91 protein-coding genes and 1 other annotated feature are annotated in these 85596 nt (G+C 61.0%); of the genes, 7 read left to right on the top strand and 84 right to left on the bottom strand.

The window, feature by feature from the left end:
* Positions 1 to 412: 412 nt before the first annotated feature.
* Complete coding sequence (locus G454_RS20760) at positions 413 to 838, bottom strand: reverse transcriptase domain-containing protein (protein WP_483782829.1); 426 nt, start codon at positions 836 to 838, stop codon at positions 413 to 415.
* A gap of 230 nt (positions 839 to 1068) precedes the next feature.
* Between G454_RS20760 and G454_RS0102700 the strand changes: the two genes are divergently transcribed.
* Positions 1069 to 2346: an RNA-guided endonuclease InsQ/TnpB family protein gene (locus G454_RS0102700; protein WP_245574288.1), complete on the top strand. Its 1278-nt coding sequence runs from the start codon at positions 1069 to 1071 to the stop codon at positions 2344 to 2346.
* Between the two features lie 660 nt (positions 2347 to 3006).
* Here the strand turns inward: G454_RS0102700 and ileS are convergent.
* The 14 genes from ileS to G454_RS17390 all read right to left on the bottom strand — a co-directional run bounded on the left by ileS (position 3007) and on the right by G454_RS17390 (position 16536).
* Positions 3007 to 5799 carry an isoleucine--tRNA ligase gene (ileS, locus tag G454_RS0102695; protein ID WP_027717361.1) on the bottom strand — a complete coding sequence of 931 codons (2793 nt, stop codon included), beginning with the start codon at positions 5797 to 5799 and terminating at the stop codon, positions 3007 to 3009.
* Between the two features lie 43 nt (positions 5800 to 5842).
* Positions 5843 to 6074: a binding site (T-box leader), on the bottom strand.
* 31 nt (positions 6075 to 6105) lie between these two features.
* A complete protein-coding gene (locus G454_RS0102690) occupies positions 6106 to 6405 on the bottom strand; it encodes a DUF167 domain-containing protein (RefSeq protein ID WP_211229913.1) in 300 nt (99 codons plus the stop codon).
* 11 nt (positions 6406 to 6416) lie between these two features.
* A complete protein-coding gene (locus tag G454_RS0102685; protein ID WP_027717359.1) occupies positions 6417 to 7202 on the bottom strand; it encodes a YlmH family RNA-binding protein in 786 nt (261 codons plus the stop codon).
* Complete coding sequence (locus tag G454_RS0102680; RefSeq protein ID WP_027717358.1) at positions 7199 to 7462, bottom strand: YggT family protein; 264 nt, start codon at positions 7460 to 7462, stop codon at positions 7199 to 7201. Before G454_RS0102680 ends, G454_RS0102685 begins: the two co-directional genes overlap by 4 nt.
* Positions 7463 to 7472: 10 nt before the next feature.
* Positions 7473 to 8297, bottom strand: a complete 825-nt coding sequence (gene proC, locus G454_RS0102675; RefSeq protein ID WP_027717357.1) for a pyrroline-5-carboxylate reductase — start codon at positions 8295 to 8297, stop codon at positions 7473 to 7475.
* Between the two features lie 24 nt (positions 8298 to 8321).
* Positions 8322 to 8747, bottom strand: coding sequence for a cell division protein SepF (locus G454_RS0102670; protein ID WP_035106615.1), 426 nt, complete (start codon positions 8745 to 8747; stop codon positions 8322 to 8324).
* Positions 8748 to 8759: 12 nt separating this feature from the next.
* Positions 8760 to 9452 carry a YggS family pyridoxal phosphate-dependent enzyme gene (locus G454_RS0102665; RefSeq protein WP_156896623.1) on the bottom strand — a complete coding sequence of 231 codons (693 nt, stop codon included), beginning with the start codon at positions 9450 to 9452 and terminating at the stop codon, positions 8760 to 8762.
* Positions 9449 to 10354 carry an HlyD family efflux transporter periplasmic adaptor subunit gene (locus G454_RS0102660; protein WP_027717354.1) on the bottom strand — a complete coding sequence of 302 codons (906 nt, stop codon included), beginning with the start codon at positions 10352 to 10354 and terminating at the stop codon, positions 9449 to 9451. Before G454_RS0102660 ends, G454_RS0102665 begins: the two co-directional genes overlap by 4 nt.
* A 91-nt stretch (positions 10355 to 10445) precedes the next feature.
* The gene (gene phoU, locus G454_RS0102655; RefSeq protein ID WP_027717353.1) at positions 10446 to 11105 is read right to left on the bottom strand and encodes a phosphate signaling complex protein PhoU; all 660 of its coding nucleotides are present in this window, start codon (positions 11103 to 11105) and stop codon (positions 10446 to 10448) included.
* 17 nt (positions 11106 to 11122) lie between these two features.
* Positions 11123 to 11878, bottom strand: a complete 756-nt coding sequence (pstB, locus tag G454_RS0102650; RefSeq protein ID WP_027717352.1) for a phosphate ABC transporter ATP-binding protein PstB — start codon at positions 11876 to 11878, stop codon at positions 11123 to 11125.
* A gap of 39 nt (positions 11879 to 11917) precedes the next feature.
* A complete protein-coding gene (gene pnpS, locus G454_RS0102645; protein WP_035106612.1) occupies positions 11918 to 13309 on the bottom strand; it encodes a two-component system histidine kinase PnpS in 1392 nt (463 codons plus the stop codon).
* A gap of 2 nt (positions 13310 to 13311) precedes the next feature.
* Positions 13312 to 14010, bottom strand: coding sequence for a response regulator transcription factor (locus G454_RS0102640; protein ID WP_027717350.1), 699 nt, complete (start codon positions 14008 to 14010; stop codon positions 13312 to 13314).
* 23 nt (positions 14011 to 14033) lie between these two features.
* Positions 14034 to 14852: a peptidoglycan editing factor PgeF gene (gene pgeF / locus G454_RS0102635; RefSeq protein ID WP_027717349.1), complete on the bottom strand. Its 819-nt coding sequence runs from the start codon at positions 14850 to 14852 to the stop codon at positions 14034 to 14036.
* Between the two features lie 88 nt (positions 14853 to 14940).
* Positions 14941 to 16536, bottom strand: a complete 1596-nt coding sequence (locus G454_RS17390) for an MBL fold metallo-hydrolase RNA specificity domain-containing protein (protein ID WP_051275787.1) — start codon at positions 16534 to 16536, stop codon at positions 14941 to 14943.
* A gap of 124 nt (positions 16537 to 16660) precedes the next feature.
* Between G454_RS17390 and G454_RS0102625 the strand changes: the two genes are divergently transcribed.
* The gene (locus tag G454_RS0102625; protein WP_027717348.1) at positions 16661 to 16888 is read left to right on the top strand and encodes an FmdB family zinc ribbon protein; all 228 of its coding nucleotides are present in this window, start codon (positions 16661 to 16663) and stop codon (positions 16886 to 16888) included.
* Positions 16889 to 16920: 32 nt separating this feature from the next.
* Here the strand turns inward: G454_RS0102625 and nrdG are convergent, their stop codons facing one another.
* The 31 genes from nrdG to G454_RS0102470 form a co-directional block, all read right to left on the bottom strand.
* Complete coding sequence (gene nrdG / locus G454_RS0102620; protein ID WP_027717347.1) at positions 16921 to 17427, bottom strand: anaerobic ribonucleoside-triphosphate reductase activating protein; 507 nt, start codon at positions 17425 to 17427, stop codon at positions 16921 to 16923.
* A 15-nt stretch (positions 17428 to 17442) separates the two neighbouring features.
* The gene (gene nrdD / locus G454_RS0102615; RefSeq protein ID WP_027717346.1) at positions 17443 to 19461 is read right to left on the bottom strand and encodes an anaerobic ribonucleoside-triphosphate reductase; all 2019 of its coding nucleotides are present in this window, start codon (positions 19459 to 19461) and stop codon (positions 17443 to 17445) included.
* Between the two features lie 18 nt (positions 19462 to 19479).
* Positions 19480 to 19950 (bottom strand): transcriptional regulator NrdR, encoded by a 471-nt coding sequence (nrdR, locus tag G454_RS0102610; protein ID WP_027717345.1) that lies wholly within the window; start codon positions 19948 to 19950, stop codon positions 19480 to 19482.
* A gap of 143 nt (positions 19951 to 20093) precedes the next feature.
* Positions 20094 to 20354 (bottom strand): YlmC/YmxH family sporulation protein, encoded by a 261-nt coding sequence (locus tag G454_RS0102605; RefSeq protein ID WP_027717344.1) that lies wholly within the window; start codon positions 20352 to 20354, stop codon positions 20094 to 20096.
* A 48-nt stretch (positions 20355 to 20402) separates the two neighbouring features.
* A complete protein-coding gene (spoIIR, locus tag G454_RS17385; protein WP_084413200.1) occupies positions 20403 to 21104 on the bottom strand; it encodes a stage II sporulation protein R in 702 nt (233 codons plus the stop codon).
* A gap of 131 nt (positions 21105 to 21235) precedes the next feature.
* Positions 21236 to 22006, bottom strand: coding sequence for an RNA polymerase sporulation sigma factor SigG (gene sigG / locus G454_RS0102595; RefSeq protein WP_211229915.1), 771 nt, complete (start codon positions 22004 to 22006; stop codon positions 21236 to 21238).
* A 94-nt stretch (positions 22007 to 22100) separates the two neighbouring features.
* The gene (gene sigE, locus G454_RS0102590) at positions 22101 to 22832 is read right to left on the bottom strand and encodes an RNA polymerase sporulation sigma factor SigE (RefSeq protein WP_156896622.1); all 732 of its coding nucleotides are present in this window, start codon (positions 22830 to 22832) and stop codon (positions 22101 to 22103) included.
* A gap of 25 nt (positions 22833 to 22857) precedes the next feature.
* A complete protein-coding gene (locus G454_RS0102585; RefSeq protein WP_027717341.1) occupies positions 22858 to 23760 on the bottom strand; it encodes a sigma-E processing peptidase SpoIIGA in 903 nt (300 codons plus the stop codon).
* A gap of 129 nt (positions 23761 to 23889) precedes the next feature.
* Positions 23890 to 24036 carry a hypothetical protein gene (locus G454_RS21260; protein WP_156896621.1) on the bottom strand — a complete coding sequence of 49 codons (147 nt, stop codon included), beginning with the start codon at positions 24034 to 24036 and terminating at the stop codon, positions 23890 to 23892.
* Between the two features lie 44 nt (positions 24037 to 24080).
* Positions 24081 to 25136: a cell division protein FtsZ gene (gene ftsZ / locus G454_RS0102575; RefSeq protein WP_027717340.1), complete on the bottom strand. Its 1056-nt coding sequence runs from the start codon at positions 25134 to 25136 to the stop codon at positions 24081 to 24083.
* Positions 25137 to 25157: 21 nt separating this feature from the next.
* Positions 25158 to 26339: a cell division protein FtsA gene (ftsA, locus tag G454_RS0102570; RefSeq protein WP_027717339.1), complete on the bottom strand. Its 1182-nt coding sequence runs from the start codon at positions 26337 to 26339 to the stop codon at positions 25158 to 25160.
* Positions 26340 to 26398: 59 nt separating this feature from the next.
* A complete protein-coding gene (locus tag G454_RS0102565; protein ID WP_027717338.1) occupies positions 26399 to 26752 on the bottom strand; it encodes a small basic family protein in 354 nt (117 codons plus the stop codon).
* Between the two features lie 4 nt (positions 26753 to 26756).
* Positions 26757 to 27458 carry a DUF881 domain-containing protein gene (locus tag G454_RS0102560; RefSeq protein WP_027717337.1) on the bottom strand — a complete coding sequence of 234 codons (702 nt, stop codon included), beginning with the start codon at positions 27456 to 27458 and terminating at the stop codon, positions 26757 to 26759.
* Position 27459: 1 nt separating this feature from the next.
* Positions 27460 to 28167, bottom strand: a complete 708-nt coding sequence (locus G454_RS0102555; protein WP_245574287.1) for a DUF881 domain-containing protein — start codon at positions 28165 to 28167, stop codon at positions 27460 to 27462.
* A 13-nt stretch (positions 28168 to 28180) separates the two neighbouring features.
* Positions 28181 to 28879, bottom strand: coding sequence for a cell division protein FtsQ/DivIB (locus G454_RS17380; protein WP_051275785.1), 699 nt, complete (start codon positions 28877 to 28879; stop codon positions 28181 to 28183).
* A gap of 68 nt (positions 28880 to 28947) precedes the next feature.
* Positions 28948 to 30201 (bottom strand): UDP-N-acetylglucosamine 1-carboxyvinyltransferase, encoded by a 1254-nt coding sequence (gene murA / locus G454_RS0102545; RefSeq protein WP_027717335.1) that lies wholly within the window; start codon positions 30199 to 30201, stop codon positions 28948 to 28950.
* Between the two features lie 4 nt (positions 30202 to 30205).
* Positions 30206 to 31126, bottom strand: a complete 921-nt coding sequence (gene murB, locus G454_RS0102540; RefSeq protein WP_027717334.1) for a UDP-N-acetylmuramate dehydrogenase — start codon at positions 31124 to 31126, stop codon at positions 30206 to 30208.
* Entirely contained in the window at positions 31123 to 32502 is a 1380-nt protein-coding gene (murC, locus tag G454_RS0102535; protein ID WP_035106656.1) for a UDP-N-acetylmuramate--L-alanine ligase, read from the bottom strand. The genes murB and murC overlap by 4 nt, the downstream gene beginning before the upstream one ends.
* Before the next feature lie 170 nt (positions 32503 to 32672).
* Positions 32673 to 33773 carry an undecaprenyldiphospho-muramoylpentapeptide beta-N-acetylglucosaminyltransferase gene (gene murG / locus G454_RS0102530; protein WP_245574290.1) on the bottom strand — a complete coding sequence of 367 codons (1101 nt, stop codon included), beginning with the start codon at positions 33771 to 33773 and terminating at the stop codon, positions 32673 to 32675.
* A gap of 19 nt (positions 33774 to 33792) precedes the next feature.
* Positions 33793 to 34932 carry a putative lipid II flippase FtsW gene (gene ftsW / locus G454_RS0102525; RefSeq protein ID WP_245574286.1) on the bottom strand — a complete coding sequence of 380 codons (1140 nt, stop codon included), beginning with the start codon at positions 34930 to 34932 and terminating at the stop codon, positions 33793 to 33795.
* Entirely contained in the window at positions 34925 to 36289 is a 1365-nt protein-coding gene (gene murD, locus G454_RS0102520) for a UDP-N-acetylmuramoyl-L-alanine--D-glutamate ligase (protein WP_035106654.1), read from the bottom strand. The genes ftsW and murD overlap by 8 nt, the downstream gene beginning before the upstream one ends.
* A gap of 42 nt (positions 36290 to 36331) precedes the next feature.
* Complete coding sequence (gene mraY, locus G454_RS0102515) at positions 36332 to 37330, bottom strand: phospho-N-acetylmuramoyl-pentapeptide-transferase (protein ID WP_169719298.1); 999 nt, start codon at positions 37328 to 37330, stop codon at positions 36332 to 36334.
* Positions 37323 to 38717 carry a UDP-N-acetylmuramoyl-tripeptide--D-alanyl-D-alanine ligase gene (locus G454_RS0102510; protein ID WP_245574289.1) on the bottom strand — a complete coding sequence of 465 codons (1395 nt, stop codon included), beginning with the start codon at positions 38715 to 38717 and terminating at the stop codon, positions 37323 to 37325. Before G454_RS0102510 ends, mraY begins: the two co-directional genes overlap by 8 nt.
* 2 nt (positions 38718 to 38719) lie before the next feature.
* Positions 38720 to 40210 carry a UDP-N-acetylmuramoyl-L-alanyl-D-glutamate--2,6-diaminopimelate ligase gene (locus G454_RS0102505; RefSeq protein ID WP_027717327.1) on the bottom strand — a complete coding sequence of 497 codons (1491 nt, stop codon included), beginning with the start codon at positions 40208 to 40210 and terminating at the stop codon, positions 38720 to 38722.
* A gap of 116 nt (positions 40211 to 40326) precedes the next feature.
* The gene (locus G454_RS0102500) at positions 40327 to 42492 is read right to left on the bottom strand and encodes a stage V sporulation protein D (RefSeq protein WP_027717326.1); all 2166 of its coding nucleotides are present in this window, start codon (positions 42490 to 42492) and stop codon (positions 40327 to 40329) included.
* Positions 42493 to 42539: 47 nt separating this feature from the next.
* The gene (locus G454_RS20200; RefSeq protein WP_051275784.1) at positions 42540 to 43034 is read right to left on the bottom strand and encodes an FtsB/FtsL family cell division protein; all 495 of its coding nucleotides are present in this window, start codon (positions 43032 to 43034) and stop codon (positions 42540 to 42542) included.
* 3 nt (positions 43035 to 43037) lie between these two features.
* On the bottom strand, positions 43038 to 44012 hold the full coding sequence (gene rsmH, locus G454_RS0102490) for a 16S rRNA (cytosine(1402)-N(4))-methyltransferase RsmH (RefSeq protein WP_027717325.1): 975 nt from the start codon (positions 44010 to 44012) through the stop codon (positions 43038 to 43040).
* 20 nt (positions 44013 to 44032) lie between these two features.
* A complete protein-coding gene (gene mraZ, locus G454_RS0102485; protein WP_027717324.1) occupies positions 44033 to 44470 on the bottom strand; it encodes a division/cell wall cluster transcriptional repressor MraZ in 438 nt (145 codons plus the stop codon).
* A 109-nt stretch (positions 44471 to 44579) separates the two neighbouring features.
* A complete protein-coding gene (locus G454_RS0102480) occupies positions 44580 to 45386 on the bottom strand; it encodes a histidinol-phosphatase HisJ family protein (protein WP_027717323.1) in 807 nt (268 codons plus the stop codon).
* Positions 45387 to 45389: 3 nt separating this feature from the next.
* Entirely contained in the window at positions 45390 to 46460 is a 1071-nt protein-coding gene (locus G454_RS0102475; protein WP_027717322.1) for a uroporphyrinogen decarboxylase/cobalamine-independent methonine synthase family protein, read from the bottom strand.
* Positions 46461 to 46533: 73 nt separating this feature from the next.
* Entirely contained in the window at positions 46534 to 47430 is an 897-nt protein-coding gene (locus tag G454_RS0102470) for a patatin-like phospholipase family protein (protein ID WP_027717321.1), read from the bottom strand.
* A gap of 266 nt (positions 47431 to 47696) precedes the next feature.
* Between G454_RS0102470 and G454_RS17370 the strand changes: the two genes are divergently transcribed.
* On the top strand, positions 47697 to 48314 hold the full coding sequence (locus tag G454_RS17370; RefSeq protein WP_051275783.1) for a hypothetical protein: 618 nt from the start codon (positions 47697 to 47699) through the stop codon (positions 48312 to 48314).
* A gap of 159 nt (positions 48315 to 48473) precedes the next feature.
* Here the strand turns inward: G454_RS17370 and G454_RS0102460 are convergent, their stop codons facing one another.
* Both G454_RS0102460 and G454_RS0102455 read right to left on the bottom strand, forming a co-directional pair.
* The gene (locus G454_RS0102460) at positions 48474 to 48950 is read right to left on the bottom strand and encodes a Fur family transcriptional regulator (RefSeq protein WP_027717320.1); all 477 of its coding nucleotides are present in this window, start codon (positions 48948 to 48950) and stop codon (positions 48474 to 48476) included.
* 69 nt (positions 48951 to 49019) lie between these two features.
* Positions 49020 to 50210, bottom strand: coding sequence for a D-alanyl-D-alanine carboxypeptidase family protein (locus tag G454_RS0102455; RefSeq protein ID WP_169719297.1), 1191 nt, complete (start codon positions 50208 to 50210; stop codon positions 49020 to 49022).
* A 158-nt stretch (positions 50211 to 50368) separates the two neighbouring features.
* Between G454_RS0102455 and G454_RS22545 the strand changes: the two genes are divergently transcribed.
* The 4 genes from G454_RS22545 to G454_RS0102435 all read left to right on the top strand — a co-directional run bounded on the left by G454_RS22545 (position 50369) and on the right by G454_RS0102435 (position 54711).
* The gene (locus tag G454_RS22545; RefSeq protein WP_281168430.1) at positions 50369 to 50503 is read left to right on the top strand and encodes a hypothetical protein; all 135 of its coding nucleotides are present in this window, start codon (positions 50369 to 50371) and stop codon (positions 50501 to 50503) included.
* 124 nt (positions 50504 to 50627) lie between these two features.
* Entirely contained in the window at positions 50628 to 51851 is a 1224-nt protein-coding gene (locus G454_RS0102445) for an MFS transporter (protein ID WP_027717318.1), read from the top strand.
* Entirely contained in the window at positions 51832 to 53148 is a 1317-nt protein-coding gene (locus G454_RS17365; protein ID WP_051275782.1) for a polysaccharide deacetylase family protein, read from the top strand. The genes G454_RS0102445 and G454_RS17365 overlap by 20 nt, the downstream gene beginning before the upstream one ends.
* A gap of 39 nt (positions 53149 to 53187) precedes the next feature.
* Positions 53188 to 54711, top strand: a complete 1524-nt coding sequence (locus tag G454_RS0102435) for a class I adenylate-forming enzyme family protein (protein ID WP_027717317.1) — start codon at positions 53188 to 53190, stop codon at positions 54709 to 54711.
* A 56-nt stretch (positions 54712 to 54767) separates the two neighbouring features.
* Here G454_RS0102435 and G454_RS0102430 read toward each other — a convergent pair whose 3' ends face one another.
* The 36 genes from G454_RS0102430 to G454_RS17305 all read right to left on the bottom strand — a co-directional run bounded on the left by G454_RS0102430 (position 54768) and on the right by G454_RS17305 (position 85150).
* On the bottom strand, positions 54768 to 55910 hold the full coding sequence (locus tag G454_RS0102430) for a S1C family serine protease (RefSeq protein WP_027717316.1): 1143 nt from the start codon (positions 55908 to 55910) through the stop codon (positions 54768 to 54770).
* A 19-nt stretch (positions 55911 to 55929) separates the two neighbouring features.
* Positions 55930 to 56775, bottom strand: a complete 846-nt coding sequence (locus tag G454_RS0102425) for an Mrp/NBP35 family ATP-binding protein (protein WP_027717315.1) — start codon at positions 56773 to 56775, stop codon at positions 55930 to 55932.
* A gap of 89 nt (positions 56776 to 56864) precedes the next feature.
* Complete coding sequence (locus G454_RS0102420; protein ID WP_035106602.1) at positions 56865 to 57551, bottom strand: N-acetylmuramoyl-L-alanine amidase; 687 nt, start codon at positions 57549 to 57551, stop codon at positions 56865 to 56867.
* A 446-nt stretch (positions 57552 to 57997) separates the two neighbouring features.
* Entirely contained in the window at positions 57998 to 58294 is a 297-nt protein-coding gene (locus tag G454_RS17360) for a deoxycytidylate deaminase (RefSeq protein WP_084413196.1), read from the bottom strand.
* Positions 58295 to 58464: 170 nt separating this feature from the next.
* Positions 58465 to 58704 (bottom strand): hypothetical protein, encoded by a 240-nt coding sequence (locus tag G454_RS0102410; protein ID WP_027717313.1) that lies wholly within the window; start codon positions 58702 to 58704, stop codon positions 58465 to 58467.
* 152 nt (positions 58705 to 58856) lie between these two features.
* A complete protein-coding gene (locus G454_RS17355; RefSeq protein ID WP_084413195.1) occupies positions 58857 to 59504 on the bottom strand; it encodes an N-acetylmuramoyl-L-alanine amidase in 648 nt (215 codons plus the stop codon).
* A complete protein-coding gene (locus tag G454_RS0102400; protein ID WP_027717312.1) occupies positions 59473 to 59742 on the bottom strand; it encodes a hypothetical protein in 270 nt (89 codons plus the stop codon). Before G454_RS0102400 ends, G454_RS17355 begins: the two co-directional genes overlap by 32 nt.
* Entirely contained in the window at positions 59739 to 59906 is a 168-nt protein-coding gene (locus G454_RS0102395; protein WP_245574285.1) for a hypothetical protein, read from the bottom strand. The genes G454_RS0102400 and G454_RS0102395 overlap by 4 nt, the downstream gene beginning before the upstream one ends.
* Positions 59907 to 59965: 59 nt before the next feature.
* Positions 59966 to 61078 (bottom strand): reverse transcriptase/maturase family protein, encoded by a 1113-nt coding sequence (locus G454_RS17350; RefSeq protein ID WP_051275781.1) that lies wholly within the window; start codon positions 61076 to 61078, stop codon positions 59966 to 59968.
* 325 nt (positions 61079 to 61403) lie between these two features.
* A complete protein-coding gene (gene avd / locus G454_RS0102385) occupies positions 61404 to 61739 on the bottom strand; it encodes a diversity-generating retroelement protein Avd (RefSeq protein WP_027717310.1) in 336 nt (111 codons plus the stop codon).
* Positions 61740 to 61816: 77 nt separating this feature from the next.
* Entirely contained in the window at positions 61817 to 62884 is a 1068-nt protein-coding gene (locus G454_RS0102380) for an SUMF1/EgtB/PvdO family nonheme iron enzyme (RefSeq protein WP_245574284.1), read from the bottom strand.
* A 62-nt stretch (positions 62885 to 62946) separates the two neighbouring features.
* Positions 62947 to 63294, bottom strand: coding sequence for a hypothetical protein (locus tag G454_RS0102375; RefSeq protein WP_027717308.1), 348 nt, complete (start codon positions 63292 to 63294; stop codon positions 62947 to 62949).
* A gap of 12 nt (positions 63295 to 63306) precedes the next feature.
* Positions 63307 to 64983 (bottom strand): hypothetical protein, encoded by a 1677-nt coding sequence (locus G454_RS20195; protein WP_051275780.1) that lies wholly within the window; start codon positions 64981 to 64983, stop codon positions 63307 to 63309.
* 1 nt (position 64984) lies between these two features.
* Entirely contained in the window at positions 64985 to 66301 is a 1317-nt protein-coding gene (locus G454_RS20190) for a YmfQ family protein (RefSeq protein WP_156896620.1), read from the bottom strand.
* Positions 66302 to 66327: 26 nt separating this feature from the next.
* Positions 66328 to 67428, bottom strand: coding sequence for a baseplate J/gp47 family protein (locus G454_RS0102360; RefSeq protein ID WP_027717307.1), 1101 nt, complete (start codon positions 67426 to 67428; stop codon positions 66328 to 66330).
* Complete coding sequence (locus G454_RS0102355; protein ID WP_027717306.1) at positions 67421 to 67867, bottom strand: DUF2634 domain-containing protein; 447 nt, start codon at positions 67865 to 67867, stop codon at positions 67421 to 67423. Before G454_RS0102355 ends, G454_RS0102360 begins: the two co-directional genes overlap by 8 nt.
* A complete protein-coding gene (locus G454_RS0102350) occupies positions 67867 to 68265 on the bottom strand; it encodes a hypothetical protein (RefSeq protein WP_027717305.1) in 399 nt (132 codons plus the stop codon). Before G454_RS0102350 ends, G454_RS0102355 begins: the two co-directional genes overlap by 1 nt.
* A complete protein-coding gene (locus G454_RS0102345; RefSeq protein WP_027717304.1) occupies positions 68258 to 69259 on the bottom strand; it encodes an XkdQ/YqbQ family protein in 1002 nt (333 codons plus the stop codon). Before G454_RS0102345 ends, G454_RS0102350 begins: the two co-directional genes overlap by 8 nt.
* A 16-nt stretch (positions 69260 to 69275) precedes the next feature.
* Positions 69276 to 69935: a LysM peptidoglycan-binding domain-containing protein gene (locus tag G454_RS0102340; RefSeq protein ID WP_027717303.1), complete on the bottom strand. Its 660-nt coding sequence runs from the start codon at positions 69933 to 69935 to the stop codon at positions 69276 to 69278.
* A gap of 15 nt (positions 69936 to 69950) precedes the next feature.
* Positions 69951 to 70517: a hypothetical protein gene (locus G454_RS21255; RefSeq protein WP_156896619.1), complete on the bottom strand. Its 567-nt coding sequence runs from the start codon at positions 70515 to 70517 to the stop codon at positions 69951 to 69953.
* Positions 70518 to 70695: 178 nt separating this feature from the next.
* A complete protein-coding gene (locus G454_RS0102335) occupies positions 70696 to 73074 on the bottom strand; it encodes a tape measure protein (protein WP_027717302.1) in 2379 nt (792 codons plus the stop codon).
* Entirely contained in the window at positions 73064 to 73228 is a 165-nt protein-coding gene (locus G454_RS17335; RefSeq protein WP_245574283.1) for a hypothetical protein, read from the bottom strand. The genes G454_RS0102335 and G454_RS17335 overlap by 11 nt, the downstream gene beginning before the upstream one ends.
* 20 nt (positions 73229 to 73248) lie before the next feature.
* Positions 73249 to 73734 (bottom strand): phage tail assembly chaperone, encoded by a 486-nt coding sequence (locus G454_RS0102325; protein WP_027717301.1) that lies wholly within the window; start codon positions 73732 to 73734, stop codon positions 73249 to 73251.
* A 19-nt stretch (positions 73735 to 73753) separates the two neighbouring features.
* Entirely contained in the window at positions 73754 to 74203 is a 450-nt protein-coding gene (locus tag G454_RS0102320; protein WP_027717300.1) for a hypothetical protein, read from the bottom strand.
* A 14-nt stretch (positions 74204 to 74217) separates the two neighbouring features.
* Complete coding sequence (locus G454_RS0102315; protein WP_027717299.1) at positions 74218 to 75651, bottom strand: phage tail sheath subtilisin-like domain-containing protein; 1434 nt, start codon at positions 75649 to 75651, stop codon at positions 74218 to 74220.
* Between the two features lie 3 nt (positions 75652 to 75654).
* Positions 75655 to 75852, bottom strand: coding sequence for a YqzN/YkzM domain-containing protein (locus G454_RS0102310; RefSeq protein ID WP_027717298.1), 198 nt, complete (start codon positions 75850 to 75852; stop codon positions 75655 to 75657).
* 1 nt (position 75853) lies between these two features.
* On the bottom strand, positions 75854 to 76687 hold the full coding sequence (locus G454_RS0102305; protein WP_027717297.1) for a hypothetical protein: 834 nt from the start codon (positions 76685 to 76687) through the stop codon (positions 75854 to 75856).
* A gap of 1 nt (position 76688) precedes the next feature.
* A complete protein-coding gene (locus tag G454_RS0102300) occupies positions 76689 to 77099 on the bottom strand; it encodes a hypothetical protein (protein ID WP_027717296.1) in 411 nt (136 codons plus the stop codon).
* A 5-nt stretch (positions 77100 to 77104) separates the two neighbouring features.
* Positions 77105 to 77422, bottom strand: coding sequence for a phage head closure protein (locus G454_RS0102295; RefSeq protein ID WP_027717295.1), 318 nt, complete (start codon positions 77420 to 77422; stop codon positions 77105 to 77107).
* Entirely contained in the window at positions 77419 to 78192 is a 774-nt protein-coding gene (locus tag G454_RS20185) for a head-tail connector protein (RefSeq protein ID WP_051275778.1), read from the bottom strand. The genes G454_RS0102295 and G454_RS20185 overlap by 4 nt, the downstream gene beginning before the upstream one ends.
* Positions 78193 to 78218: 26 nt before the next feature.
* A complete protein-coding gene (locus G454_RS0102285; protein ID WP_156896618.1) occupies positions 78219 to 78488 on the bottom strand; it encodes a hypothetical protein in 270 nt (89 codons plus the stop codon).
* A gap of 14 nt (positions 78489 to 78502) precedes the next feature.
* Positions 78503 to 78895 carry a hypothetical protein gene (locus G454_RS0102280; RefSeq protein ID WP_156896617.1) on the bottom strand — a complete coding sequence of 131 codons (393 nt, stop codon included), beginning with the start codon at positions 78893 to 78895 and terminating at the stop codon, positions 78503 to 78505.
* Between the two features lie 89 nt (positions 78896 to 78984).
* Entirely contained in the window at positions 78985 to 80334 is a 1350-nt protein-coding gene (locus tag G454_RS0102275; RefSeq protein ID WP_035106592.1) for a phage major capsid protein, read from the bottom strand.
* 2 nt (positions 80335 to 80336) lie between these two features.
* Complete coding sequence (locus G454_RS20755; RefSeq protein WP_084413194.1) at positions 80337 to 81701, bottom strand: head maturation protease, ClpP-related; 1365 nt, start codon at positions 81699 to 81701, stop codon at positions 80337 to 80339.
* Positions 81698 to 83023: a phage portal protein gene (locus tag G454_RS17315; RefSeq protein ID WP_211229912.1), complete on the bottom strand. Its 1326-nt coding sequence runs from the start codon at positions 83021 to 83023 to the stop codon at positions 81698 to 81700. Before G454_RS17315 ends, G454_RS20755 begins: the two co-directional genes overlap by 4 nt.
* Before the next feature lie 177 nt (positions 83024 to 83200).
* The gene (locus G454_RS17305; RefSeq protein ID WP_051275777.1) at positions 83201 to 85150 is read right to left on the bottom strand and encodes a terminase TerL endonuclease subunit; all 1950 of its coding nucleotides are present in this window, start codon (positions 85148 to 85150) and stop codon (positions 83201 to 83203) included.
* Positions 85151 to 85596 lie beyond the last annotated feature (446 nt).

Here is an 85596-nt window from a genome sequence, read left to right as displayed (position 1 = left end):
AATGCCCCCTTTTTTCTGGAGCTCTTCCAAGCGCCCAAGGTTGGCGACCACTTTCTGGCGTACTTTACCGTTTTCCCGCACACCTTTGACGATTTGAATGTATGTTCTTTTTGAGCCGTCCCTGTTGGTGAAGGTTTTGGTTCTGATATACATAGCACAACCATATTAGCACACATTCGGCAATGATGCAAAACATATATTGGAATACGTGGCACAACAAAAATTAAATTTTTAGAGCTTAGCCCCTTGATTTTTCTGGGTTCCGGGCTTTTAATAGGGCTCTTAAAGGGCCTTTGGTGTCAAAGTTGGGCGTGGTGCAACTTCTGCCGGGAGACGATTTCCCGGATGCGCTCCCGCAGGCGGGCGCAGGCTTTATTACTGGGCTTCAGGGTAACCCTATTGCCGCTGCGTGTTAGCCTGATGCTGTAGCCAAGAAAATTTTTAGAGTGTCGCCTGTCCCCAGGTTAAGTATCCTGGTCTTTTCCTCGTTTAGGCTCAGGCCCAAGGAGGCAAGGATGCGTGCCACTTCACCCCTGATGGGCTGGCCGATATACCGGGCCAGAATGACAAAGTCGTCGGCGTAACGTACCAGCCGGGCATTGTATTTCTCCCGCGGGCCACCGGGACGGTGCCAGGCCTGGTCCAGCCTGTTGAGTACAATGTTGGCCAGAAGGGGTGAAATTACTCCTCCCTGGGGAGTGCCTACCCGGTTCCTCACCCCTTGCCAGGGACCACCCGGTTCCACCACCGGGGCGGTAAGCCAGCCCTTGATGAGCTTTAAGACTTTCCCGTCGGCTATGCGCTCAGCCAGATCGTCCATGACCACCTGATGAGGAATGGTATCAAAACATTTGGTCAGGTCGGCGTCGTAAACGGCGGTGAAACCTTGCTCAATGTGGCCAACTACAGTTTCAATTGCCTGGTGGGCGGGGTTTTGCGACAGTTTCCCGGTCTCCTTTTTTACCAGAAAGTCCGCCGCTGAAGGCCCCGGCTTTTAAGCCTGGGATCGACTACGGTAGGCGGGTGTGCTAAAATGGAAGCATGAGGCGAACAAACGTTGTCCGGGTTTTGCCCGGTAAGCAACAAAGGCAAGTGCTCGAAACCATCGGAGACCGCTGCGCTGCCCTCTGGAATGCCGTCCAGTACAGGTGCAGGCAGGCCTTCTTTAAAGGAGAACCCGTGCCTTCATATGCGGCTCTGTGCTCCGAGTTCAAGGAGCACCCGGCGTATCGTGCCCTGCCCGCTCACATAGGGCAGGAGGTCATCAAGAAAGCGAGGAAGGCGTGGGACTCCTTCTTTGCTTGCCTGCGGCTGTACCGGAAAGGCGAACTGGAGGGGCCGCCGCGCATACCCCGCTTCTGGAAAGACCGCCGGACGGGAAAGCGCACGTTTTGCGTCATCCCCGTCAAGGCGCCCACGTCCTACACGTTGAACTCCCGCACCCTCTCCCTCACACTACCGCGGGATCTCCGGGAAAAGCATGGAGGCCGCCTGGTCCTGCGCACAAAGGGTGTCTTGCGCTTCCACGGTACCCCCAAAACCCTGGAACTCAGGTACGACCGGGTGAAGAAGCGCTGGTACGCCCACCAGGTGGTGGAAGTGCCGGAGGCGGTGAGAAAAATCCGGCCCGAGAAATACGCCGCTTTGGACCTCGGCGCCAGGGTGCTGGCTGCTCTGGCCGTCGAAGGCCTGGACCGCCAAATCCTCTCCTCTGGCCGCGAAGTCTGGAAGGACTTCCTGTACTGGACGAAGCAGATAGCAGAAGAGCAGTCCAGGCTTGCCCGGGTCGGGCGTAAAACCTCCCGGCAGTTGAGGAAGCTCTACCAGGTTCGCGCCCGCAGGCTCAAACACGCCTTCGTCGCCCTTGCCGCAGAAATCGCACGCACGTTGTCCCAGCACCGCGTGACCACCCTGTTCATCGAAGATCTGACGGGCATCCGGGAGGACATGGACTTCGGGCCGAAGAACCTCCTGGTGCACAACTTCTGGGCCGTGAGACAGCTGAGAAACCTCATCGAGGCCGCCTGTACGCGGGCCGGGATACGGGTAGTGCCCGTGGAGCCGCGCGGCACCTCTTCCGGGTGTGCCGTCTGCGGTTCCCCCGTCAAGCGTCCCGCCAGGTATAAGGTGGTGTGCGAAAGCTGCGGCTGCTTCTGGCACGCCGACGCCAACGCGGCGCTCAACATACTGCTTTGGGGCTCCTCGAAGGGGCACGGGGCGGAGGCCACGCCCCTGAAGCCGCTCGCCCTCCGGTGGGACCGCCACCGGTGGGTGAGCCGCTTCGAATCTGCCGCCGGTACGCTGTATGCGGCGAGCGGTAGCCGGATGGCGGCGCGAGCCGCCTGAAGGAATCCCCAGGTTTTAACCCTGGGTGAGGAAGTCAATGTGTACATCATTGTATGCATCACCCTTAAAAGATCAAGCCTTTCGGAGCCAAAATTTTATTTTGGAGCCCGGCAGCCCGGCGTACCCCTTCCACGGTGCCGTCAGTATATTGCCATAAATTACCATAATGCTCTGGCGTATATCCCTGCGTTGCCGGGGTCAATAATATAAACGCAAGGGTCGGCAGTGGCCGAGCCAAGACTGCTGCAGGGTCTAAAATGGTAGGCTCTGCAGCAGTCGGCCAAAGGTCGATGCCGGGTCTGCGGGCTCGGCATCGGCCGGCGGGAAGACCGCCTGGTGTTCCGGCAGGCTTGGCAGCAGTCCGAAGGATTGCTGCCGGGTCGCAAGGGATGCCACGCCGGTCGAGCTAAGATCATTGCAGGTGCCGGAAATATTTTTGCAACAGGCAAAAATAGCGGGGTCAGGTGCGGTCGAGAGATTGCATCTGGCTCCTCAGGTACCTGTAACTGGTCAAGCAAAGGTCATTGCGGGTGCCGTAATGGTCTGCGGCAGCCGAAAGGTTGCCGCGGGCTATGCAGGTATGCGCAGTGGCCGGAGCGAAGGTCGCTGCCGGCTCTACAAAAAGAGCCCTTCTCGTATATGAGAAGGGCTCTTTCATTTTTACAGCCCCATTTGGCGCACCACGCGGCTGCAGCGGGGGCAAAGCGCGGGATGCGCCTCGTCTCTCCCCACCTCCGGGTGGTACATCCAGCAGCGCGCGCATTTTTCCCCGGGCGCCCGCTTCACTGCCACCGCCAGCTCGGGCATCTCCTCGTGGATCATGCTTCCCGGCGGCGGCTCCTGGCCCGCCCATTCATACAGCTCTACCGCCGAGACGATAAACACCGTGGGCAGGTCAAAGGCCTGCCGCAAAAAGTCGTAAAGCTCGCCCCGCGCGTGCAGCACCACCGCCGCCTCAAGGGAGTTGCCGATGAGGTCCGCTTTGCGCGCCGCCTCTAGCGCGCGGTTAACCACACCCCGCACGGCCAAAAGCCTCTTCCACCTGGCCTCCAGGTCTGGGTCCAGATAGGCCTCGTTGACCTGCGGCATTTCCGTGAGCTGCACGCTGACCGGCGCGTCCTTTTCCTTGGGGGTATAGCGCCAGATCTCCTCGGTGGTGAAGGCCAGCACGGGGGCCAGCAGGCGCACGAGGGCGTGCAGGACCTGGTAGAGTACGGTCTGGGCCGCGCGCCTCTCCGGCGATGCCGCCGGGGAGGTGTAGAGGCGGTCCTTGATCATGTCCAGGTAGAGGGCGCTCATGTCCACCGTGCAGAAGTGGTGGATGGTGTGGTAGACCACGTGGAACTCGTAGTTGCGGTAGGCGGCCAGCACCCGCTCGATGACCCGGTGCAGGCGCAGGAGCGCCCAGCGGTCGATCTCCGGCAGCTTTTCATAAGGCACCTGGTCAGAGGCGGGGTCGAAGTCGTACAAATTACCCAGGAGGAAGCGGCAGGTGTTGCGTATCTTGCGGTAGGCCTCCGCCAGCTGCTTTAAAATGTTTTCCGAGACGGCCATGTCCCCCCGGTAGTCGGTGGAGCTCACCCAGAGGCGCAGGATGTCCGCGCCCAGGCGCCGGCACACTTCCAGGGGGTCCACCACGTTGCCCAGGGACTTGCTCATCTTGCGGCCCTGCTCGTCGACCACGAAGCCGTGGGTGAGTACGGCGCGGTAGGGCGGCACGCCCCGCACGGCCACGGAGGTGAGGAGCGAGCTGTGGAACCAGCCCCGGTGTTGGTCGCTGCCCTCGAGGTAAAGGTCCGCCGGCCAGCGCAGCTCCGGCCACAGCTGCGGCTGCTCCAGGACGCCCAGGTGCGAGGACCCGCTGTCGAACCACACGTCCATGATGTCGCTTTCCTTGTCAAACTCCCCGTGGCCGCAAGCAGGGCAGGCAAAGCCCGGCGGGAGCAAATCCTTGGCCTCGCGCTCAAACCACACGTCGGAGCCGTGCCGGGCGAAAAGCTCCTGCAGGTGGGCAATGGTCTCGCCGGTGATCACGGGCTTTGCGCAGCCACGGCAGTAAAAGATGGGGATGGGCACGCCCCAGGTGCGCTGGCGGGATATGCACCAGTCCTCGCGGGTGGCCACCATGTTGTAGATGCGCTCCTCGCCCCAGGCCGGGATCCAGCGCACCTGCCTGATGGCCTCCAGGGCCTGCTGCCTAAAGCCGTCCACGGAGGCAAACCACTGCTCCGTGGCGCGGAAGATGACGGGGTTCTTGCAGCGCCAGCAGTGGGGGTACTGGTGGGTGATGGTGCCGGCCTTGGCCAGCTTGTTCCCCCGGCGCAGTTCCTCGATGATGCGGGGGTTGGCCTCGTCGTAGCGCAAACCGGCAAAGGGCCCGGCCTCGGCGGTGAAGCGGCCCTTGCCGTCCACCGGGGAAAAGGCGGGAAGGTTGTAGCGCAGGCCCACCTGGTAGTCCTCGTGGCCGTGGCCCGGCGCGGTATGCACGCAGCCCGTGCCCGCCTCCAGGGTCACGTGCTCGCCCAAAATGAGCAGCGAGTCACGGGGGAAGAAGGGGTGGGAGAGCAACACCCCCTCCAGGTCGCGCCCGGTAAACTCCCCTTTAACGGCCCACTCCGCCAGCCCCACGGCCTGGGCAAAGGAGGGCCACAGCTCCCTGGCCACCAGCAGGTCCCCCATGCCGGTGCCCGCCAGGACGTAGGTGAACTCCGGGTGCAGGCAGACGGCCAGGTTGGCAATGAGCGTCCAGGGGGTGGTGGTCCAGATGACCACGTGGGCGCCCTCGGGTAGCACCCCCCTGCCGTCCTTTACGGTGAAGAGGACGTAAATGGAGGGCGACTTCTTGTCGTGGTACTCCACCTCGGCCTCGGCCAGGGCCGTCTCGCAGGTGGGGCACCAGTAGACGGGCTTGAGGCCCTTGTAGATGTAGCCTCGGCGGGCCATCTCTCCGAAGACGCCGATCTGCACGGCCTCAAAGGCGGGCATGAGGGTTAGATAAGGGTTTTCCCAGTCTCCCCTCACCCCCAGGCGCTTGAATTCCTCCCGCTGGATGTCTACGAACTTCAGGGCGTACTCCTTGCAGCGGCGGCGGAACTCCAAGGCGTTAACGGCGTGGCGGTTTAAGCCCAGCTCCTTGATGGCCTGCTGCTCGATTGGTAGCCCGTGGGTGTCCCAGCCGGGCACAAAGGGGGCGTCAAAGCCGGCCATGGAGTGGTACTTGACGATGATGTCCTTGAGGATTTTGTTTAAGGCGGTGCCCAGGTGGATGTGCCCGTTGGCGTATGGCGGGCCGTCGTGCAAAATGAACTTGGGGCGCCCGGCGTTTTTCCGCTGCACCAGCCGGTAAATGTCTATTTCCTCCCAGAACTTTAAGATTTCCGGCTCCCGCTGGGGGAGGTTGGCCCGCATGGGGAATGCGGTGCGGGGAAGATTTAAGGTCTGGCTGTAGTCCATCTCCTCTCCACCTCGGCAAACTCGAAATAAAAAAACCCGCCCGTTAAGGGACGGGATTCCTTCCCGCGGTACCACCCTTATAGACAGGTGCGGCAACACCTGTCCCCTCTTGGCCGGTAACGGCGGCTGCCGCCCTGGCCTACTGGGTGCCCGCAAGACACCGTTCGGCAGGGGCCTCCCGGGCGATCTTGGCCGGCCTCCTGTACCCGGATCCCAGCCCCCCGGGCTCTCTGCGACAGGGGCAGCCGGCTACTCCTCCCGTTCACAGGCTCTCTCGCTTTCCACAACGCTATTCATTATACCACACTATGCGCGCCCCAGCAAAGAGAGGACCTGTTGCGCGGTAACCCCCTCCACCCGCACCAGCTTGGTGCGGGAGGTGTGGCCGCCGACGACGGCCACCTTTCCCCTGGGCACGCCCAGAAGGCGCGCCAGGAACGCGCAGCAGGCCTCGTTGGCCTGCCCCTCCACCGGCGGCGCAGCAATGCGCAGGCGCAAAGCGTCCCCGTAAGTCCCGGCTAGCTCGTTCCTCGAGGCCCGCGGCTGCACCCGCACCTTAAAGACCACCGCGCCCTCCCTTTCCTCCACAGAGAGCAAGCCGGTCACCCCTCTTTACTTTAAACGTAGCGGTGCAGGATGACGGAGGTGCGCCCGCTCCTGGTGGTACCCCCCACGGCAAACACTTTTACTCGCCCGCGGCCCCGGGCGGAGATGACGTCCCCTTCTTTGACGTGGCGCGAGGCGTCCTGACAGAGCCGCCAGTTGACAGCCACCCGCCCGGCGGTAATCTCCCTGGCCATGCGGCTGCGCGAAACCCCGAACCCCGCCGCGGCCACCGCGTCCAGCCTCAAGGAGGCCACGGCGGCCCGCACCTCTTTAATTTGCGGGGGCGGGGGACAAAGCTCCTCCCGGGAAATGGGGGTAACCTTCACCGGGAAGCGCCCCACCCGCGAAAGCTGGGAGGCGACCGCCGGCAGAAGTTCTGCGCTGAGCACGATTTGCGCCCGGCCCTCGTGCAGGTAGATGTCGCCCACCTTTTCCCGCCGCAGCCCTAGGCCCAAAAGCGCCCCCAGGAAGTCCCGGTGGGTCAAGCCCTCCCACCGGCCCTCCACGGCCAGAAAGCCCAGCTGCCAGTCCTCCGCGCGGGGCTCCACGCCGGCGGGGAAAACGAGAACCCTCACCCTCTCCGCCTCGGCGTGGCCGCCGTCGGGCCGCGCGGCTACCCCCGGCACCTTTTCCAGGGCGGCCAGGACGCGGCCCGCCAGGAAGGGGTCGTAAAAATCGCCGACGCGGGGCCTGCGTGACCGGACAACCTCCAGCAGCAGGTCGTAGGCGCGCGCCAGCGCCTCCCGCTCTTCGTCCGTCCTGGCGCGGGAAAGGAAGGCTTCCCTGTCCGGGATCATATACCCACCGCCCTGAGCAGGCTTAAGATCAGCTGGCGCAGTATTTCCAGGGCGAAAAAGGCCACCAGGGGCGAAAAGTCCAGCATCCCCACCGGGGGGATGAAGCGGCGGAAAAAGCCCAGCACCGGCTCCGTCGTCTCGTAGATGAAACGGATCAGGGGGTTATAGGGGTTGTGGCGCACAAATGAGAGGATGATGCGGATAAAGATAAGCCAGTCGTATACCTGAAAGGCGACGTTAACCACGCGTTCGATGCTCATTGCCTTCTCCTTATCCCTTTACTTTTGCCGATAACTCCTTTGAGCGCCGGGTGGCCTCCTCCACGGCCCGCATGAGGGTGACTCTGAGCCCCCCCTCTTCCAGAGCGTAGATGCCGGCAATGGCCGTCCCGCCGGGGGTGGTGACCATGTTCTTCAGCCTGCCGGGGTGCTCACCGGTTTCCAGCACCATGCGCGCCGCCCCCAGCATGGTCTGGGCGCTCAAAACGAGGGCCACGTCCCGGGGCAACCCCACGCGTACGCCGGCATCGGCCAGGGCCTCCAGGATCACGTACATGTAGGCCGGGCCGCTCCCGCTCAGGCCCGTGACGGCGTCCATGAGCTCTTCGGGCACCATTACCGCCCGCCCCACGGCGGAGAAAATGGCCATGGCCCGCTCCTGGTCCCGCGCCGTGGCGTGCTTACCGACGCAGAGGGCGCTGGCCCCCGCGCGCAAGAGGCAGGGTGTGTTGGGCATCACCCTGATCACCGGCACCGGTGCGGGGATGTGCTCCTCAATGAATTCAATGGGGATGCCGGCGGCAATGGAAATAACCGTCTGTGCAGGGTGAAAGAGCTCCCCGATTTCTTTTAGCACCTCGCCCATGACCTGGGGTTTTACGGCCAGGATGACCACGTCTGTGCTTTTGGCCAGGTCCCTGTTGGAGGGCAGGGTGTTAATGCCCAGCTCCCGGCGCAGGTAGTCCAGGCGCTCCCTGCGGGTATCGCTGGCGTAAAGGTTGCCGGGTGGTATGCCCCCGCTCACCAGCCCCCGCAGCAGGGCCTCGGCCATGGCCCCCCCACCGATGCAGCCGATCTTTAATCCTTCCAGCGGCAACGGCCAATCCCTCCCGCAAGATCGTTAATCCGTCTTTAAAAAAAGGCCGCGGTCCTTATCCTTGATGTCGCCGGCTATATCCACGTTGCTGGGGACGAAGAGGAAAATCCCGCTCCCCACCTTCTGCATGCTGCCGTTTAAGGCGTATGTAGCGCCGCTGACGAAATCCACCACCCTCCTGGCAAGCTCGCTGTCCACCTGCTCCAGGTTGACGATGACCGGGCGCCGGTTTTTGAGGTGCTCGGCAATGCTCTGCACGTCGTCAAAAACCCTGGGCTCGGCCACGATCACTTTCACCTGCCGCTGCGCGTGCAGGCTCACCACTTGCCCCCGCCGCTTGAGCTGCGGCACGACTTCCTCCTCTTCCCAGAAGCGGTCCTTTTCTTCTTCCTGGGGCTCTTCCTCAAAACCCATAAAGCCAAGCACCTTGTCCACCAGCTTCTTGGGCATGTTCACCCCTCCTTAATTTTCCCGCGGCCCGAAAATGGCACTCCCCACGCGGATGATGTTGGCGCCCTCCTCCACGGCCACGGTGTAGTCGTTGCTCATGCCCATGGAAAGGTATTCGAGGTTCACTGCCGGCAGCTCGGCGCGCAGGCGCGCGGCCAGGCGGGAAAGCTCGCGGAAAACAGGCCGCGCCTCCTCGGGGTCCTCGACCAGCGGGGCAATGGTCATGAGGCCGCGCACCGCTATGCCGGGAAGGGCGCTCACCTCCACAAGGAAATCCTTCACTTCACCTGCCGCCAGGCCGTACTTGCTCTTCTCCCCGGAAATGTTGACCTGTACCAGCACCGGCACCGTCTTTCCCTTTTCTCTTGCCCTCTTGCTTATCTCCAGGGCCAGGCGCCAGCTGTCCAGGGAGTGGATGAGGCAGGCCCTGTCGATAACCTGCTTCACCTTGTTGGTCTGCAGGTGGCCGATGAAGTGCCACTCCACCTCCGGGGGAAACAGGGGGTACTTGGCGGCCAGTTCCTGCGCCCTGTTTTCCCCAAAGGCCTTCACCCCGGCGGCCAGGGCCTCCCGCATCACCTCCACGGGTACGTTTTTGGTCACGGCCACCAGCTTAACCTCCTCGGGCCGGCGCCCGGATCTGGCGGCTGCGGCGGCCACGCGCTCAAGCACCAGCCGCAGGTTTGCTTGCACGTCCACCTTCATTCCAGCCTGTCCCCCTCCCGCACCCAGGCCGGGCTGGTGACGTACCGGGTCAGCGGGGAAAGGCCCGCGCCGGTCACCACCGCCCCCTCACGCGCCGTACCCAGGACCTGCACCGGAACCCAGGTGGCCCGGCGGTCTAAAATCACATATATCCCCGGTTGGCCGTTTCTTTCCACCACGGCCCGGGGGGGCACGAGGAAGCCCTTTAGCTCCCCGCACACCAGGTCCAGCTTAACCCGGCGCTCGGGCACAAGCTCCGCCGGCATGTGGGGCAGGTACAGGAGCACTTCTCCCTGCGCCGCCTTTTCCACCCTGGCGCGCAGCTCCTCCCCTTCCCAGAGGAGGCCCACCCACTGGCCGGCGGCCAGCCTGCCCGCCGCCCTTTCGTCCTGGGGCCTGGGAAACCAGCACCACACGCCGGCCAGGTTGTCCACCAGCTTTCCCACCGGCTGGTTTTTTTCCACCACGCTACCCGTCTCCACGGCGGCATTTTTGAACCCCAGCTTTTCCACGGCCCTTAAGTCCAGGGGGTTTTCCCGCCGCAGGACCTCCTCCAGGCCGTCCGTGGAGGCACAGAAGACCCCCGCCCGGGGGGCATAGACGACCGCTTTGCGGGTGCCCTCCCCGCCGGCGGGCAGGATTTCCGCCACCGGCGCGCCGGCCCGCACCCGCTCCCCGTGGCGGACCAGCAGCCTCACCTGCCCCCTTTCGGGCGACGGGAGAAGCTGCTCCTCTTTCAACAGCCACGCGTTAACCGGCACGGTTACAGGCACCCTGCCATCGGCCAGCCAGTCCGCCTTGACGAGGCGGGGCACCGCCCAGGCGCGCACCTTAAACCCCAGGCCCGCCAGCAGAAAAAGAAAAGCGGCAGCCAGGAGGACCCTGCGGGCGTACCTTTTCACTACCCTCCTCTGCAGGATGACCGACCCCCGCCAACACCACGGGTTAGCCTGTTTAATTCGACAGGGCGCCGCTCAAATCCTGCGCCGCCGATTAATTTAGCTCGCGGCGCTCCCCGGTGACCAGGTAGATGACGGCCTCCCCAATGTTCGTGGCGTGGTCGGCAATGCGCTCCAGGTAGCGGCTCACGTACAGCAAGTAGGCGGCCTGTACCACGGTCCTGGGGTCCTCCTCCATGTTGCCGACCAGTTCCCTAAACATCCTGGCGAAAAGGTAGTCCACTTCGTCGTCCAGGGCGCACATCTCCCGCGCCTTTTGCACGTCGCTGTTCACGTAGGCGTCCAGGCCCTCCTTGACCATCTGCCGGGCTAGGCGTCCCATCTGGGGTATATACTCCAGGCACTTCACCGTAAAGGGCTGGCCGCTCAAGCACATGGTGGCGCGGGCGATGTCCACCGCGTGGTCGGCCATGCGCTCCAGGCTGAGGCAAATTTTAATCCCGGTAATGGCCACCCTGAGGTCCCGGGCCATAGGCTGCTGCGTGGCAATCAGCTTGACGCACTTGTCCTCGATCTCCAGGTAGAGGTTGTCGATCATCTCGTCGCCCATGATCACCTGCGCCGCCCCCGTGACGTCCTGCTTCATAAGGGACTCCACGGCCTCGTAGATGGCCTGCTCCACCAGGCTGGCCATGCGCAGGATGTCCTGTTGCAGCTCCGCCAGGGACTTTTCAAAGGCGTAACGGGGACTCATCCGTTTATCCCTCCAAATTACCCAAAGCGCCCCGTGATGTAGTCCTCCGTGCGGCGGTCCTTGGGCCGGGTGAAGATTTCCTCCGTGCTCCCCCACTCCACCACTTCGCCGTTTAAAAAAAAGGCCGTGATGTCGGAAACCCGCGCCGCCTGCTGCATGTTGTGGGTGACGATTACAATGGTGTACTTCTTTTTCAGCTCCCTTATCAGCTCCTCGATCTTTAAGGTGGAGATGGGGTCCAGGGCCGAACTCGGTTCGTCCATGAGGAGCACTTCCGGCTCCACCGCCAGCAGGCGGGCAATGCACAGGCGCTGCTGCTGCCCTCCGGAGAGCCCTAGCGCCGACTTGAAAAGGCGGTCGCGCACCTCGTCCCAGAGGGCGGCATCCCGCAGGCTTTTTTCCACAATTTCGTCCAGCCGGCGCCGGTTCTTTATACCGTGGATGCGCGGCCCGTAGGCCACGTTGTCGTAAACGGACATGGGAAAGGGGTTGGGGCGCTGGAAGACCATGCCCACCCTCTTGCGCAAACCAACCACGTCGACGTCGGGGGCGTAGATGTCCTGCCCGTCCAGCAGCACCTTTCCCTCCACGCGTACCCCCTCGATGAGGTCGTTCATGCGGTTCAAGGTGCGCAGGAAGGTGGACTTGCCGCAGCCGGAAGGCCCGATGAGCGCCGTTATCTGGTTGGCCATTATTTTTAAGTTTATGTTTTTCAAGGCCTGAAAGTCGCGGTAAAAAAGGTTTAGCCCTGAGACGTCAATTTTAACGGCCACCTCTTCCGCACCACCCTCTTCTTACCAAAAGCCGGTAGGTCACTCTGACGTCCCCTCGTCTGCGGGCAGGGTGAAGTAAAACAGGCTGCCCCTGCCGGGCGTGCTCTCCACGCCTATTTTTCCGCCGTGGGCGCGCACGATGTGCTTGACAATGGCCAGGCCGATGCCCACTCCCCCCAGCTCCCGGGAGCGCGCCTTGTCCACACGGTAAAAGCGCTCGAACACCCGCGGCAGGCTCTCCGGGGGAATGCCGATCCCGGTGTCCTCCACCTCCACCCGCAGCCCGCCCTTTTCCTCCCTCGCCCGCACGGTGACCCTGCCCCCGGCGGGCGTGTACTTCACGGCGTTGTCCACCAGGTTGATGAGCACCTGGGCCAGCAGGTCGGGGTCGCCGTAGACGCCGGGGAGGTCTGCAGGTACCACGGCCTCGAGGGCGACCCCCTTTTCCGCGGCCTGCGGGTGGAAGAGGGAAACCACGCGGTGGATCACGGCGTGAATATCCACCGGCTGCCAGCGGTGCACCACGCGCCGCTCCTCAATTTTGGAGAGGTGGAGGAGGTCGTCAATGAGGCGGGTAAGGCGCTCGGTTTCCTCCTGCATGATCTTTAAAAAGCGGCGGCAGGTATCAGGGTCGTCGGCAGCCCCTTCCAGCAGCGTTTCTAAAAAACCTTTTAAGGAGGTGAGCGGCGTGCGCAGCTCGTGGGACACGTTGGCCACAAACTCCGTGCGCATCTGCTCGAGCTTCTTGCGCTCGGTGATGTCGCGCATCACCGCCACCACCCCCCCGCTTTCCCGGCCCGCTTCCTTTAAGGGCGTGGCGTGGATGCGGAAGACGCGCGCCTCCGGGCCGGCGCCGACGACCTTCACCTCCTGCACCACGGGCTCCTGCGTCTTCAAGGCCCGCTGCAGGACGCGCTCCACGTCGTAATTGCGCACCACCTCCAGGAGGCCCTTCCCCTGGCAGGCCTCCCCCCTGATGCCGAACACCTCTTCTATGACCGGGTTGACCAGCAGGACCCGCCCCTCGCTGTCCAGGGCGATGACGCCGTCGGCCATGCTGTCCAGGATGGCCCGCATGCGGTTCCTTTCCCCGGAAACGAGCTCTATGGTGCGGCGCAGCTGGCCGGCCATTTCGTTGATGCTGCGGGCCAGCTCGCCGATCTCGTCCTCGGAGTATATGTGCAGCTCCCGGCTCAGGTCCCCCCGGGCAATGCTCCCCGCCGCCGCGGTGATCTCTCTTAGCGGCTCGATGACCCTCCGGTAGAGCAGCCAGGCAAGCAGCGTGGAGAGGGGCAGGACGATGAGCAGCGCGGCGGCAAAGCTCAGCTTCTTGTAGGCGTACAGCTGCAGGAGGGCGGAGAAGATCAGGACGAGGAAAAAATAGCTGGCTACCGGCCGCCAGGATATGCCTTTAAAGAACCCAGGGCTCACCTTCAAGGCACCTCCCGGAAGCGGTAGCCCACGCCGCGCACGGTTTCAATGAACTGGGGCGATCCGGGCAACTGCTCGAATTTCTGGCGTATGTGGCGTATGTGCACGTCCACGGTGCGCGAATCACCCGTGTAATCGTACCCCCAGATCTGCTCCAGCAGGTACTCGCGGGTAAAAACCTTTCCGGGTTCGCTGGCCAAAAGGCGCAGGAGCTCGAACTCTTTGGGCGTGAGGTCCTGCCTGATGCCGTCCACGGTAACCATGAAGCGCTCCTGGTCGATAACCAGCCGCCCCCGCACCAGCTTTCCCGCAGACCGCTCCTTCTTTCCGCCGGAGGCCCGGCGCAGGCGGGCCTTGACGCGGGCCACTAGCTCGCGGGGGCTAAAGGGCTTGGTGAGGTAGTCATCGGCCCCCATTTCCAGCCCCAAGACCCTGTCCACTTCTTCACCCCGGGCGCTGACCATAATGATGGGTATCTGCCGGGTGTGCTCGTCTTGCTGCAGGGCGCGGCAAACCGCCAGTCCGTCCTGGCCCGGCAGCATGATGTCCAGCACAATGAGATCCGGCAGCTGGGAGCGGGCCAGCTCGAGCGCCCCGTGCCCGTCCCGTGCGGCAATGACCTGGTAGCCTTCTCTTTCCAGGTTAAAGCGGATCAGCTCCACAATATGCTCCTCGTCGTCCACCACCAGTATCTTGGCCACTGTCCTCCCTCCCCTGGCTGCCGTCAGCGCAGCATGATGAAAGCGGCCATCCTCCCCGTGCGTCCCCGGCTCCCGCGGTGGGAAAAGAAGAGGTCTTGCCGGCAGCAAGTGCACAGCTCTGCCACGGCAATGTTTGCGGGATCAAGGCCCGCTTCCAGCAGGAGCCTGCGGTTGGCCTCCCGGAGGTCGAGGTGCCACTTCCCGGGGCCGCCGGGAACAAGCAACTCCGGCCAGGAGGAAAGGGACTCCCGTACTCTCCCGGCCACGTCCTCGCCCACCTGGTAGCAGCAGGGGCCTATTGCCGGGCCGATGGCGGCCAGGAGGTCCGCGGGCCGGCTGCCGAAGCGGCGGCACATCGCTTTCACCGTCCTGGCGGCAACGCCCAGGCAGGTGCCCCTCCAGCCGGCGTGGGCCAGCCCCGCCACTCCCCTCAACGGGTCCAGAAGGAAGACGGGCACGCAGTCGGCAAAGTAGGCAGAGAGGGGCACCAGGGGCTCCGCGGTAACCAAGGCGTCGGTGGCCGGCAGGGCGCCCTCCGGCGAGGTGGCGCCCCGCCCGCGCTCCCCCTTGCCCACCACCGCCACGTTGGCGCCGTGCACCTGCTCTCCGGCCACCAGGTGCGCCGGGTTTATGCCCAGGGCGCGGCAGGCTATTTCGCGGTTTGCCAGCACCCGCTGTGGGTCGTCGCCCACGTGAAAGGCCAGGTTCAAGGTGGCGTATTCCCCCGCACTCACGCCCCCGTGGCGGGAGGTAAAGCCGTGGGCTACCAGGCCCGTGCGCCCAAAATGTTCAAAGACCAGGTACTTTACCTCCCCTTCCTCCTGCCACCTAAAGGCCGGCAACCGCACCATGCCCCCCGGTAATTTTCCTGCCCCGGGCCGCCGCCCTAAAAAGCCGCGCGGCAGGGCCGGGGCCCGGCTTCACCTTAAATTATAGCCGCGGCTTTGCGTCCCGGGCAACGTCGGAATTTTTGCCCTCTCCGGGGACGGCCTCGAGCAGGGTAAAAAGCCCCTTTAAGCGCGCGGAGATGTCCCCGTAAAACTCGCGCCCCCGCCCGGCGGCCAGCAACTCCTGCAGGCGCGCGCTCACCTCGGCGTGGAGGCGGCGGATCTCCTCCTCCTCGGCCGGCGGCACCGGGGTGAGGAGCACCTCTTCCCCCAGGGCGGGGACGTGCACCTCGAAGCCGTAGCGCCGGCGGATTTCGGCGGCCAGGGCGGCCAGGGACGCCGGCTCGCCGTGCACCAGGAAGAGGCGCAACGGGGGCTTCTGCAGGTTCCCCAGCCACTCCAGGATCTCCGCCTGGTCGGCGTGCGTGGAGTAGCCCTCAATGCTCCGCACCGCGGCCTTCACGGCTATTTCCTCCCCGTGAATGCGCACGAACTTTGCCCCGTCCTTAATGCGGCGCCCCTTGGTGCCCGGCGCCTGGTAGCCCACAAAGAGCACCGTGCATTCGGGCCGCCACAGGTTGTGCTTCAGGTGGTGCTTGATGCGCCCCGCCTCGCACATGCCGCTGGCGGCAATGATGATGGCCCCGCCCTTAATGGCGTTTAAGGCCATGGACTCTTCCCGGGTGCGGGCAAAGTGGAGCACTTCCATATTTAGGGGGTTCTTGTCTTGATTGATTAACTGACTTGCTTCCTCGTCGTAGTAGCAGGTGTACTTTTTAAAAGTCTCCGTTACCGCCGTAGCCATAGGGCTGTCAATGTATATTTTCATCGGCGGGAAGCGTCCGCTGTTAATTAAGAGGTGAAAGTCGTAAATTAAGTCCTGTGTCCGCTCCACGGCAAAGGCCGGGATGATCAAATTGCCGCCCTTGCGGTAGGTTTCAAAAACAACTTCCTCCAGCGCCTTTAAGCGATCTTCTTGGGGGCGCAATCGGTCCCCGTAGGTAGATTCCATAAACAGGAAGTCGGCCTCTTTTACCGGCGCGGGGTCCCGCACAAAAGGACGCCCTTTCCCTCCCAGGTCGCCGCTGAACACAAGCCTCACGGCTTGCCCGCCCTCGCGTACCTCGACCTCCACCATGGCCGAGCCCAGGATGTGGCCGGCATCTAGGAAGCGCACGGAAATTTCCGGTGTTAAGCGGACCGTCTCCCCGTACTCCACGGGCCGGAAAAACTCCATGGCCCGGTGGGCGTCCTCCACGGTGTAGATGGGCTCCACCAGGGGGCGTCCGGCCCGCTGCGCCTTGCGGTTCAGCCTCTCCACCTCCATCTCCTGGATGTGGCCACTGTCGGGGAGCATTACGGCGCAGAGGTCCACGGTGGCCGGCGTGGCCAGGATCTTGCCCCGGAAGCCCCGCTTGACCAGCTTGGGGAGCAATCCGCTGTGGTCGATGTGGGCGTGGGTGAGCAGGACGTAGTCCACGGTGCCGGGGTCCACGGCAAAGGGGCTGTAGTTGCGCTCGCGCAGCTCCCGCGGGCCCTGGAACATGCCGCAGTCCACCATCAGGCGCAGGTATCCGGCTTCCAGGAGGAAGCAGGAGCCGGTAACCGTTTGGGCAGCACCCAGAAAGCGCACGCGCACAGGCATACCTCCTAACAATATGTTGTAACGGCCGGGCAATTGCCGCCGCAGGCGCGCGGTAGTATAATTTAAATCGCCTAAAGGCACACAAGCCCACCATAAGGGCGCGAAGGGAGTGTCGCATATGCCCATTTACGAATTTCGCTGCCGCCGCTGCGGCCACCGCTTTGAAAAGCTGTGCGCCGTGGGGGAAAGCGGCGAGGCCCAGGAGTGCCCGTCCTGCCGGGCCGTAGGGGCCGAGCGCCTGCTGAGCAGCTTTGCCGCCCTGGGCGGGAGCAGGGATAACGGCGGCTCCACCGCTTCAAGCGGCTGCAGCGGCTGCGCGGGAAAGAGCTGCGCCACCTGCAGGTAACAAAAAGGCGGGCGCGCTGGCCCGCTTCTCGCCTATCCCCAGCCGGCCAGGACCACTTCCCCCCTGGCCAGGGAGGCGGCCACATCGATGATGCGCTGGTTGGCGGAGCCGCGGAACGGCAGGGCGGGATCGTGCAGTTCCCTTATAAACGGGCCGTCCACCACGTAGTGCGAGAGCTCCAGGAGGTCCCTCACTGCCGGGTCGCCCCGGGCCAGCTCCACCAGCTCCTCCCAGGTGTAGCCGGTATAGGTGACGACGTCCTTGCCCAGCTCCCGCACCTTACGGGCCAGGCAGGCCAGGGGTGCGGCCTGGGCAAAGGGCTCACCCCCGGAAAGGGTGACCCCCCTTAAAAGGGGGTTTTGTTTTACCATGGAAACGATTTCTTCCACCGCCACCTCCGAACCGCCTTCAGGGTCCCAGGTGTGGGGGTTGTGGCAGCCGGGGCAGCGCCTGGAACAGCCCTGCGTGAAAACCACCAGCCGCAGCCCCGGCCCGTCAACCACGCTCTCCTTTACGATCCCGGCCACGCGCAGGAACATACGCACACCTTCTAACTAGCTCAAGCTGTGGGGCAGGCGGTCGTTTAGCTCGGCCACCTTGCCGTCGTTAAAGCGGTCCACGGTGGAGAGGTAGCCGGTAATCCGCCGCACCCGCCTGATGGATGCCGAACCGCAGCGGGGGCACGTGCTCTCGTGGATTACCCCCGTGAAGTTGCACATCATGCAGAAGTCCACCGGATAATTTATGCCCGCGTAGCCCATGTCGCAGGCGGCCATGTGCCGGAGGATGGCCTCCACGGCCTCCGGGTTGGCCAGCGGCGGGGAAGCCAGCTCCACGTAGCTGATGTGCCCGGCATTGCAGAACTTGTGGTACGGCCCCTCCAGGCTGATCTTGTCGAAGCTGCTGATGGGGTAGTAAACCGGGATGTGGAAGGAGTTGGTGTAGTAGTCCCGGTCGGTGACGCCGGGCACGATGCCGAACTCCTGGCGGTCGAGCTTCACAAAGCGCCCGCAGAGGCCCTCCGCCGGGGTGGCCAGGAGGGTGTAGTTTAAATTGTACTCCTCGCACGCCTCGTCTACCTTCCGGCGCATGAAGGACACTATCTCCAGCCCCAGCTCCTGGGCCTCCCTGCTCTGGCCGTGGTGGTACCCAGTTAACGCCACAAGGGTTTCTGCCAGGCCGATGAAGCCCACGGCCAGGGTGCCGTTGACGATGGCCGGCTCGATGGAGTCCTCTTCCCGCAGCCCCTCCGAGCCCAGGTAAAGCCCCTGCCCCATGACAAAGGGCAGGTCCTTAACCCTGAGCCTGGCCTGCACCCGGAAGCGGTGGTAGAGCTGGCGGATGACCAGCCCGAGCATTTCATCCAGGAGCTGGTAGAACCTCTTCACGTTGCGCTCGGCTTTTAGGCCCAGGCGGGGCAGGTTTATGGTGGTGAAGGAGAGGTTGCCCCTTCCCGGCGTCACCTCGGGCCCCCTCCGGTTGGCCATGACCCTGCTGCGGCAGCCCATGTAGGACACCTGGTCGCCGTAGGGGGCGTTAAAGGAGGCGTCCATGAAGGAAAAGGTGGGGTTGAGCCTCCTGCTGGCCACCCGGATGGCCAGCTGGAAGAGGTCGTAGTTGGGGTCGCCGGGCTCGAAGTTAACGCCCTTTTTCAGCCGGAAGATGATGTTGGGGAAAATAGGGTTTTCCCCGCGCCCCAGCCCGGCCTCATAGGCCAGGAGCAGGTTCCTCGTCACCCTGCGCCCGGCCTCCGAGGTATCGGTGCCCAGGTTGATGCTGGAAAAGGGCACCTGGCTGCCGGCCCGCGAGTGCATGGAGTTGAGGTTATAGACCAGGGCCTCCATGGCCTGGAAGACCTCGTTTTCGTCGGCGCCTTCCACAAAGGGGGCCATCTGCCGGTCGAAAAAGGGGAAGGACTGGCCCCCGAACATATCGTTTTGCGAGCTCTGCAGGATGATGGCCGCCAGGGCGGCGGCGGAAGCGGGCCGCCGGGGTGGCCTTATGTACCCGTGGCCGGTGTTAAAGCCGTTGGTCAGCAGCCTGTCCAGGGGGATCTGCAGGCAGTTTATGGTCTTGGCGTACCACTCCAGGTCGTGGATGTGAATGTCCCCCCGGAGGTGCGCCGCGGAAAAATCCTCGTCTAAAAGCCGCGTGAGGTAATACTTCTTGCTGGCCGCGCTGGCAATCTGCAGCATCTTGGCGCTGGGCGAGTTGCCAACGTTGGCGTTTTCGCGGTTGGTTTCCTTTAAGATCTCCTCCACCGCATCCATGAGCTCGCTCTTGGCTTCCCTGATGCGGGTGCGTTTGTCCCGGTACAGGATGTAGGCCTTGGCCGTGCGGGCGTGCCCGGCCTCAATGAGCACCTTTTCCACCACGTCCTGCACGTCTTCCACGCTGAAGACCTGGCCGTTGTACTTCTTCTTGAGCATTTTTAAGACTTCAATGGTCAGCTCCATGGCCCGCTGGCGGTCTTCACCGCCCACGGCCCGCGCCGCTTTAAAGATGGCGTCGGTGATCTTGGTCTCGTCAAAGGGCACTTCCCGCCCGTCGCGCTTGCGGATGACCTTAAACATCCCGGTACCCTCCTCACGCTATGTACCCTCGCCGGCGCCCCCCTGCGTGAGGCGCTCAACTTCCTGCACGAACTCCCTGGCGTCCCGGAACTCCCGGTAGACCGAGGCAAAGCGCACGTAAGCCACCCCGTCTAAGGCGCGCAGGCGCTCCATGACCATCTCGCCGATCTGGTGGCTGTGAATTTCCAGCTCCGCCGTGCTGCGCAGGGACCGCTCCACCTCGTCCACCAGGGACTCCAGGACGGACATGGAAATGGGGCGCTTCTGGCAGGCCTTGACCAGCCCGGCCAGGAGCTTGTGGCGGTTAAAGGCCTCCCGCCGGCCGTCCTTCTTCACCACCACCAGCGGGGGCTCGTCCACCCGCTCGTAGGTGGTAAACCTGCGGCCGCAGGCGCCGCACTCCCGCCGGCGGCGCACGGAGTAACCCTCTTCCGCCGCCCGGGAGTCCAGCACGCGGGTGTCCGGAGTACCGCAAAAGGGACAGCGCACCCCATTTCACCAACTATTTGTATGGTTGTTGAGTTCATTCTACAATATTTTGTGACCAAAAGCAAAAGGCCCCGATGTAGCTCAGGGCCTATTTCCGCCACTTTTTGCAGGCTTGCTTGTCCAACCTAAGCAGATTTTAGTTTTTACCTAGGGCCCACCTCGGTAATTTCCCGCAGGTCCACGAGGATCACGTCCAGGCCTATTTTCTTGATCTTGTGCCAGGGGACCACAATTTCTTCCTCCCGCCCAAAGAGGCCCAGCAGGCGGCTGCCCTGGCCGGGGAGGATGATGGCGCTCACCTTTCCCCCCTCCAGGTCGATGTCGATGTCCTTAATGGGCCCCAGGCGCCGCCCGTCTGCAATGTTAATTACCTCCCGCATCCGCAGGTCCGATACCTTTACCATGGCCCGCACCCCCTGACATATTATATGCCGCCGGGGGCCGGGAGAACACTAGCTGCCCGGGGGGTGCTTCAGGCGCCCGCCGGAGCCGCCCAGCACCTCCGCCAGCCGTATCCGGAACTCCACCGCTCCCCCCGCCGGCGCGGGGACGCGCACCACTCCCGGCCCGTCCAGCCATTTGAAGGCCGGCTGGTGGTCCGCCCCGCCCAGGGGCACGCTGCCGCCGGGATCCCCCGGCAGGGCGCTACCCGAACCGCCGGGCCGGAAGTCCACAAAGCACAGGGGCGGGAAGAGCACGCACCACCAGTTGGCTCCCTCCCCCCTCCCCAGCACTATGCGCACTGCCTCGTAATCCCCCTCCGGGAGGGTAAGGCTGCCTGCGGGCGAGGGGTAGGTCCGTTCCGGAAAACGGTAGCGGCCCCAGGAGACGGTAACCGGGTAGTCCTTGCCGGCGGCGCGCACCTCCCTCTCGGCTACCTCCCGGATCAGCTCCAGGTTGGCCAGGGCGATTTCTCTCGCCTCGGCGGGCGTGCGGGCTTGCCGGAACAGCGGCGCCGTGCTGCCGACCACGGCGTCCCTCACCCGCAGCTTGAGGGCCTGGTCGACGGGGCTGTCGCTGTTGGCCAGCACATGGAGGCGGATGAGGCCGCAAACGGGATGAGAGGGCCGCTCACCAAGCGCCCCTGCACCGGCTCCCGCTAAAAGCGCCAGCACCAGGGAGATGACGAGCACCATTTTTCCTTTACCGCGCATCAAAGGCCCGTTTTTCCTCCGGTAGAGCTTTTACTCCTAGTTTTGACTTTTTCCCCGGTGCTTAAACCGTTTCAAACAAAAAAGCCGCTTTTTCGCGGCCTCTCATGGCGGGGCTCGGCAAAGGTGCGCCCCTACAGGTACTTGCGCATGTTGTGGAGGGCAGCCTTTTCCAGCCGGGAAACCTGGGCCTGGGAGATGCCTATTTCCTCCGCCACCTCCATCTGCGTCTTGCCCTCAAAAAACCTCAGGGTCAGGATCAGCTTCTCCCGTTCGCTGAGCTTCCCCAGGGCATCCTTAATGGCGATGCCCTCCAGCCAGTTCTGGTCCTGGTTTTTCTCGTCGCTGATCTGGTCCATCACGTATATGGGGTCCCCGCCGTCGTGGTAAATGGGCTCGAAGAGGGAAATGGGCTCCTGGATGGCGTCTAGGGCAAAAACAACCTCCTCGCGGGGGAGGTTCAGCTCGCCGGCAATCTCGTTAATGGACGGCTCCCGGGAATACTTGTTGACGAGGCTGTCCCGCACCTGCAGGGCCTTGTAGGCTATGTCCCGCAGCGAGCGGCTGACGCGGATGGGGTTGTTGTCGCGCAGGTAGCGGCGAATCTCGCCGATGATCATGGGGACGGCGTAGGTGGAAAACTTGACGTTCTGGAATAGGTCGAAGTTGTCTATGGCCTTGATCAGCCCGATGCAGCCCACCTGAAAGAGGTCGTCCATGTACTCGCCCCGGTTGGTGAAGCGCTGGATCACGCTCAGCACCAGGCGCAGGTTGCCGTTGATCAGCTGGGTGCGGGCTTCCTGGTCGCCGTTTCTCATGGCTTCAAAGAGTTGCCTCATCTGCGCTCCCGTGAGTACGGGTAGCTTGGAGGTATTGACCCCGCAAATTTCCACCTTGTTTGTCACCATGAAAAGCCGTCACCCCTTGCCGGGAGGTCTTTGCATGGCCGCAGTTCAATTATTACCCCCTCCCCCGGCCTTTATACATCAAAAGAGCGGCTCAATCCAGCCGGTGAATTTCCTTTTGCAGGCGCTTGATGATCTTTTTCTCCAGCCTGGAAATGTACGACTGGGAGATCCCCAGCATGTCGGCCACCTCCTTTTGCGTCCTTTCAATGCCGTTGTCCAGGCCGAAGCGCAGCTCCATGATCCGCCGCTCCCGCCCGCTCAGCTTGTTCAGCGCCGCGTGCAGGAGCTTCCTGTCGATTTCTTCCTCGAGGTTCTTGTAGATGATGTCGTTGTCCGTGCCCAGCACGTCGGAAAGCAGGAGCTCGTTGCCGTCCCAGTCCACGTTTAACGGCTCGTCAAAGGAAATCTCCGCCCTGGTTTTGTTGTTGCGGCGCAGGTACATGAGTATTTCGTTTTCTATGCAGCGGGAGGCATAGGTGGCCAGCTTAATCTTCTTGGAGGGGTCAAAGGTATTGACCGCCTTAATCAGGCCTATAGTCCCTATGGAAACCAGGTCCTCGATGTTCACGCCGGAATTTTCAAACTTGCGTGCAATATATACCACCAGGCGCAGGTTGCGCTCAATGAGCACCGTCCTGACGGCGTTGTCCCCGGCTTCCAGCCTGTGCAGGAGGAAGGACTCCTCGTCGTTGGACAGCGGGGGCGGCAGGGCCTCCGTGCTGCCCACGTAGTAGACCTCCCGCCGCAGGCCAAGGCAGTCCAGGAAACGCACGAGCAAGAGGTAGCCGCACCACTTCAGCCGGGACATTCTCGACAGCGCCATCTGCCTTCCACCTCGCCTCGCCAAGTTAGTTGCCGAGCAAATCAAGAGGGACAAGGGCCTGGCAGTTTCCCAGCGGACGCGCGTACAACCCCAGGACCACCTCGCGGAACTGGCACCGCCCTCCCTCATGCCGCACCTCCACCAGGTCGGGGCGGAAGCCCAGGAGCATGCCGCGCTCCGTGCCCAAGGAGCGGAAAGGGATGAGGCAAAAGCGCCTTGCCCAGCTGCTCCCGGCCAGGCCCAGCATTAACGCCGCCCCCTCCTCCCGTCCCTCCTTCTCCAGCAGGAGCCGCATGGGGGGCGGCAGGAGGGGCCAGAGGGCCTCCCGCTCCACCACCACCACGGGGTGACCGGTGAGGGGATCGCGCAGGCTGTTGCCCGTATCCACCATACCCTCCAGCTCCACGCGGCAACCTTCCACCTCCACCGCAAGGCCCACCTGGCAGGCGCGGCTGCGCCACCTGTGCCGCCAGAGGGCCAGGGCCGCCCCGCCGCCCGCAAAAACCGCCAGGGCCAGGACCAGTCCCGTCCAGTAGTGACGGCTCACCAGCCCGAGCAGGCCCGCCGCGCTCAAACTCCGGGAGTCGGCGTACAAAAAGTAAATCGTGCCCAGCCATATGCCGCCCAGCATGAAGGAGGACAGGTAGAAAAGGGCTAGGCAACTGAAAAAGCGGGGCAGGGAGAGGGGAGCGAAAGCCAGCAAAACCATGAGCACCGAGGCCAGCACCTTGCAAGGCAAGAGGAAAAAAACTTGGCAGCCGGGAACAAAGAGGAGGAGGGAATAAACGCTGCCCAAGAGGCTGGAAAGCCAGAGCCTGTAAAGGGGCGCTCTCACCCGGGAAAGCCGCCCCGCCACCCAAAGAAGCAGGTAATTGAGCAGCAAATTTCCCGCCAGCACCTGGTCGACGTAGACCACGTAGCCGCCCACAGGAAATCTCTCCCCAGCCCGGGCTCGCCCCTACCATTATATGGCCGCCCTGAGGTGGTTATGACAGCGCTGGTGGCAAAAGAAAAACCCGGAACTATTATAATCCTTCCGGGCTGGTAAAATATGTCATTACCTGCGGGGCAACCTGAACTTTTTTCTTTTATTTTCCGGCCCCCGTTCGGGGTCAACCAACACCTGCGTGCCCCTGATGAAGTTCACGTCCCTTTTTTTGCTCTCCTTGACCTCCACTACCTTCTCACCGGGCGGGTGCTCCACGGATCCTGCCACCTCCCCTTTTATTTTTCCCCGCAGGGGGGCGGCTAGGTGCGGCGGCGCAGGAAGGCAGGAATATCCAGGTCGTCGTGGGCGGCAAAGGGCTTGAACTCCAGCTCCTCCTTGGCGCGCTGCTCCCGCCGGGTTACCTTCTGGTCAAAGCCCGTGGCAATAACCGTCACCCTCACCTCGTCTTCCATGCGCTCGTCAATAACGGCCCCGAAAATGATGTTGGCCTCGGGATCGGCGGCCTGGGCAATGATTTCCGCCGCTTCGTTCACCTCAAAGAGACCCAGCGAGGAGCCGCCGGTAATGTTTAAAAGGACCCCCTTGGCACCTTCAATGGATGTTTCCAAGAGGGGGCTGGAAATGGCCATGCGGGCGGCCTCCGTGGCCCGGTTTTCACCGCTGGCCACCCCTATGCCCATGAGGGCGGAGCCGGCGTCCTTCATGATGGTCTTCACGTCGGCGAAGTCAAGGTTGATTAGCCCGGGAACGGCAATGAGGTCGGAAATACCCTGCACGCCCTGCCGCAGCACGTCGTCGGCTATGCGGAAGGCCTCAATGATGGAGGTGTGCTTGTCGATGACCTGCAGGAGGCGGTCGTTGGGAATGGTGATGAGGGTGTCCACCTTTCCCCGGAGGTTTTGAATGCCCATCTCGGCCTGGCTCATCCGCTTGCGCCCTTCAAAAGTAAAGGGTTTGGTCACCACTCCCACCGTCAGGGCTCCCAGCTCCTTGGCCACTTCGGCCACCACGGGGGCCGCGCCGGTACCCGTGCCCCCGCCCATCCCCGCCGTGACGAAAACCATATCCGCCCCTTTTAAAGCCTGGAGGATTTCATCGCGGCTCTCCTCGGCAGCCTTCTGGCCGATCTCCGGGTTGGCCCCTGCCCCTAGCCCCTTGGTCAGCTTGGCCCCGATCTGGATCTTGTGGGGCGTCTGCGCCAGCTGGAGGGCCTGGGCATCGGTGTTGACGGCAATGAACTCCACCCCCCTGAGCCCGGCGGCTATCATGCGGTTAACGGCGTTGTTCCCGGCCCCTCCCACCCCGATCACCTTTATGTTGGCCAGTTGGGCATTTTCCAGTTCGAAATCAAGCATTGGCGGCCATCCTCCTCTAACTTAGGTGATGAACGCGGCGAAAATACCCGCAGCTATGCCCTGCCGTCGCCTGCCCTCCAGGCCCGCCCTCTTTACCGCACGCCTGGCCAGCCAGCAGGCGGCCTGCACGTCCGGGTCCTGCGCCACCCGCACCGGGAGGCCGAGCACGCCGGGCGCCCTTTCGGCCAGCCCCCTCAGCAGGGAGCCGCCGCCGCACAGCACAACCCCTCCCGGCAGCTCCGGCCCGCCCGCCAGCCGGCCCAGGGTTTCCCGGACGAGTTCCAGGATTTCCTGCACCCTGAAGGCCACGATCTGCCCGGCGGCCTGCAGGCCGTCCCCGGCAAGAAACGGCGTGCCGGCCCGCACCGGAACGCCCCCTGCATCCCGCCCTTTCTCTCCCGCCAGGCCCGCCCCTGCCCGGGGCTCCAGCCCCAGCCCCCGCTTTATTTCCTCCGCCTCCCCCAGGGAGGTGCGCAGCCCGATGGCCAGGTCGGCGGTGATATGGTCCCCCCCGACGGGGATCACGGCCATGTCCCGGAGGGCACCGCCCTTAAACAGGGCCACGGCGGTGGTGCCTCCCCCCATATCCACCAGCGCCGCCCCCAGTTCCTTCTCAGCCGCCCGCAGCACGCCCTCCGCCGCCACCACGGGACCGGGGATCACCTCCACCGCTTTGAGCCCCGCCTTAGTCACTCCCTCTATTAATCGTTCAACCAGCTGGCTATCGGCGGTAATTACCCTTGCTTCCAGGACCAGGCGGGAGCACCTGCGCCCTACCGGGTTCCCCTTGAAGGGAACCCCGTCAAGGGAAAACTCCACCGGCAGCACCTGTAAGACTATCCTTCCGGGGGGCACGTCGGCACAGCGCAGCATCTGGAGGGCGTCCGCCACATCACCGGCAGTCACCCTGCCCTGCGGGCCCAAGGGTACCTCCGCGCGCCTGGTTAAAACATTGACCCCCTGGCCGGAGAAGCCCACGTGGACGGCGTCCACCCTCACCCCTGCAGCCCTTGCGGCCAGGTCCACGGCCTGCCTAACCGCCCGGGCCACTCCGTCCACGTCGACCACCACGCCCTTGCGCACTCCCAGGGAAGGGCACGCGCCCACCACCGGGCTCCGCCCGGGAGCCGCAGATCTCGCCACCGCTGCCACCACCCTGGAGGTGCCGATATCCAGCCCGGCCACGGCAACCTTCACGGCCACGCCCGTACCCCCCTCCTGGCAAGTAAAATTCCACAAATAGAGCTTTTTCCCCTTTTTTCTTAACCGCGCTTTATGCCCCGCACCAGGTGACGGCGGATAATGGCCAGGTTCTGGAACAGCCTCACGCCAAAGGCCACCACCGCCGCCAGGTAGAGGTCGATCCCCAGCCGCTCCCCGATGTAGGCCAGCCCGGCGGCCAGCAGGGCGTTGGCGAAAAAGCCGGAGAGAAAGATGGTGTGATCGAAGTGTTCCTCCATGGCCGCCCGCACGCCACCGAAGACCGAGTCAAGGGCCGCCAGGACGGCTACGGAAAGGTACTTAGCGTGCGCTTTGGTTAAAACCATGGGTATGTTCAACCCTACGATGACCCCCAGGATGAGGCCGAGCAGGGTCAACCAGACGCCAAGCCACATTTTTTCACTCCTTCACCACCGGTTTGGCATAGCGGAACTCCAGCGGGCGGTTGTAGCCCGGCACGGTGAGGCGGTCGTGGGCCTGTATTTTCACCTGCACCCCCAGCTCCTGTAAATACTCCACCAGGCCCCCGGGTATTTCCAGGGCGCTGCGCAAGTTCCCGGGATTGCCTATGGCCAGGATGTGGTATGGGGGGACCAAGCGGGTCAGGTTGACGTTGATGAAAGGCGCCGCCCAGCGTATTTCGCTGGTGGCCACAATGCGCTGGCCGTTAATGGAGATGGCCTCCGCCCCGGCGCCCCGCAGCTCGTTGACCACCCGCAGGAGGTCCTCGTCGCGGATCACGTAAAGGCTGGTGGCCCAGCCGCGGTTTGCCGGGGGGTTGTCCAGGGTCACTTCAACGCCGGGGCCGGTGACCGGCACCAGGCCGGCCAGCAGCCTGGCCTTTTCCAGCTCCCCCTCCAGGGCTTTTTCGGCTTCCGCCTGGCCCTGGCCGGCCTGCTGCAGCTTTGCCGAGAGGTCGCTGGCCTCTGCGGCCAGCTTTAACTTTTCCTTCTCCAGCTGGCGGAGCTCAACGGTCAGTTCCTGCACGCGGCCCAGGGACACGCCCTGCTCGATGTAGCGCACCACGCGGAACTGAAACACCAACAGCACGCCCAGGATCATGGCCACCAGTGAGAGGCTCAAGTAAGTCGGCCACTTCACTTTACTGACCTTCCCCTCCAGCGGGCTTTGCGTACTCGAGGCGCACACCCCCGGCATAGGCGGGGATCCGCAGTTGCTCCACCCGCTTGATATCTACCTGAATGCCCCAGAACTGCAGCTGCTCCACCACCCCTCCCCGCATGCGCAGGGAGCCGATCAGGTTGTCCGGATCCCCGATGGCCGCAATGACAAAGGGAGGGGTGAGCCGCTGGTTGCGGTTGGTAAGTATGGTCGGGCCGATACAACGGATCTCGCTGGTGGCCAGCAGGCGCCGCCCGTTTATGGCCAGGGCTTCCGCACCGGCGGCTTTCAGCTCATTGATGATCTTCAGCACGTCCTCGTCGTGCAGGACGTAGAGGTTGGGATTCTCCCCGGGCCTGGCGGCACGGTTGCTGTCGTTCAAGGTGACCTCCACGCCCGGGCCCACCACTTCCACCATGCCGGCCAGGATGCGTACCCGGTTTAACTCCTCCTTTAGGGCCTTCACCCGCGGCCCGGCTGCGGCCTGGTCCAACTGCGCGCGCAGGTCGTTGACCTGCCGCTGGAGGTCGTCCCTTTCCTTCCTAGCCTGGGCGACCTCGGCGGCCAGGGTCTGGGTCTGCTTAATGGAAGGCACCTCCTGCACGTCCCTGGCCAGGCGGAACTGCACGGCCAGCATCAGGCCCAGGATCAGCCCGGCAAGCATGAAGGTCCAGGATAGCTTCTTCACGCCCGCCCCCCCTTTAACGGGCATACTTAACTACGGGCACCCCGCTCAAGTCTATGTAAGCTATGCGGCGGTCGCGTACCTGCCGCAGGATCTGCTGCAGGAGGGCCAGCTTCTGCTCCAGGTTGCTGGCATTGCCCAGCCGGCACTCCACCCCTTCCAGGGTGTAGAGCACCAGCTGCCCCTGCCCATTAATATGTACTTCTGAAAGTTCTTTCAGTAAAGTTTCGGGAAACCTGTCCACAACCTGTAGGGTGGCGCGCAACCTTTCGTCCCGGACCACCTCCCCCGGCGCCAGCGGGGAAACGGGAAACCCGGTAATGACCGGGAAGCTGTCGTTAACTCCCCCTTCCTGCAGGCAAACGCCCTCACGGTCCACCTGCACGAACCCGCCGGGCGTGGGCAGGAGGGCCAGCGGCTGCCTCTCGCGCACGTTTATGACAATGCGCGAGGGAAAATCCCGGCAGATGACCACCTCTTTTACCAGGGGCAGGGTGCAGATCCTGCCCTGCGCTTCCTTTAAGTTTTGCTTAAAAATGTTGGTTCCGGGAACGATGCCGGAAAGCTCGACGATCTTTGCCGCCGGCAGCTGACGGTTGCCGGTAACCACAATTTCCCGCACCTCAAACAAGGGGGAACCCAGAAGGACAAAGGCGGCCAGGAGGAGGACGAAGGCAAAGAGCATCTTATCCCAGAGGTATTTCCTGCCATTCAATTCCATCACTCCAATATATTATAACACCGGCCATTGCTTGTCCACGGAGAAACTAAAAAAGAGGCCCGTTAAGCGGGTACCCTCAATATCCTGGCCCCCAACTGCGCGTACTTCTGCTCCAGCCTCTCGTACCCCCGGTCGATGTGCTCCACGCCGTCCACCACGGTGCCGTTTTCGGCAGCCAGCGCCGCCAGCACCAGCGCCGCCCCCGCCCGCAAGTCCGTGGCCACCACCGAGGCTCCCGTCAGCTTTTCCACGCCCTTGACAATGGCCGTCTGCCCCTCCACCTTGATGTTTGCCCCCATGCGCCGCAGCTCCCCGGCCTGCTTAAAGCGGTTCTCGAAAATGGTTTCGGTAATGATGCTGGTTCCCTCGGCCAGCGCGGCCAAGGCCATCATTTGCGGCTGCATGTCGGTGGGGAAGCCGGGATAGGGCAGCGTTTTAATGTCCACCGCCCGCGGGCGGCTTCTCGCCGCCACCCTCACCCAGTCGTCCCCCACCTCCACCTCCAGCCCCATCTCCCGCAGCTTGGCCAGCACGGGCTCCAAATGTTCGGGAATCACGTTGGTCACCCTCACGTCGCCTCCCGTAATGGCGGCGGCCACCAGGTGCGTGCCCGCTTCAATGCGGTCGGGTATGACCGTGTGTTCTACCGAAGAGAGGTGCTCCACTCCCTCGATGCGGATAACGTCCGTCCCCGCCCCCTTGATGCGCGCGCCCATGCGGTTTAAAAAATTCTGCAGGTCGACAACTTCCGGCTCCTTGGCGGCGTTGCGAATTACCGTTACACCCCTGGCCAGCACGGCGGCCATCATGATGTTTTCGGTGGCCCCCACGCTGGGCACGTCCAGGTGTATCTCCGCACCCACCAGCCGGGGAGCCTCCACGGTGATATATCCAAAGCGCTCCTCAATCCTGGCCCCCATGGCGCGCAGGCCTTTTAAATGGAGGTTCATGGGGCGGGAGCCAATGTTGCACCCCCCGGGATAGGAGATGCGCGCGCAGCGGAACCTCCCCACCAGGGGACCCAGCACCAGGTTGGAGGCCCGCATGCGTCGCATCAGCTCCTCGCCGACCTCCAGGTTCTGCACGCCGGTGCTGTCCACGCGCACCACATCCCCATGGCGGTAAATCCTGGCTCCCAGGTAGGAAAGCACCGCGCACATGGTGTCCACATCTTTTAAAGCCGGCACGCCGGAAATGACGTTGGGGGCACCGTGCAGGAGGCAGGCCGCCAGTATGGGCAGGGTGGCGTTCTTGCTGCCGCTTACCCGGATCTCACCCCGCAGGGGCTTACCGCCCGTAATGAAGTACCTGGCCATGCTGTCACCCCGCTTCCTCCTCGCCGAGAATCTGCACTTCCAGGTTAAGAAGTATGCCGAACTGCAGGTAGACCCTCTGCTGTACCTGCCGGATGAGACTTTCCACATCCCGGGCGGTAGCTCTCCCCAGATTGACGATGAAGTTGGCGTGAACCAGAGAAACCTGCGCGTCGCCTTCCCTCAAGCCCTTGCAGCCGGCCCTTTCAATTAACCAACCAGCCGCATGTTGGGGCGGGTTCTTAAAGACGCTCCCCGCGCTGGGATAGGACAGAGGCTGGGTGGCCCGCCGCCGCTCTAGATACCTTTTCATCTCCCGGGCTATTGAAGCGGGGTCCTTCTTCACCCCCCGGCAGGTCACCTCCACCACCACCAGCGACCCCCCCAGCAGGCTGCTGGTGCGGTAGCCGAACTGCAGGCTGGCCGCCGGGAGACGCTCCAGCTCCCCGGCCCGGTTCATGACCAGCACCTCCTGCACCAGGTCGGCCATGCACGACCCGTTGGCCCCGGCGTTCATGACCACGGCCCCGCCCACCGTGCCGGGTATGCCCGGGCTGAACTCAAACCCGCCGATGCCGCCGGCCTGGGCGAGAGCGGCCAGCGTTCCCAGCCCCATCCCCGCCCCGGCCACAATGGTGGTTTCCCCAACGCGGTGCCAGCTTAAGCCCCGGCCTATCTTAACCACCACGCCGCGAATGCCCCCGTCGCGCACCAGGAGGTTCGACCCGTTGCCGATAAAATATACGGGCAGGCCGCGCCGGTGCACCCAGGTCACCGCCCGGGCCAGCTCCTCCAGCCCTGCGGGCTCCACAAAGATGTCCGCCGGCCCCCCGATGCGCCACGTGGTGTGCAGGGCCATGGGCTCGTCGGCCTTCACCTGCCCGGGCAAGAGCGCGCTGAGTTCCCTGAAGGCAGCAGGATCTCTCATATTGCTTTCTCCTTTAATCTTTTCACCAGCTCCACGCCGTAGGTCCAGACGTTGCCGGCGCCCACGAACATCACGAGATCCCCCGGCAGAACTCGCTCCAGGAGGTAAGAGACAATTGCCTCCCTGCCGGGCAGGTAGATTACCGGCGGCCGGCCGTGCGCCGTAACGGCCCGCACGATGAGGCGCGCGTCCACTCCCGCCAGGGGGTCCTCTCCGGCGCCATAAATCTCGTCTACGAGGAGCAGGTCGGCATCCTCAAAGGCACCGCCAAAGCGGTCGTGCAGGAGCGCGGTCCTGGTGTAGCGGTGCGGCTGGAAGACCACCACCAGCCGCCTGGGCGCCAGTTGCCGGGCCGCCCGCAGCGTGGCCTTTATTTCCGTGGGGTGGTGGGCGTAGTCATCCACCACCGCCACGCCCCCCACCTCACCCAAGGGCTGGAAGCGCCTCTTCACGCCGCGGAATTCTTTTAGCGCGGCGGCTGCCGCGGGAAAATCCACGCCGGCCCAGCGGGCAGCCGCCACCGCCCCCAGGGCGTTGAGCAAATTGTGCTCGCCCGGCACAGAGAGTTCCAGGATACCCAGATACTTCCCCTGGTAGTAAACTTCGCCGCGCGGGGAGCGACCTTTAGCATCCAGCGTCCTCAAGGTATAATCGTTGCCCGGCCCGCAGCCGTAAGTAATTACCCGGCAGCGCAAGTCCCCCACCGCCTCCCTCACATTTGGATCGTCGCCGCAGGCCACGACCGCCCCTGTAGGGGGCACCTTGCCCATGAAGCGGCGGAAGGCCTCCTTAACCCCGGCCAGGGAGCCGTAGTAGTCGAGGTGGTCGTCTTCGATGTTGGTCACCAGCACCGCCAGGGGGTCAAGCTTTAAAAAGGAACCGTCGCTCTCATCCGCCTCGGCCACCAGGTAATCTCCCCGCCCCAGCTTGGCGTTGCCGCCCAGCTCATCCAGCTCCCCGCCGACAATCACGGTGGGGTCGCGCCCGGCCCTCTCCAGGATGAGGGAGAGCATGGAAGTGGTGGTGGTCTTCCCGTGGGCTCCGGCCACGGCAATGCCCTTTTGCCGCTTCATCAGCCAGGCCAGGAGTTCCCCGCGGTGGACTACCGGAAGGTTTCTTTCTCTTGCCGCCACAAGCTCCGGGTTGTCGGGCTTGATGGCTGAAGAGACGACCACCATCTGCGCCGCGCCCAGGTGGCGCGGGTCGTGCCCAAAATAAATAACTGCCCCCCGTGAGGCCAGGCGGGTGGTGGCCTTTGAGGCTGCCAGGTCGGAGCCGCTCACCTTATGCCCGAGGTCCAGCAAAATGCTGGCCAGGGCGCTCATGCCGGCACCGCCAATGCCGATAAAGTGCACCCAAGCCGGAATCTCGTGCAAGAACTTTCCTCCCCCTTTACCTGCGCGTGGCCTCAAGGTCTTTTGCTCGGTACACACCCATATTATGCCCGGGGCCTTTTTTGTGTGCCCCTGCCGGACGGCGGGTAACCCCGTCTCGGCAAGCTTGTCCCCGCAAAGGACAGCCTCGCCGGGCAAGGCCCGCCCGCAAGCTACCCCATGATTTCCTCCACCAGCGCCAGGATGCTTTCCAGGGCCTGCGGGCGGCCCATGCTCCTGCTGGCCCGGGACATGGCCCTAAGCCTCTCCGGCTGCTCCAGCAGGCCGCGTAAAACTTCCGCGAGCAGCCGCCCCGTAAGCTGGCGGTCCGGCACCACCAAGGCCGCCCCTGCCTTTTCCAGCACGCGGGCGTTGTGCTCCTGGTGGTTGCCCGTGGCAAAGGGATAGGGGACGAGCACGGCCGGCAGGCCAGCGGCGGTCAGCTCCGCCAGAGTAGCCGCCCCGGCGCGGCAGATGGCCAGGTCGGCGGCGGCCAGGGCGCGGGGCATCTCGTGGAGGTAAGGCACAAGGATAATATTGCCATTTTGGGTCATCCTTAAACCACTGCCGGCGGCCTGCTGCAGGAAGCTTTCGTACTGGCCGGGCCCCGTCACGTGCAGAAAGTATACTCCCTCCCGGCCCTGGAACTCTTTTAACACCTCGAGCATGGCCTCGTTGATGCTCCTGGCCCCCTGGCTGCCCCCGAAGGAAAGCACGAGCAGGGCTTCCGGCGGAATGCCCATGGCTCGGCGCGCCTCGTCCCGCCGCCAGGAAAGCACTTCCGCGCGCACCGGCAGGCCGGTCACGGCCACCCTGGCCCGCCGCGGCAAGTATCTACGCGCCTCCTCAAAGGTTAAGGCCACCCGGGTGACAAAGGGAGCCAGCAGGCGGTTGGTGAGGCCGGGCAGGGCGTTCTGCTCGTGGATGAGGGTAGGCAGGCCCAGGAGGGCGGCGGCCAGGATTACCGGCCCGCAGACGTAGCCGCCGGTGCCGATGACCGCCCGCGGGCGGAATTCCTTTAGCACTTTGCGCGCCACCCACACCCCCCTTGCCGCCCGGTAAAGGGCCACCAGGTTCTGCGGGGAGGGGCGGCGCTTCAGGCCCGCAAGCGCCAGGGGATAGAAAGGGATGCCGGCCCTGGGCACCAGTTCCTCCTCCAGGCCCCCGGCCCGGCCGATGTAGAGCACTTGCGCCGCCGGATACTTTTTTAACAAGCCCTGGGCAATGGCCAGGGCAGGATAGATGTGCCCACCCGTGCCACCGCCGGTTACCACAAAGCGCAATTAAGCCACCTCACTGCCGCGCGCCGTAGCGGGAAATGTTTAGCAGGATGCCCACACCCAGGAGGTTAAAGACCAGGGAGGTACCCCCAAAGCTGATAAAAGGGAGGGTGATGCCCGTTACGGGGAGGGAACTGGTGACCACGCCGATATTGATGATGGCCTGGATGCCGATGCCGGAGACGATGCCTGCCGCCAGCAGGCTCCCAAAGGGGTCGGGAGCGGTAATGGCCACCTTTAAGCCCCGCCAGATAAGGATGATAAAGAGAATGATGACCACGGAGGCCCCGATGAAGCCCAGCTCCTCGCCGATGACGGCAAAAATGAAGTCCGTCTGCCTTTCGGGGAGGTAGAGAAACTTGGAGTGGCGGCCCTGCCCCAGCCCCGTCCCTAAAAGCCCGCCGGAGCCCAGGGACATGAGGGAATTCAGGATGTGCCAGCCGGACCCGGAGGGATCCTTTTCCGGATCCAGGAAAGCCAGAAAGCGCCTCATGCGGTAGGGCTCAAGCCAGATGGCCAGGGCCAGGGCTGCGGCGCCGAAGACGCCGAGGATGCCCAGGTGCACCAGGGAGGCCCCGGCGGCAAAGAGCATGAGGACAATGGTGGCGGCTATGGTTACTGCCGTTCCCAGGTCGGGCTGCATGAGGATGAGGCCCGCGGCCAGCCCCGTGACCAGCAGGTAGGGCAGCATGCCGCGGCGGAAGTTGGTCACCTGCTCCGGGCGGCGCGAGAGGCCGTAGGCGGTAAAGATGATCAGGCAGAGCTTGGCCAGCTCGGAGGGCTGGAAACTCAAGGGGCCCAGGTTGAGCCAGCGCTGGGCGCCCAGCTTGGAAACCCCTATGCCCGGCACAAGCACGGCAATGAGCAGGGCAAAGGCAAGGGCCAGCAGGAGCACCGCCCACCTTTTCAGCCGCCAGTAGTCGTAGTTCATGGCCGCAAACATGAGCGTCAATCCCAGCAGGGCCCATATGGACTGGCGGATGAGGAAGTGGAAGGGGTTGTTGAAGGGCGGGAACATGGCGTAGTAATAGCTGGAGCTGAAAACCATGACAATGCCTATGCCCAGCAGCACCAGGACGGTGAGAAAGAGGATGAAGTCCGGCGGCCGCCTGCGCAGGGCCATGCGATCCACCCCCACAAGATTGTCACGCACCGGCCAGCTCCCGCACGATCTCCTTGAAGCGGTCGCCCCGCTCCTCGTAATTTTTAAACATATCCCAGCTGGCGCAGGCCGGGGAGAGCAAAACCACATCGCCGGGCCTGGCCAGGCGGTGGGCGGTGAGGACGGCCTCCCGCAGGTCGGAAGCCCGGTAAACCTCGCTCATCCCGGCTACCCTGGCCGCCTCCGCCACCTGCGCCGCGCATTCGCCCAGCACCACCAAGGCCCGCGCCTTCTTCTTGACTACCTGTGCAAACGCCGTAAAGTCGCTCCCTTTGTTTCTCCCCCCCGCAATTAAAACAATAGGGCGGTCAAAGGCCTCCAGGGCCCTGATGCTGGCCTCGGGGTTGGTCCCCTTGGAGTCGTTAACATAGGCCACCCCGTTGATTTCCGCCACCAGCTCCAGGCGGTGGGGAACGCCGGGAAAGCGGCGCAGGGCGGCGGCTATCTTTTCCCCTGTGATCCCCCACCACCAGGCGCAGGCCACGGCGGCCAGGGCATTTTCGAGGTTGTGCAGCCCCGGTAAGGGCAGGTCTCCCGCGGGCAGGAGGGGGTACGTCTTTCCCCGCTCCTTTACGGTTATCCACCCGTCTCGCAAAAAGGCCCCTTCCGCCAGGTCCTCCCGGCGGCTGAAAAAGACCACGCGCCCCGGGCAGCGGGAGGCCAGGCCCCTGGTCAGGGGGTCGTCAAAGTTCAGCACGGTGACGTCCTCTTCCGTCTGGCGGGCAAAAATGCGCGCCTTGGCCGCCACGTACGCCTCCATGGTCCCGTGCCGGTCCAGGTGGTCGGGGGTAATGTTTAAAACGGCGGCCACGCGGGGGCGGAAGGTGTCGGCCGTTTCCAGCTGAAAGCTGCTCACCTCCAGCACGATGGCGTCCCGGGGGCCGTAGCCCTCCACCTCGGCAATAAACGGCCTGCCGATGTTGCCCGCCACCAGCGTCTTAATACCCGCCTCCCGGAAAATCTGCCCCGTGAGGGCCGTGGTGGTGGTCTTGCCGTTGGTGCCGGTAATGGCCACCACCGGCGCCCTGGCCTGCCGGAAGGCCAGCTCCAGCTCCCCGGTCACGGGAATGCCCAGGGCGCGGGCCTGCACCACCACCGGAAGGGAGGGCGGAACCCCGGGGCTTAGGACCACCAGGTCAAAGCCGCCCGTTTCCAGGGCGGGGTACCCCCCCAAGATAAGCTCCACCCCCGGCGGTACCAGCGAGGCCACAGGCTGCTCAAAGGCAGGAGCCTCTTTCTGGTCAGCCAGGACTACTTTTGCCCCCTTCTCTGCCAGGTAGCGGCTTGCCGCCAGGCCGCTCTTACCCGCGCCGATGACGAGAACCTTTTTGCCGCGCCAATCTTCCATGGTCAATCCAGCCTTCTCCTCCCGTTTGCACCGCACCCGATTTTAACCCAGCTGGTAAAGCCCGGCCAGCCCCAGCAGGGCCAGGCCCAGCGCCATCCCCCAGAAGGTCAGCACCACCCTCTGCTCGCTCCAGCCCCCCAGCTCAAAATGGTGGTGCAGGGGGCTCATGCGGAAAACCCGGCGGCCAAAGAGCTGGAAGGAAATCACCTGGATGATCACCGAGAGGGCCTCCAGGACGTAAATTCCCCCGATGATCAGCAAGAAAAGCTCGCTCCTGGTGAGGACGGCTGCCGCCCCCAGGGCTCCCCCGAGGGCCAGGGAACCGGTGTCGCCCATGAAGACCTTTGCCGGGTGATAGTTGTAAACCAGGAAGCCCAGGCACCCGCCCATCAGCGCCGCCATGACCACCGCCAGCCCGATCCTGTCCAAGATAAGGGCAATAAGCAAGAGGGCTCCCGCCGCCCACACGGTCACCCCGGCGGCCAGGCCGTCCAGGCCGTCGGTGAGGTTTACGGCGTTGGCTGTACCGACCATCACGAGGGCGGCAAAGGCCAGGAAACCCCACGTCCCCAGCTCCAGCTTCAAGCCGCCGGGAACCCAGAAGCCGCTAAAGGGGACCACCACATCCGTACCGCGGCCAAAGGAAGAAACCGCCAGGAAAGCCAACAGGAGGCTTAAGATCACCTGCCCCGCTATCTTTTCCCTCGCCCGCAGCCCCAGGGGCCGCTTGAGCACCACCTTGATGAAATCGTCCAGGAAGCCAATTAAGGCGAAACCGCAGGTAACCCCCAGGACCACCAGGGCTTCGGCATAACCGCGGGCAAACCACAGCACGGCGCAGGCCGTGCCTGCCAGAAACATGAGCCCGCCCATGGTCGGCGTGCCCGTTTTGGAGAGGTGCCTGGCCGGCCCGTCGTAGCGCACCACCTGGCCAAACTTCAGGTAGCGTAGCAGGGGTATGAGCACCGGCCCCAGGGCCACGGTTACCGCCAGGGAAAGAAGCAAGGCCTTGCCCAAGAGCAACCAGGTTTCGCTACCCATCATTTCCCACCTGCAGGTGCCTGCGCACTTCCTCGTATATTTCTTCCATGCGCATTCCCCGCGAGCCCTTCACCAGCACCACGTCCCCGGGGCGGATGACTTCCTTCAGGAAGGCCGCGGCCTCCCCGCGGGAGGCAAAGTGCGCGGCGCGGCCTGCCGGCATCCCGGCTTCCAGGGCGCCGCGTACGTAGTGAACGGCCAGGTCTCCCACGGCCACCAGGTAGTCGGCAACGCCCGCCGCCAGGGAGCCGATTTGCCGGTGGCTTTCGGGTCCGGCCTCTCCCAGCTCCAGCATGTCGCCCAGCACGGCAATGCGCCTCCTGCCCGCCCCCACCTCTGCCAGGACGGAAAGCGCCGCCCTGGTGGAGGCCGGGTTGGCATTGTAGGCGTCGTTAATTACTTTCACCCCTGCACCGGGGAACTCCACCACTTCCAGGCGCATGGGCGTCAGCTCCGCCCCGGCCAGACCGGCGGCAATGTCCGCAAAGGGCACCCCCAGCGCCCAGCCGACGCCGGCGGCGGCCAGAGCGTTTTCCACGTTGTGCCTGCCCAAAAGGGGCAGGAAGACCTCCCCGCCCTCCCCGGAGGGGAGGCGCAGGTAAAAGCGGCAGCCGCCCTGTACCGCACGTAAGTTCTCGGCCAGCACGTCCGCCTCCCCGTCAAGGCCGAAATAATACACCCTCCCGCGGCAGCGGGAGGCCTCCCTCCGGATATACGGGCTGTCGCGGTGCAGGAAGGCAAAGCCGTCCGGGGGAACGGCTTCCAGAATTTCCCCTTTGGCCCGGGCAATGCGGTCCACCGAGCCCAGGCGCTCGAGGTGGGCCTCGCCGATGTTGGTAATGACCGCCCCGTTGGGCCGGGCCAGGCGGCAGAGAAAGGCTATCTCCCCGGGCCCGCGCATGGCCATCTCCACCACCAGGGCCTCATGGCCCTCCGCCAGCTCCAGGAGGGTCAGGGGAAGACCTATCTCGTTATTGCGATTGGCCGTGGTCTTTAGGGTTTTAAAGCGCCGCGCGAGGACGGCAGCCACCAGGTCCTTGGTGGTGGTCTTGCCCGAGCTGCCGGTTACCCCGATGACCGGGATTTTAAAGGCCTCCCGGTGGTAGCGGGCCAGCTGTTGCAGGGCGCAGAGCGTGTCGCGTACCCGGATTACCGCCGCGCCCGGGGGTAAGTCCGGCACCTCCCGCTCCACCACCACCCCGGCGGCGCCGGCAGCCACCGCCCGGGCGGCAAATGCGTGGCCGTCATGCCGCTGCCCCCTGAGGGCAAAAAAAAGCTCCCCGCCGCTAAGCGTCCGGCTGTCAATGGAGACGGCGCGCACGCGAAGGTCCGGGTTCCCCCGGCAAAGCTCTCCCTCAACCGCCCGGGCAATTTCCCCCAGGGTCATGTTCAGCACGGCTGCTCACCCCGGCAGCCCCTGATTTCCGCGATGGCCTTCATAATTTCCTCCCGGTCGTCAAAGGGGTACCTGGTGGTGCCGATGATCTGGTAGTCTTCATGACCCTTGCCGGCCACGAGGAGCGTATCTCCCCTCCGGGCCTCCCGCACGGCCAGGCGGATGGCCTCCCTCCTGTCGGGCACCACGAGGTAATCGGGCCGCACCCGCCTTACCCCCTCCTCAATCTGGGCAATGATCTGCAAGGGGTCCTCCGTGCGGGGGTTGTCGGAGGTGATGATCACCACATCGCTCAGGCGGGCGGCAATTTCGCCCATCAGGGGCCTTTTGGTGCGATCCCGGTCGCCGCCGCAGCCAAAAAGGCATATGAGGCGGCCCCCGGTTATCTGCCGCGCCGTGCACAGCACGTTTTCCAAACCGTCGGGAGTGTGGGCATAATCCACAATGGCCGCAAAGTCCTGGCCGCAGTCCACCAGTTCAAAGCGACCCCTCACCCCCCTCACCTGCTCCAGGGCGCGCACGGCCACCTCCAGGGGCACGCCGCCTGCCCCCGCCGCCGTGAGGGCGGCCAGGGCGTTATAAACGTTGAAGTACCCGCTCAGCTGCAGGTGCACCCTCGCCTTCCCCCAGGGGGTATGCGCCGTAAAAGAGACGCCGCGGCCTGTCACGCTAATGTCCCCGGCGTGCACGTCCGCCCCGCCGCCGGTCCCGTAGGTGTAAACGGGGACGTGGCAGGCGCTTTTAAACTCCCCGCAGTGGGGGTCGTCGGCATTAAGCACCGCCACGCCCGCCTTGCCCCCCGCGCCGAGTTCCCGGAAGAGCTTGAGCTTGGCCGCCAGGTAGTCCCGCATATCCCGGTGGAAGTCGAGATGGTCCTGGGTAATGTTGGTAAACACGCCGCAATCAAAGGCGCAGCCCGCCACGCGGTGCAGGGCCAGGGCGTGGGAACTTACCTCCATGACCGCGGTGGATACCCCCTCCCTCACCATTTCCGCGAGCAGCGCCTGCAGGTCCAGGGACTCCGGCGTAGTGTGGGTTACCGGCAGGCGGCGGTCGCCAATCCAGTTGGCGATGGTGCCGATGAGGCCCACCTTTTCCCCGGCCTCCCGGTAGATGGCTGCGAGGAGGTGCGTGGTGGTGGTCTTGCCGTTGGTGCCCGTGACCCCGATGAGCCTCAACTTCCGGGAAGGGTGACCGTAAAAGCGGGCGGAAAGAAGCGCCAAGGCCAGGCGGCTGTCGGCAACCCGCACCCAGGCCACACCATGGGGCAGGGGTACCTCCTTTTGCACCACCACGGCCACCGCTCCTGCCTCCAGGGCCTGGCGCACAAAGCGGTGGCCGTCGGTGGCAAAGCCCTCCACGGCCACAAAAAGGTAGCCCGGCTGCACCCGGCGGGAATCGTAGGCCATCCCCCTGACCTCCGCATCTTTATCCCCTCGCGCCTCCAAAAGCGGTAAATCCCTAACCAGCTCGCTAAAGAGCAATCCAAACCCTCCCCGTCCCTATTCCCCGGTTATACTACCACCGCGCCATTGTTTTGGCAACCCGGCCCCTATATTCTTTTTATGGTATTATTTCCATTTATATGCTCCCGCCAGTCTCAGGGCCGCTCCACAAATTCCCGCGCCGGCCCGGCAGCCGAGGGCGAATGGACGGGGCGGAAGTAGACCCTTACGGCGTTGCCCCGGGGAACCCTGGTGCCCGGCGCCGGCTCCTGCCCTGCGGCCTGCCCGACGCCTGAAGCCTCCAGCTCGAGCCCCATGCTGGAGAGCACCTCGGCAGCCTCCGTAACCGTAAGGCCGGTAAGGTCGGGCACGGTCACCACCTGCTCGTGGGTCAAGACCCCCGGATCGGCAAGATCCAGGACAACCGCCGTACCCCTGGCGACCTCCGTTCCGGCCACGGGCGTCTGCCTCAGGACTACCTTTCCTTCTCCCTGCACCACCGCGCCCAGGCCCGCCTCCAGGAGCACCTTCCTGGCCACCTCCAAGGGATAGTTGGTCACGGCAGGCACGCGCACCTTGGGCTGCGGCTCCTCATAGGTAAAAGGGCTGGGGGGTTTGTCTAAGCCGGGGGTCGCGGGCACCTTAAGGTAGCGCAGGGCGTCCCGCACCACCTCGCGGAAGACCGGCGCGGCTACCTGGCTGCCGTAATAAACGCCCCCCTTGGGCTCGGCCACCATGACCAGCGCGCAAACGCGGGGGTTATCGGCAGGCGCAAACCCCACAAAGGAGGCCACGTACTTGCCGCTGACATAGCCGCCGCCCTCGCCGACCACCTGTGCCGTCCCCGTCTTACCGGCCACGCGGTAGCCCTCAATGAAGGCGTTGCGCCCCGTGCCCTTCAGCACCACGCTGCAGAGTAAATCGGCCACCTGGCGTGCCTGCTGCGGGGACAGTACCCGGCGCAGGGGCTGGGGCTGGAAAGAGGCCACCACGTTGCCCGCGGGGTCGCGAATCTCCTTCACCAACTGGGGGCGCATCAGCACGCCGCCGTTGGCCACCGCGCAGGTGGCCGTGAGCAGCTGGATGGGCGTTACGGCCACGGACTGGCCGATGGACATGGTGGCCAGGTTCAGGTTGGTGGCTTTTTTCTCGTCAATTAAAATCCCGGCAGCCTCCCCCGGCAGGTCGATCCCCGTGGGGGAGCCGAAACCAAAGTTTTTGATGTAAGTATAAAACCTCTCCTTGCCCAGCCGCAAACCCACTTCAACGAAGCCCGGGTTACAGGAATTCATCACCACTTCCTCAAAGGTCTGGCTGCCGTGACCCCCATCCGCCCAGCAGCGAATGTAACGGTCGGCCACTTTTATATAGCCGGGGTCGTAAAACCTGTCGCCGGGCCTGGTCACCCCCTCGCTGAGGGCCGCAGCCATGGTAAAGATCTTAAAGGTGGAACCCGGCTCGTAGTTGTACCAGATGGCCGGGTTGCGGTCCCACACGTGCTGGGGCGCGGTCATCCAGCCGGTCAGGTCGAAGCTGGGCCGGTTGCCCATGGCCAGGACTTCCCCCGTGCGCGGGTCCATGAGGATGATTACCGCCAGCTTGGGATCGTACCTGGCGACAATTTTATCCAGCTCCCTCTCCACGAACTGCTGGATGGTCTTGTCCAGGGTCAGCACCAGGTCGTGGCCGGAGCGGGGAGGAATGTACCGGTGAATGGCCCCCGGCACATCGCGCCCCGTGGCGTCCTGCTCCACCACGATGCGCCCGGCAACGCCCCGCAGCTGGGCGTCAAAGACCTTTTCTAGCCCCGTCAGGCCCTGATTGTCCACCCCGGTAAAGCCCAGCACGTGGGGGGCCAGGGTGGGGAGGGGATAATGACGTATGCTTTCCTCCACAAAAAACAGCCCCGGCAGGTTCAGCTTCTTTATCTTCTCCACCGTGGCAGGCGGGAGCCTGCGGGCCACCCACTCAAAGCAGGACCTGCGGGTTAAGATCTTCTGCAGGCGCTCCGCGTCCATCTCCAGCACCGGGGCCAGCGCCGCGGCCACCTTCTGGGGATCCGTAACCAGGTAGGGAATGGCATAAAGGGAATCGGCGCTCACGCTGGTAACCAGCAGCTGGCCGTTGCGGTCGTAAATGTTGCCCCTCTTGGCTTCCACCGGTATGTCCCGCGTGCGCAGCTCCAGGGCCTTTTCCTGCAGTTCCGCCCCCCTGGCAAACTGGATCCAGGCCAGCCGCCCGGTGAGGGCCAGTAAGGCCGCGGTGGCCAGGTAAAGGAGGACGGCCATGCGGCGGCGGGTGATAACGCCGGCAGTGCGCATCAAAAGCTCTCCCCCAGCACCACCCGCCCGCGAAAAAGGCCTGCCGCTTAGCCGGAACCACCCGCCGGGCGCCGGTTGATCAGCTCCACCAGCGCCTGCAGGAGCCAGTGCTGCTGCCCCGGCGGGGCTTCCCCCGCCTGGCCGGTGCCGGGCCCGTCCTTTCCGGCAGGAGGCGTATTGCCGGAATTTTCAGCCTGCACCAGCACCAGCCTGCGCTCATCAGGCTTCGTCATGCCCAGGCGCCTTACGGCCAGCGCCTCCACCCTCTCCAGGGAGGAAAGCCTGGATACGTCCTCGGCAAGGCTCCTGGTCTGTAGCTCCAGGGCGGCCACCTCCTTTTGCACCCGCGAGATGTGGTAGGCGGTGATGAGGATGCGGGCGTAAAGGAGGGAGGCCAAGATGGCCAGCCCCACGCAGAAAAGGATGGCGGCGGTTAGGGAGAGGCGCTCGAGGGAGCGCCGCGCCCGCGGGCGGGGGCGGACGGCGAGGCGCCGCCTTTCTCCGGGCAGGTGTTGGTAGGCTTGTTTCTCGGCTACAATCACAGCTTATTCACCTACCCCGCCGTTTAGAACTGCCCCCAGTTTTTCTGCCGCCCGCAGGCGCGCGCTGCGCGCGCGGGGATTCCGCGCAATTTCCGCGGGGGACGGCGTCACTCCCCCGGGGGTGAGGATGCGCAGGAGCGGCTTCCGGCGGCACACGCACCGCGGGAGGGAGGGAGGGCAGGTGCACGTACCGGCCAGATCTTTAAAAAGGTTTTTAACGATGCGGTCCTCCAGCGAGTGAAAAGTAATCACGCAGAGGCGACCCCCGGGACCAAGCAGGTCTACGGCCTGCCGCAGCGCCGGCTCGAGGATCTCCAGCTCGCGGTTGACGGCTATGCGCAGCGCCTGAAACGTCCTCCTGGCCGGGTGGGCCCCGCTGCGCCTGCTCCTGGCAGGGATGGCCTCTTTAATAACCTCTACGAGCTGCGCGGTGGTCTTAAAGGGTTCCCTTTCCCTGGCCTTCACAATGAAGGCGGCAATGCGCCTGGCCCAGCGCTCCTCGCCGTAGCGGGCAATGATCCCCGCCAGCTCCTCTTCCCCCAGGTTGTTCAGGAGGTCCGCGGCAGTAACAGGATCACCGGGGTCCATGCGCATGTCCAGGGGGCCCTCGTGAATGTAGCTGAACCCCCTCTCCGGCACCTCCAGCTGCAGCGAGCTTACGCCCAGGTCGAAAAGGATGCCGTCCACCGCGCTGATTCCCATCTCTGCCAGGACACGACCGAGATGGATAAAATTGGATTTCAGGAGCACAGCCCTCTCTCCAAAAGGAGCCAGGCGCCGCCCCGCCGCCGCCAGGGCCTGCGGGTCCCGGTCCAGCGCAATGAGGCGTCCCCCGGGGCTGCTGGCGCGCAGGATGGCCTCGCTGTGACCCCCGCCGCCGACGGTGCAGTCCACGTAAATTCCCCCGCTCCTGGGCTGCAGGTAAAAAAGCACTTCTTCCAGCAAAACCGGCTGGTGCACAAGATCGCTTTCTTTCATTAGCCTTCCTGCCCGGAACTTTAAATGCCCAGCTCCAGCTCGACAATCTTTTCGGCAATTTCATCGAGCTGCGCCGCCGCCCGGGAACTGTACTCCTCCCAGCGTTCCGCGGCCCAGATTTCCACCCGGCTGGACACGCCGATGACTACCACGTCCCGCGTTATTCCCGCGTACTCCCGCAGGTTTGCCGGGATCAGTATTCTCCCCTGCCGGTCAAACTCGCATTCACAGGCTCCGGAAAAGAAAAAACGGACAAAGGCCCGGGCGTCAGACCTGGTAAGGGGCAGGGAGCGCATCTTTTCTTCCAGCGCCGCCCATTCCTGAGGGGGGTAGGCAAAAAGGCACCCGTCCAGGCCCTTGGTAAGGACAAACCTCTCGCCCAGGCCTTCGCGGAAGCGGGCCGGAATGATCAATCGCCCCTTGGGATCGATGGCGTGCCTGTACTCGCCCAGAAACATGGGGTTTTTCTCCACTTTACACCACTTGACACCACTTTCAACCACCTAAATTCTCCAGGACGCCCCCGAATTCCTGCCGGCGGGCAAAAAAAATAACCGGATTTTCCGGTCAGGTTATCTCTAAAAACCTGGGCTTTCTTTCCTCAAAGAAAACCACCCGGCGGTAGCCGGCGGCCAGGAGCCATTCCCTGGCCAGCGGCCATGCCCAGGCCACGTGCCCGGGATGGTGGGCGTCGGAGCCCACCGCCGCCGGCACACCGTGGCGGCGGCACGCTTTGAGGAATTCCAGCGAAGGGTATATCTCCTGTGCCGGCACCCGCAGCCCGGCAGTGTTGACCTCCACGCAAACGGAAGCCCCGGCCATGGCCCCGGCCACTTCTTCGTAGAGGCCACGCACGTCCGTCCCGGGCCGGTAACCGAATTTTTTAACCAGGTCGGGGTGGGCCAGCACATCAAAAAGTCCCGAGCGCACGGCCTGCAGGACCAGCTCAAAGTAGCGCGCGTAGAGGTCGTCCACCCTCCAGGCAGCGTAACCCTCCAGGCAAGCGGGGTTATCAAAGCCCCAGCCGTCTACGAAGTGCACCGCGCCGAGCACGTAATCAAAGGGATGCTTTGAAAGCAGTTTTCGCAGGCGCTCCTCAAAGCCGGGGATGTAGTCGGCCTCAATGCCCAGGGCAACGGCCACGCCGCCGACCCGCCCTTTGAGGCTTAAGACCTCTTCTACATACCCGGGCAGTTCCTCTTCCGGCATGGCCAGGCCGCGGTCGCGCTCCTCCGGGGGCAACCAGTAAAGGGGCAGGTGGTCGGCAAAGCCCAGGTAGGCAAGGCCCAGGCGGCGCGCACATGCCAGGTAGTCCTCCAGGACCCCTTGAGCGTGGCCGCAGCGGGCGGTGTGCACGTGCAGGTCGGGCAGCAAGGCCTACCGCACCTCCCCCTGCACCTTCTCGGAGAGGAGGCGGGCCAGCCGGTAGATGCGTGCGGCCAGCTCCGGGCTCAAGAGGCCCGTCCCGCAGGCGGGCGTGACCATGGACTGGCGGAGGAGCAGGTCCTCCGGGACGCCCCTCTGCACCAGCCCGGAAACCAGTTTCCGCCACCGCACCAGGAGGGAGTCTACCTCCTCCTCCCAGGCCTTTTCCGAGGTGGGCACCATGCCCCAGGCTATTACCCCTCCCCTCCGCAGGAACTCCCCCAGTTCACGGGCGTATGGAAAGAGCGAGGGACCAAAGCTGTAGGCATCGAGGTTGATGATGTCCAGGCTGCACTCGCAGAGGATGGACCAGTCTATGGCATCGCAGGAGTGCACGCCGACCAGGCCGCCGGCGCGGTGGATAAACCCGCAGATGCATTCCAGGTCTTCCTTGATCATCTCCCTGGTCACGGTAATGAAGGTAGACTGCCCGTAAACGCTGATGGCCGGCTCGTCCACGAAAATAATGGGCCGGCGCCCCAGCCCGGCCAGGGCCCGGGCCTGCCAGTAAGCGTGCACGGCCAGGGTCTTAACGATCAGATCTCTCAACTGCTCCTCGTAATAGGCCAGCCTCCCGCGGCGGTTTTTCAGCTGGAAGGCCACGGTAAGGGGCCCCGCCAGGTGCCCTTTAAAGTACAGGGCCTCCCCCGGGTCGGCAGCCATGGATTCCGTAAAAGCGTAAAAGCCCGCCGCCGCCCGGGGGGGCAGGGCAAAAAGGGAAACCGCCTCCTCCTCTCCCCGCTCCGCAGCGAGGTAGGCGGCATAAAATTCCGTCAGGGATTCCACCCAGGCGGGGCTTTCCTCGTCAAAGTGAAAGCGGTCGCCCTGCGGGAGGAGGAGGCGGAAGCGCACCAGGGGCCAGAGGAACTGGTAGACGAAGCTTTCCTCCCTGCCCCTTTGCGGTAGCTGGGGCCAGTGCGGTATGAGGGGAAAGTTTTCCCGTACGAGAAGCAGGGCAGGGGCAGGGTCGGTAAAGGGCAGGCTGCCGATTCCCGTCGCCAGCCCGCAGGGGGAAAAGGCCATAATTTTTACCCCTCCTGTAACGCAGGCTTAAATTAAGCACCATTATACCAGAAAAACCCGCGCCTTTTGCACCCTACCCGCCCAACAACTTTTGCAGCGCGGGCACGGCCTGGCGGGCCGCCTCTTCCCCCCGGGCTATGCAGTGGGCCCGGCGTGCGAAATCCCATGCCCCGACTCCGGCCAGGAAGGGGCGGATGACCACGTCGGCGTACCGTTCCAGCTTGTGGCGGGTTACCTCCTCGCCGATAATATCCAGGGACTGGGAAAGAAGCTGCACGATGTTTTCCACCGGGCGGTAGTGCCTGCCCTCGTCCCCCACATCTACCCCTACCACCACCTCCGCACCCAGCAGGCGCAGCACCTCTACCGGCACGTTCTCCCGCAGCCCGCCGTCCACCAGCAGGCGCCCGCCAATCCTCTTGGGCTCAAAGAGGCCGGGCACGGAGCAGCTGGCCCGCACGGCCTCGGCCACCGGCACGCCGCAGAGGAAGAAAACGTCCTCCGCCCGGCCCGCGGGACAAATCCCTTCCCCCACAAAAACTATGCGGTGGCCGGTGCATATATCCACGGCGGTGATGGCCAGCATTTTCTTTAGCTCCAGGAAGGTTTTTTCCTCCAGGTGGCTCTCTACCCACCTCTCCAGCTTGTAGCCGGACATAAGCCCCAGGGGCGCCGGAAGGGGGAAAGGCAGGTGCAGCGCGTCAACGACCACCTTTATGGCCATGAGGGACAGGTTGAGGACCATGGGAACGGAGTCGTAAAGGTCGCGCGGCTGGAGGTTTAAGGCAAGCTCCTCCAGCTCTTCAGGCCTCCATCCGCTGCAGTACAGGGCGGCCACAATGCTCCCTGCGCTTGTGCCGGCCACCAGGTCGGGCACGATCCCCGCCTCCTCGAAAGCCTTTAGAACCCCGATGTGGGCTATGCCCCGCCAGAACCCCCCGCCTAAAGCCAGGCCGAGCTTCTTTTTCATCGGAAAGCTACCTCCCGCCTCGATATATGCCGTCAAGCACCATATTACTCGCATCGTTTCCAGGCGGTGAAAGTCCCCGCGCCACCGCGGTTGCAACAATTTCTTAACAAATTTCCCGCATACCTGTAACAAAGGGCATGTAAAATTTGAGCTGGGCGGGCAACCGCGTCCAGTCACCTCACAGCCGGAAAGGGGGTGTGCCGGGCCGACTTGCAGGCAGGCACAACGCGCAGGATTTTTTAAAAAGCGACCAAGGAGGGGGTTCAATGCCAAAGAAAATAATCGTAGCCGCGGTATCCCTTGTCCTTGCAGCCGCGCTCTTTGCAGGCGTAGCCCTGGCCCAGGACAGCGCACCGGCTAAAGGGTGGTTCTTCCAGGCGTTCCTGGAAAAGCTGGCGGCCAACCTGGGCGTGGACCAGGGCAAGCTCCAGGAAGCCCTCAAGCAGACCGAACTGCAAATGGTGGACGAAGCCGTGCAACAGGGCAGGCTGACTTCCGAGCAGGCGGAGAAAATCAAGCAGAGGATTGAAAACGGCCAGCTCTTCCCCCTGGGCCCGTCCCACGGCCCCAGGCCCGACCGTGAACCCGGATTCAAGAAAGGCTTTGCGGGCAAAAACCTGGACGTGCTGGCCCAGGCGCTGGGCATGAGCACCGACGAACTCAAGGCCCAGCTGCAACAGGGGAAGAAGATCTCCGACCTTGCCCAGGAAAAGGGCCTGACCATGGAACAGCTGCGCCAGAAGCTCCTTGAAGCTAAGATCCAGGCCATCCAGCAGGCGGTAAAGGAAGGCAAGATCTCGCAGGAAAAGGCCGACCAGCTTATCGAGAAAATGCAGAACATGCAGAACATGGGGCCGCACAAGGGGTGGCGCGGCAACAACTAGCGGCTACCCGCTTGAAGGCTAACCCGGGATGCGGGCAGGGACGGGCTGCCCGGCTGTAAAGTAAACCCGAGCCCCGCCCGCCGGGCAGCCCGTCCCCCGGAAAGAAAGCGGGCCGCGGGAGTGTTTGCTCCCGCGGCCCGCTTTTTCCCTGTAAGCTGTTCACGGCACTGCCAGGCCGCCTTCTTCTCCTTTCATCTTGGCGGTGCAGTCGCGGCAGTACCCGAAGAATTTCAGCTCGTGGTCGACAATGGTAAAGTCGTAAAGTTTGGTGACGCGCAGCTCCAGCTCCTCCAGGAGGTCCTCGTTGACCTCGGTGATTTTACCGCAGCGGGTACAGATGAGGTGATGGTGGTGGTGCCCTTTTTCCTGCGCGCCGCCAAATTCGTAGCGCTTGCGACCGTCGCCGAAATCAATGCTGTGAATGATATCAAAATCACAGAAAAGCTCCAGCGTGCGGTAAACGGTGGCCAGCCCCACATCGGGAGCCCTCTGCTTGACCAGGTGGTATATTTCCTCCGCACTCAGGTGCTTGTCCTTATTTTCCAGCAGCACCCTCAAAATGTGCTCGCGACGCGGCGTTAGTTTGGAGTCCCCGGCGCGGAGTTTTTCCTCCACCTGGTTAATTATCTCCCGCATCAGGCCCACCCCGGCTTGCTCTGCCCTTGGAGTTAGTATAGTGAACGCTGATGCAAAAGTCAAGGAAGCCTACCGCAGGTGCCGCAGGCCGCGCGCACGCGCGTAGCGCCTGCGCCGGTAGGAGGCCGCCCTTCTCAGCCGCCAGAAACAGGCTACGGCCAGAAGCGCCCCGGCCAGCAGGGGTAAGGGCCGGTACCTGAACCTGGACTCCACGCCGTTGCCGGCCACCAGGTCCACCCTCCCCAGTTCTTGGCCGGCGGCGTCTTTAAAAACCACTTCGCCCACCTTCTGCCCTTCCTTTACCGGGACCCTCAGGCCTTTCAGGTATTGCACTTCCTTTACCACCGCGGGGTCCTGCCCCGTGCCGAAGTTCAAGTAGAGCCCGCCGGCGGCCACGGCCTCCAGGGGGCGGTCGCCGCGGGGCAACTCGATGGCGGAAACTTTTTCGCCCTTGGCCACCAGCCATACCGGCCTGTACGAGGCAAACCCGTAATCGAAAAGCTTCCTGGCGTCACGGTAAAGGGGGTCCCACCCCTGGCTTCCGAGGAGCACGACGAGCAGTTCCCTGTCCCCCCGCCGGGCCGCACCGACCAGGCACTGGCCCGCCTGTGTGGTGTAGCCCGTCTTAACCCCGATGCACCCGTCGTAAAGGGTAAGCAGGCGGTTGTGATTCCAAAGGTGCTCCTGAGGTGGTCCCTTTGACCTGTCGGCCAGCGGCCTGCTGATTTGCTTGACCTGCGTGCTAACGATCTTCCGGAAGACGGAGTTCTGCATGGCGTAGCGGGCAATGACGGCCATATCGTAGGCCGAAACGTAGTGGGCAGGGTCGGGCAGGCCGTGCGGGTTGGTGAAGTGGCTCTCCGCAGCCCCAATTTGCCGCGCCTTTTCGTTCATGAGGCGGGCAAAGGCCTCCGTGGACCCCGCCACGTGGTGGGCTATGGCCACGGCGGCATCGTTGGCCGAAGAGAGCAAGAGGGCGTAGAGGAGATCCTCCAGGGTCAGCCTTTCGCCTTCCTGCAGGCCTATGGCCGTGCCCTCCACCCCCACTGCTTCCCGGGGAACGGTAACCACCTCATCCAGCCGGCAGGACTCAATGGCCAGAACGGCGGTAAGGATCTTGGTGGTGCTGGCCGGATAGAGGGGAGCGTGGGCGTTCTTCTGGTAGAGGAGCTGCCCGTTACCGGCATCCATGAGGACGGCTGCCTTTGCCCCCGCTTCCGGCTCCTTAACCTCCCCGGCAAGGGCGACGCCGCAAGACAAAAATAAAAAAAGAGAGAAAAAGAACGCGCACAGGATTATCTTTTCCCGGTTGGACATGCCGCATCACAGCACTATTATAAATTAACCCCGGCTCCGTATACAACGAGAAAGATGACACAAAATAGTAGAAAACTAATCGCTAGGGGGAGTAAGGGAAGGTGGAGCTTAAAGAAATCGAACTTGCCCGGCTGACGGCACCGCAGCTAAGCCAGCTCCAGGAAGCGGAAAAGAAGCTTAACGAAGGACGCCAGGGCCAGGAAATCTATTTGCTGGCCGTAATCAGAAAATTGTAAGGGCAAGAGCGGGCGGGGTTTTCCCGCCCGCTCTTGCCCTTAAACCCCGCGTTCCCCTTCCCCGCCGCACCGCCGCTGCGATATAATTTAGAGGAAAAATGCGCTTTTTAGGAGGAAATCCTTTTTGGTCCCCTTCGCCAACCTGTCGCGGCAAGAGTGGTACACGCTTTCCGTTCTCTTCTGCACCGAGCTGGTGAGAGGGGCCTTCTTTCTCTCGTTCTTGCCCGTATATACCGTAAAACACCTCGGGCTTCCCGTCACCGCCGCCGGCCTGGCCGTCTCCGCCCATTACCTCACCGAAACGGCCTTCAAGGTTCTTGCCGGGTGGCACTTTGACCGCCTGGGAAAGCCGGTCCTCCTGGGGGGCCTGGGGGTAAGCTTTCTCTCCCTGTGCACGATGAGGCTCTGGCCGCATCCGGGTGTGCTGGTTGCCGCTTCCGCCGTACTGGGGCTCGGGTTCTCCCCCGTCTGGCCGGCGGCCATGAGCGAGGTAGCCCCTGTGGACATGCCCGGCAGGGTCCACCGCGTGGGACTGGTTTTCGCGGCCTGGCTGGGCGGCGCCGGGGCAGGCCTGGTGGGGGTAAATTTCATTTTACCCAAAGGAGTTGATCTTACCTTTTCCCTGCTCATCTTCCTGTGGGCCGCCGCCCTTGCCCTCTCACCCTTCATCGGGGTAAGGGCCGGGGGAAAGGAGACGGGCAGGAAGGAATATTTTACCGAGCCCCTGGTGCAGATCCTCTCCAACCGGGCGGCGCGGTACATCCTGGTTCCCAGCATGTTCCTGCAGACTTTCTGCGCCGGCCTCCTGGTTCCCGTGCTGCCGCTCTTTGCCCAGGCCAGGCTGGGGTTGAGCCCAGGCCAGTACGGCATATTTCTTTTGGCCGGGGGGTGCACGGCAATAACCTGCTTTTTGCCCGCCGGCTTTTTAATCGGACGCTGGGAGGCAAGGCTCAGGCAATTCCTGGGCGCCGGGTTCGCCATGGGCGCCCTGTGCCTTGCCGCCCTCACGGTCGTGCGCGGTCCTGCCGGCGCCTTTATGACCGCTGTTTTCCTCGGGACGGCGTACGGGGTTATCCTCCCTGCCTGGAACACCCTCCTGGCCAGGGTGATCCCGCCCCGGTATCAGGCCACGGGGTGGAGCGTCTTTACCACCATAGAGGGCCTGGGGGCGGCTCTGGGCCCGGCAACGGGCAGCTTTATTGCCCGCCAGGCCGGCCTGGCTGCCCCTTTTACCGTCACCGCCCTTATCCTCCTGCCCATAGCCCTTTTTTATCTTTTTTACCCGCTGGAAAAGCTCCTCACCAGCACAGGTAACCGGGAGGGTAAATATGTGGGAGAAGGTCCTTAAAGGGCTCACCTACTCCATCGGCTTATACGCCCTCTTGCCCACCGCCCTCGCCAGGTTCTGCCACCTGGGAGTAATCTGGAGGGGCACGCGGGCAGGGGGAAGGGTGGCCATTACCTTCGACGACGGCCCCGACCCGCGCTATACCCCCGTGGTCCTGGACATTTTAAAGCAGCACAATGTGCGGGCGTGCTTCTTCGTACTGGGGGAAAAAGCCCGCGCTTACCCCGAGCTGGTACTGAGGATGAAAAGGGAAGGGCATGAAGTGGCCAGCCACGGCTTCCGCCACCACATACCGTGGCTTCTGGGCCCCCGGGGCATCATCAGGGAAGTAAGGGAGGCCAGCAGGGTCATCGAAGAGATAACCGGCAGCCCCCCGCGCCTTTACCGGCCGCCCTGGGGCCTCTTCAACCTGTTCTCGCTCCTGCACAGCCTTCTCTTCGGGCAGCAGGTAGTCCTCTGGTCCTTTTTAAGCTGGGACTGGTCCCGCCGCTGTACCCCGGAATCCATTGCCCGCAAGGTCCTCTCCCGAGTGCACGACGGCTCTATACTGGTCTTTCACGACAGCGACGATACGCCGGGAGCGGCGCGGGGCGCATCGGCCAAAATGCTCCGCGCGCTGCCCGTCATCCTTAGCGAGCTGGAGAAGAGGGGCTTTAAGGTGACCACGCTGGCCGAACTCAACCCGCCCCGGGAAAGCTGGTGGCAGCGGCTGGGGCAAAGGCTGGATCACCTCATCACCCGCCTCTTGAAGTTCCAGCACCTGCACTACCGTGACGGCCACCCCACCCTGCTGAGCGTCAGGCTGCGCCGCTACCGCGGCAGGGCCCTGATGCTAAACGACGGCACCTGCATCCGGCCCGGGGACGCCATCGGAGAAATCCACTTCCACAACGGCGTCTTAAAGGAGCTGGTGGCTGCACGGGACGGCCCCGCCCAGGCAGGCTTTGCCGCCTTGAGGGTGCTCAAGGAACTCAAGCGCTCCCTGGGCGAGCTGGCCCGTTGGGCAGCCACCCACCAGGAGGGCGTGAAGGCGGTAATGGGGATAACCGTGCTGCACCGCGGGGCGGAGAGGCTGGGCTTTACCCTCTGCGAGCTGCCCTCCTGGCTCAAAATCCCCGCACGCCTGTACCAGGGGTGGTTGCTGGCCGCCTACCACCCCCAGGGCCTGCCGCGCGTGCGCCTGCACCACCGTAAGATCGTCCCCAGGATGGTGGCCATGGGCACCCGGGAATTAATTCGACGCTACTTAACCTCGGAAGGAGTTAACGGCCTGAAGGAGAAAATTAAAGAGGGCTAGCGTCAACCGGTTAATCCGCCAAGGAGGTATTATCAATACATGCCGATTATATCCAGGCTCGCCGAAACATGCCGCCTTTACGCCCAGAAGCCTGCGGTTGTCAGCAACAGCGGGGAAATAACCTACGGGGACCTGCAGGATCTAATTAACCGCTTTGCCGCCGGCATTTTAAAGCTGGGCGTCAAGCCGGGCGACCGGGTAATCGTGGCCCTGGAAAACAGCCCAGAGTTCATCGTGGCCTTTTACGCCCTCCTGCAGGTGGGAGCCGTCCTCGTGCCCGTCGATCCCCTCTACACGGTTTACGAGATCGGCCCCCTGGTGAGGGAAACTTCCCCTGCTCTGGCCATCTGCAGCGCCGCCAACATGGCCGCTTACCTGGAGGTGGCCGGGAAGTGGCCCTTTGCCGGGGGCATTGTGGTCACGGGCAAGAGCGGCGCAACCCCGGCGGGAGTCCACCTCTTCGGAGACCTGCTCAAGGGCCCTCCCGCCGGCTCCCGGGAAGCCTCCCGGCAGAGGGAGGGGGTCGCGGAAATAATTTATACGCCGGGCAACACGGGTATACCCAAGGGTGTCATGCTCACATCACAGAACCTGTACAGCTGCGCGGTAGCCTTTGCCGCCTTCTGCCAGCTCACCCCGCAGGACCGCGTCCTCCTGCTGGCGCCCGCCCACCGCTCTTCGGTGCAGTGTTGCGTCCTCCTGGCCCCCATGTTTAGCGGCGCCGCGGTGGTCATCCAGGACAGGTGGCCCGGTTCCGGACAGCTGTTAAGGCTCCTGGAAGAAGAAAAAATAACCTTCTTCTTCGGCCCGCCCACCTACTACGCCCTCCTTCTGAAGGAGCAGGCAGGCGGGCAGGCCCGCCCCAGCTCTCTGCGGGTGGCCTACTGTACCGGCGGGCAGCTCTCCCCTTCCCTGGCCCAGTCCTTTGCGCAGCGGTTCGGGCTGGAGATCACCGAAGGGTACTGCCTCACCGAGGCCACCTCCGTAGTGTGCAGCAATCCCTGGCGGGGCGCCAAGAAACCCGGCTCCGTAGGCCTCCCCCTGCCCGGCACGGAGGTAAGGATCGTCGACTACGAGGGGCGTCCTCTGCCCCCCGGCCAGGTGGGCGAGATTGTGGTGCGCGGTCCCGGGGTCATGAAGGGGTATCTCGGCCAACCGGAGCAGACCCGCTGGGTGCTGAGAAACGGCTGGCTGCACACGGAAGACCTGGGCTACATGGACAGAGAAGGGTACGTCTACATCCTCGACCGCAAGAAAAACATCATCATCAAGGGCGGCCACAGCATTGACCCGCGGGAGGTAGAAGACGTCCTCTACCAGCACCCCCAGGTCCTGGATACCGTGGTGGTGGGGGTCCCGGACCCCGTCATGGGCGAAGAAGTGATGGCCCTGGTCATGCTCAGGGAAAACCAGCAGGCCGAACCCGGAGAGCTGCAGGCTTTCTGCGCCCAGAGGCTGGCCCCTTACAAGGTTCCCGGCAAAATACAGCTCGTCAGCGATCTCCCCAAGACCACCTCCGGAAAGCTGCTCCGGCAGGGCCTGAAAGAAGGGCTGGGCATGTGATGCGGGTGCGGGAGCATCAAAATAGGGAACCGGGTTACCGGTTCCCTTTTCATTGTTTAGCGCCACTGCGGCGGCTTTTCGCCCAGGGTAACGGCTATGCCCCTCACCCTGCCGCCGCGGAAAACCTGCAGGTTCACCCTCTGGCCCACCTTGCCCTGCTGGATAATGCTGAGGAGGTCTTCGGAGTTCCTGACCTTCTGGTTGTCGACCTGCAGGATCACATCACCCCGGGCAAGTCCCGCCTCATCCGCCGGGCTGCCCGGAATAACGTTCACCACCAGCACGCCCTCTGCGGAGGGGAGGCCCAGGTAGGCGGCCACCTCCGGAGTAACCGACTGCATCTGGATGCCCAGCCACGGGCGGCTCCTGCTGTTGCCCTTGAGCAACTGGTCCAGGACTTCCTTCACCGTGTTGGCCGGGATGGCAAAGCCGATGCCGTGGGCCTGCGCCACCGCCGTGTTGATGCCGATGACCTCTCCCTTGAGGTTTAAGAGCGGTCCCCCGGAGTTGCCGGGGTTGATGGAGGCATCCGTCTGCAGGAGATTCTTGTAGTGGCGGTTCTCCACCGTTACCGGCCGGCCCTTGGCGCTGATCACTCCCACGGTTACGGTGTGGTCAAGCCCGAAGGGGTTGCCAATGGCAACCACCCACTCCCCCACCCTGGTCTGGTCGGAATCGCCCATGGGAAGGGTGGGCAGCGGCCTGCCTGCGTCGACCTTGATTACCGCCAGGTCCAGGTCGTAGTCGGCCCCCACCACTTTTGCCGCCAAGGGCTTTTCAAAGCCCTGTATGGTGACCATAATTTTTTGCGCCCCGCTGATCACGTGCTCGTTGGTGATGATGTAGCCCTCGGGGGAGAAGATGAACCCGGAGCCGAGGCCGTGCTCTTCGTGGGGCTGCACGAATCCGAAGGGACGCCCGAAGAACTGGCGGAAAAACGGGTCGTCGAAGAAGGGGTCCAGACCCGAACCTCCCCTCACCACCACCGTGTCGATTTTCACCACCGCCGGGCCGGCCTTATCCACAATATCGGCCACGGTCTCGGGGCTGACGCCGGGCATGGCGCTGGCCACATTGTTGAGCGGCGCGATGCGGTGGGATTTTAGATCGTTAACCAGCAAGTAACCTCCCGCAAACATGACGCCGGCAACAAACGCCGCCAGCGCGATAAAAAGCAGCGAACGCTTCCAGCCAGGCATTTTTTAATCACCCTTTCCCTCAAGACGGGCTGCCCCCGCTCATCTTCTCCACGGCCTCCACCACCGGGGTCAGCTTTTCGAGGGCCACCCCTTCATATTCCTCGATGCGCCCCGCATCGCTCAGCTCCACCAGCTTCTCGTCCACCGGCAGTACGGCCAGGACGCGCAGGCCGTTGTCGCTTGCCGCCTCGACCACATGGCTTTTGCCAAACGGGTAGACGTCCCGGTGGCAGTGGGGGCAGACCAGGTAGCTCATGTTTTCCACCAGCCCCAGGATGGGCACTTCGGCCAGCCGGGCCATGTTGATGGCCTTCTTCACCACCATCATGGCCAGGTCCTGGGGAGAGGAAACGATGACCATGCCCTCCAGGGGCAGTTGCTGCATCACCGTAAGGGGCACGTCTCCGGTACCCGGGGGCATGTCCACGATCAGGTAATCGAGCTGACCCCAGGCCACATCCGTCCAGAATTGCCTTACCGCCCCGGCCAGGATGGGACCCCTCCAAATCACCGGCTCGTCCTCCCTCGTGAGGAGGAGGTTCACGGACATGACCTTTATTCCCGAGAGGCTCCTGACCGGCAGCACAAAGCGCTCAAACTGCTCCGGACGGTCCACCAGGCCGAAAATCTTGGGGATGCTCGGCCCGGTAATGTCGGCGTCCATGATGCCCACCTCGTAGCCCCGCCGGCGCAGGGCCACGGCCAGCAGCGCGCTGACCGAAGATTTGCCCACACCGCCCTTCCCGCTCATGACCCCCAGCACATGCTTGATTTCGCTGGCCTTATTGGGGGGCAGAACCTCCGGCCTCCGGGATTCCCCCTGCCCGCAGCCATTTGGCCCGCAATTCCTTGCCGCCTTGTCCATTTCCCCTCGCCTCTTTACCTGGTTTATTTTTTGCCGTGCCACCATAAGTTTAGCACATTTTTAAACACCGGGCCAAGGGGGCCCCCTTTCTAGCCCCTTTCCCCAAAGCGGTCCAAAACCCGGTTCAAGACCGTGGCCAATTCGCCCCAGGTGACGGGCGCCTGCGGGTCGTGGTCCACCGTGATGAGCCCCCGCCCCTTCAGGCGCCTTATCTCGCCGGCAGGGTCCCAGGTGCTGCGCTCCTTTAGGCCCAGGGCCTTCACGAGGGCGAAAGCGAGGGAAGCGGCGAGATCCTGCAAAAAAGTGCCGTCGGCCAGGAAAGCGGCATCCCGGGGGTGATCTATAAAAAGGTTTTCCAAAAGGACGGCCGGCATGTTGGTTTCGCGGAGGACGGCAAAGTTTGCCCGTTTCAGGCCCCGGTCTGGAAGCCCCCTCTGCAAATAAAAGCGGGCGAGTTCGGCATGTACGACCTGCGCCAGGGCCTTCGTGCGCGGGGCGGCTGCCGGGTGAATGTAGCTTTCAAAGCCCGTACCGCCGCCGGCATTGACGTGCAGGGAGCAAAAGAAATCGGCCTGCTTTTGATTGGCCAGGTCGGCCCGCGCGGAAAGGTCAACGTCATCATCCCCGTAGCGGGTAAGCAAGACCTCCGCCTCGTAGGCGGACAAGAGGAAAGCGGCCCGCTGCGCCAGGACCAGCGTGATGTCCTTTTCCTTTAACGCATAGGCCACCGCCCCCGGGTCCCGTCCCCCGTGCCCCGGATCTAGCACGATGAGCATGGCCAGCCCCGGCTCCCCTCCCGGGAGCCGGATTCACCTCCTGGAAGTATAATTATGACGCGGGAAATGCGTTCGCCCGCAAACATACGTTCTCCCTATTATAACCCAAATATAACCCGAGGTGGGGAAATTTTTTAGCCCTTTCTTTTTTATAACAGGGCTCACAAGAGCACAAGCAGAACGCTTCCTTGCGGAAAAATCGCGGGGCCTGCCGGGCAGCAAGCGGGCACCTAAAATTTTAGAGGGCACTTTTTCAAGTGCCCTCTAAAAAAATTAAAATAAAATGCTTTCTTTGGTGCCGGAGACCGGAATCGAACCGGTACGGGCCTCGCGGCCCCCGGGATTTTAAGTCTTAAGACAACACTTAGCCCTGCCACAAGCGAACCCGGAAAGCCTTGATTTGACTAGGTTTTTTATTAGAGCTTTATTGTCAAACTGTGCTTGTTTTAGCCCGTTTGGGCACCAATTGGGCACCAATTTTCTTTCTTGCCAATGTGCCCAGTGACGGCGTTTTGCTCGGCGTGCACGCAGGGCTTGTAGTCCTCCCGGCCGGCCAGATCCTTGAGGCACTGCCCGGTGTCGCAGCAGTGGGGTGCGCCGCTTACAACGCCGTTGTAGCCGTGGGAGAGAATGCGCCGGTCCACCACGATAACCGCGCCCACCTTCTTGCGCAGGCAGGTGGACCGGCGGGCAATCACGTCCGTCACTTCCATGTAGATCTCATCGAACGTCGGACGGGCCATGAGGTATCACCGCAGCACTGGCACTGAATGCGATGTTTTCGAGAACTTTCTTAAGCCGCTCGTTCTCCAAACGCAGTTTGCGGGCCTCTTCAACTGCCCGCGCCAGTTCCTTCCGTACTGGACACTCTACGTGGGCCCCACAACCGCACCCGCACAGGCTGCAGGGACAACTACTCTCCTCCATTGGTATTGACATCGTTTTCGCCCCGCTTGCTTGTTGCCCATTTTGCTAACTGAGCCGCGGCATCCACAGCGGCTTCGGCAGCAACATAACCAAGTAAGGCGAGTACCACCGTTTTTGCCGCCTCTCCCGGAAAGTCAGGGTAGAGGCCCTGAATAAACGCTATCAAAGCCGCAACAAGAGCCAAAATAAATTTTCTCGACGTGAGTCTTTGCAGTAATGGCCGCACAAATAGGCACCCCTTTCTTGTCTTAGGAAGTAGGTACGCCATAGAGGGAAAGCGCAAAAACGCGCAGGGCAGAGGTGTCAAATCCCGCCTCCTCTGCCCTGCGAAGAAACTCCAGTATAGCTTCCAAGTGCTCGTGGTTAGTCATTGTGCCATCACTCCAGCTTCCCGAGGAACTTCAGCAACCTCTCCAGCACAGCGGCAAGTTGCGCGCGGGTCACGGGCTCGTCGGGACGGAAATTGCCATACTCGTCCCCTTTCAGAAGTCCCAACTGGGCCAGCCGCTCGATGCTGTTCTTTGCCCAGTGATCGTTCGGAACATCTTTGAACATGCCCCATATTACCTCCTTAACTACTTCCACCGGCCCGCGGCCGGCCTTAATGTCCTCCAGTGGGAAATACCGTCCCGGACAGGACGTGGAGTTTAACTCGCAGTGGCCGACGACGCAGGCGTCGGGGTAGATGCGCTTAAGTTCCCGCACGAGTTCGAGGACGGCCCGCCACTGGGCGGCAGGCATGTATTCCTCCTCAAAGTTGCCCTCACAGCAGATGCCTACGCTGCGGCTGTTGTAGCCGTAACAATGGGAACCTATTGTGTCCCGCGGCCGGCCGCGGTAGATTTCGCCGGCCTTGGTGATGAAATAGTGGTACCCGATGCCAGCCCAGCCATTATTTAGGTGCCACTGGTGCACGTCCCACACCGTGCAGTTGGTGGCGTCAGCGTGGTGCAGGACTATAAAGTCGGTTCTGGACCGGTACCCAAGGGGTTGGTTAAATCTCAGATTGGTTTCGATTATTTTCACTGCCACTCACCTCCCGCTGGCTGCGCTGGAACCATATAGTTGCGCTCTCCTGGACAAAATACCCGCCCAGGATTATCCCCATCAACGGGATAAGTGTCTGCACTACCGCCAGGGCATCTTTACTACTCATAGCGTGCCAGCAGAAATAAAGAAACGTGCTGGAAAAGGCTATCGCCAGCACGTCCTTGAAAGAAAGCTCGAAGGGGCGGCTCCAAAAGGAAGGTTTCATGACTATCACCGCCTCGCCCGCTCAAGCAACTCGTCTATCTTAGCCTCCTGCCGGGCTAACGCCACCTGGATCAAGGTAGTTAACTGCTCTAAGGCTTTGGTATTGTTTTGGACCACCTCGGCTAACTCCTGGTCACTCTTTTGCTTGAACCACTGGGCTACCAAGAAAATCAAACCTGCCACCGTGAAGAATGCAATACCATATTGCGCGAGATCAGGCCCGGGCATAAGCCTCACCCCTTGGCCAGGTTATCATCGTTTTGCTCACCGGCATCCCCTCCTCGTACAAAAACAAGATCGTCAAACAACTTCTTCCGCAGCCTGTAGCTGTTGCAATGCTTTAAGAGGCCCAAGTAGCTCTGAACACTGGCGTTTACCTCCTCCCAATCAACCTCGCCCCGGGCATAGGCTCTCTGAAGGTATTTCAGGCGCCGCTTCATTTTAAGGGCCGTTCTTTTGCGGAGCTTCCTATGAGTGGGCCATATCCGGTAGCCACAGAAGTCAATCCCCTGGTCCGCCGTCCGGACGGTAGTCTTGTCGTTGAGCACCAGGTGCAAATGGTCCTGCAGAAAGGCACCAATCTCTTCTTTGAGTCGCCAGAGATATTTCTTGTCCGGGTGCAAAATGATTACATCGTCCATATAGCGGATATAATGCCGGACTTTCAAAACGTGCTTGGCGTATTGGTCCAGCTCGTTCAGGTAGAGGTTGGCAAACATTTGACTTGTTAGGTTGCCAATAGGCATCCCGACCCCCTCGACCCTCTCGCACTCGAAGCCGTGGTCGCCCAGGGGGATGCCAAATTTGGTGTCCTCTGACCGAACGATGGTCTCTAGCAGCCAGAGCATGTCCTCGTCGGCTATTATCCGCCGTAAGATCCCCATGAGAACGTCGTGGTCTACCCGGTAGAAATACTTGCTTATGTCCAGCTTAAGGACGTATACCCTGGGGTATCTTCTGGCCAGATACCGGAGCCAGTATTGAAGTCTGTCCGCTGCCCGGTGGGTCCCGTAACCCACCCTGCAGGCATAACTGTCCGAGATATAACGCCGCTCCAAAAGCGGGTTAAGTACCCTGTAGATGGCCCACTGGACCACCCGGTCCTTAAATGGCAATGCCATAATCAGCCGTTTCTTCGGGTCGTAGACGAAAAATTCCCTGTATCGGCCCACCTTGTAGGTTTTCCAGATTAGCTCGTTCTGGATGCTGATCAGGTTTTCCTCGAGGTTGCGGGTAAACGCCAGGACTTCGTCCTGAAACCTTTTGCATTTACGGGCCTCCTTGTAGGCCTCCAGAAGGTTCTCGAAATCGTAGACCTTGGGATATAGCCCCTTAAGTTTCTTCATGTCATCACCTCTAAAAAGAGGCGCCGGGCGTGGCACCCTTCGCCCTCGCGGGTTACTAACTGCCTTCCCGGCAATTCAGTTTTTTGCCGGTCCCGAGCTTTGGCGGGAGCGCGGCAGGGAAGAAAGCCCCTTTACCCCTGCGCGCTGGAGGCCGGCCCGTGAGCCGGCCACTTCTGGCTACAGGGTGAAGCCGCGCGGAAGCCGATGTTGTTGTCCGAGTTCGAGCGGGCGTTGTTCAGGTTCAGAGCAAAAACCCCGGCTTGCGAACCATTGTCCCAATTCCCGCCCCGGATCGGGAGGCGCTTTGGCTTTCTCCCCAAAATGATTAACGGGCTGACTTAAGCCAGCCGCCAATCATTTTCCCTATTTCTGTGGTCATCTTAGACCAGTTCTCGTACTTTTTGATGGGTAGAAACTCCAGGTCCTTTGCAAGCCGTATATAATGGCGGAGGATTTCTAACTGGACGTCAGCCTCTTGGATTGCGTTCTTCTTGTAGTATCGCCTATTGGCCATGATGATGGCCTTTAGCAACTCAAACATGGCCCGCTTGGTCTCGGCCGCCAAAGTGTGCTTCTCGCTTTTGGGGTACTGCCGCAGGCAAATATAGCCATACTGGATCATGTCGTAGGTTTTTTGTAGAACCTTCAACTCCTCAGCCAAGGCTTTTACCCCCGTGTTCAAGAACTGGGAGGGCGGGCTGTCGCCCGCCCAGCAGATTTCAGGTTTCAGAACCCAGATTACACGGGAATAAAAGCCGCGCGGAAGCCGATGTTGTTGGCCGAGGCCGAGCGGGCGTCGCCCAGGTTCAGAGCAAAAACCCCGGCGTGCGAACCACCGCCCCAACCCCCGCCCCGGAGCGGGAGGCGCTCCCCGTAGTTACGCACCCAGAGGCCGTCGCCGCCAAGGCCAGTGCCGGGGGGTTGGATAGCCAGATGTTTCAGCATGGCCGGGGGCGTAAAGCCGGTCTCGGCGGTCAGGCTCTCAAAGTCAACATATTCATAGCCGTAGTAGGCATCAGAAGTGGGGTCAGTAGTATACATGGGGTTGGTCAGGTCCGCGCTCAAAATCGGATCACCGGCTATCTCGTGGCTGGTCTGAGTTGTATCGCCCGCCACGGTGCTGTCGAAGAATGCCCCGGTATCCACCCAGCCGGTCACATCATGGCTGTTGTTTTGAGTCTCGAAGTTGTTTTGGGCCACTCCGCCGGCGCCATGGACGTATATCTTACCATCGTGGAGTTTCAGCCCGTCGACCCACTCCCATACGTTACCGTTTAGGTCGGCAATGCCAAAGGGGGTGTTGTCGTGGTACCAGGAAGCGGGCCCACTCCCTGTGGCCACCCGGCCTACATGGTAATAATTCGCTCCGTCAATCTTATAGGCCCGGTTGTTCCAGTTGTAAGTGAGAATCCAGTCATAGGTTTTGCGGCCGTTCTCATACAGTGCTCCGTGGTCGGCTCCGGCATAGTTATTCCCCCGCGGCAAGAAACCGTTCTTCCAGCACCAGAGGGCAATCGCGGCCCACTCCGCGTTCGTCATCAAATGCCAACCCTTACCCTTGGCGGTGCAGTAACCCCTGGCCTGGTCGAAGTTCACATAGACCTTGGGGTCCTGCATCGGCAGAGAGAGGGCGCGCCCGCCCACCACTACGTTTTGGAACTTGGAGATAAAGATTTCGTCAACGATACGACCGTTTACAACGAAGGCAGGATGGGGATCGGAGGGCCACGTGGGGTCTATGTCGCTCAGTTTGAACCTTGGGATGATAACCATTATGGATGGGTAACCCAGATCATCGTAAAGCACCGTGTTCTTTCCACCGCTGGCAGCCTCCACAGCCTGACGGTAGGTATCTTTAATTGAGAAAATCATGCTTCGCTACCTCCTTCTTGTTTTGGCAAAGCCCAAAGGTTTAGAACTACCGAACCCGTGTCCAACGGCAAAGCCTCCCGCGCCAGAACCGGCGCCCCGTTCTCGTCTACCTGGCCGGTGTCCACCAGGTGATAGCGCCTTGGCGGAATGATGATGGTGGCCACGTACCATCGCCCCATGCCTTCCACCAGGTGGCCGTCGTCGCGGCAGATATCGATCACCGTCTCCGTATCCTGCTGCCGGGCCGCTAGATCAATCGAGATGGTTCCGCTGCCCAGACTCAGGACCGTCCCGTTCAGCGCGTAGTCGATTTTCGGCCCCTCATTTACTTCTCGTACAATCATCCGCTCACCCCCTTAAGCGATATCCGGATTAACAATAGTCCAGCGCACCTGAACGTTATCCGCGGTGCCGGTAAGCCTGATCTTGAACCCGTTGCTCGCCTTATCATAGACCTCTAGGCGGCCAACCTTATCCAGATCGCTGGCGCTTTCCACCGTGAGTAACACGTCATAATCCGGAGTGTCCAGCATCGGGTACCCCGCAGGGCTGACTAAGGCGAAGGGCTTGGTGTTGTAATAGTTCGGGTGCCCTGGTTCCAGCCGCCGTTGGTCTGTGAAGGTGCAGGCGCTCAGGTCTGTGCCCTGGTCGCCCGCCGGCACCATGATCTGGTAGAGCTTCAATTTGCCCTCCGGGACGGCGGTGCCAAGGTATACTTTATATCTCCCAGCGCTGGCATCCCAGTCCAGCCAGGTGTAGTAAGTCTTGGCCACCGTGTCCGGGTTCGTGGGCACCGCAGCCACGTTCTGCTCATCCGGGATCAGGACGTCTTTACCATCCACATACACCCTGGAAACATTACCGGCCGTATAGGTACCAGTCTTTGTAACCTGGATGTTCCTCGAATTGGGCACTCCATTGATAACTGCTCCTTCGACCACCAGCTTATTGTAGATGGTCACCGTGCCCTGTTGCAGTCGCTGCTTTTTCCATTTGTCCAGCTCGAGGTCGGTGCTCCTGACCGCCCGGGCAAGCTCCATTACGGTGGCTCCCATGGCTTCAATGCCTGGAGAGAGGTATTCCTTCAGGTCGGTCAAAAAATAGGTTGGCGTTACGTCCCTGGCCGCAATGACGTTGTGGAATAGTTGGTCTGGCCGCGGGTTGGGCTGCCCATAGGCCGGGGCGCCGTCAGGGTTATTCACGGCATCATAGGCCGTCTGGTTCCGCCGATGAACCTTAAATAAGCTCAGGGCATAGACATACCCCGTGGCGCATTTGAGGGCATCGCAGGCCGCTTCGGAACCGTCACCGGCCACGTAGAGCTTGCTGTCGGTATTCGACGGCGAGAAAGTGTAAGTGGTATCGGCCCCAGCCCCGCCCCAGGCCTTGACTTTGTCCCCATGATTAACGCCATCTGGGTAGTTCACAAAGTCGACGTCGGCCACAGTCCGGATGCGCCACCTGAGTTGAATGCGCCGGGTGGTCTCATCCCCTATGGTGGTATCCTGGAGATCGTTGGTCAGGGTACCGCTCTGGACACCGCCGTATTTATAGACGTTCTCGCTGTCGGTTTCCGGGCTTCCGGTAGGCGCCACTTCCTCAAACCAGAACTCGACAAAAGCCAGGTCATCTCGGTAGCCCGAAATAGGGGCTTCCGGGAAAATAATGTCGTTAGCGGTATCGCTCCGGTTGGCCCCCGCTATTTTTACCAGCCAGCCGTTAACCAGCGCATAGGTCTCGCCCAGCCGCAGGCAATTAAGCGGCGAGGTCACTCCAGTAGTTAGCGCGCCCAGAGAAACTATCCCCGACGGCATCAGTTGCCGCATAATTTGCGCCCGCAGGTGATTTTGGATCTGCTGCAGAAGGTTAACCTCCGAGTCCAGGGGCGGCTTCCCCTGTTGGAACATCACCGCCGTAAAACTCCGGTCGGTAGGGTCAAGCAGCCGTGAAACACCCGTATTCACCACTGGCCCGCCCAACCAGAGCTCGCGCTGTGTAGTATCGCCCTGGTACTTCACCAGCTTCTCTGCCACATTAGACCGCCTCCTTCAGTTCTTTCTTCCACATGTACCCCAGGACCGGCTTGCTGTTGAGGACCATGCCGACCTCGGGATTGAATTTCTTGTACGTCCGCACATCCGGGTGATTTATGATCTCCTGCCTTGTCTCGGTGGGCCCCCGATTTAGAAGGGTGCCGCCGTCGTTCTTGACGGTGACCTCCAAAACCGGATGATGGACCACCACCTGCTCGCTGGTTTTTGGCCCGGCGTTTAACCTGGCCTGACCGGTCATAGCCAAAGTCAGCGGGCTGTTGAACCGTGGACCCGTGAACCTATGCTCAGTAATTGTCTCATCCCAGCCGTGGTCCACCACGTCCTCGATCACGGTACCGCGGGCATTTAGGGCCGCCAACGGCGCCACAAAACGTTTATAGGTTCGACTACCGAGGTGATGTAGCGTTTGTTGTTGGGTAGATGTTGGCCCGGCATTGAGCAGTTGCCCAGTCGGGAAGGTTTTCTTGGTCACCAGAACCTCATGGTGCGTCACCATCTGCTCGCTGGTCTTGGGACCTTCGTTTTGTCTGCCAATTCCGTTGAACCTCAACGTAGTAGGTCCATTGAGCCGTGGTCCGGTGAATTTATAATGGATGACTGTCTCATCCCATCCCTCGTCGGTGGTGACAGTCTGCACCGCTCCGGCCTGATTGAGTTTCAGGCTGCCGAGCCGGGGCCCGGTAAACACCTTAAAGGTTATTGTTTCGCTCCAAGAGACGTCTTCCGTCACGGCCTCGACGGCACCGGATGCATTGAGCCGCGGCCCGGTGAACACCTTCCACGCCTTGGTCTCCCGCCAGGATAGATCCTGGGTAACGGTCACGATTGTACCCGCATGATTTAACATGAACATCCGATCGGGAATACCCACTACGCCAAATGCGATATGAGCTGGGCGAACTTCATCTAACGCCTTTACCAAAGCATTGAGATCGGCTACCTTGTTCCAAGCAACCCGAACGTAGAAAGAATAAAAACGTGGATGCTCCAAGATATCAAAATAGCCCGCCACAAAACTGGCAACAACCCGCTCGATATCTGCCCGCCTAGCAGACGGGAAACTACGCAGTTTCGCTAGTACCCGGGCTCGCCTAGCCTCGATGGGCTCCTGCTCGTTAGTAGGTAAGCCGCAGGCTTCTTCCCAATACCGGAGGCCCCAGGTTGCCGTCTGCACAAAAAATTGCTCCAGTATTTCATTTAGTGTGCGATAAACACTGTCAAGCTCCTGTCCTTGCGCCTCCAGTATAGCCTGCATAACCAGGCTAGTTTCGTAATAGCGCGGCAGGTAACTAAGCATTCTCTTTCCGTGTTCGGAAGTTAAGCTCACGTCAAGGTCACCACCCCTTTGACCGCCTTAGCGTCCTCAGCTATGCTTACGTTGGAGGTTCCGCCATTAATGAGTAAGTTAGAATAGTCTTCCACGCCAGGGGTATCATAGATAGCGTTTGCAATAGCGGAATAACGTACATCCTCGCCGATTTTCAAACCCTTAATGAGGTTGTCGATGGCGGCTTCGACATTGGCCCGAACGGAGGCCGGATCATAGCCAGTCTTATAGGTCAGGGTGGCACTTACATTTATAGGCACCGAAACTGGTGCAACAACTGTTACACTTGCCCCTATTGGCGCTCTGCCTTCGCCCATACCTGGTGCTGGAGCAATATAATTTTGTACCGCCTCGATTAATTCCTGATTAGCTGGCGCACCATTACTATCCACTATCACCACTTTTACGGTTCCTGGCCCATTCCAAAGCGGAATGCATATTGCGTCACCAACCCCTGGCACTTCTTTAGCCCATCTAATATAGTCGTTTTTGTTACCCGTATCCGGCGGCCTCTGCATACGCTCCAGTAAGCGTTGCAGAAGCGCTGCATCACTTTCTTCTTCCGTACCACCAGTGGTGGGGTTTGGATTGTTTACACCCATTACCCCACTAACCGGCTGCGCCAGCAACTTTATTGCTCCTGCCGCTACGTTGCCCTTTGACCCTGCTTCTACCGCTTCAATATTCGCCGTAGCTGTTCCGTCCGATCCTATCGTCACTTCTTGAGTGGTAACGAAGAAAATGGCCGGAGCCGCTTCGCTTCCCACAGTGCTTACCTGGGTGCCAGCAGGGATTATCGTCCCAGGTGTGCCGGTAAACACTACCTGCCCGGTAGCCTTCACCGCCGGTTTGCGGGTAAGTCCGTGCTCTGCGGCCCGCAGGTCCAGGTATTGCCCGAAGGTAGTCTGGGCGAAGCCCCGCCGCAACACTTCCTGTGCCCAGATTGCTGCTTGGGCTAACTCAGCGGCTACGGGGGCAAGAGCATCCCAAATAAAACTGCCCTCGCTTTTGTCTATGTCATCCGGGATCTTTGAGAGCATCCGCTGGAGTATGGCTTCATAGGTTTGGTCTGTTAGATATTCCGGGAGTTCAGCCATTTATTTTCACCTCCAGCCTTTCCGGAGGCCCAATAACTGGAACTGCTGTAAAAGCCACTGTTACTTCATCTCCTTGCCAGTCGAAAGCAAAATCCCGCACCATCTCAGTCCTGGGGTCTGCAAGTAAGGCCTCTGTAATTGCCCTTTCCAATTCTGCCTCCACAGCTTTCCTAGCCGGCTGTCTTAGCGCTTCTTCTAACTCGGTTCCGTAATTAAAACTGTAAATCACGTAAGCAAATCTCTGGGTGAGCACCGTTTTAACGCACCATTGCACCCAGGCGGTATGCCCATCTGCTTGCACCACCCGCCCAGCGCCATCCACCACAAAATCACCTTTTGCAAAATCAAAGAGCCAGCTTTTGCCGTATTTCGGTGCTGGCTCTGTTTGCTGTTGCTCGACTATCGGTGGTACCTCAAAGGTTGGGTAGAGGTTGGGCATTACGAAGACACCACCTTCGAGATAACAACCGGGTCGGTATGATTATTAACCCAGGCCACCAGCACCCGGTCGCCTGGTTTGAGGTCGGGTTTGAATTCGACCTGCGCTCCGTCTATACTGGTCGGCTGGAAAGAAAACGTAGCCTGGCCGGTAACATTGCCGTTAAGGCTATCTTTAAGCCCGGTCTGAGTGCCGGTTATGCTAAAAGCCGGCAAACCTAGCCGCACCAACCACTCCGCTATGAGATAGTCCCCCTTCGGTATCGGCACCGCGAACCGGTCCAGCTTCAGGCTCATGTCGGCCTGGATGGTGCCCAATTCTAGGGCGTCCGGCCGTGCGGTCTGGCTGGCTATGCGCTCGGCTATCACCCGGGCTAATTTGCTTGCACCGCTATTCAACGTCCTCCACCTCCAGGGTCATGGTGCGGCTGGTAGCATCATGCACCACTCCGGCCACGATGTAGTAGCCTATCAGCGTACCGGCAGCTATGTACACCTTGTCCCCTTTGCGGAGGAACGGTAAGTCCGGGGCCTGCATCTTCCGCTTTCGCCTGGGTTGGCCGCGCTCACTCAGGATTTCACTCGCCGCACTCTGCGCGGCGGCGAAGTTGTCGTAATGCCGCTGGTAAACCAACTCCTGCAATACGCCGAATTCCGTCCTCCCATCGAGTTGTGCCACCACCGGTGTGCGGGCCTCTTCTTCCTCGGCACCTAAAATCTTCACCCGCGTAACCAAGTCTTCGATGTCCTGCTGGTCCTCGATAGCCCCCGCGTTGGTATCTGCGGTAAAACAATAAACCGGGGTGTTTTGCCCCGGCTTTATGACGTCAACCGCCCCCCTCCTGCTGCGCACAATCCACTTGCCGGCGCCGAGTTTCCTGGCCTGCTCCAGGACGCTGGCGATCATATCCGCCAGCTTCTCTCCTCTGAATACCTGCCGCGCCAGGGCTACGTCAGGTCCCTGCACTTCCCCCAGTGGTATGCCCCACTCCCCGGCTATGTCCTCGATTATCGCCCTCGCGGTCGTGCCGGCCTTGTAGTAGCGGTCGTCCTTGCTCTTCGTCAGGTATATGAGGTGGTCGTAAGCCGTCACCGTGAAGTGGCCAAGGGGATCGGTACGGTAGTGCCACCTGAATATGGTTCCCCGGAATATTTCCTGTGGCCCGCTGCCCCAATCCGAAAACAGGAAAACCTGCCCGCCAAGCGGGAGCAATGTGTGCAGCCAGTTACCGTTAGTTAGCTGCGTGTTCTGGAGTTCGGCTTCCAGCCTGACGGCCAACTCTCCTTCGTTCTCCTCCCACGCAAGGTGACGCAGGAAAGGAGAAAGGTTCACCCTCTCCCCGGCCGGTGTAAGCAAGTACAACTCGTAGCCGATTCTGGATACGTCAATCAAGGCGCACCACCAGCCTTCAGGCTATGCGTAGCTCCTGTCCGGGGATGATCACATTCGGGTCGGGACCTATCACGTCCTTGTTCGCCTCGTAGATCTCCTTCCAGCGACTACCGTCGCCAAGGGTTAGCTTGGCTATCGCCCAGAGGGTATCGCCGGGCTTCACGACGTAAGTTTTCGGTGGCGGTGGCACTGGCCTCACCGGTACCTGCCCCTGGCCGGAACCGGAAGTAGCCGCACCTGCCTGCCTTTCCGCGTCGGTCAGCACCACCAGGTCCCGCGCCTGCACCAGCCTGATGGAGTACCAGCAGTCCCCGTGACCGCCACGCCACTCGTGTTGAAAGCTGTTCTCACCGTCGAAATACACATCGTGGTTTATCGGCGTTTCGGTAACCAGCAGGCGAAGTTTAGTGCCCTGGCTGCGCCACAAAGAAAGGAGGCCAACCAGTTCCTTGGGCGGCCTCCAGTCCTTCACGAAGGGAGAATTCTTGCGGGCCTCACCCGGGAAAAAACCCTCGAAGATAAACTTCGTGGGCACATAACCACGCGGCAAAGCTATCTCACCAAGGGCAATGACGTCAAAAGTGATTATCTTATTCCCCGTCTGGCAGGTCACCTTTTCTGGGTTTACCGGAAAATGAATACGGCTCCCGTCAGGAGCCGTGAGGTAGAATTCCATGAGAACCACCTCAAATTAACTTGCAGGTTTCAGCCTCAGCGTGCGGAAATATTGCGTGCCGAACATCTCATATTTAACCGGCCCTATAGTCGTGGTTACTACGCTGCCGGGATTTGTTGCCTTTAAGTAGTTGTCAGCTACCCACTGCGCCGCTTTATCCGGTTCCGCACCATCATATGGAGCCGTGGCGCAGTAGGTAAAGTACCTTTTTACCAAGCTGTTTATAGCTTCCTCACTTACTGTGCCTGCCGCCGAAGATGCTTCTACTACGAAGTTAACCCACGCAATGGCCAGCGGGGAATATTCATAGATCTCGCAGGCAAGCTTTATTCTAGAGTTTGGCTCGGTGACTTCTCCGCTATCTACAAACATCGTCTGCCCAGGTCTAGGCCCAGTAAACCTCATTCCCCATTTTTTCTCAAGATTGAGTTTTATGTCGGCAGCTGCAAGTCCTGGTATCGTTGAAGACCCATCCCGTGTCCCTGATGATGTAGGAGACGAAGTTCCACCCGAAGAAGCAATTGTACTCTTTTCCTCCGACGCGCTTACTTGCTGCGTAATTTGTTGCTTCGTTTCTGGCATAGAGCCTTTTTGTGGACTCTTTGCCTGACTACATCCCGCAAGCAACAAGGCCCCTAACAAAACGAGCAATAACGCCGCGCGCCTCATGAAACCACCCCTTTAGTTTTTTGTTTGAATAAACCACCCCTTTAGTTTTTTGTTTGAATACTCCAAGCGCGCGGCGTTTTCCTTTTTCTGCTTATCGGCTCCTAGGCATATTTTGAAAGATGCCCCTCAAACTATCCGCTATAACGCCGGCTATGTGGTCGATTGACGCATCAATATCAGCTGCATTATTTATCACTACCTGCCCCACCAGCCCTGCGAGATCAAAATGCATGTTAAGGCTGACGACAGGCGGCGCACCAGCACCAGCACCGGCCAAGGCAGGAACGGGTGTCCCGACAAACCCACCTTCCGCATAGGACCTCACGCCCAGCACCTTCCCGGCCCTTTCCCACAAAGCCAGGGCACGCTGCCGCATCCTAGCTGACAGGGGGATGATCGCTTCTGGCCCTGCCTCTCCTACCACCGCCAAACGCGGCCCCGTCACAATGCCGCCGCGCTGGTAGCGTTCAAGCATGCGGAAGTGACCCATCCCGACAGGCGGCGCACCAGCACCAGCACCGGCCTCCGGTAACGAAAACGGCGCGGGCCGCGTGATATAGCCCTCCGGTATCTCAGCTTTTATGCGTTCGTAGTGCTCTTTGATGTCGAAGTATCCGGTAGAACCGGCATAAACACCAGCAAAAAGCAGTGCTTTAAGTTGTGGGGGACCAGGTATCTTGCTTGCAATCAATGCAGACAACCCAGCCCTTAGAATCGGGTCCTTCTCTACTATCTCTGCGAGGCCACTGATGATGCCCTTGCCGAAGGCTATGCCAATCTTTACTCCAGCCTCTGCCACCTTCGGTGCCACTGCCTTCACAGTCTCGTCAAACAAAATCGCCAGCTTGCCGCCGAGATCCGCCTTCTGAAACTGCTCGCCACTAGTAATCCTTTCCAGCCACACCGCAATGCCCTGAAGTTTCTGGACGACGAACTCCGCCGTTTCCCTGCCGAGCAACCTCAACTGCCCCTGCAGTTGCTCCAAGCGGTTGACCGCATACGCCGATTTATCCACTAGCTTCGCCCAACCGACAACGCCTTCTTCTATTGCTCTGTTGACTCTCCTTATCGGATCGTCTGCGCTCGCCCACCCCGCAAAGCCACGCTCAACTTCCTTCGCTTTGTTCCCACCAGCTTCCAGCCAATCCACCAACTTCTGAAGTTGGGGTACCAATACTTCCCGTAGCCCCTCACCCCAGGGGTAGATGAACTTGATGTTGAGGTAATTCTTTATCGTGGAGAGAAGGCCAAAGAAAGACCTGGCCTGTTTGGCCATACCACCCGCGTAATCCCTTTCCAGAACCCTCACTATAGCCTCCATGGCGCGAGCGGAGTCAATGCCCTGCTTCCCCAAGTCCTTCAATGCGTCCCTTGTCAACCCCAACTCATAAAGTATGGGTTCCATCGGGATGAGCAGGTTCTCCGTAACCTGGCGCAGTTCTTCCATCTGGAGCGTTCCTATAGTGGCAATTTGTCTGAAGCCTAAAAGCGCCAACTTCATGCCATTTATCCCGGCACCAGTCATGGAGGCGGCGTCACCAAAGGCACGCAGAATGCGCAGGGTCTGGTCGGCCGCAAAGTTGGCGCCCAAGAGCTGAACGGCCATCTCCCTTAGTTGCGGCAGTTCAAAAGGAGTTTCTGCGGCGAACTTAAAAAGTTGATCCATGAACTCAGAAGCCTTCTCGCGCGATTTCAGGAAAAACTCCATGCCAATAAAGGCTTGCTCCATTTCCCCAGCCAACTTCAGGGGGAAACCAATCAGCCCGTAGGTGCCCGTACCCGCTCCGAGCCACCCCAGCGGGGTGTTCAGCATTCCCAACAACCGCCTAGCAAATCCGCCTACACGGTCCGTTGCTTCGATAGTCACTTTCCAGGTGCGCAATGTAAGGCCCCGCAGTACAGCACCTATCTCCCTTGCCTTCGCCAGCACCCGCTCTCTCAGTTCTACCCATGGCTCCACCCGCATCCGGTCCAGCTGGCGCGCCACGGCCATGGCCCTGGTCAGCTGTGCGTAAAGCCTGCCCCGCAGCTCCGCCACGGGCGCAGCCTGCACCCTGCTCAGAGACACCAAAGCAGCCCTGGCCTCGGCTATCTCCTGCATCAACGGTCCCTTTAAATCGGCCAGCACGTGAACCTTGTTCTTTTCCATGGCGTCCAGCAGCTGGTTTATCCGCAGCACTACGGCAGAAACCTTGTCCTGCGCCACAAGCACAGGGGCCGCCTGCTCTGCGCTCAGCATCTTGAGCAGCCTGTCAGCCTTCAGCACCCCAGCCGTGAGCCTGTCGCGTATCCGCATGACCGGCTCAATACGCATCTTGGCAAAAGTCTCAAAGTGCTTCCGGATCAGCTGGTTGCGCCTCAGCGCCTCCTGCTCCAGCTTGCTCACCCGCGCCCTGGCCCGCTCAATCGGTTCCTCGGACTTGTCATCCACGAGAATGGGGATCTCTATGCGGTATACTTCAGTGGCCACTGCCTTCCGCCTGCCTTTCCAGCTTCCTGCGCTGCTTTTCTTCCTCTTCCAGCTGCACCTGCATGGACGCCATCATGAAGGCCCTCACTTTATAGGGCTTGGCGTAGAATTCGTCGGGGGTTATGCCGAGCCGCTGGAAGAGGTGGTGTAACAAGGCGGCCCGGCCCCCCGCCTTTATGAGTTTTTTAGCGTTTCCTCAACCGTCTCAGCTTCCTCGTCGGAGTAACCGCTCAACTCCTCAATCAACTTCACAACTTTTTCCTGCTCGCCAGGCTTTAACACTTTGTCGATAAGTTGCCAGCCGGCCAAAACCCCGGCTTTTTCCCACAATGTCTTGTTGTCCCAAAGTGCCTTGCGGTCATCAGGGTGTGTAGCGGTATATATCATCAGCAAGCGGTACTTAGCGGCGTTGAACTCCTTTGGTACGGCTAGGTTTCCATACCTTCTATCCTTCACAGTCTTCGTGGCTTGATCCGTGCACTTTTCCATTTCTTCGCTGGTTAAGCCGCGCACCCGAAAAGAAAACAGCTTCTTGCCGTCACGAACGACTTCAAAAACCTCATACCTTGTTATAGTCTCCATGGCCTCAAGAACACCCGCTACGTCCTTGAGGATAGAGCCTTCAGCCGCCAGCAGTTCTTCCCTCTTCACCTCGTCCATGCTATCCCCTCGCTAGTGATCACGTAGCGTTATGGCCGCGCAGGACTCCCATAAAGTTGAGCGTTGCGTCAGGTGCCCCGTCCTTCAGACCTCTTATAACCTTCTCAAGCAGGATTGCGTCCCGCACGACCGTCTCCGTAAAAGTAAGGGTTACGCTGTAGCCCTGCGGGATCGCCCACTTAATCTTTTTCCCCGCCGGCTGATAATCAGAATTGTCGACCCTTATCTGGGCCCGCCACTCGTTTACTTCTGCCAGGAAATTACCATCACCGTCATATAGTTCCCCGTCGTAACCACGAAGGATATTGCGCGGATCAAAAACGCCGGAGTTAAGCAAGCTCTGCAACTCCGGCGGGTCGTTCACCCGGAAAGTCCACTCACGCTTTATCTCCTCACCAGGCCTGACGTTTGCTAAATCTATGTTCCCGTCGGGCACACAGTTTCTAAAAATGTAGCGTGCATCAGCCATTTATTCCACCCCCGCTAACTAGTGGTTGCCGGCGGGCTAAACCTGAACCCGAACGTGATGTATACCTTTTCGGCAGAATCAAGGTCATCTACGGCCACCACGAACCAGGCCGAATCGCCGGCAGGCGGGTTGTTTGGATCCTCGTAAATCGTACCGCTCAGCAAGGCACCCTCAGCGATCATCTTGTTGATGACACCTTGTGCGACAGCAATAAGGGTTGCTCTACCCTCGGGGCTGTTGTTAATCTTGCCCACCAACGGTTCCCAGGTGGCTGCAATGCGGTCCATAAGGTTATCCCTGGTGCGAACGCGGCGAATCTTTCTCCAACCGGCATCCATAGTTGCCGTGGGAGAGATAAAGGTGTTGATACCGTATTCGATCTGCACCTGCTTCTGGGCCGATAAGGTAAACACCAGGGCACCGGATTGGATGGCCTGCTCGATTTCGGCATTAGTCAATGCCCCTACAAGCCCGGTAGCTCCTTTGACCACCGCATGGGTGAGGCTTTCGGTGATGTTAGCAGCCGCAATCATACCCGCAACCCTAGCAGCTGCCTTGTAGCCTTCACGGATAATACCGTCGGCGCCCTTAAAGCCGTTAGCCACATAGACAATAGCTGGATCGTTGAAGACCCTGGCGTTAGCAAGCCTGGTGGCCAGCTGCACGCTGGTCGGCTCGCCCACCACGGCGATAACTCGTTTGCCCTCATTGCGCACCCGGTCGATGTAAGTCTGCACCGCCACGTGGGTTGCCGGGTCCTCGCTATCTACGGCCAGCACGTTCCAATCTATCGCCTCAATTGCCGAAAGCCCCGCGCTATAGCTTGCGCCATCTACTGTCGGGTCCTGGCCGCCGGTTAGCGCCTGCTGGGTAACGGTAGCCAGAACACCGTTGCCGTCGGCCAGCTTCGTGGCAGTAATGTACGGGCTGTTGGATGCATTTACTGCGTCAACTAGGGCCTGCGGTTCTCCAGTACCTTTCGCGAAGGTAATCACCTGTAGCAGCGTTACTCCTTCGTAAAGCAGGAGCTCTCGCTTGGTTGTGTCGGTAAGGGAATCTCTCACGGTCACCTTGAAGTTGTTACCGCGCACGCCTTCATATTTGGCGGTAATAGTGACTACATCTGCTGGAGTTGCGGCAGTATCTTTGAGGGTAATAGCAGCCTTGGCTCCGCCACTGCCTAGGCGGTATCCAACCACCCGACGGCAGCCGCCACGGAAAGCTTCAAGAGCAGCGTCAATGGTGCCGCTACTCCCGAACGTAGCAGTAACCGCATCCGCGTTTTCAAGATAAGTTACCTGCCCCAGAGGTCCCCAGGAAGCTCGAAATAGAGCTGCAACAATGCCCTGTGGGATTATTGCCTCCGGCGGTTCACCGATGTTAGTTACCCGGACGTACACACCCGGGCGGATCTTCTGCTCGCCAACCTGAAACGTAATGCCCGCCATTCACTACACCCTCCTCGTGAGGAATTGCTTAATAGCCACTTCCGCTTCCGCCCTTGTCATACTGTCCTTGCCGGCTAGGTGCAACGCCCCGGCCACCACTTCTGGCTTCACGCCAAAAGAAAAAGCCGCGGCAATAAGCTCCTCGCGGCTGTAAACAGGCTCCCGTTCCTGAACCTGCTCAGCGACCTTCTTCTCAGGCAAATTAACTCACCTCCCCACTAACTGAACCACCAACAACAGCTTTCTTCAAAACTTCCGGTTGAACGAAAGGTTGCAGCACTCCAAACCTCGCGGTTACTTCCACCTGCCCCCGCCTCATCGGGTCGGCCTCGCTGTCGGCGGCAATCTTTAGCAGTTCCAGAGGCCCACCGTCCTGCATGGTAAGCCTGCGCTGCTTTGCCAGTCCCTCCACCAGCTTCCGCACCCAGGCAAGTCTAACCGCCGGGCTCTGTGCAAGCACGTGCCCTACCAGCTGGGCATCCAACCAGCTCAACGCCGCCGTAACCTGCACCGGCGTTACCCGCACAAGGCGCCAGTAAATTCCCGGCGTCGCATCGGCAGGGGACCACGTGGCCGGATCCGTATGTACTTCCGGCCAGGTCGTTGCCGTCCAACTCCGCAAAACCGCCACAGGGTCGGGGTCATAAGTTAACCCGTTGAGCCAGCCCAGAGCAAAAACCCTAAAGCGTAGCCCCCGCGTGATGGCATTCCAATCATCATCGGCAAAATCCTGTCCGGCGGTTCCAAGATAATCTGCCAGATACTGTTCCCTTCCATCGGTAAAGCGGGCACGGTGCAGCACGTTGATGACCGCCCCTGCCAACGCATCCACCGCCTGAAATGTTGTGCGGTCTACGTAAGGCCAAATTTCGACGACCGTTGAAAACGCCGCCCAATCAGCCCCGGAATCCTGAACGCCCTCCCTGACTACGATAAAAGGCTTCTCCGTTTTCGGCGTCACAACGTGCGGCTCGTAAACCCGCCCCCCAACCTGCGGGACACCGGCTATGAGCAGTTGCCTAATTGCGGCGCGCATATCAACCTCTCCAATAATCCAGTATCGCCTTCGTGATGTCGTCGATGTTCGCGTCCGCTGTGGGCACGAGAACCGCGTAAGACTTAATTCCCGGGTGCATGACCTTTCCAACAGGGCGATCCGCGCCGGGCCAGTGCAGTGCCTTCTTTAATTCGGGTTCGATTTCGTGCGGCTGCGTACCCGTTTCCAGGAAACGCGCGTACCACACCGTGTGCTCCAGGTACAGCGTAAACCCGCCGCGGCTTGTTTTTACCCCGCCACGTATCCCCTTCCTGGCCTCCCCGGTCCTGTCAACCCATGAAGCTATCCCCTGCGCGTAGTGCTGCAAGTCGGTGGCAATGTCCAGCAACAACGCCCGCATACCCGCCTTCTTGGTCATAATGTGTCGCCTAGTCTGGTCGCCAAGCGCCATTTACCTCACCTTGCTTCAGCACACATGACCTGCAGCACTCTCCTGCGGCCATCAGGGTCGAGGATGGCCTTTATATCAAAGAGCCTGTCGCCAAACCTCACCCGCATATGCGGGTCTAGATCTGGCCGCCACCTAACCGTAATCCTGGTCGTGACCAGAGAAGCCTCTCCAAGCATCTGTGCCTGAAAATAGTCACGCCCCGAAAGGTCCTCTACCTTGGCCCACACCGTCACGTAGTCAGCCCACGCCGTGAGGCCCCCCGTAGCGGGATCTAAGCTGCGCTTCTGGAACGTAACCCGGTGCCGGAGTTCGCCGGCGTTCATACCGGCACCACCCGCTCCTGCCAGAGTAGAGCATTAACAGTAAACGGAACTTCAGCGGTTACATGTCCTACTACGGCAATTTCCCTGGTTTCATACCAGTGCCCCACTAAGAGGAGAATGGCCTGCCTAACTCTTTCCGGTACGTCGTTCGCTTCGTAACTGACACCGCTCTGGTTGCCAGCCGCTTCAACCAGGGTTAACGAATCACCGCTCGTTACCGAGGAAATGCGGTAGGCCACGCCGTTTATAACGATAGTCTTTTGTTTTGCCCATTTTGTGTTGAACTCATCGCCGCTCACCCTGATAACGGAGGTTCCCTCTGTGTTGACCGTACCCTGATAAGATTTATATCCGGCTACAAACTCCACGCATATCGCGTTGGCAGGCCGCAAGGTAATGCCAGGCCAGCTTTTACCGTAGGCCAGGACAATGCGGCCGGGTTCGGATTTGTTATCAACGATGTAATCAGCAGGCGATAGCACATATTCGGTGTTGTCGGCACCGTAATACTTGACGCTGTTCACCGCCTGTAGCGGCGGCCTGGGAATCCTTATTTCGCTACCTTCCGGCCAGCTGTCCAGCCACAGTTGCCAGGTCTGGGTGATATAGGCCCTGTTCTGGAAACCCTCGCAGTACTCCCTGGCGGCAATGATCAGCGTTGCGATAAGACCGTCGTCATCGGCGGTATCCACCCGCAGGTAGGCCTTAGCCTCGGCCAGACTGACCGGCTCGGCCATTGGCGGCACCGCAAGCACGAGCCCCCCGAACAAGGCCCGTCACCCCCTATTCGTTCGTCCTATTTCTCCTTAACCTTTGGTTTGTCGGGACTCTCCGCACCGGACCGGGCGTCCGGTTGCTCCTCTGCCGTTGCCGCCGGCTGTCCGTCGTTCCCGGTCTCCGGAGCATCCGCCGGCCCGGTTTCTTCTACGGCGTCAGGATCGATCACACCCGCATCCGCCAGTTTCTTAACTCTTGCGGGCGAACTCACTTCTATTACCTCTCCGGGCGAACGGCGCTGGCCAGCTTCCAGGTCAATAAATTCCGCAATTACACGGTACTTGGGCACGTTATCTCACTCCCTCAGCCGCGGAATGCAAGGTCCCCAAAAATCAGCACCGCCGCTCCGTTTACGGCCGTGGCGTTGTCGCTGCTCACCTGTACCGCAACATAACCATATCCGTTGGCAAGGTCAAGATCCGTGGCTTTAGCTTCAGCCGTGAGGAAAATCTCCTCTCCTCCAGCACCGGCTACCTTCTCTACTGCACTCCCAAGAGGCTTTGCACCGGTACCATTAGCATCCTTGGCCTGCATTAATTGAATGGTGGCCTTCTTTGCCTCAGCGATGACGCCCGTGGTAAGCACCGCTAGGACGCGTCCGATGCCGGACATGCTGTAATAAGCGCTGATTTTACCGCCTACGATATCTTGCGGAATAATCGCTTGCTTTACGCGCACGAGTTCGGAAAGCTTCATATTAGCTACCATTAGAAACCTCCCCTTTCAACGTAATTGGTTAGGAGAGGGGGCAAACCCCCTCCCCGTTATGATTGTTAATTAATCGTTTAGGCCGCCGGCACGTCCAGCACCACATATGGACTGACTTTAGTAACACCATCTTCCAACGTCAGCGGCTCGTTTACCCAACCTTTGCCATCCACGTTCCAGAATACCTTAATAACGGTCTTGTTTTGGCGGAACAGGACGTGCTCACTGGCTGCCACAAACGGTCCGCTACCATCTTTGATGAGGTAATAAGTGAGATCTACCAGCATTAGGTCGCCCTTGCTGCCGAGAGTCGGCGTTTTGCCGGTGAACATAATCGGTATTCCAGCTAAAGTTGCCGGGATTCCTTTGGTAGCGTCACCCTGAATGAAAATATACCTTCCAGCATCATCTTTAAGCGTGGCAAGTTTCGGCAGGGTGCCCTGGTTAGCGATCCAGATAGCCCGGCTTACCGATTCCGGAAGCAGCTTGGCCAGCATGTTTACGATGTCCACGTATGCTATGTTCCCAGCAACACTACGGTTCACAGTCAACACGCCTGCGCCGTTTAAAACGCCTATGGGCTTACCCACACCATCACCGCGCAGGAAAGCCATGTCTTCAGCAGCCGCAATCGCACCCCGCAGCAGAGTGGCGATAAAGGTAGATGCAGCTTCCCAGTTGCGGAGCAACTTGTCCGTAACAACGGTATGCGCTGCTACTTCCTGCGGCTGCAGGGATACCTCACGGAGCTTACCATCAGTTTCCGGTGTCTCCGTACCTTCCCCTACCCAGTAGACCTCTACACCGCCGAATACACCCTTGGTACCCTGGCTAAAGGCAGGGATGGTAACCATCGTATCCGGCGGGTCACCGGCAGGAATGACGGTAGCCCTGGGCCGCACGACGGCTGCTTCCGGTTTAATCATCAACATTTCCTGCCGGAACTGAACAGGGACAGCAAAACCACCGCTGGCGCCTTCATCCATCCTCCATTCATTGCGAAAACGCCAGGGCATGAGTTGCGCCTTGAAGGCATCCGGCACTTCAATGCCACCACCTTGTCCCTGTCCCTGACGAAGGTGTTGCAAACGGCCTTTGGGGTCACCGAAACGCACGGCATAAATAAACTCACCCAAGTTCTTGAAACCGCCGTCATCGAGTTTCTCCTGTTGCTTGTAGCTACCATCAATGGCAGGATCGGGGCGGAATGGCTTCCCCTCGGGCTTGCTCAGGTAATCTACCCTAGCCTGCACGGCCTCCGCCGCCTTGATCGTTTCATTTAAAGCGTCAATCTGGGCCTGCAGACTATCGAACTGCGCCTTCTCCTCTTCTGTTAGTGGACGATTTTCGGCTAAAGCATTGCTTAAAATTTTCTCCTGCTGGTCGCAAAGACTACCAAGCTTCTGCTTGAGTTCCCTCAGTTCCATTTTCACCAACCTCCAATCTTGTTCTTGTTTACTATCACCTGCGCCTGGTACAAAGGCAGCAGTTGGTGCCCAGAAACCAGGTGGCTGGTAACCGCTTTATGGGCCCTATTCTGGCCTCCGGTTTGACCAGATTGTCCGTCTTTGTCCTTCGCTAGCTGATCCAGGACCTCGTTTAAAAGATCCCTCGCCTGCCTGATGCGATGTTCGTTAGCAGCAGATAGTACCCGTCCCTCGTTCCTGGGTTCCGGGAAGAGCTGCCGGTGAAGCGCCAGCCACCTTATAACTAGTTCAGGTTCGAGGTCGCCACACCGCAGAGCTTTACTAACCTGTACGTACTCACGCCAGGAATCCTCCTGCTCCTCCCACGGTGGAGTGCGACCGAATTGCCGGTAGTGGCTACCGAGGTGGTTCTGTACCTTCGGCACGTCTTCATCCGGTATATCCGTCTGCGGCAACCTCGCCGCTGCGTTGGCGACACCGTGCCATACCACGGCGCCATCTTTGGGACGATGGTGCGGCAGCTTTAAGTCGCCATACTTTTCCGGCGGCATTGCGGCGGCCCAGGCGAAGTGACCCGCGATGCGGCGCTTCTCGTTATCGGATAACTCGTCCCAGGATTTATCCGTAAAGTCCGATAGGGCTGGTGCCTCCCATGGCTCGTCCTCGGGCGCTTTCTCCCTAGAAACGTCCTTGGGAACCACACCTGCCATTATCTTCGGCACGAAATTAAACTTCGGTGCATTGCGGTAACGCCGCAGGTCGAACCTTTGGCCGTTTATAACCAGGTATCCACCTTCCAGGGACGCCGCAAGCCCTCTTGTTTCTTCAATCTCGTCAGCGAAACCCAACTCGACCGCCTCCTCAGCAGTCAACCAGGTCTCGGCATCCATCATCTCGATGATCCTCTCCCGCTCAAGGCCGCTTTTGTCCTGGTAGACCGTAATGAGCGTTTCTCGTATACGGTCCATATCATCGGCCAGTTTGCGGAAGTCCTCAGCGGTGCCCATAGCGATGGTCCAGGGATTGTGAATCATCATCATGGCATTGCGCGGCATGTAAACCACATCGCCAGCCATGGCTATCGCCGATGCTACCGAAGCGGCAAGACCATCAATATACACGGTCTTTTTCGCTTTGTGCCGCTTGAGCATGCTGTAAATAGCCTGGCCAGCGAACAGGTCACCGCCATCGCTGTTAATAAAAACTCTGATTTCCTCCACGTTACCTAAGGCATCTAAATCGGCCTTAAACTGCTTCGGCGTCACCTCGTCCCCCCACCAGGTTTCACTTCCGATAGTGCCGTAGAGCAGGAGCTCGCCGATATTGGGGTTATCTGTTGCAGCCCGGAAACGCCAGAACTTTTTCAACCCAGTTCACCTCCCTTCAATTGCCTGATAAATATCTCTGGCCTCATCTTACCTGGAGGCTCGTTTTGTTTTTGTCCAGCAGCCTGGTCCTTTGTAGTTTCAACCTGCCCTATGCTGCTGACCGGCACCATGTTGCCATTGACCAGGTAAACCTTGCCGCTACCATCCTCAATCGGGTTCATCTCTTCCATTTCGCGCCATTCGTCAGCGTTGATTACACCATTTTGTCGCATTATGTGTAGCGCTTCGGCCCGGCTCTTAGCATCACCGCGGAGCAAGCCTGATAAGTTAAACTTGGCGTAATAACCCTGCTCGCGTTCCTGCTTAGTAAAGAGTTTCCAGTTGATTGTTTGCTCCCAGCGCTTCACCCAAGGTAACATGGTGTACATGACAAACTCTATAGACATATGCTCGATATTGCTGAACGTTGCGCGTTCAAGGTTTGCTATCATGTGCGGGGGCACGCGGAACAGACCGCATATTTCGTCTCGATTGAGTTTCCTCGTCTCGATGAACTGGGCATCCGTCAGCGGCATCGGGATCCGCGTCCACTTCATCCCCTCTTCCAAAATAAGGGGACGCCAGGCATTGGCTAAACCCGCCCCGCGCTCCTCAATGGACTTTCTGAGGCGCTCGTAAGCCTTATCGCTCAGTTGCCCGGGATGCTCCAATATTCCACCTATGTTCATTCCCTGGGCGTAAAACCTCGCTGCGAACTCTGTAGCCGCCAACCCCAGCCCTATGGCCTCCTGAGCCATGCGGATAGGTGAATACCCTCTTATGCCGTCATAGCCGAGACCAGGGATGTGGAAGACTTTCTCGGCAGGAAAAACCTCTATTTTTCCACGGTCGTTGATGTGGTACTCAATTTTCCCTGTATCCCTGTTCCTCTTAGGCTCGACAAAGTGCCACCCAACGGGATAAAGATCCACCGGCTGCCCGCGCCGGTTGTGAGTAATAATCGAATAACAGTTCCCGGAAAGCACTAGGTGACCCATCATCGTTTCCCGCCAAGTGAGGGAAGTCATTTCGTCGTTCGGTAAGTCGTGCAGCAGACCGTAAACAGGGTGGTCTCGTGCTTTGTCGCTTCCTCCACCTGGGCGTTCCTTGTATACGAAAAGCGGAAGTGAAGCCAGCGTTTCCGCCAGCACGCGCACGCACGAGTACACCGTGACGTACCGCATCGCAGTTTCTTCGCTAACTCTTACTCCCGCCATCGTCACCTGTCCTACTCCTAGCCACGCCTTGACGTCACGGTTGAAATCTTCCATCGTATAGTTCTTGATTAAAAGCCTCGACAGCAGCCCCATCTCAACGCTCACCCTTTGGCGGCTTTGGCGGTATGCCGAGCCATATCAAAATTAAGCCACCCACAATCCAGGCAGCAGGCGGGTAAATAAGCCAAATCCCGTATGTTAGCATACAAAAGCCTGCCATAAGGCAGACTTCACGAATGTGATCTTCGGTTATTTTTGCTTTGATCACCTTACCAACCACCCTTAGAGCGTCAATATTCCCCTCTCCTCGTACACCGACCGCCTCGGCTGCTCGTGCCTCATTGCCCTGTCCAGGGCCATCACGAGGGCCACAATCCCGTCAATTTTTCCTTGGCTGCTGGCCTTGTCTGGTTTGAGGTTGCCAGCGGCATCTTGTTTAACAGCCACATTATCAGCCATCCACCGCAGAACCGGATTGCCGCCATGCCTTATTTTCCTCGCCAATAGCCTGCGCCCGAATTCCTTCATTGGGGCAGCCATTGAAGTGAACCCCTGCCCCATACCGACCACCGTCAGACCTTCCTCCATTAGCTCTACGGCCAACTGGTGCGATTGGAACAAGCGGTCAATGTTGAGATCCACCAACCTGAAGGTTTGCGCGTCTTTCAGTACTTGTGCTTTGATAAAGCTGTAATCTATGACATTTCCGGGTATAACCTTCAAGTACCCTTGCCTCGCCCAGGCCCTGTACTGGTCGCGGTAACGGTTGTGGTCGTCATGCAGCCTGGCCTCCGGCACCCAAAAGCGGCAGAGTACATCCACCGTCTCTGGGTCGTCTTCATGCGGAAAGACCAATACCCAAGCGGTAATGTCTTGGACGCTGGAAAGGTCCAGGCCGCCGTAACAAATGCGGCCCCTCAATTCTTCCTCTACAACGATGCCGGCCTGCTCGTCCCAGAGCGCCAGGTCTATCCACCTGTTGACCTGTTGGGTCCAGACGTTCAAGTGCAGCCGCAAGAAAGTGTTCTGCGCGGCCGGCAGCTTCTTCGCCTTCTCGCACTTGCGCTCAAGGTCGTCCAGCTTAACCGAAACGCCCAGGTTTGGATTGGCCTTCGCCCATGCCTTCGGATCGGCCCAGTCGTCGCCCTCGTCAATTGTGGCGATGTAGGCAAAAAACGTGTCGTCCTGGACCGTACCTTTCAGGATGCCAGCTGCGTACTCATGCAGTTCGTAGCAGATCGAGTTCTGGTCCGTCCCGGCCGTCGTTATCGCGAACATGAGCGGCTGCCGGCGGGCCCCCGTGGCCGTTTCCAGCACGTCCCAGACCGCCCTAGTTTTATGGGCATGGAGCTCGTCCACAATTGCCCCGTGAACGTTGAGCCCGTCCAGGGTATCGGCGTCGGCGCCCAGAGGCTCGAATTTCGACCTGGTTTCCGTTATGTGCATGTTGGCCTTACCGGAAAGGACCTTGACCCGCTTAGCCAGGGCCGGGGACCTCTTTACCATGTTGGCGGCTTCATCCCAAACGATCTTGGCCTGATCCCGCTTGGTGTTGTGCGTCGGGATAAGCCGATCGCCAGCCAGGAACAGGTGGGATGGACTGTCCACCGCGATGCAGCGCGCCGGCCTCGGTTCGACTTCCTCAACTGCCACGATCCAACGATACTGAGCCTTTGTACTGAGGCCGTTGCGCCGAATTTGTCTCTCTCGCTTGCGAGAAAGGCAAAACACCGGCCTGTCATGGTAAGCCTTGAACGTAATGATCCAAGCGTCGCTACGGCCATTAGTTGGCGCTGGCCGGATGTGAGCCTTAAACCCAAGGCCGAGCAGGAGTTCATACACGTCCCTGGCAAGCCGTTTGCAGGTTGATACGAACCTGCACTCACCTGACTTAGTGACGGTCCCATCCGTATCCATCAACCCGCGAAGCAGGTCCATACGCTGCTCAACGCTAGCCATCTTGTAAACGTCCGGGATATGCTTGTTCTCGATCAGCCCCATTTGCCGCAGGACCGTGCGAATGCCAAGGATTGTCCCGTAAACGAGGTTTTGCTTGGCAGAGTAATGAGGGGAAAATGCATACCCTCTCTTCTCGATTTCACGGACGATTTCGAGGTCGCCTTTTTCGATGACGATGGCTCCTCTGTTATTGCGACCGTCCCCCAGCCAAACGCCCAAGACGTAAGGGTCGATGGGCAGGGGTTTTGGGTCAAACCGGAGAGGATCGGCCACTTTGATTCGGTACCGTGGCCGTCCGCCATAGGTTACGCTCCTAGCGATTTCGTCCGTGCTAACCGTGACGGTCTTGTATTTCTGTGACGCACCTTTGCGAGGCGTATACCGCTTTTCAACCGTCCACAGGTGGTTGTCAGTAGCGGAGCAACCTGCAAAACTCATAGCAGGCAATGGGTGAACAAGGCAATTATAGCTATTTCAGGGATCCTTTGTCTTTTTAAGGCCATTCCCCAGGTCTAAAAAAAGCATCATGGTAATAATTAACAGAAAAGAGAGCATACCACCCCCTTATAGACGCTGCTATAATGTGCCTTGCATGAGAGGAAGAGCAGAGTGGCTATGCTGCCATAAAATACCTCTTTCTCAGCTTTAGTGCCGCAAGAGTGCCGGCAAGAAAAGTAGTAATACAAAGGACTGTATCTATGAAAGCGTTGTCAATACCT

It is taken from the genome of Desulfovirgula thermocuniculi DSM 16036 (assembly GCF_000429345.1).
Lineage (GTDB): Bacteria > Bacillota > Desulfotomaculia > Desulfotomaculales > Desulfovirgulaceae > Desulfovirgula > Desulfovirgula thermocuniculi.
The sequence above is the reverse complement of the archived record's forward strand: the minus strand, read 5'-3'. Positions and strand labels throughout refer to the sequence as shown.

Excerpts from the sequence above, each read along its gene's own strand:
- ftsZ (WP_027717340.1), bottom strand. The coding sequence starts at position 25,136 with ATGCTTGATTTCGAACTGGAAAATGCCCAACTGGCCAACATAAAGGTG.
- G454_RS0102375 (WP_027717308.1), bottom strand. The coding sequence starts at position 63,294 with ATGATTGTACGAGAAGTAAATGAGGGGCCGAAAATCGACTACGCGCTG.
- phoU (WP_027717353.1), bottom strand. The coding sequence starts at position 11,105 with ATGAGTCCCCGTTACGCCTTTGAAAAGTCCCTGGCGGAGCTGCAACAG.
- G454_RS0102475 (WP_027717322.1), bottom strand. The coding sequence starts at position 46,460 with ATGGCCTTTTCCCCCTGCGGGCTGGCGACGGGAATCGGCAGCCTGCCC.
- G454_RS0102305 (WP_027717297.1), bottom strand. The coding sequence starts at position 76,687 with ATGCGCGCCGCAATTAGGCAACTGCTCATAGCCGGTGTCCCGCAGGTT.
- G454_RS0102430 (WP_027717316.1), bottom strand. The coding sequence starts at position 55,910 with ATGCCTGGCTGGAAGCGTTCGCTGCTTTTTATCGCGCTGGCGGCGTTT.
- G454_RS20190 (WP_156896620.1), bottom strand. The coding sequence starts at position 66,301 with ATGCTTAGTTACCTGCCGCGCTATTACGAAACTAGCCTGGTTATGCAG.
- G454_RS0102685 (WP_027717359.1), bottom strand. The coding sequence starts at position 7,202 with ATGATCCCGGACAGGGAAGCCTTCCTTTCCCGCGCCAGGACGGACGAA.
- rsmH (WP_027717325.1), bottom strand. The coding sequence starts at position 44,012 with ATGAAAGAAAGCGATCTTGTGCACCAGCCGGTTTTGCTGGAAGAAGTG.
- mraZ (WP_027717324.1), bottom strand. The coding sequence starts at position 44,470 with ATGTTTCTGGGCGAGTACAGGCACGCCATCGATCCCAAGGGGCGATTG.
- G454_RS0102605 (WP_027717344.1), bottom strand. The coding sequence starts at position 20,354 with ATGGTAAAGGTATCGGACCTGCGGATGCGGGAGGTAATTAACATTGCA.
- G454_RS0102435 (WP_027717317.1), top strand. The coding sequence starts at position 53,188 with ATGCCGATTATATCCAGGCTCGCCGAAACATGCCGCCTTTACGCCCAG.
- G454_RS0102460 (WP_027717320.1), bottom strand. The coding sequence starts at position 48,950 with ATGCGGGAGATAATTAACCAGGTGGAGGAAAAACTCCGCGCCGGGGAC.
- G454_RS21255 (WP_156896619.1), bottom strand. The coding sequence starts at position 70,517 with ATGCCAGAAACGAAGCAACAAATTACGCAGCAAGTAAGCGCGTCGGAG.
- G454_RS17360 (WP_084413196.1), bottom strand. The coding sequence starts at position 58,294 with ATGGCCCGTCCGACGTTCGATGAGATCTACATGGAAGTGACGGACGTG.
- G454_RS0102500 (WP_027717326.1), bottom strand. The coding sequence starts at position 42,492 with ATGCGCACTGCCGGCGTTATCACCCGCCGCCGCATGGCCGTCCTCCTT.
- G454_RS0102340 (WP_027717303.1), bottom strand. The coding sequence starts at position 69,935 with ATGGAATTCTACCTCACGGCTCCTGACGGGAGCCGTATTCATTTTCCG.
- G454_RS0102295 (WP_027717295.1), bottom strand. The coding sequence starts at position 77,422 with ATGAACGCCGGCGAACTCCGGCACCGGGTTACGTTCCAGAAGCGCAGC.
- G454_RS0102625 (WP_027717348.1), top strand. The coding sequence starts at position 16,661 with ATGCCCATTTACGAATTTCGCTGCCGCCGCTGCGGCCACCGCTTTGAA.
- G454_RS0102680 (WP_027717358.1), bottom strand. The coding sequence starts at position 7,462 with ATGAGCATCGAACGCGTGGTTAACGTCGCCTTTCAGGTATACGACTGG.
- G454_RS0102360 (WP_027717307.1), bottom strand. The coding sequence starts at position 67,428 with ATGGCTGAACTCCCGGAATATCTAACAGACCAAACCTATGAAGCCATA.
- G454_RS0102325 (WP_027717301.1), bottom strand. The coding sequence starts at position 73,734 with ATGGACGAGGTGAAGAGGGAAGAACTGCTGGCGGCTGAAGGCTCTATC.
- ileS (WP_027717361.1), bottom strand. The coding sequence starts at position 5,799 with ATGGACTACAGCCAGACCTTAAATCTTCCCCGCACCGCATTCCCCATG.
- murB (WP_027717334.1), bottom strand. The coding sequence starts at position 31,126 with ATGAGAGATCCTGCTGCCTTCAGGGAACTCAGCGCGCTCTTGCCCGGG.
- spoIIR (WP_084413200.1), bottom strand. The coding sequence starts at position 21,104 with ATGCGCGGTAAAGGAAAAATGGTGCTCGTCATCTCCCTGGTGCTGGCG.
- G454_RS17365 (WP_051275782.1), top strand. The coding sequence starts at position 51,832 with ATGTGGGAGAAGGTCCTTAAAGGGCTCACCTACTCCATCGGCTTATAC.
- G454_RS0102510 (WP_245574289.1), bottom strand. The coding sequence starts at position 38,717 with ATGACCCTGGGGGAAATTGCCCGGGCGGTTGAGGGAGAGCTTTGCCGG.
- G454_RS0102665 (WP_156896623.1), bottom strand. The coding sequence starts at position 9,452 with ATGAAGGTGGACGTGCAAGCAAACCTGCGGCTGGTGCTTGAGCGCGTG.
- sigE (WP_156896622.1), bottom strand. The coding sequence starts at position 22,832 with ATGGCGCTGTCGAGAATGTCCCGGCTGAAGTGGTGCGGCTACCTCTTG.
- G454_RS0102470 (WP_027717321.1), bottom strand. The coding sequence starts at position 47,430 with ATGAAAAAGAAGCTCGGCCTGGCTTTAGGCGGGGGGTTCTGGCGGGGC.
- G454_RS0102420 (WP_035106602.1), bottom strand. The coding sequence starts at position 57,551 with ATGCTCATCGTGCTAGATCCGGGGCACGGGGGACGGGACCCGGGGGCG.
- G454_RS0102565 (WP_027717338.1), bottom strand. The coding sequence starts at position 26,752 with ATGTGGCTTGGCGTCTGGTTGACCCTGCTCGGCCTCATCCTGGGGGTC.
- G454_RS17350 (WP_051275781.1), bottom strand. The coding sequence starts at position 61,078 with ATGAAGAAACTTAAGGGGCTATATCCCAAGGTCTACGATTTCGAGAAC.
- G454_RS0102670 (WP_035106615.1), bottom strand. The coding sequence starts at position 8,747 with ATGCCCAAGAAGCTGGTGGACAAGGTGCTTGGCTTTATGGGTTTTGAG.
- nrdG (WP_027717347.1), bottom strand. The coding sequence starts at position 17,427 with ATGTTCCTGCGCGTGGCCGGGATCGTAAAGGAGAGCGTGGTTGACGGG.
- mraY (WP_169719298.1), bottom strand. The coding sequence starts at position 37,330 with ATGGGTAGCGAAACCTGGTTGCTCTTGGGCAAGGCCTTGCTTCTTTCC.
- G454_RS0102425 (WP_027717315.1), bottom strand. The coding sequence starts at position 56,775 with ATGGACAAGGCGGCAAGGAATTGCGGGCCAAATGGCTGCGGGCAGGGG.
- murD (WP_035106654.1), bottom strand. The coding sequence starts at position 36,289 with ATGGAAGATTGGCGCGGCAAAAAGGTTCTCGTCATCGGCGCGGGTAAG.
- G454_RS0102300 (WP_027717296.1), bottom strand. The coding sequence starts at position 77,099 with ATGGCGCTTGGCGACCAGACTAGGCGACACATTATGACCAAGAAGGCG.
- G454_RS0102275 (WP_035106592.1), bottom strand. The coding sequence starts at position 80,334 with ATGGAACTGAGGGAACTCAAGCAGAAGCTTGGTAGTCTTTGCGACCAG.
- nrdD (WP_027717346.1), bottom strand. The coding sequence starts at position 19,461 with ATGTTTAAGGTCATCCGCAAGCGCGACGGGCGGGAAGTGCCCTTTGAC.
- G454_RS0102315 (WP_027717299.1), bottom strand. The coding sequence starts at position 75,651 with ATGGCGGGCATTACGTTTCAGGTTGGCGAGCAGAAGATCCGCCCGGGT.
- G454_RS17370 (WP_051275783.1), top strand. The coding sequence starts at position 47,697 with ATGCCAAAGAAAATAATCGTAGCCGCGGTATCCCTTGTCCTTGCAGCC.
- murA (WP_027717335.1), bottom strand. The coding sequence starts at position 30,201 with ATGGCCAGGTACTTCATTACGGGCGGTAAGCCCCTGCGGGGTGAGATC.
- G454_RS0102280 (WP_156896617.1), bottom strand. The coding sequence starts at position 78,895 with ATGAAGCTTTCCGAACTCGTGCGCGTAAAGCAAGCGATTATTCCGCAA.
- G454_RS0102320 (WP_027717300.1), bottom strand. The coding sequence starts at position 74,203 with ATGGCTGATGCACGCTACATTTTTAGAAACTGTGTGCCCGACGGGAAC.
- G454_RS0102355 (WP_027717306.1), bottom strand. The coding sequence starts at position 67,867 with ATGCCCAACCTCTACCCAACCTTTGAGGTACCACCGATAGTCGAGCAA.